This is a genomic window from Streptomyces sp. NPDC085927, from assembly GCF_044540975.1.
In the GTDB taxonomy this organism is placed as follows: Bacteria; Actinomycetota; Actinomycetes; order Streptomycetales; family Streptomycetaceae; genus Streptomyces; species Streptomyces hirsutus.
On record NZ_JBITSN010000001.1, the window covers coordinates 223714 to 337002 of the forward strand.

Here is a 113289-nt window from a genome sequence, read left to right on the forward strand (position 1 = left end):
GACCAGCGAGGGCGGCGCGGCGAGCCCGCACTCGCGCTCCGGCACCCACAACTGCCCGTCGGTGCGGTGGCCGAGCGGTCCGGGGTGCCCCGGCTCACTGTGGTCGTGCGGGTCGAGGTGCTCCCCTTCGCCCTCGTCGGACGGCATCCGGGACTCCGAGCACATCCGGCACAGCAGCCGCACCGACGACGACCAGTCCTCGGCGGCGAACCCGGCGTCCGCGGCCAGTTGCTCCAGAGCGTCCCGGTCGGCCTCGCTCGCGGCCTCCAGCAGGACCACCCAGGTCGGCACCGGTGAGGGCGCCCACAACTCGATCTCGTCGAACACCGGGTAGGTGTGCCCGGCGGCCGTGCTCCGCTCGCCGTGCGGCACCCCGTCGTGCAGGACGACCTCGCCCCAGCGGCGGCCGGAGGACGGCAGCGGAATGGACAGCACCTCGATCCGGGCGGGATCGAGCCGGCGGCCCCAGACGACCTCGGCCTCCCCCTCCGGGGACAGCCGTACCGCCGCGCTGCCCAGGTCCATGCCGAGCGGCTCGCCGGAGTCGGTGGGGCTCCCGGGCACCTTCAGCCCGTAGGCCTGCCAGGCGCGGCGGGCCAGCGGCCAGTCCTGCAGGGCGGTGGCGGCGATGCCGACGTTCCACCAGTCCGGCGCTCCGGCGTCCCGGTCGAGCAGGGCCACGGCCCTGAGACCCGCCGCCCGCGCCTGCTCCCAGTCGTGGCGGAACTTGTGCAGCAGCGCGAGGTTGAACCAGGACTCCGACAGCCAGGGCTCCAGATCGGCGGCCCGGGTGAGCAGCGCGCCCGCGTCCTCGTAACGGCCGTCGCCGATGAGTGTGAACGCGCGGTCGGTGGCCTGCCGCCAGGAGGCGGAGGGCCTGTTCCGTCCCTTGCCGAAGATCCTCACGATTCCCGCCTGCCAGTTCCGTGCGGTGGGCGGCCTAGCCCCCGGACACCGTCTCCTTCGCATCCAACCACGTACGGCTGGAAGGGCGCTCATTACCCATGGGTTACCCCGGACCCGCCCGGGTCAGACCGTCCCGTTCGCGGCTCTCGCCGCGCTCGGGCGCCGTCCTCACGCCGGTCCTCGCGCCCCTTCCCCCGGCGCGCCCCTGGTCGTCCGCGTCCCCCTGCTCACTACGCCGTCCTCATCCTCACATCCCGGCCCCCGCGACGCCCCGGCGGCCTTCCGCCGTCTCACGGCCGGCCGCCTCCGTCGTCGTGCCCGTCTCCGTGCTCCCCTGCCCCGGCTGCCCTGGACAGCACCCGGGCCAGGGATTCGACGACCTGGGGCGCGTACTCGCCGGCGGTGCCGAGGCGCAGTTCCTCCAGTGCCGTCAGGGGCCCGCCCGGGCCTCCTGCCCGGGACTTCTCGTCGTACGCGTTCACCACCCGGACGATCCGCGCGGCCAGCGGCTGCTCCCAGTGGGGTTCGGCCTGCCGCTCCACGATCCCCGCCACCTTCGGGTCCACCCCGGTCTGGCGGACCACGGCGCCGCCGAGCAGGGCGATCCGCCGCTGTTCCGGTGCCGGCAGGGCGGCGGTGGCACCCGCGGGCACCGGGTCGACAAGGCTGAGCTGGCCGATGTCGTGCATCAGGGCCGCGTACTCCAGCACCGTCAGGTCCGGCTCGGTCAGCCCCAGGTCCCGGCCCACCGACTGGCTGAGGTCGGCGACCCTGCGGGCGTGCCCGGCCGGGGTGCAGCCGGCGATCTCGGTGGCCCGCGCGAGGGAGGCGATGGTCTGCCGGTAGGTGGCCCGGACGGCCGCGTACCGCCGGTAGGACAGCTGCGCGAGCAGCAGGGGCACGGAGAGCAGGGGCAGCGCCCACAGCCCCACGACCGCGACGCCGAGCGCCATCACCGCGCCCGTCGCGACGACGGCGGCCCCGATGCCGGGCAGCGCCCGCAGTTCGTCGCGCAGCACCGGTGGGAAGGGCCAGCCGGTGCGGGAGTGGGCCAGCGCGGCGGCGAGCACGGCGTCGCACAGCGCGGACAGCGACAGCAGGGCGAGCAGCAGCAGCGCGTGGGCGGGGCCGCCCCAGTCGTCGAACGTCCCCCGGCCGTACAGCGGCTGGAAACACACGGCGACGAACCCGACGGTGAGGGTCCGGCGGGCCAGCCGGTCGCGGGTGGGTCCGCGCCCGCGCCCGATGTGCGGCACGCTGCCGAGCAGCGAGGCCGCGAGGACCACGGCGACGACCTGGGCCGCGCCGTGGTGGCTGGGCCGCCCGCCGGCCTCGCCGAGCAGCGCGTACGCCAGTGACCCGGCGGCGGCGAGCGGCGCGGCCTGCCGGATCCGCGGTCCGTCGCGGGGCTGCGCTCCGGCGCCCGGCGGCGCTCCGTCTCCGGGCTGCCGTCCGTCGGGGGGCCGCGGTCCGTGGTGCCGGGTGAGTTCGCCGACGGCGACGAGGACACCGAAGGCGAGGGCGGCACCGCGTTCCGCGATCCCGTGCCACAGGGTGGCGCCGAGACAGCCGGTGGCGAGCGCGGCGGCGCAGGCGTGCACGAGGGTGTGCGGCCGGAGGGTCATCGGCGTACTCCGGGCGGATCGGCGACCGCATCGGCGGCCTGGGCGGCGGCCGGTTCGTCGACGGGCCCGGTGGCCGGCGGGGCGGGCGGACCAGGAGGCTGCCGGACGTCCTCGGCCGTCACCGCGGGATGCCAGCCGGTCCGGCCGATCGCCCGCACCAGCGCTTCCACCATCCGCGGGTCGAAGTGGTCGCCCGCACACCGCTGGAGCTCCTCCAGCGCCACGGGCACCGGCCGGGCCCTGCTGTAGGACCGGTTGGAGGTCATCGCGTCGAAGGCGTCGGCGACCGCCACCACCCGCGCGGACTCCGGGATCTGACCGCCCGCCAGCCCGTAGGGGTAGCCGCTGCCGTCCAGCCGTTCGTGATGGTGCAGCACCGCCGCGCGGGCCTCGCCCAGGAAGGAGATCCCGCGCACCATCTCGTGTCCGTACTCGGGGTGCAGTTCGATCACCCGCCGCTCCTCGGGGGTCAGCGGCCCGTCCTTGGTGAGCAGCCGGGTGGGCACCCCGAGCTTGCCGACGTCGTGCAGGATGCCCGCGAAGCGCAGTACCTCGGTCCGCTCGTCGTCCATGCCGAGCTCACGCGCGATCATCGTGGAGGCCTGACCGACCCGCTCGCTGTGCCCGCGCGTGTACCCGTCCTTGATGTCGACGGCCTGCACGAGCGCGCGGATCGTCGCCTGATGGGCGGCCCGCTCCCGGTGGTACTGGGCGAACGCCCACCACGAGACGCACATCGGCAGCAGCACGAGGAGCGCGGCCACGGGCCCGTAGGGGCTGCGCCACAGCAGGGCCATCATCAGTCCGGCGAGCCCGTGCACGGTGACCGGCGCGAGCGACCGCAGGAACAGCCGCCACCAGGTCGTCCGCCGGTACCCCGGACGGGGCGCCCGGTTCCCGCGCCGAACCGGCACACCGCCCGCCAGCGCCAGGATGCCGCGGTCCAGCAGGGTGAGCACCAGGCAGAACACCAGCACCGAGGCGCCGGCCGCGCCCAGCGCTGCCGGAACGTCCCCGTCCGCGACCGCTTCCCGGCCGCCGGCGGCGAGGTGGGCCCGGCTCGCGGCCCATACGGCGAGGGTCAGCTGGCCGGCCCGCCAGATCCGCCGCGCGAGGAACGGCCGCTGGTCCACGGGGATGAGCAGCGCGCCGGGCAGCGCGACCAGCGCGGCGGCGGACGGCGGCAGCAGAAAGGCCGCGGCGAGCAGGACGGGGTGGAAGGTGCCGCCCGGGTTCGGGGCACCGAGGTGCCGGGACCGGGCCATGCGTTCGCAGCCGGCGTACAGCACGGCGAGCGAGGCGACGGCCCCCCAGAGGGCGTCCGGACCGGACGCGGACGGCAGCGGCACCGTCCGTGGCAGCGGCGCGGACGGAAGGGGCACCGCCGGCAGCAGACAGAGCAGGCCCGCCACGGCGACACCGGTCACGTACATGCGGGCCCGTGCCGGTAACGCCTCCATGAGCCCCTCCCCCGACTGTGCCGGCCGCGCTCGGCCTGTCGCCTGTCAGGGTCCGGAGCCTAGGGGGACGAGCGGTACCTCTGCGGGCCCATGACCCGCGGGTTAGCACGTACGGGTGACGACACTCCCCTTTCGGGGGGTGCCTTCCGGGGCAGGTGTTCGCAGGGCGTCCGAACAGCGGGGCCCGGAGGCTCAGGACTCCTGCGGCGCCGGAGCGGCCTGGGGCGGTGCGTCCGCCTCGGAGACAGCGACGTCCTGGTCGGGGACGGCCTGGCCCGAGCGGATCACATCGATCCGGCCCATGACCTTCGCGCGCAGGTCGCCCGGCACGTCGTCCTGCCCGCAGCAGCGCTTGACCAGCTTCTTCACCGCCTGCTCGAGCCCGTACTTCTCGAGGCAGGGGGAGCATTCCTCGAAGTGGTGCTCGAACTTCGCGCAGTCGGAATCCGGCATCTCACGGTCGAGGAACTCGTAGAGATGATCGAGGATTTCGCTGCAATCCGTCTCGTGCGGCTCTCCGCAGCTCATGACCTCGAGCCTTTCGCTTCGTTCGACTCTCCGGCGCCCGCCGGAACCAGTCCGCGCTCGCGCGCATAGTCCTCGAGCATGCCGCGCAGCTGGCGACGGCCACGGTGCAGCCGGGACATCACGGTACCGATGGGTGTGCCCATGATGTCGGCGATCTCCTTGTAGGCAAAGCCCTCGACATCCGCGAGATACACGGCGATGCGGAACTCCTCGGGGATCGCCTGGAGCGCTTCCTTGACGTCCGAGTCGGGGAGGTGGTCCAGCGCCTGCGACTCCGCGGAACGCAGACCGGTCGACATGTGCGACGCGGCACGCGCGATCTGCCAGTCCTCGATCTCCTCGGCCCCGCTGCGCTGCGGTTCCCGCTGCTTCTTGCGGTACGAGTTGATGAACGTGTTGGTGAGAATCCGGTACAGCCACGCCTTGAGGTTGGTGCCCTCGCGGAACTGGTGGAAGGACGCGTACGCCTTGGCGTACGTCTCCTGGACCAGGTCCTCCGCGTCCGCCGGGTTGCGCGTCATGCGCAGGGCGGCCGAGTACATCTGGTCGAGGAACTCGAGCGCGTCCCGCTCGAAGCGCGCGCTGCGCTCGGCGGCCGATTCCGCCCGCCTGTCGCCCTGGCCCTCGGGCTGCTCCGCCTGGCCGTGATCGGTCCCTGCGTCGGTACCGGGAACCGGACCCACCTCCTCCGTTGTCGCGAGACCGGGAACGGCCTCACCCGAATCGGAGGATAGACGACGATCCGGTCCGTCCGCCGCCCGAAGGGGGACGGTCCTGGCCGCGTGCAGCACCGTCCAGTCCAGGTCGGTGCGGCCCTTGCGGCTCGGGCAGAAGGTCGAACCCATGCGGCGGACTTCCTCTCCTACGACTACGACGGCTGTGCCGCAGACCGGCGGACACGTCGGCGTCAACAGCGGAGGGCGTCCGGACATTCCCGAAGCTTTACCCGGGCGGGCCGGGCGGCCGCCGCCACGGGAGAGGGGCGACCCGCTACGGCACGAGGGAGCCGGCCCACCGCACGACAGCGTCCGTGACGACCGTCAGGGCCTCCTCCTGCGTGATGTCCGCCCGTCGGGGAACGGCGAGGCCGTGATCGCCGTGCGCCACCTCGACCAGTTCGTATGCCCCCTCGGGGAACTCACCGGGCCTGCCGAAGGGGTCGTTGCCGCCCTGCACGACGAGGGTGGGCACCCCGGCCCCGAGCAGTTCGCCGGCGCGGGACTTCTCCGGCCTGCCGGGCGGGTGCAGGGGGAAGCCGAGGGCCAGCACGGCATGGGCGCCCAGTTCACCGGCGGTCCGGCAGGCGACACGGGCTCCGGCGCTGCGCCCGCCGGAGATCACCGGCAGGCCCGGCTTCGTCAGCGCGGGCCAGAGGCCGCGCCAGCCGATGTCCAGGGTCTTCGGCGCGGGGGCCACCTTCTTGCCGGCCACCCTCCAGGGCTGCTCCACCAGGGCCACGGTCACGCCGTGCGCGGGCAGCACGGCGGCCAGGGCCTTCAGGTCCCGCGCCTCGATGCCGCCACCGGCGCCGTGGCCCAGCGCGAGGACGAGGCGCGCGGTGGACCGGGCGGGGTGCCAGGTGATGCGGGCGGGGCCGGCGTCCGTCTCCACGGTCTCGGCCGACGGTTCCGCCGTGCCGGCGGCAGCAGGGGTGTTCTCCGGGCTCTTCGCGTTCTTCACATGCGTCACGTCAGAAGAGTGTGCTCTCTTCCGGTGCTTCCAGTTCCTTCAGCAGATCCGGGCCGTTGTTGCGGACGTTGCTGACCGCCGTGGAGACCGGGAAGGCGCGCATCAGGCCGGAGGGCGGCGGGGCGAGCAGCCCGCGCAGTTCCTCGGTCTCCGTACGGGCGGGGTCGAGCCAGGCGTCCCAGCGGTCCGGTGTGAGCATCAGCGGCATCCGCGGGTGGATGTCGGCCAGGGTCGTCGGGCCCTCCGCCGGTGCCACCGCCAGGGGCGTGGTCTCCGCCTCGGTGGTGATGACGGAGCACGTCACCCACCAGGCCCTCGGATGGTCGTCCGGCAGGGTCCGGTCCCGCCAGAACTCGTACAGACCCGCCATCGCGAAGACCGCGCCGTCGGCCGGTGTCACGAAGTACGGCTGCTTGCGGGGGCGCTTCCGCTTGCCCTCGACCTCCAGGTCACGCTCCTGCGTGCCGGTGACCCACTCGTAGTAGCCGTCGGCGGGCAGGATGCAGCGCCGGGTGGCGAAGGCGCGACGGTAGGACGGCTTCTCGTGGACGGTCTCCGCGCGGGCGTTGATCATCCGGGCCCCGCCCTCGGGCGTCTTGGCCCAGGACGGCACGAGCCCCCACTTCAGCTTCCGCAACTGCCGAACCGGCCGCGGGTCGTCCGCGTCCTTCAGGGCACGGTCGAGTACGGCGAAGACCTCTTTGGTGGGCGCCACGTTGTAATCCGGCTCCAGGGCCTCTTCCGGATCCCACTGTTCGATCTCGAAGACCTCCGCGAGATCCTCGGGCCTGCGACTCGCTGCATAACGTCCGCACATACGTGCAACACTGCCAGGCCCACCCGTCTCCCTGCCACCGCCCCTTGCAACGCGGCGCTTCGCGCCGCCCCCTCGGTTCGCGACCACGAGGAGCCCCCGCCGACCATGGACAGCACCGCATCCGCCTCGCTCGCCTCCCTCTGGGACGAGGTCACGGGCACCCAGCCCGACCCCGACCTGTGGGTGGTGATCGCCACCCTGGCCGCCGCGCTCGTCGTCGTCACGCCGCACGGACTGTGGAGACTCTCGCGCAACGCCATCACCATCGCCCACGAGGGCGGGCACGGGCTCGTGGCGCTGCTCACCGGCCGCACCCTCACGGGGATACGCCTCCACTCGGACACCAGCGGCCTGACCGTCAGCCGGGGCAAGCCGACCGGCATCGGCATGATCCTCACCGCCGTGGCCGGCTACACGGCTCCCCCGCTGCTGGGCCTCGGCGGGGCGGCGCTGCTGGGCACCGGGCGCATCACGCTGCTGCTGTGGCTGGCCACGGTGCTGCTCGTGGCGATGCTGGTGATGATCCGCAACGCGTACGGGGCGCTGACGGTGCTGCTCACCGGCGGCACGTTCGTCCTCGTGTCCTGGCTGGCCGGCCCGCAGGTCCAGGCGGCGTTCGCGTACGCCGTGGTGTGGTTCCTGCTGCTCGGCGGGGTACGCCCGGCGTTCGAGCTCCAGGCCAAGCGGGCGCGCGGAGGCGCGGGCGACTCGGACGCGGACCAGTTGTCCCGGCTGACGCACGTACCGGCGGGGCTGTGGTTCTTCCTGTTCCACGCGGTGTCGCTGTGCTCCCTGCTCGGCGGAGGGCGCTGGCTGCTGGGGCTGTGACGCCGCGGGGGCGTCCCGGGGACGGTGGTCGTCGACGCGTCAACAGGGGTGCACACGCGCGGGACCCCGCCCGTACTCGGCCGAGGGCGCCCGGTGGGGTGACCCGACCGGGGGACGAGGGCCCGGGGGCCGACCGGCCGGGTGGTCCCGGGCACGCCCGGCGGCCCGGGCCGCCACTAAAGTGGTGGGCATGACCGCTAATCCCGCGCCCACCGCCCTCTGGCCCGCCCCGCACGCGAGCGGAGCCGTCGACGCGACGGTCCATGTACCGGGGTCGAAGTCGGTCACCAACCGTGCCCTCGTGCTCGCCGCCCTCGCCTCCGAGCCCGGCTGGCTGCGCCGCCCGCTCCGCTCGCGCGACACGCTGCTGATGGCCGGCGCGCTGCGTGCCATGGGGATCGAGATCGAGGAGGGCGTGGGCCCCGACGGCACCGGTGAGGCCTGGCGGGTGCTGCCCACCGGCCTGCGCGGACCGGCCACCGTCGATGTCGGCAACGCCGGCACGGTGATGCGGTTCCTCCCTCCGGTCGCCGCCCTGGCCGACGGTCCCGTCCGGTTCGACGGCGACCCGCGGTCGTACGAGCGCCCGCTGAACGGTGTCATCGACGCGCTGCGTCACCTCGGTGCCCGGATCGACGACGACGGCCGGGGCGCGCTGCCGCTGACCGTGCACGGCGGCGGCGCTCTGGAGGGCGGCACCGTGTCGGTGGACGCGTCCTCGTCGTCGCAGTTCGTCAGCGCGCTGCTGCTGTCCGCGCCGCGCTTCAACCAGGGCGTCGAGGTCCGGCACACCGGCGCGACGCTCCCCTCCCTGCCGCACATCCGGATGACCGTCGACATGCTCCGCGCGGTGGGCGCCCAGGTGGACAGCCCGGAGTCGGGCGGCGAACCCAACGTCTGGCGGGTCACCCCGGGGGCCCTGCTCGGACGGGACCTCACCATCGAGCCCGACCTGTCCAACGCCCAGCCCTTCCTGGCGGCGGCGCTGGTGACCGGCGGCCGGGTCGTCGTCCCGGACTGGCCGGCCCGCACCACCCAGCCCGGTGACCGGTTGCGGGAGATCTTCACCGAGATGGGCGGTTCCTGCGAGCTGACCGAGCAGGGACTGGTGTTCACCGGTTCGGGGTCGGTCCACGGCATCGACGTGGACCTCGGCGAGGTCGGTGAGCTGACGCCGGGCATCGCGGCCGTCGCGGCGCTCGCGGACTCGCCGTCCACGCTGCGCGGTGTGGCCCACCTGCGGCTGCACGAGACGGACCGCCTGGCCGCGCTCACCAAGGAGATCAACGAGCTCGGCGGCGACGTCACCGAGACCGCCGACGGTCTGCACATCCGCCCGCGCCCGCTGCACGGCGGCCTCTTCCACACCTACGAAGACCACCGCATGGCCACCGCGGGCGCGGTCATCGGCCTCGGGGTGGCGGGCGTACGGATCGAGAACGTGGCGACCACGGCGAAGACGCTGCCGGACTTCCCCGAACTGTGGGCCGGGATGCTCGGGGCCTAGGACCAAGACGATGCGCCGCTACGGCAAGCACACCGACGAGGACGACATCCGCTCGCGCCCGAACCGCAAGGGCAACCGGCCGCGCACCCACATCCGGCCCAAGCACGAGGACGCCGCCGAGGGTCTGGTCCTCACCGTCGACCGGGGCAGGCTGACCTGTCTGGTCGAGGACCGCACGGTGCTCGCCATGAAGGCCCGCGAGCTGGGCCGCAAGGCGGCGGTGGTCGGCGACCGGGTCGCGCTCGTGGGCGATCTCTCCGGCCAGAAGGACACCCTCGCGCGGATCGTCCGCATCGGGAAGCGGACGTCGGTACTGCGCCGTACCGCGGACGACGACGACCCCTACGAGCGGGTCGTCGTCGCCAACGCCGACCAGTTGGCCGTCGTCACCGCCCTCGCCGACCCCGAGCCCCGTCCGCGTCTGATCGACCGCTGTCTGGTCGCGGCGTACGACGGCGGGCTGACCCCGCTGCTCGTCCTGACGAAGTCGGACCTCGCGCCGCCGGACAAGCTGCTGGAGCTGTACGGCGACCTCGACATCCCGTACGTCGTCACCAGCCGTGAGGAACTGGAGAACGGCTCGGCGGCCGACCGGGTGAGGGAGCAGCTGGCGGGCCGGATCACGGCGTTCGTGGGGCACTCCGGGGTCGGCAAGACGACCCTGGTGAACGCGCTGGTGCCCGAGGAGCGGCGGCGGTCGACCGGGCATGTCAACGCGGTGACGGGGCGGGGACGGCATACGACGACGTCCGCGCTGGCGCTGCCGCTGTCGGGTGCCGAGGGGTGGGTGGTCGACACTCCCGGAGTCCGGTCGTTCGGTCTCAACCACGTCGATCCGTCGCGGGTCATCCTCGCCTTCCCCGACCTCGAACCGGGGACGGAGGGCTGCCCCCGCGCGTGCAGTCACGACGAACCGGACTGCGCGCTGGACGCCTGGGTCGCCGAGGGACACGCGGACCCCGCGCGGCTGTACTCACTGCGGCGGCTGCTGGCGACCCGGCATCACACGGATGGTGACTGACCCGAGCGGCCGGGCCCTCCGGGGCCATGACGCGGGATCGTCGGCCCTCGCGTGTTTGTCATGGCCCGCGGGCGGTAAGTGCATAATCGCACCGAGCCGGATCCGAAGCCGTCGAACCCGGCGAAACGGTCACTGTACGTAAAAGCGGTCACTGTATGTGGGGACAACGGGAGGACGACACATGGCGTGGCTGCTGGTCGTGGTGGCCGGGTTGCTCGAGACCGGTTTCGCCGTGTGCCTGAAGCTGTCCCACGGCTTCACGCGGCTCTGGCCGACGGTCGCCTTCTGCGTGTTCGCGCTGGGCAGCTTCGGCCTGCTCACTCTGGCCCTGAAGAAGCTGGACGTCGGGCCCGCGTACGCCGTGTGGACGGGGATCGGGGCCGCGGGCACGGCGATCTACGGGATGGTGTTCCTGGGTGACCTGGTGTCGACGCTGAAGATCGTCTCGATCACCTTGGTGATCGTCGGCGTGATCGGGCTGCAGCTGTCGGGGTCGGCGCAGTGAGCGCCGCCCGCCGGTGGGCGCGGGGGTGCTACGGCACCGGCCGACGGTGCAGGGCACTGCGGACCAGGTCGGCGACACCGCCCTCGGCCGGCGGCGCGGCGATGCAGGACAGGGCGAGGCGCACCACCAGTTCACAGAGGCGGGCCAGCTCCGCGGTCTCGGCCGTCCCGGGCACGCCGGGGCCGGTCAGGACGGCCACCGCGCGGTCGCGGACGAGCGCGACGAGGTCACCGGGGGAGGGCAGCGGGCCGTCGGCGCGGCGCTGGGCGGGGACGACGGAGCCGGACCGGACCGGTGACAGGGCCGGGAAGGGCAGGCGCTCGCTCCAGCAGCCGGTGAGCATGGCCCGCACGAGGGCGTTGCGGCGGGCCGCGGCTGCGGTCCACTCGGCCGCCGCCGCGAGCCGGTCGCGGGGGTCGTCGTGGACCGTGAGGGCGCGGTCGACACCGGCGAGGTAGCCGTCGGCCTCCCTGCGGACCAGGGCCCTGGCGAGCCCCTCCTTGCTGCCGAACTCGTTGTAGAGCGTCTGCCGGGACACTCCGGCCGCCGCGGCCACGTCCACCATCCGTACCGCGGACCACGGGCGGCACGCGAGGGCCGCGTAAGCGGCGTCCAGCAGAGATTCCCGCGCTGCAGGCATCATCGCCTCCCTCGGGGCGGGCGAGCGGCTCTGCGCCTCAGATTTGACGTGCCGTCGGGCGCTGTCAAGGGTTCGCGTGGGGTGCGGAGCCCCGGTGCCCGCGCGGTGTGCGGGCTTCTGGCCCGCACACGGGCCGCAAGCCCCCTGTGGCCCTGGCCCCACCTCGGCAGATACGGTTCGTTGCATGCCCGACTACCTTGATGACCTGCGTCTCGCCCACGTTCTCGCGGACGCCGCCGACGCCGCGACGATGGACCGGTTCAAGGCCCTCGACCTCAAGGTGGAGACCAAACCCGACATGACGCCGGTGACCGAGGCGGACAAGGGCGCGGAGGACATCGTCCGCGGTCACCTCCAGCGCGCCCGTCCGAGGGACGCGGTGCTCGGCGAGGAGTACGGGGTGGAGGGCACGGGGCCGCGGCGCTGGGTGATCGACCCGATCGACGGCACCAAGAACTACGTGCGCGGCGTTCCCGTCTGGGCCACGCTGATCTCCCTGATGGAGGCCGGTGAGGGGGGCTTCCAGCCCGTCGTCGGTCTCGTCTCGGCTCCCGCGCTCGGCCGCCGCTGGTGGGCGGCGAAGGGCCACGGCGCCTACAGCGGCCGCAGCCTGTCCTCGGCCTCCCGGCTCCAGGTCTCCCGGGTCTCCAAGCTGGCCGACGCCTCGTTCGCGTACTCCTCGCTCAGCGGCTGGGAGGGGCAGGGGCGTCTGGACGGCTTCCTGGATCTCACCCGCGAGGTGTGGCGTACGCGCGCGTACGGCGACTTCTGGCCGTACATGATGGTCGCCGAGGGGTCGGTCGACATGTGCGCCGAGCCGGAGCTGTCGCTCTGGGACATGGCCGCCCCCGCGATCGTCGTCACCGAGGCCGGCGGCAGTTTCACCGGACTCGACGGCCACCCCGGACCGCACAGCGGCAACGCGGCCGCCTCGAACGGCCTGCTGCACGACGAGCTGCTGGGCTACCTCAACCAGCGTTACTAGCGCTGCCGACGCTCAACGGCCTCCTCGGCCTCGTCGGCGTCCCCGATGGCACCGTCGGCAGCGCTGTCGGCGCCCCAGGGCGTACGAAATCCGCGCGCGAGGCCTGCGCGCGCCCTCGATCCGCCGCACACGCCCTCTTGTTGACCCGGACTTTGCCTGCGACTCTGAGGACCCGCCCACTTGTGAACTTGTGAAACCGTGAACCAGTGGACCGCTCCGGCGTCCGACGGCACGGTTTCCGGTAGGAGGTGGCTCCATCCCATGCTCGTCCGCGACGCCATGAGCACGGTGGTCCTCACCATCGGCCCCGCCCACACTCTCCGCCAGGCCGCCGTTCTGATGTCCGCCCGCCGCGTCGGAGCGGCAGTGGTCCTCGATCCCGACGGCATCGGCATCGGCATCCTCACCGAACGGGACGTCCTCAACTCCCTGGGCCTGGGACAGGACCCGGACTCCGAGCGCGCCCACGCCCACACCACCACCGACGTCGTCTTCGCCGACCCGTCCTGGACGCTCGAGGACGCCGCCCACGCCATGACCCACGGCGGCTTCCGTCATCTGATCGTCCTGGAGCGGGGCGAGCCCGCGGGCATCGTCTCGGTGCGTGACATCATCCGCTGCTGGGTTCCCGCACGACGCCAGGCCGCCCAGCACACACCGGCGTGACCGCCGCGCCGGGACCCGCTCGGCACGCGAGACGGGCCGGGCTCCCCGTGAGGGAGCCCGGCCCGTCGCCACGACAAGCGGTCCAGCGCTGGAATCAGCCGCGAAGGGCCTGGACCGCGGCCTCCAGCCGCTTGCCGAAGTCCTCGTCCGCCTGGCGGAAGTTGTTGATCGCGCGCTCGGCGATGTCGACGCGCGTGACCCCTGAGATGGCGCCCGCCAGGTTGTCGACCAGGCGCACCTTCTCCTCCTCGCTCATCAGCCGGTAGAGGTTGCCCGCCTGCACGAAGTCGTTGTCCTCGGCGTGGGACGGCGTGACCGTCTCGCCGGTGACACCGGTCACCGCGATGGGCTCCCACAGCGGACGGTTGGTCTGGACCGGACCGTCGAAGCTGTTCGGCTCGTAGTTCTTCGCACCCTTGTGGCGGCCGTCGTACAGGTGGCCGTCACGGGAGTAGGTGCGCGCCTCGGTGGCGTGCGGGCGGTTGACCGGCAGGTGGTCGGCGTTGATGCCGACGCGGTACCGGTGGGCGTCCGCGTAGGAGAAGATGCGGCCCTGGAGCATCTTGTCCGGGGACGGCCCGATGCCGGGCACGAAGTGACCGGGGCTGAAGATGGACTGCTCGACCTCGGCGAAGATGTTCTCCGGGTTGCGGTTGAGCTCCAGCTTGCCGAACTCGATGACCGGGTAGTCCGCGTGCGGCCAGACCTTGGTCAGGTCGAACGGGTTGAAGCGGTACGTCGCGGCCTCGGCCGCCGGCATGATCTGCACGCCCACGGTCCAGGACGGGAACTCGCCCCGCTCGATGGCCTCCCGCAGGTCACGCTGGTGCGAGTCGGGGTCCTTGCCCGCGAGGACCTCGGCCTCCTCGGCGGTGAGGTTCTTGATGCCCTGGTCGGTCTTGAAGTGGTACTTGACCCAGAAGACCTCGCCGGCCTCGTTGTTCCACTGGTAGGTGTGGGAACCGAAGCCGTCCATGTGGCGGTAGGACGCCGGAATGCCGCGGTCACCGAACAGCCAGGTCACCTGGTGCGTGGACTCGGGCGACAGGCCCCAGAAGTCGAAGACGTTGTCCGCCTCCTGCGAGCCCGTGTACGGGTCGCGCTTCTGCGTGTGGATGAAGTCGGGGAACTTGATGGCGTCCCGGATGAAGAACACCGGGGTGTTGTTGCCGACGAGGTCGTAGTTGCCCTCTTCGGTGTAGAACTTCAGCGCGAAACCGCGCGGGTCGCGCACGGCGTCCGGGGCACCCAGGTTTCCGGCCACGGTCGAGAAGCGCTGGAAGACCTCGGTCTCCTTGCCCACCTCGGAGAGGAACTTGGCCCTGGTGTACTTCGTCACGTCGGCGGTGACCGTGAAGGTCCCGTAGGCACCGGCGCCGCGGGCGTGCACCACGCGCTCCGGAATGCGCTCACGGTTGAAGTGGGCCAGCTTCTCCAGAAGCAGCTGGTCCTGAACAAGCACCGGCCCGCCGACGCCGGCGCTCTCGCTGTTCTGATTGTCGGATACCGGAGCTCCGGCCTCCGTGGTGAGTGGTCCCTGCGTCACGTGCGCCTCCTGGGCGGTTCCAGCCAACTGCGTCCCTTGGTCAAAGTCATCTCCGATCCTACAATGGACAATGTCTAAGTCAAGCAAGGCTCCAAAGTCACACTCATTCGAACCTGCTTCCTCCTAGCTGTTAGGCTGGTGTTCATGAGCGACCTTCTGGAACGACTGCGCGGACGTGGCTGGCGGATGACCGCACAGCGTCGTGTGGTGGCCGAGGTCCTCGACGGCGATCACGTCCATCTGACGGCCGACGAGGTGCACGCCCGAGCCGTCACCAAGCTGCCCGAGATCTCCCGGGCGACCGTCTACAACACGCTGGGCGAGCTGGTCACGATCGGCGAGGTGCTGGAGGTCTCCACGGACAAGCGGGCCAAGCGCTACGACCCGAACGCCCACCGGCCGCATCACCACCTGGTGTGCGGGCAGTGCGGCGCCATCCGTGACGTGCATCCGGTCGGCAACCCGCTGGCCGACCTCCCCGACGCGGAGCGCTTCGGCTTCACGGTCTCGGGCGTCGAGATGACGTACCGCGGTGTCTGCCCGAACTGCGCGACGGCGTAACGGCAGCACCCACCCTCTTTCGCACACACGCGCGACGAAGCCCCGGCACCATTGATGCCGGGGCTTCGTCGCGCGATGTCCGGACGCGCGGACGCGTAGAGGTGCGGACGCGTGGGCCCGTGCATGCACCGAGGGCCGGAACCCTTTCGGATTCCGGCCCTCGGCCTTCAGTAGCGGGGACAGGATTTGAACCTGCGACCTCTGGGTTATGAGCCCAGCGAGCTACCGAGCTGCTCCACCCCGCGTCGATGAATGCAACGTTACGTCAAGGATGCGGACGGAGGCAAATCCCTTTCGGGGCGGCCGTACGCCGCGGAGGTGCGGCGTACGGCCGCCCCGCCCCGGGCGCGCGGTCACGCGGTCACGCGGAGAGTTCCTCGCGGAGGGCGTCGCGCAGGCGGGTCGCGCGCTCCGTCACCGCCGTCGGGCCCAGTGCCGCCGCGCGGTCGGCCCAGCTCTGGCCCTCGGCGAGTTCGCCCCGGCGCGCGTAGACCAGGGCGAGCCGCAGGGCGGCACGTCCGTGCCCGGCGTCGGCCGCACGGGCCCACCACACGGCCGCCTCGGGCTCGCTGCCCTCCCGGGCCAGCAGCAGGCCCAGGTTGAACGCGCCGTTGCGGGAGCCGGCCTCGGCCGCCTCGCGGTACCAGCGGGCCGCCTCGACCACGTCGCCACGGGCCGCGGCGAGCATGCCGACCCGCACCTGTGCACGCCGGTGGCCCTGCAGGGCGGCGCGCTCGTACCACTCCTCGCACTCGCTGCGCCGGTTCACCGGCTCGCCCAGCTCGTGCGCCGGCTCCGGCGGACGGCGGGCGTCCAGCACGGCCGCCAGACGGTAGGCGGCCTCGGCGCTGCCGCCGCCCGCCGCGCACCGCAGGAACCGCTCCGCCTCGCCCTCGTCCCCGTCGCGCAGCCGGGCCATGCCGACCTGGAGCGCGGCCTCCGTGTGCCCGGCGCCCGCCGCCCGCTCGTACCAGCGCAGTGCGGCCGTCTCCTCGTCCCGGCCGGCGTGCAGGATGCCGAGGTTGAAGGCGGCGTCCACGCTGCCCGCCTCCGCCGCCTTGGAGAACCAGGGCTCCGCGCCCTTCTCGTCGCCGGCCGTCAGCAGCAGGATCGCCAGCGCGTTGGCCGCCTCGCGGTGACCGGCGTAGGCGGCGCGGCGGTACCACTGCTCGGCCGGCGCGGTCCGGCCCTGTTCGGCACAGAGCAGCCCGAGGTTGTACGCGCCGTTGACGTCGCCCGCGTCCATCGCGGCCCGGTACCAGCGTTCGGCGGTCTGGGTCTCGCCGCGCTCGGCGTGCAGGGCGCCCAGCGCGTTGGCGGCGTTGCCGTCGCCGTCCTGGGCGGCGCGCAGCCACCACACGGCGGCGTTCTCGGTGTCACCGGCGTCGCGCAGCAGGAACCCGAGCGCGCAGGCGGCCCGTGCCTCCCCGTCCTTGGCGGACATCAGGTACCAGCGGCCGGCCTCCTTGAGCTGGCCGCGCTTCTCCAGGATCACGCCGAGGTACAGCGCGGCCCTGCGGTGCCCCCGCGCGGCGGCCTGCCGGTACCACTGCTCGGCCTCCTCCACGAACGGGACGGTGTCGTCGCCGGTCTCCCGGGCGGCCTTCCGGTCCAGCGTCCTCGCCAGCCGGTAGGCCGCTTCCCGGTGTCCCCGCTCGGCGGCCGCCCGCATCCAGCGCTCGGCACCGGCCGCGTCCCCGCGGTGTTCCAGCAGGTCGGCGAGTGCGTAGGCGCCCAGGGCGTGGTCCTGCTCGGCGGACTGGCGCAGCCAGTACTCGGCGGCGGGTTCGTCGCCACGCTCGCGGTGGTGCCGGCCGAGCGCGTGCGCCGCCGGGGCCGAGCCGGCGACAGCGGCGATCCGCCACCATCCCGCGGCCTCCTCCGGATAGCCGCGCTGGAACAGGAGGACACCCAGGTTGTTGGCGGCGGCACGGTCGCCCGCGGCGGTGGCGGCACGCAGGTGGGGTTCGGCTCCGGCGAGGTCACCGCGGCGCAGCAGCATGGCACCGAGGACGCTCATCGCCTCGACGTCGCCGGCCTCGGCAGCGAGCCGCCGGCGCAGTTCCTCGGCCGCCTCGTCGGCGGCCTCCGCGGTCTCGTCGCGAGGTTCCCCCCGAGGGGAGGGCTGCTCAATACGTCCTGTCTCGAACAGAGTTGTCCTGTCCCCCATAACATCCATCGTCGCACCACCTGCAACCTGGGTACACCTGGTATGCCGCAGTCAGTGAGGTCACTTCAGCGTTTTGTCGACATGCCCACAGAGAGACAAGTGAAACACAGATCCGCCAACTCCCGTCGCCGGCGCGGCCGTCACATGTCCCGGCACATGCGTTCGCACACCACAAAGGCCCGGATTCCTTGAGGAATCCGGGCCTTTGCTGTCGCCGACTTCGCGACTTCAGTAGCGGGGACAGGATTTGAACCTGCGACCTCTGGGTTATGAGCCCAGCGAGCTACCGAGCTGCTCCACCCCGCGCCGTTGTGTGTAGAACCGTACCACGGCGCGAGGTGGGCCTTTGACCAGCCGACTTGCTAACTGCTCGGGCTCGGGTTGGGGCTGGGACTGCTGTCCGACGCGCCCGAGCCGCCTCCGCCGTCCCCGGCCTGGGCCTCCTCGGCCCTGCGCAAGGCCGCCTCGAGGTCCTTCTGCGCCTGGCCGTAGGCTTCCCAGTCGTTCTTCTGCAAGGCTTCCTGGCCGGCCTCGAAGGCCTCCTGGGCGTCGTTCAGGGCCTCTTGGACCGTCGGGTTGTCGGATGTCGGCGGCTTGGTGGTGCCTTCGTCCTCGCCGGATCCTTCGCCCTCGCCCCCCGGGGGCTCGGTGGCCGGGCCCTCGGCTCCGAAGACCTTGTCGAGGGCCTGCTCCAGGGTGTCCTCGAAGGCGGTCTGGCCTCCGTAGGTCACCAGCACCTTCCGCAGCAGCGGGTACTTCAGTCCGCCACCGCGCACGTAGACCGGCTCCACGTACAGCAGTCCGCCGTCGAGCGGGACGGCCAGCAGGTTGCCGTACTCCACTTCGGAGTCGCCGCCCCTCAGCAGCCTGATCGACTCCGCGATGTCCTGCTCGGAGTTGAACTGGCTCTGGACCTGTTTGGGTCCGGCGGCCGTGGTGCTCGTCGGCAGTTTCAGAACTCTGATCTTGCCGTACCCCTCGCTGCCCGCCTCGGCGTCGACCGCCATGAACGCGCTGAGGTTGTCACGGCCGTTCGGAGTGAACGTCGTGGTGAGCGAGAAGGCCTGTTCCTTCTGGTCGGGCATCCTCATGCTCTGGTAGTACGGCGGTACCGCGTCGCCCGTCTTGTTCGTCGGGTCGTCCGGCACCTGCCACACCTCGCTGCCGCTGAGGAACGTGGTGGCGTCCTTCACGTGGTAGCGGGTCAGCAGTTCGCGCTGCACCTTGAACAGGTCCTGCGGGTACCGCAGGTGGTCCATCAGGCCGCTGGAGATCTCGCTCTTCGGCTCCACCGTGTCCGGGAACGCCTTCATCCACGTCTTCAGGACGGGATCCTGGGTGTCCCACTGGTAGAGCTCGACCTCGCCGCTGTACGCGTCGACGGTCGCCTTCACCGAGTTGCGGATGTAGTTGACCCGGTTCTCCTGGGCCACCACCGCGCGGTTGTCGTTGGTGGCGGTCAGCGAGTCGGCCGTGGTGTCACCGAGGGTCGTCCGCGACGCGTACGGGTAGCCGTTGGTGGTCGTGTAGGCGTCGACGATCCACTGGATCCGGCCGTCCACCACCGCGGGGTAGGCGTCGCCGTCGATGGTCAGCCACGGGGCGACCGCCTCGACACGCTCCTTGGGTGTGCGGTTGTACAGAATCCGCGAGCCCTCGCCGATGGCACCGGAGTACAGGATCTGCGGTTCGCTGAACGCCGCGGCGTAGGCGGCCCGGTTGATCGGGTTGGCGAGGTTGACCCCGCTGTCGCCCTTGTAACTGGTCGTCTTCTCGCCGCTGTCGTCGGAGTAGTCGATCTCCTTCTGGGGACCGCCGACGATCGAGTACGTCGTCGTCCGCTCGCCGTAGTAGACGCGCTGCTCGTACGTACCGAGGTCGCCCTTGGACGGCAGGTCGTACTCGGTGAAGACCGGACGGCCGTCGTCGGAACTGGTGCCCTTGGCGGCGACGGCACCGTATCCGTGGGTGTAACGGAAGTGGTCGTTGATCCAGTTCCGCTTCGGGATGCCGTTGAGGTTGATCTCGCGCAGACCGATGACGGTGTCCTGCTCCGCGCCGGTCTTGGGATCGGGATAGCGGTCCACGTCCAGGTTGGTCGGGAACGCGTAGTAGTTCCTGATCTGCTGGAGCTGCTGGAACGTCGGCGAGACGATGTTCGGGTCCATGATCCGGATGCTCGCCGTCTCGGAGACCTGGTCCCGGAGCTTGGTCTTGTCCTTGGTCTGGCTGGTCCCCGGGTACTCGTCGACCTGGGCGTCGTCGATGCCGTAGGCATCACGCGTCGCCTTGAGGTTCTTCTCGACGTACGGCGCTTCCTTGGCCTGCTCGTTCGGCTGGACCTGGAACTTCTGCACGATCGCCGGGTACAGGCCGCCGATGAGGATCGCCGACAGCACCATCAGGCCGAAGCCGATCACGGGCAGCTGCCAGGTACGCCGCCACAGGGTGGCGAAGAACAGCAGCGCGCAGATGACGGCGATGCAGAACAGGATCGTCTTCGCCGGCAGATAGGCGTTGGCGTCGACGTACCGCAGACCGGTCCAGTTGTCGGTCGCCTTGAAGTCGCTGGACTTGACCGCCAGGCCGTACCGGTCGAGCCAGTACGCGACCGCCTTCAGGGCGACGAAGATGCCGAGGAGCACCGAAAGGTGCCCGGTGGCCGCGGCCGTGGCGCGCGCGCCGGGGCTGGTGACCCGCAGGCCGCCGTACAGGTAGTGGGTGAGCGCGGCGGCGATCAGCGACAGGATGGTGGCCGCGAAGCCGAACCCGAGCAGGAACCGGTACCAGGGCAGGTCGAAGGCGTAGAACGCGACGTCGAGCTTGAACTGCGGGTCCTTCTTGCCGAACGGCACGCCGTTGACCCACATCAGCCAGGTGCGCCACTGGCCCGAGGCCGAGGCACCGGCGATCAGCCCCAGCAGCGCGGTGATACCGAGAAGCAGCCACTTCTTGTACGGGGCGATGCCCATCCGGTACCGGTCGAGGTTCTGCTGCTCCATCGACATGGCGCTCAGCGGCGGCCTCATCCGGTGTGCCAGCCAGATGTTGAAGCCGACCGCGAGGGCCATCAGCAGACCGAAGACGAAGAAGAGTCCGATCTTGGTCCACAGGGTCGTCGTGAACACCGACGAGTAGTCGACCGAGCGGTACCACAGCCAGTCGGTCCAGAACCCCGCGAACATGGTGAACACCATGCCGAGGACGGCCAGGACGCCCAGTGTCATGAGCAGGGTCCGGACCCGCCGGGACGGGCGGCCCACTCTCATCCGTGGCCCTGTCGGGCCTCCGCCACGGTCCGGCATCTGGAAAGCCAAGGTAGGCACCTCGAAGTTCGGTGTCGATTCGTCAGGTCCGCGAGTTCGTGGACCGTGTGTGGGCCCCCTTGTTCACGGGCCCACACCTATGCAACTTACTCACCCTTTACTCGGTTCCCGATTTCGGCCCTCAACGAGAGAGGATTGTGACCATGTCCAACACACCCATGGCGGCGAGCCCGCTCACCCGGGCCGTGCTCGAGATCGACGAGTACGTCTCCGGCCTCGGCTGGGACCAGCCCGCCCGTCTCTTCGCCCTCGTAGACACCGCACGGCTGCGCGCCGAGCAGCCCTCCCTCGCGGACCGGCTCGGTCCGGGCGACGAGCAGGAGACGACGGCCCTCACCCCGATCGAGCAGGACGCAATTCCAACGGGCAAGCCGCTCGACGAGTTCCTGGGCACCATCGCCTGGCCCGACTCGGTGGCCGGCTGCGCCCTGACCGTGGAGCGTCTGATGCTGCCGCCGTCCGCGGAGGCCCAGGTTCCGCAGGATCTGGACGAGGCCGCGCTGGCGGCGTGGGTGGCGAAGCACCCGGAGCGCCAGGAGGTCCGCATGACGGTCGCGGTGCTGCGCAACGGTGCCCGCGATTCCGCCTTGCGGCTGCGGGCGAAGGACTCGCCGACGGAGGTCCTCACCGGTTCCGCCCTGGTGCCGGGTCTGGCGGAGGCCCTGACGGCGACGTTCGAGGCGTAGCCCTCAGAAGGTGTGGCGAGCGGTCCGCCCGGTCAGGAGGCCGCACACGTCGGCAGGTCGGCGGTGTCGCCGGAGTCGAGGTCCTTCAGGGCACCGAGGGCGTCGTGGATGGTGTCCACCTTGATGAGCGTGAGACCCTCGGGGGTGTCCGCGGAGGCGGCCGCGCAGTTGTCGGCGGGTGTGAGGAAGTACTCGGCGCCCTTGGCACGCGCGCCGACCGTCTTCATCTCGATCCCGCCGATCGGCCCGACCTTGCCGGCGTCGTCGATGGTGCCGGTGCCGGCGACGAACTTGCCGCCGGTCAGGCTGCCCGGGGTGAGCTTGTCGTAGATGCCGAGCGCGAACATCAGACCGGCGCTCGGCCCGCCGACGTCGGCGAGCTCGATGTCGATGGTGAACGGGAAGGTGTGATCGGTTCCGGCGGCGATCCCGACGACGGCGCGTTCGTCCCCGGCGTCGTCGGAGGCCGTGGTGGTGATCGTGATCTCCTCGGTCCGCTTCGGTGCCCGGTTCTCCTTCTCGGCGGCGGCCTGCTCCTTGGCGGGCACGATCGTGAAGTCGACGTCCTCGCCGGGCTTGTGCTTGGTCACCAGCTCGGCGACGTCGGCCGGCTCGCGCACCACGCTGCCGTCGACGCTCTTGATCACGTCACCGGCGTGCAGCTTGCCCTCGGCGGGCGAGTCCTTGACGACCGTGGAGACGATCACCCAGGACTTCACCGGGACGTCGAGCTCCTTCAGGGCCACTACCTTGGCGCTCTCCTGGGACTGGCTGAACTCCTCGGCGTTCTCCTGCGTGGACTGCTCCTCCGTCTTGCCGTCGGGGTAGAGCGTGTCGTGCGGCACGACCTTGTTGTCGTGCGCGAGCCATCCGTAGACGGCCTCGACCAGGTTCATCCGGTAGTCGGCGCTCGTGACCCGCACCGTGGTCATGTTGAGGTTGCCGTCGGTCGGATAGGTCTTGCGCCCGTCGATCCGCAGCACCGGCTCGCCGTCGTGGTCGCCCAGAGTGTTCACCGTCGGCCCCGGGGACATCTCCGCGTACGGCACGGGGAGGAACACACCCGCGCACAGAAGCACGATCAGCATGAGGGTGGAGGCGAGCATCGTCGCGGTGCGGCGTGGCATGCACCGACAGTACGGGACGGGCCTGTCAGCGCACTGTCAGGGCCGCCCGTCCGGGCAGCCCTGACCTTGTCCTACGCCGGTGACGTGCCGTTTTCGGTCCTAGGGCCGGAGCTCTTCCTCCGAAGGCCGGGGCCTCTCCATGGCCTCGCGGAACCGGGCGTAACCGATGAGCTCGGGGCCGTCGCTCCGCACCCGGCGAGTCCGACTGGCCCAACTGCCCCACAGTCCCGCGCCGACCGCGGCCATAAACGGAATCAGCAACCAGGCAAGTGCCGCCATGCCGACCTCCCATCCCCATGAGCGTCCGCGACTGACTGATCAGCAGATTAACCATCCGCAGTGACAACGCTCATACCCAGGGTGCGGTTACGCAAGCGGAGTGCAGCGGGGAACAGAGATCCGGGAACGGGAGCGACGGACGGGTTCCGAGGGCGTCCGGCCGACGGCCCGCCCTCCCGTCGCCCGGCCACCACCCCTCAACGACGCCGCTACGCGCCGGCCCACTCTCCCGTCGCCCGGCCACCACCCCTCAACGACGCCGCTACGCGCCCACCCATTCTTCTGTACCGTCGGAGAACTTCTGGTGCTTCCAGATGGGCACCTCGTGCTTGAGGTCGTCGATCAGCTTCCGGCAGGCCTCGAAGGCCTCGCCCCGGTGCGCGCATGACACACCGACGACGACGGCGAGATCCCCGACCTCGAGGTCCCCCACCCGGTGCACGGCCGCCAGCGCCCGCACGGGGTACTCGGCGACGACCTTCTCGGCGATCCGCCGCATCTCGTCCTCGGCATTCGGGTGACACGAATACCCCAGCTCGTCGACGTCGGTCCCGCCGTCGTGATTGCGCACGGTCCCCACGAACAGTGCCGTCCCGCCGGCCGCGTCGTCGCCGACGGCCCGGAAGACCTCGTCCACGGACAGCGGCGCGTCCCGGATCGCGATCAGCTTGACCGGGTCCTGCGTGGCCTGCTCACCGGGGTGATCCTTCATGGATGCCATGCACTCCATCGTGCCCCACGGCCCCGACACCGCGGAAGCACCCTCGGGGCTCCGCAGCGACCGTCGCCGGGAGGATCCGCCCCTCCTCAGATCCGCCGCCGGGCCTTCCGCGCCCGCCGCACCACCGCGGCCGCGCCCAGCAGGGCCACGGTCGCTCCCGCGGCGCCCGCCGCCGTCGCGTCCTTGCGCCCGAGCCGCCGCCCGACGACCGTGTGCCGGCCGGAGACCTCCTCCAGGAGCTCGGCCAGCACCTGCTCGTTCGTGTAGGCGGGCCGCCACCCGGCCTCGTGCAGCCGGCTCCCGCTGACCACCCAGGGATGCATCGTGTACGCCAGGTCCCCTGCCGGGGACGGGGTGAGCCCGATCCGGTGCAGCCGGGCCGCCGCGCCCAGCGCGACCGCCGACGGCAGCTCCATCCGCCGGATCCCGCTGAGCTCCTCGACCTCCTCCTGCTCCAGCCATCCGTCGCACCCGACGGCCAGCTCTCCGTCGACTTCCTCCCGGACGGCGTACTCCAGGGCGCTGCACAGATCGTCGACGTGGCAGAACTGCCACGCGGGCCGTGATCCGGCCACCACGAGCAGCCGGGGCGACTCGAAATACCTGGTCAGCGCGGTGTCGGTGCCGCCGACGAGGACAGCGGGCCGTACGACCGTGACATTGAGTCCGGGGTGCGCGCGGGGCGCCCTGCGCGCGAGCCGCTCGATCTCCAGGAGGTCGCCCACGCCGGTGGCCTCGGCGGTGGCCCGCAGCTCCGCGTCCTCGGACAGCGGCAGCTCGTTGTCCGGGAGCGCCCCGTAGACCATCGTCGAGGTGCACAGCACGACCCGGCGCACTCCGGCCGCCGCGGCGGCGGTCAGTACGGTCTGCGTCCCGCGGACGTTGTAGGCCGTCCGGGCGGCGGCGTCGCCCTCCAGGTCGAGGTCGAGCGCCAGGTGCACCACGACGTCGGCCCCGCGCAGTCGTTCCGCGATGGCCGGATCCCGCACGTCCAGGATGTGCCACTGCGCCTCGGCGCAGTCGCCGCGGCGCTCGTCGATGGCGATGACCTGCTTGATCTCCTCCGAGGCGGCGAGCCGCTCGGTGAGCAGCGCGCCGACCCCGGAGGCTGCGCCGGTGACCGCGACGACGGGCCCCCGCGCGGGCGACGAGCGGGGTGACCGGTTTCGCGCTGCGCGAACCTGTGGATCTGGGGAACTCACCGGGCGTCTCCAGCGGTTGTCTTCAGTAAGAGCGCATGCGAAGCATGTGTACCAGGTGGCATCCATCCTGCCGCAGGCCTTCTGTCGGCGAAGCATCGAGGCTCGAACCGCCTCAGGTGTCTACGCTGGGTGGTGTTGTCGGGCAGCCGTGCCGCCGGAAAGAACCGGTGGCCCTATCAGCCGAGGAATCCCGTGAGTGACACCCCATTCGGATTCGGCCTTCCGCCGGAGGAGCCGGACGACGGCGACGAGGGCAAGAAGAAGGACCAGCAGAGCGGTGGTGGTCAGGACCCGGCCAACCCGTTCGGTTTCGGCACGCCCGGAGCCGGCGGCTTCGGCGCTCCCGGCGCGGACAATCCGTTCGCCGCGATGTTCGGTTCCCTGAACCCCAACGACCTGGGCGCCGCGTTCCAGCAGCTCGGCCAGATGCTCTCCTACGAGGGCGGGCCGGTGAACTGGGACATGGCCAAGCAGATCGCCCGCCAGACGGTGTCCCAGGGCACCGCCGACGGCACGAAGGACGCGAGCGTCGGCCCCGCCGAGCGCAGGGCCGTCGACGAGGCCGTCCGGCTGGCCGACCTGTGGCTGGACGACGCCACCTCGCTGCCGTCCGGTGCGGCCTCCTCCGTGGCCTGGAGCCGCGCGGAGTGGGTCGAGGCGACACTGCCGGCGTGGCGGGAGCTCGTGGACCCGGTCGCCGAGCGCGTCGGCACCGCGATGGGCGACGTACTGCCGGAGGAGATGCAGGCCATGGCGGGCCCGCTGATCGGCATGATGCGCTCGATGGGCGGCGCCATGTTCGGCACGCAGATCGGCCAGGCGGTCGGCATGCTGGCCGGTGAGGTCGTCGGTTCCACCGACATCGGCCTGCCGCTCGGCCCGGCGGGCAGGGCCGCGCTGCTGCCGGTGAACATCGCGGCGTTCGGCAAGGACCTGGGCGTCCCGCAGGAGGAGGTGCGGCTGTATCTCGCCCTGCGTGAGGCCGCCCACCAGCGCCTGTTCGCGCATGTGCCGTGGCTGCGCTCGCACCTGTTCGGTGCCGTCGACGGCTATGCGCGCGGGATCAAGGTCGACACCGCCAAGCTGGAGGACGTGGTCGGCCAGTTCGATCCGCAGAACCCGGAGCAGCTCCAGGAAGCTCTTCAGCAGGGCATGTTCCAGCCGGAGGACACCCCGCAGCAGAAGACGGCACTGGCCCGTCTCGAGACGGCGCTGGCCCTCGTCGAGGGCTGGGTGGACGCCGTGGTGCACACGGCGGCGAAGCCCCGCCTGTCGTCGGCGGACGCGCTGCGCGAGACGCTGCGCCGCCGCCGCGCCTCGGGCGGCCCCGCGGAGCAGACGTTCGCCACGCTGATCGGCCTGGAGCTGCGCCCGCGCCGGCTGCGCGACGCCTCGCGGCTGTGGGCCTCGCTCACGGACGCGCGCGGTGTCGACGGGCGGGACGCCCTGTGGGCCCACCCGGACATGCTGCCGACGGCCACCGACCTGGACGACCCGGACGGCTTCGTGCACCGCGAGCAGATCGACTTCTCCGAGCTGGACAAGATGCTCGGCGAGGCGGCCGGCAAGCACGACCTCGGCAAGCGGAGCAAGGACGAGGACACCACCGGGGACGGCGGCGAGGGAAAGACCGACGGCGGCGAAAACGACGACCGCAAGGGTGACGGCACCGAGTGAGTCTGTACGACGACGCGGTTCTCGTACTCAAGGGGTACGAGAACCAGCCGGAGCTGCGCCAGGCATACCTGGACCACCTCGCCGCACATCCGGACGGCATGTGGAAGGCCTGTCACGCGGGTCATCTCACCGCCAGCGCCCTCGTGGTCGACCCCGGGCGCGGCCGGGTGCTGCTGACCCTGCACCGGAAGCTGCGGATGTGGCTACAGATGGGCGGGCACTGCGAGCCGGGCGACCCGTCGCTGACGGCGGCGGCTCTGCGGGAGGCCACCGAGGAGTCGGGCATCGCGGGGCTGACCCTCCTGGCGGGCGGACCGGTGCGCCTGGACCGGCACGCGATCCCCTCACCCTGCCACTGGCACTTCGACGTCCAGTACGCGGCCGTGGCCGCTCCCGATGCCGCGCACACCATCAGCGACGAGTCGCTCGACCTGCGCTGGTTCCCGTACGACGAGGTGGCTGAGGTGGCGGATGCCTCGGTCGTCCGTCTTCTGGAGGCGACCCTGACCCGGCTGGGCACCTGATCCGCGGGGCCGGCCGGCACCCGGCTGTTCCACGGACACGGGAAGCGGACCGGCACCCGGCTGTTCCTCGGACACGGGTGAGGGCGACCGCTCGGCGGTCGCCCTCACCCGTTGTGTCTCCGGACGCCGGTCAGCTCCAGACGTTGCCCTGGTTCTGTCCGCGGGCGCCCTGCTGTCCCATGCCGTACTGCGCGGCGATGCCGGACCCGATCTGGGCGTTCTGCGGCGGCAGCAGCTCGCTGGGCTGAACGAGCGCGAAGCCGCTGCCCATGAAACTGAGCTCCCAGCCCTCGCCGGTGTTGCCGCGGCGCCGCCACACCCCGGAGGAGTGCGTCTGGGCCTGCAGCTGCACGCGCAGCCCCGTGGACCAGGCGACGATCGCGTCGGCGTCGCAGTTGACGTACTTGTCCGGCGTCACCTGCATCAGCAACGGCATACCGGAGGTCATCAGGGCGACCTTGCCCTGACCGGTGATGTTGAGCTGGTACTTCCCCGAGCCGGAGATGCCGTACATGCTGTCGACGGCGATGACCTCGTGATGCAGCGAGGAGTCCATGGCGAGCACGTAGCTGCTGTCGACGGTCAGCCCCTCATGGTCCACGTCCATGACATGGATGTGCTGGGCGAGGTTGGCGAAGTAGACCGTGCCCTGCCCGTGGCAGCGCATCAGGTCCAGTCCCTCGCCGGTGTGCGAACGGCTGCGTGCCTGGCCGCGGCTCTGGTACTCGGCGTCGAACTCGACGAGTCCCTGGTAGGCGATCATGCTGCCCTTGCGGGCGAGGATGTCGTCGTGCCCTCCCAGAGCGACCCGGAGCATCTGCTTGTTCTGCAGGCTCCAGCGTTCCTGGGTCTGCTGGTCGTTGAAGGCGAAAAGCGGGCTCTGCATGGTGTGGTTGCTCCCCCTCAGCCCCGGACCCGGAGACGGTCGGTGCTGTCCTCGCTGGGCTGGACGACGACGATGCCCTGACCGGAGAACGCCATCTGGTAGGCCTCGCCGCTGCCGCGGCCGATCAGAGACTGCGCCCGGAAGCTGCGCTTGCCCTTCACCTTGAGGTTCGGGGACCAGGCGACCAGGGCGTCCGGGTCGACGTACGTCTCGTCGTCACCGCCGCCGCAGTCGACGACGATCGGCTCGCCCCGGGAGGTCAGCGCGACCCAGCCCTGCCCTGAGATCTTGGTGTTCCACAGGCCCTGACCGGCGAACTTCGCCAGGCCCTTCACCCGCTCCACGCCCCAGGTCAGGCCGGCGTCGAAGGCGAGCAGGTTGGTGGCGTTGACGGAGATGCCTTCGCCGTTGAGGTTGAGCACGACGACGTTCGCCCCGTAGTCGGCGAGGTAGAGCAGGCCGTCGCCGGAGCACTTCATCAGCGGGGCGCCCTCCCCGGTGGCCCAGTCCCGGGCGATCTGGCGCACGGCCGGCGGGTTGGGCTCGTACTGGATGAACCCTTCGTAGGCGATCATCGACCCGACGCGCGCGAGGAGGTCGTTCCCGGTCTGCATGGCGACCTTGAGCATGTGATCGCCGTGGTTCTCCATGCGCGCGGTGACCGGTGCGGGGGCGTAGCCCGCGAGTGGCTGGTTCATGACGGGCTCCCTCAGATCTCGTACGGCTGGACGACGATGAAGTTGCCGGGCGCGCCCCGGAACTGGAGGTTGACGCTCTCCCCGGTGTCGCCGGGGTAGGAGTTGCGGCGCATCCGCACCTGGCTGGAGACGATCACCTGGGAGGCGGCCGACCAGGCGACCACGGCGTTGGCGTCGGCGAACGTGGTGGGTGTCACCGGCAGGACCACGGGCGCCCCGTGCGTCTTGACGACGACGGTGCCGGTCCCCTGGAACTGCATCGTGAACAGCGCGCCGCCGGGGATGCCGTGTCCCTCGATGCGGCGGACCTCGTATTGGAGGCTCTCGTCGAAGGCGAGGACGCTCTCGGCGGAGACGCACACGGCGTCTCCCTGGAGCTCGATCGGGTGCAGCATCGTGGCGTCCTCGGCGAAGAACACCTGGCCCTGGCCCGTGCAGCGCATCAGCTGCATCTCCTGGCCGGTCGCGTTGCCGACGATCCGGCCGCTGAACCCGGCGCCCTTGTAACTGAAGTCGACCTTGCCCTGGTAGAGCACCATGCTGCCCTGCCGGGCCAGCACGGGCTGTCCGCCCGTGCCGAGGTCGGCGCGGACCAGCTTCGGGTTCTGCTGGGTCCAGCGCTGTCCGGTGGGCGTCTCCTTGAACATCTGGAGCGCGCCGAGCACACCCGGGCTCTGCGGCGCTCCCTGGGGCGCGCCCTGCGGTACCCCGTAAGGGGACTGCTGACCCGGCATCTGCCCCGGAGGCATCTGTCCGGACGGCGGCTGCTGGCCGTAGCCCGGCGGAGGTGTCGGCAGGCCGTAACCCGGCGGCGGGGCGGGGGCCTGCGGTACGTGCGGTGCGTGCGGCTGCGCGCCGTAACCCGGGGGCGGCGGGGCGGGAGCCTGCGGTACGTGCGGTGCGTGCGGCTGCGCGCCGTAGCCCGGGGGCGGCGGAGCACTCGGTGCGGGTGGCTGCTGACCGGGTTGGCCGAAGGCGGGTGCCGGGGACGGCGGCGGCACCGGGGAACCGCCGGGCGGAGTGTGCAGGGGCGCGACGATCGTCGGCGCGGCGTGCACCGACGGCGCGGGGGGCGGCGGGGTGGCGCCGGGGGGAGGGGCGAACCCCTGCGCGGCGGGCTGAGGCGCCGGTGCGGGAGCAGGTGCCGGGGCGGGGACGGGGGTGGGAGCCGGCGCGGGGGTGCCGGGAACACCGAACGCGGGCGGGGCGAAGCCCGGGGCAGCGCCTCCCGCCTGCGGCTGCGGCTGCTGCGGGGCGGCGGGCTCCTCCTCGGCCACCTCGCCGCCGAAGTTCTTCAGCAGCGCTTCGAGCCCGCCGTCGAAGCCCTGTCCGACGGCGGCGAACCGCCACACGTCCTTGAAGTAGAAGTCACCCAGCATCACCGCCCGCTCGGTGGAGAACTCCGAGCCGCTGAAGGGGTAGCGGGCCACTTCCTCGCCGCCCGCGACGATGCGGATGTACCCGGGACCGATCTGGGACATCTGCCCGGCGCCGTCGAGCGTCGCCGTGAAGGACAGCTTCTTGATCTGCTGCGGAATCTTCTCCAACGTCACGCGGAAGGACTCCGTGTCGCCCGCCTGCGGGCCCAGCAGCTGAAGGGACTCCTCGGGGGACTTCGGCTGGTTGAAGAAGATGAAGTACCGGTCGTCCGAGAGCCGTTCATCGGCATCGAGACCGAAGCAGCTGATGTCGAAGGTGAGCCCGGGGCCGGAGATCTGCACGCCTACGTACAGATCCGTGCCCGCGGTGAGGTCACTGATCCTGGCCTTGTGGCCGCGTTGGAATTCCCTGGCCATGCGTACGACCGTCCCCCATCCCGAATGCGAGTGCGTCGCGCCAGGCTAACCGCAAACCCGGACATCCGATGAAGTCGGTACAGACCCGGTACACAACCCGCGGGCGCCTCTGCGGGGCCCTCACGTCGGGCGGCGTTCACTCGTTGCGGGTCCCCGGCGGGTGGGGCAGCCGCTCGGCCGCGACCACTCCCTCGAGGTAGCCCCGGGCCCGTTCCGTCTTCGGATACGCCTCCAGCAGACGCCAGAAGCGGGGCCCGTGTCCGGGCACGAGCAGGTGGGCCAGTTCGTGGCAGAGGACGTAGTCGACGACGTACTCGGGCATGCCCTGCAGCCGGTGCGACAGGCGGATGCTGCCCTCGGACGGCGTGCACGAACCCCAGCGCGTGTTCTGGTTGGTCACCCAGCGTACGGAGCGGGGCTGGGCCCGCCCGTTGAAGTACTGGGCCGACAGCCGCTCGGCGCGCTCGGCCAGCTCGGTGTCCCCGAGTGCCCGCCTGCTCTCCTGGGCCGCCAGCTTGTCGAGCATGACGTTCACCCAGCGCTGCTCCTCCGCCTCGGACATCCGGGCGGGAATGAGCACCACCGTACGATCGCCCTCGCGGTACGCGGAGACCGTTCTGCGCCGGCGGGCGCTCCTGCGGACCTCGATCGCGCTCGCCCGTGAGCCGCTCGTCGGCTGACTCGTCGTGCTGCGCTGAGGATGTGGGGCGCTGTGCAGTGGGTCGGCGGGCACGCCCCGACGTTACCCGCTGCACACGGGGAAGTCCCGGCTCCGGGACGCTTCGATACCGATCCCCCCGCCATGCACCGGATTTATATGACCAATCGCCTTGCCTGTGGACAACTTTCTGCAAGCCACTTCAAATCCGGGCATGCTGGCACTCGTCGACCGGCCCACGAGTGGGCGGCGGTACTACGGCCGCCGTTCGAACGGCGGCCGTTCAAGGAGACACGGGGGACCCGACATGCATCCGATGGTGAAGCCGGCGCTCCGGCGCGGCTGGCGCGACCTCAACACCGTGCAGTTCGGGATGACACCCGCGCACGCGTTGACCCTGGGACCGATGGACACGGCGACGGGCAGCTTCCTCGATCTGCTGAACGGCACCCGTGGGCTCGACCGTCTGCGCGAGGAGGGCCGGCGGATGGATCTGCCCGACGGCCATGTCGACCGGCTCGTGACCCGGCTGTCCCGGGCCGGGCTCCTCGACGACTCCCGGGGCGGCGGCCCGGCCGCCGACGCCCTGCGCGAGAAGCGGGAGGTCCTCGACCGGTTGCGCCCTGATCTGGCCTCGCTGACCCTGACCACCTCCGCGCCGGGCGACGCACTCGGCCGGCTCGCGGCGCGCCGCGGAGCCCGGGTGCAGGTGAGGGGCGCGGGCCGGGTGGGCTCGATGCTGGCGGCACTGCTGTCCGGGGCCGGGGTGGGTGAGGTCGACGTACGCGACATCGGCCGGGTCGAGCCCTGGGACGTCGCGCCGGGCGGTCTGCCCCCGGAAGCCGTCGGCGACCGCAGGCACGAGGCGGCCCGCCGTGTTGTACGCCGGGCCGCACCGGACCGGTCGCCGCGCCGGACCGTTCAGTCCCCGCCGGAAGAGAGCGCCCCCGGGTTCTCCCTGGTGATCGTCGCTCCGCGGGACGACGTCGCCGTGCACACCCCGGACCCGGCGGGGACCGAGCCTTTGATGGCCTCGGGGACACCCCACCTCTACGTCGGCGTGGTGGAGGGAACCGGCGTCGTCGGTCCGCTCGTCCTGCCCGGTGAGACCGGCTGCGCGGGCTGCCTCCAGGAAGACAGGACCGACCGGGATCCGACCTGGCCGCGTATGGTCGCCCAGTGGCGTTCCGGGCGGCAGCGCCGGGTGGGGGCCTGTGATCTGTCACTGGCCGCGACCGTGGCCGGACTGGCCGGTGCCCATGCGCTCGCCTTCCTGGACGGCCATGTTCCGTCCAGTGCCGGTGCCCGCTGGGAGGCTTCACTCCCGGGTCTGCACTGGCATGCACGGCCGGTCGGGGCACATCCCGGGTGTCCGTGCGGAGCGGCGGAGCAGAACGCGGCGGAGACGGAGTCGGAGCACACCTCCGAACACGGCCGGACGCACGGGACAATGGCCACGCACGGGCCGTCGAGGAAGTTGTGCCGTCAGGCGGACTCGGAGCGGCCGGCAGGGACTTGGAGGGCTCATGTCTGATCTTCCCCGGAAGGCGGTCACCAGGACCGCCAAACTGGCCGCGCTCCCGCTCGGCTTCGCCGGGCGGGCGACCTGGGGGCTCGGCAAGCGGATCGTGGGCGAGTCCGCGGAGATCGTCGGCCGCGAGTTGCAGCAGCGCACCGCGGAGCAGCTGTTCAAGGTGCTCGGCGAGCTCAAGGGCGGCGCGATGAAGTTCGGCCAGGCCCTGTCGGTCTTCGAGTCGGCCCTGCCGGAGGAGGTCGCCGGGCCCTACCGTGCCGCGCTGACGAAACTCCAGGAGGCGGCCCCGCCGATGCCGACCCGCACCGTGCACGCGGTGCTGGAGGAGCGGCTCGGCGAGGACTGGCCCGAGCTGTTCCTGGAGTTCGAGGACAAGCCGTCCGCCGCGGCCTCGATCGGCCAGGTGCACCACGGGGTGTGGCACGACGGCCGCGAGGTGGCGGTCAAGGTGCAGTACCCGGGCGCCGGCGAGGCCTTGCTGTCCGACCTGAACCAGTTGAGCCGGTTCGCCCGGCTGCTGGGTCCGCTGGTCCCCGGAATGGACGTCAAGCCTCTGATCGCGGAGCTCAGGGACCGGGTCGCGGAGGAGCTGGACTACGGTCTGGAGGCCCAGGCCCAGCGGGTCCACGCCGAGGAGTTCGCGGACGACCCCGACGTCGTCGTACCGGCGGTGGTCCACCAGTGCGAGCAGGTGCTGGTCACCGAGTGGATGGACGGTGTACCGCTGTCGGAGATCATCTCGGACGGTACGGAGGAACAGCGGGACCGGGCAGGTCAGCTCCTCGCCCGTTTCCTGTTCTCCGGGCCGGCCCTCACCGGGCTGCTGCACGCCGATCCGCATCCGGGCAACTTCCGTCTGCTGCCCGGCGGCCCGGACGGTGAGGACGACTGGCGTCTGGGTGTGCTGGACTTCGGCACGGTCGACCGGCTGCCGGGCGGGCTGCCCGCTCCCATCGGCGAGGCACTGCGGATGACGCTGGACGGCGAGGCGGAGGCCGTCTACGAGATGCTGTGCGCGGAGGGGTTCATCAGGGAGACCATCGAGCTGGATCCCGACGCGGTCCTCGAGTACCTCCTGCCGATCATCGAACCGGCGCAGGCCGAGGCGTTCACGTTCACCCGGGGCTGGATGCGCGGCCAGGCCGCCCGCATCGGCGACCCCCGCTCCCCCGCCTACCAGCTGGCCAAGCAGCTCAATCTCCCCCCGGCGTACCTGCTGATCCACCGGGTGACCCTGAGCACGATCGGTGTGCTGTGCCAGTTGGGCGGGACAGTACGGCTGCGTGACGAACTGCGGGAGTGGCTGCCGGGGTTCGTCCCGGAAGAGGCGGAAGCAGTGGGGGCAGCGACAACAGGGGGAGCAGGGAAGCTGGTACCGAGGCAGGCGGTGGACGAGACCCCGGTGAAGGAGCCCTCAAAGGCGAAACCCGCCGAACGGAGGTCCGCCGAGCAGAAGTCCGCCAAGCGGAAGCCCACAAAGGGGAAGCCTGCGGCGAGGAAGGCTGCGGAGGGGAAGCCCGCGGAGGTGGCCGCCGGGGACGAGACGGCCGAACCGGCCGGGGAGGCATCGGCGGCGCAGGCGTGAGAGACACCAACCCGGATCGCGCCCGCTGTCATCACCACTGCGTGCCCGGGGGCCCTCGGCCGGCGCATCACAGCGGACGCACCACAGCGGGCGCACACTTGGGCCTCTGTTCCGCAGCCGAGCGGCCGTATGCGTCTGCGTCTGCGTCTGCGTCTGCGTCTGCGTCTGCGTCTGCGTCTGCGGAATGGTTCGTCACCCGGTGACGACAACGCCGTACCGGACGGCCCGCTCGGCGCAACGTACCGCGGGGGCCGGTCCGTTCGGCACGGACCGGCCCCCGCGGGGAGAGCCATGACGAGCTGGGTCGACTCGAAGGTCGAATCGGCTCGATCGGTTGGATCGGTCGGTTACTGCATGACGGCCATGGCCAGGGCGCGGCGGGCACGCTGGGAGGCGCGCTCGGCGCGGCGCTGCATCCGGCGAGCGGTCACCAGGCGTGCCGCCCGGCGCTCCTGCTCGGCCTCGTGCAGGCGCTCGCGCATATGCGCACGGGCCAGGGCTTCTGGAATGAGTTGCATCTCACGGGTCCTGTTCTGGCGCGAGTCGTTCGCACCACGGGTGGTGAAGTCTTCGGTCGCGGAGCCTGCGGGCTCGTCGGCGGTCGGCATCATCGGGGCCTGCTTCTGGGGGTCGTGCGTGAGGGGGCGGTCGATCGTTCCTGGGGTGTTCATGCCATGACCGGGTTCTTCCGCGGACGGCCACGCGGCCGCTTCCGGGCGACAACGACGCCCTGGACGAACAGCTCGCCGCCCCAGACGCCCCACGGCTCACGCCGCTCCTTGGCGCCGGCGAGGCAGGCCTCCATCAGCGGGCAGGTGCGGCAGAGGGACTTGGCGTACTCGACGTCCGCCGGCGACTCGGCGAAGAAGACCTCCGGGTCGTAGGAACGGCAGGGGACGGGTACGCCGAGGTTCTCGATGGCGTCGTCGAGCGCGGTGAGCGCGGTGAGCGGAGTCAAGGTCGGGTCCTCCGTGGAGCCGGGCTTGGGGATCGTGTCGGAAGGCGGTACGGACGGGGCGTGCGCTTCGAGTTGCACGGTTCGTCTTCCTCGTCTGGTCGTTTCCGGCCGGTGGGCCGGGTGGCGGCTGGTACCGGGTTCTTGTCCTGTCCCGAGGCGCTTCGGTCCGTCGTCCCTGTTCGGGGACAAACAGAAGGGCCGCGGATCCCGGATGGGGTTCCGCGGCCCTGAAGGCGCCGGCCTGATCGAATCAGGCTGGATCACTCCAGGGTTCTGGCCCACGGAAGGCCCACATCAGGTGGTGGTGCTGCGTCGTCTGCTTCCGGAATCCGGCACCGGCCGCCGCAAAGGCATAGGCCTTCGCCTGTGCCTCTACCGCTTCCAGTGCCTTGATCGGTCGCTCATCGCGCTCACGGACGACGAGGCCCGCGGGAGCAACGGAGGACGCCGGACGTGCGGCAGGGATGCCGGACAGAACGGTGCCCTGATTCGAGGCGCCGAGAATGCACAGGGAGACGGCCGAGCGATCGGTCATTTTGACGACGGAGCTGGTGTTGATGTTGATCACAGGACTCGCCTCCTCTCGGCGCATCGGGGGACCGGGGTCAGCCGGTCCGACGGATATGCAAGTACAACACGGAATCAGGGCCTTCGAGAAGGCCGCTGCTCTCGTGTCTAAGAACCTATGGGGATTCCTGGGGCATGCGCAAACTATTTTCTCGACGAGTTGGAATCAGTCCTGATCTTTGTCCTGCGCTCCGTCCCCGCCTGCGCAGATCGCCAGTACGTCGGCCCCGTAGCGGTCCAGCTTGCGCTTGCCCACGCCTGGGATGCGGGCGAGCCCCGGCGGGTCCTCGGGGACGGCCTCGGCGATGGCCATCAGCGTCTTGTCGGTGAAGACGCAGAAGGCGGGCTGGCCACTGCGCCGCGCCTGCTCGCCCCGCCAGTCGTGCAGCCGCTCGTAGACGCCCTCGTCCATGTCGGAGGGGCAGTCCTCACAGCGCATCAGCTTCATCTCGCCCGCGTCCGTCAGCGTGCGGCCGCAGACCCGGCAGCGGGCGGGGCTGCGCTGTCTGCGTCTCGGTTCCGGGGCCACGGAGACGGCGGTCGCCCTCCCGGGCACACCACGCTCCACACCTCCCGTGGCTCCGCTGCCGGCCGCGCCGCCGCGGCCGGCCGGCGAGCCGGAACGCAGCCCGTGGAGGAAACGGCTGGGCCGGCGGTTGGCCCGTCCGCCGGGCGAGCGGGCGAGCGACCAGGAGACGTGGAGACGCTCCCGTGCCCGGGTGACGCCCACATAGAGGAGGCGGCGCTCCTCCTCGATCTGTTCGTCGGTCTTCGCGTAGGTGATCGGCATCATGCCCTCGGCGACACCGACCAGGAAGACCACGTCCCACTCCAGGCCCTTGGCCGAGTGCAGCGACGCGAGCGTGACGCCCTGCACGGTCGGGGCGTGCTGGGCGCCTGCCCGCTCGTCGAGTTCGGCGACGAGATCGGCGAGGGTGGCGTCCGGCTTCGCGGCGGTGAAGTCCTGGGCGAGGTTCACCAGAGCGGCCAGGGACTCCCAGCGCTCCCGCACCGCCCCCGAGCCCGCCGGCGGCTGCGCCGTCCAGCCTTCGCCCGACAGCACGGCACGTACCTGGGAGGGCAGGTCCACCACGTCGTCGAGGAGGCTGTCGTTGCCGCCGAAGCGGGCCGCCGCGCGCAGGGCGCTGCCCGCCTTGCGCACCTCCGGACGGTCGAAGAAGCGCTCGGCGCCCCGCAGCTGGTACGGCACTCCGGCGTCCGCGAGGGCCTGCTCGTAGGTCTCGGACTGGGAGTTCGTGCGGAACAGCACGGCGATCTCACTGGCCCGGACACCGGCGCCGATCAGTTCGCCGATCCGGCGCGCGGCGCCCTCGGCCTCCGCGGGCTCGTCGGTGTACTCGGTGAAGACGGGGTCGGGCCCCGGGCCGCGCTGGGAGACGAGTTCCAGCCGGTGATCGGCGGCACGGCCGTGCGCCTGGGCGAGCAGCCCGTTGGCGAGGCGGACCACCTGGGGGGTCGAGCGGTAGTCGCGGACCAGTTTCACGACGGTGGCACCGGGGTGCTTGGTACGGAAGTCGAGGAGGTGGTCGGGCGTCGCCCCCGTGAACGAGTAGATCGTCTGGCTGGCGTCGCCGACCACGCACAGGCTCTCCCGGTCGCCGAGCCAGAGCTCCAGCAGCCGCTGCTGGAGCGGGCTGACGTCCTGGTACTCGTCGACGACGAAGTGCTGGTACTGGGCGCGGACCTGTTCCGCGATGTCCTGGCGGTCCTGGAGCACGGCCACGGTGAGCAGCAGCACGTCCTCGAAGTCGATGACCCCCCGCTCCCGCTTGAGGTCCTCGTAGGCGGCGTAGAGCTGGGCGATCTCGGCGGGGTCGCGGGGCGCCTCACGCGCGGCCTTGGCGACGGCGGGCGGGTAGTCGGCCGGAACCGTCTGGGTGACCTTGGACCACTCGATCTCGGCGGTGACGTCCCGCAGCTCGCCCCGGTCGAGCCGGATGCGGCAGGCGGCGGCCGCGTCGGCGACGAGCTGGATCTTGCGGTCGACCAGCCGGGGCAGGGAGCCACCGACCGCTTTCGGCCAGAAGTACTGGAGCTGGCGGAGCGCCGCCGAGTGGAAGGTGCGGGCCTGGACCCCTGTGGCGCCGAGCTGGCGCAGCCGCCCGCGCATCTCCCCGGCGGCGCGGTTGGTGAAGGTGACGGCGAGCACGCTGGAGGGCTGGAGGATCCCGGCGCGTACCCCGTAGGCGATCCGGTGGGTGATCGCCCTGGTTTTGCCGGTACCGGCGCCCGCCAGCACACACACCGGGCCGTGCAGGGCGGTGGCGACCTCGCGCTGCTCGGGGTCGAGCCCTTCGAGCACCGCGTCGGCCGAGTCCGGTACCCGCGGGAAGAGAGGGGAGTGCGTTGCTGCTGTCACACAGCCATGCTGCCAGGTCGCCGGAGACGGCTGAGCCGGTTGTCCACAGGCGTGCCCTCGCAGTCGTACCAATGCGGCGGGCATCACGTCCTCGTGCGGTGGGCATCACGTCACGCAGGCGGGGCGGAGTTCACGTCACGCAGGTAGGGCAGGCCACGGCCCTGGGAATGGTGGCGCTTTCAAGTACGTTCCTCCTCAGCGAGGACTTCCCCGAGTCGCCGAAGGAGCACGAGAGACATGCCGGGCACTGTGACGATGTACAGCACCACGTGGTGCGGATACTGCCGCCGTCTGAAGGGTCAGATGGACCGCGAGGGCATCGCGTACACCGAGATCAACATCGAGCAGGACCCGGACTCCGCGGCCTTCGTGGAGAAGGCGAACGGCGGGAACCAGACGGTCCCCACCGTGCTCTTCGAGGACGGCTCGACGCTCACCAACCCGTCGTTGGCGCAGGTGAAGCAGAAGATCGGCGTCTGAGCGGGCGGTTCACCCGGAGCGGGGTGGGCGTTCCTGACCGAGGGCCTGTCAAGGCCTGGTCGTGGGACGCCCGCCCCGCTCTGTCGCTGTACAGCGCGCACCGCGGGACAAAAGGCGGTGCGGGTCGGAAAGCACCGCGGGTCGGAAGGCGGTGCGGGTCAGAAGGCGGTGCGGGTCGGGAGGGGCTTGCCGTACCAGCGCTCGATCAGACGGGCCGCGATCGAGATGCCGTAGGGCGGGAGCACCTCGCCGGACTCGAAGGCGGCCCCCAGCTGGTCCCGGGAGAACCAGCGGGCCTCGTGGATCTCGTCGCCGTCGACCTCGATCCCGGTCGAGGTGGCGCGGGCGACGAAGCCCAGCATGAGGCTGGAGGGGAACGGCCAGGGCTGACTGGCGACGTACTCGACCTCGCCGACGCTGATGCCGACCTCCTCGTGGACCTCGCGGCGCACCGACTGCTCGATGGACTCCCCCGGCTCGACGAAGCCGGCGAGCGTCGAGAAGCGGCCCTCGGGCCAGTGGACCTGGCGGCCGAGCAGGATGCGGTCCTGGTCGTCGACCACGGACATGATCACCGCGGGGTCGGTGCGCGGGTAGTGCTCGGCGCCGCAGGCCGGGCAGCGGCGGATGTGGCCGGCCGCGGCGATGACGGTGCGCTCGCCGCAGCGGGAGCAGAAGCGGTGCAGCCGTTGCCAGTTCTCCAGGGCGACCGCGTGCACCATCAGGCCCGCGTCGCGGGACGACAGGAGCAGGCCCGCCTCACGCAGGCCGGCCGGGCGGGCGGAGTCGTCCATCCGGCCCGGCAGGGCGTCCTTCTGCAGCGCGAAGTAGCTGACGCCGTCCTCGTCGGTGCCCAGGAAATAGCGGTGTGCTTCGGTGAGCGGCGCCTCGAAGGAGGGCGTCATGACGAGTTCGGTGCGGCCGTCGGCCGTCTCGTCGATGAGGACCTGGCCGCCGGAGACCACGAAGCAGCGCGTCGAAGGGTGGCTCCAGGCCGCCGCGAGCCATGCTTCGTCGAGCCGGTGGTGGGCGGCGCGGTTGATGCCGCTCGGGGCGGTGAGCGAGACGGGACGGTCGGCGGTGTGGTCGGTCCAGGTGGTCACGGGTGCTTCCAACTCCCCCGGTGAAACGGGTGGGATCGGCGGTCGGTTCGGCGGGTCGTACGGGCGGGAGACGACCGGGCCCGGCGGCGCGCGCGGCGGGGTGCTTCCAGTGTGCCCCGCGCGGGCGGCCCGGGTCGGACGGCCCGAGAGCGTTCAGGGCACGCGCCGCCAGTGCTCGGCGAGGTCGTCCCAGAGGTGTGCGGAGGCCTCGGCGCCCTTGAGGAGCAGGTCCAGTTCGACCTTCTCGTCGGGGGCGTGCCATCCGTCGGACGGGACGGAGATGCCGAGGAAGAGCACGGGGGCGCCGAGCACGTCCTGGAGGTCGGCGGCCGGTCCGGAACCGCCCTCGCGCGTGAAGCGGACGGGTGTGCCGAAGGCGCGGCCCATGGCACGGGCCACGGACTTGAGGGCAGGGTGGTCCAGCGGGGTCAGGCACGGGCGGGTGGCGGGGCTGAAGGCGATCTCGTACCGGACGCCGTCGGGAATCCGCCCGGCCACCCAGTCGCGGACGGCCTTCTCGATGTGGTCGGGGTCCTGTCCCGCGACCAGCCGGAAGGACAGTTTGACCATGGCGGAGGACGGGATGATCGTCTTGCTGCCGGGGCCCTGGTAGCCGCCGCCGATGCCGTTGACCTCCGCGGTGGGACGGGCCCAGACGCGCTCCAGGGTGCTGTACCCGGCCTCGCCGCCGGTGGCGTGGGAGGAGGCGGCGCGCAGCCACTCCCGTTCGTCGAAGGGCAGCTCGGCGAAGAGCTCGCGTTCGCGGTCGGTGAGCTCGACGACGTCGTCGTAGAAGCCGGGGATCGTCACGCGCGCGTGCTCGTCGTGCAGCGCGGCGACCAGGCGGGCGACGACGGTGGCCGGGTTAGGCACCGCGCCGCCGAAGGAACCGGAGTGGATGTCCTGGTCCGGGCCGTGCAGCCGGATCTCGCACTCGGCGAGGCCGCGCATGCCGGTGCACACGGTGGGGGTGTCCTCGGACCACATCCCGGTGTCGGAGACGATCACCACGTCGGCGGCGAGCCGGTCCGCGTGCCGCTCGACGAGGGTCCGGAAGTGGGGCGAACCGGATTCCTCCTCGCCCTCGATCAGCAGCTTCAGGTGCACGGCGGGGGCGGTACGGCCGGTCGTGGCGAGGTGGGCCCGGACGCCGAGGGTGTGGAAGAACACCTGGCCCTTGTCGTCGGCCGCTCCGCGCGCGTACATCCGGTTGTCCCGGACGAGGGGTTCGAAGGGCTCGCTGTGCCAGCCGTCCTCTCGGGCGGCGGGCTGCACGTCGTGGTGGCCGTAGACCAGGACGGTGGGCGCCCCGGGGTCCGAGGAGGGCCATTCGGCGTACACGGCGGGGGCGCCCGGGGTCGGCCAGACCTCGACGGCCGGGAAGCCGGTCGCGGTGAGTGCGGCGGCCAGCCAGTCGGCGCTGCGGCGCACGTCGGGTGCGTGCTCGGGCTGGGCCGACACCGAGGGGATGCGCAGCCACTCGGTGAGGTCGTCGAGGAAGGCGGCGCGGTGCTGCCCGATGTACGTACGGACGGCGCTGACGGCACTGTCAACGGGCTGGCTCATGGACTCGAGCCTATCGGCCCGCGGGGGTGTCCTCGGAGTGCGGTATCTCACCGGACGGTTCTTCCAGCAGCAGCCGTTCGATGGCCGCGCGGTCCGGCAGCGCCTCGGGGCGTACGACCTCGCCGGTGCGTACGTACAGGAAGGCGGCGCCGACCGACTCCAGGGGAACGCCCTGCTGCTCGGCCCAGGCGAGCCGGTAGACGGCGAGCTGGAGCGGGTCGGCGGTGCGGCCGCGGCCGGTCTTCCAGTCGACGATCTCGTACGTCGTCCCGGCACCGGCGGCGGCGCCGCTCCTGTCTCCGGCACTGTCGCCGTCGCCGTCGCCGTCGCTGTCCCCGGTCCCGGTCCCGGCCCCGGTCCTGGTCCCGCCCGCATCGCTGCCGTCCTGCCGGTAGACGGCGTCGATGCGGCCGCGGACGACCCGGCCGGCGATCTCCAGTTGGAAGGGGGCCTCCACGCGGTAGGGCGTGCGGTGCGCGTACGCGGTGCGCTCGAAGGCCTCCTTGAGAACGGCGAGGTCCTGCTCGTCGGCGATCTCGGCCTCACTGCCGGGGAGGTCGTCCGGTTCGAGCAGGGGCAGGGTCAGTTCCTCGAAACGGGCCTCGACCCAGGCGTGGAAGCGGGTGCCGCGGCGGGCGGCCGGCTGCGGCGGGCGGGGCATGGGGCGGGCCAGCTCCCGCGCGAAGCCGTCCGGGTCCGCGGCCAGCCGCAGCAGCTGGGACGCGGTGAGCGACGGGGGCAGCAGGACCTGGGTGACGCCGTCACGGGCGCGCAGCAGTTCGCCGGTGAGGGCGTCGAGGTCGCGGTCCCAGGAGGCGACGGTACGGGCCTCCTCCGGCGTGAGGCGGGGCGTGGCGGGCTCCGTCAAGAGCTCGGGGACGGCGGGCTCCGGAGTCGCGGGGTCCGCGTGCCGGGCCGGTTCCGGAGCGCCGGGGCGACCGGTGGGCTCCGGAACGCCGGGGCGACCGGTGGGCTCCGGGGCCGTCGCTTGGTGCGGGATGGCGGGGCGGCGGTCCGCGGGGTGACGGTCGTCGGGGTGGAGGTCGGCAGAAGGGACGGCCGGAAGACCGTCGGTGGGGCGGTCGGCGGTCCAGGAGTCCCAGTCGCCCTCGCCGGAGGCGTCGTCGTCGAAGGGGCCGACGTCGTCGGGCGGGAGGTCCTCGTCGTCCGGGGGCAGGGGCCAGTCCGGGTCGCCGTACGCGTCCGCGGCGTGTACGGCCGGGGGAGGATCGTCGGGGTGGCCGGCGAGGCTCTCGAGGTGGGCCAGGACGGTGTCGGCAGCGGCACGGCGGCGGGCGAGGGCGTCGTCGTCCAGCGGGAGGGGCCACACCTGGTCCTGGGTGGCCCGCTGCAGGGCGGGGTTCTCGTCGTCCTCGGCGGGCTCGTCCGCCCATGCCTCGATCTCGCCGTACCCGGCGGCGCAGTGGTCGTGGAGGGCCTGGAGGAACGCGGACGGCCCGCGCGGCTTCTTCTGGGAGGGCCCCCACCAGTGGCCGGAGCCGAGCAGCAGCGAGCGGGGGCGGGTGAAGGTGACGTAGCCGAGGCGGAGCTCCTCGGTGTGCTGGTGGTCCTTCATCGCCTCGTGGAAGGCCTTCAGGCCCCGGGAGTCCCAGGATTCGATGTCGGGCAGGGTATCGGCGTCGCCCCGCAGTCCGTGCGGCAGGACCTTGCCCTGCGCGGTCCACTTCTCGCGGCCCTGGCCGCTGGGGAAGGTGCCGGTGACCAGTCCGGGGACGACCACGACGTCCCACTCCAGGCCTTTGGACTTGTGCGCGGTGAGCACCTTGACGGTGTTCTCGCCGCCGGGCAGCGCGTTGTCGAGGCCCTTCTCGTACTGGGCGGCGGTGCGCAGGAAGCCGAGGAAGGCGAGCAGGCCGGCCTCGGCGTCCCCGGTGGCGAAGGAGGCGGCGATGTCGAGGAAGTTGGAGAGGGTCTCGCGGCGACGGGCGGCCAGGGCGTGCGGGGACGCCGACAGTTCGATCTCCAGGCCGGTGACGGCGAGGACGCGGTGCAGGACGTCCATCAGCGGGTCGGCCAGGGAGCGGCGCAGGTCGCGCAGTTCGGCGGCCAGCCGGGCGAACCGCACGCGCGCGTCCGGCGAGAAGGGCAGCCCGTCGTCGTCCCCGTGGCCGTCCAGCGGGGTCTCCAGGAACGTGTCGAGGGCGTCGGCGAGCGAGATCACCTCGGACGGGTCGATGCCCTCGACGGCTTCGGCGAGGCGGCGGTCGGGGTCGTCCTCGCCGTCCACGCGCGCGTGGGACACGAGCAGGCGCGCGCGGCGGCCGAGGAGGGCGAGGTCGCGCGGGCCGATGCGCCAGCGGGGGCCGGTCAGCAGACGGACGAGCGAGGCGTTGGCACCGGGGTCCTGGAGGACCTCGCAGACGGCGACCAGGTCGGCGATCTCGGGCAGGTGCAGCAGCCCGGACAGACCGACGACCTCGACGGGTACGTCCCGGGCGACGAGGGCGCCCTGGATCTCGGCGAAGTCGGTCGCTGTGCGGCACAGGACGGCGATCTCGCCGGGCTCCTTGCCGGTGCGTACGAGGTGGGCGATGGAGTCGGCCATCCAGTCGAGTTCCTCGGCGTGGGTGGGCAGCAGGGCGCAGCGGACGGTGCCGTCCCGCTCGGCTCCCGGGGCCGGACGGAGGGCCTCCACGCCCGCGTGCATGGCCCGCAGGGGCTCGGCGAGGCCGTTGGCGAGGTCCAGCAGGCGGCCGCCGCTGCGGCGGTTCTCGCTGAGCGACTGGCGGGTGGCGGGACCGCCGTCGTCCCGGGCGAAGTGTTCGGGGAAGTCGTCGAGGTTCGCGACGGAGGCGCCGCGCCAGCCGTAGATCGCCTGGCAGGGGTCGCCGACGGCGGTGACCGGGTGGCCGGTGCCGCCGCCGAACAGGCCGGCGAGGAGGACCCGCTGGGCGACCGAGGTGTCCTGGTACTCGTCGAGGAGGACCACCCGGAACTCGTCGCGCAGGATGCGGCCCACCTCGGGGTTCCGGGCGAGCCGGGCCGAGAGGGCGATCTGGTCGCCGAAGTCGAGCAGGTCGCGTTCGCGTTTGGCGGCCCGGTAGCGCAGGACGAGGTCGGCGAGTTCGCGCCGCGCGGCGGCCGCTTCGGGCACTTTGCGCAGGTCCGCGTTGGTGAGCTTGGTGTGCTCCAGGGTGCGCAGCAGTTCGGTGTCGTGGCCGCGCAGGTCCTCGGGCCGTACGAGGTGCTCGGAGAGTTCGCCGTCGAGGGTGAGGAGGTCGCCGACCAGGTCGGCGAAGGAACGGGTGAGGGCGGGGTAGGGGCCGGGGGCCTCGCGCAGCACCCGCGCGGCGAGCTGGTAGCGGGTGGCGTCGGCGAGGAGGCGGGAGGTCGGTTCGAGGCCGATGCGCAGCCCGTGGTCGGTCAGGAGGCGGCCCGCGAAGGCGTGGTAGGTGGAGATCACCGGTTCGCCCGGCGGGTTGTCCGGGTCGATGGTGTCCGGATCGGTGACGCCTGCCTTGATCAGTGCCTTGCGGACGCGTTCGGCGAGTTCACCGGCGGCCTTGTTGGTGAAGGTGAGGCCGAGCACCTGCTCCGGGGCGACCTGGCCGGTGCCGACCAGCCACACCACGCGTGCCGCCATCACGGTCGTCTTGCCGGAGCCCGCTCCGGCCACGATCACCTGAGGAGCGGGCGGCGCGATGATGCAGGCCGTCTGCTCGGGAGTGAAAGGGATCCCGAGGAGCTCCTTGAGCTGCTCGGGATCGCTGATGCGTGCATGCACATGCAGAGGCTAGCGGCGGCCGCTGACAAAAAGGCCGTACCGCCCCTCGCCGGCCGGAGAACCGCAGGTCGGCGCGGGTGGTGCGATGCGTCACGCCGGTCGTCGGCGCGCCGCATCAGGTCGTATGCCCCGGTCAGGTCGTGTGCGTCACCAGGTCGTGCACCCCGTCAGGTCGCGTGCCTGCGGGGCGTGCACCACGCCCTCGTGCGCCTCACGAGGGCGTGGGCACCGCCGCGGTGATCCGGTCCCGGTCACTCGATCACGTGCCGGCCCTCGGGGCGGGCGCTGCACGAGGCGCGGAAGGCGCAGTGGGCGCAGTGCTGCCCCGCGCTCGGGGTGAAGCGTTCGTCGAGGACCTTCCCGGCGGCCGTCGCCAGCAGGTCGCCGACCCACTCCCCCTGCTCCCCCTCCAGCGGCTCCTGGGCCTGCACCTTGGGCAGGGTCTCTCCGCCGTCCCGCTTGGGGGCCGGCTGGCGCAGCTGGACCAGTTCGGCGCCGCCCGTCCCGGGCCGTGTCCCGTCGAACACCTCGTCGACGGCACCCTCCTGCACGGCGAGCTGGTAGACGGCGAGCTGGGGGTGGCGGGCCACCTCGGCGGAACTGGGGGCGTGCTTGCCGGTCTTGAAGTCGACGACGTAGGCGCGGCCCTCACCGTCGGCTTCGACGCGGTCCATCTGACCGCGGATGCGGACCTCGTAGTCGCCGGCTTCGAGCCGGACGTCGAAGTCGTGCTCACTGGCCACCGGGGTGCGGCCGGTGCGGTCGATGACGTGCCACTTCAGGAAGCGTTCGAGTGCCACGCGCGCGTTCTGCTTCTCCTGCTGGGACTTCCAGGGCGCGTCGAAGGCGAGCGCGTTCCACACGGAGTCGAGCCGTTCCATGAGGACGGCGAGGTCGGCCGGAGTGTGCCCGGAGGCCACCTCGTCGGCGAGGACGTGCACCACGTTGCCGAAGCCCTGGGCGGCGGTCGCGGGGGCGTCGGCCTTCACCTCCCGGCCGAGGAACCACTGCAGGGCGCAGGTGTTGGCGAGCTGGTCGAGGGCGCTGCCGGAGAGCACGACGGGCTGGTCGCGGCTGCGCAGCGGCACCTTGCTCCGGGTGGGTTCGTACATGCCCCACCAGCGGTACGGGTGGGCGGACGGCACCAGGGGGCGGCCGTCCTCGTCGGCGAGGGCGGCGAGCCGGGCGAGCCGGCGGGCGGCGGCCTCCCTGAGCGTGTCGGAGACGCGCGGGTCGACGGTGGTGGCACGCAGTTCGGCGACGAGCGCGGCGACGGACAGCGGGCGGCGCGGGCGCCCGGTGACGTCCTTGGGCTCGACGCCGAGTTCGGTCAGGAAGCGGGAGGGCTGGTCGCCGTCGTCGGCGGGGGCCTTCACGGCCGTCACCACAAGCCGTTCACGCGCGCGGGTGGCGGCGACGTAGAACAGGCGGCGTTCCTCGGCGAGGAGCGCACCGGGGGTGAGCGGTTCGGCGAGCCCGTCGCGGCCGATACGGTCGGCCTCCAGCAGGGAGCCGCGGCGGCGCAGGTCGGGCCACAGGCCCTCCTGGACACCGGCCACGACGACCAGCCGCCACTCCAGGCCCTTGGCGCGGTGCGCGGTCATCAGGCGTACGGCGTCGGGGCGCACGGCGCGGCGGGTGAGGGTGTCCGCGGCGATGTCCTCGGCGTCGATCTCCTCCAGGAAGTTCAGGGCGCCGCGGCCTCCGGTGCGTTCCTCCGCGCGGGCGGCGGTCGCGAACAGGGCGCACACCGCGTCGAGGTCCCGGTCGGCGTTGCGTCCGGCGGCACCGCCGCGGTGGGCGGAGCGTTCCAGTCGCGCGGGCCACGGGGTGCCGTCCCACAGGTCCCACAGCGCCTCCTCGGCGGTGCCGCCGCTCGCCAGGCGCTCACGTGCCGTGCGCAGCAGCGCGCCGAGCCGCTGGGCTCCGCGCGCGTAGGTGGGGTCGTGCACGACCAGCCGCTCGGGTTCGGCCAGCGCCCGCGCGAGGAGTTCGTCCGAGGGCGGCGGCAGCACGTTGCCCGCGGCCCGCTCCTCCTCGCGCAGGGCCCGGCCGAGACGGCGCAGGTCGGCGGCGTCCATGCCGGCGAGGGGGGAGGTGAGCAGGGTGAGCGCGGTCTCGGTGTCGAGCCAGCAGGGTTGCTCCGGCCCCGCTCCCTGGTCCTGCCCCTTTTTCCGCCCTTGATCCTGCTCCTGCTCCTGCCCCTGCCCAGGAGCCTCCGGTTCCTGCTCCTGCTCCTGCCCAGGAGCCTCCGGTTCCTGCTCCTGCTCCTGCCCAGGAGCCTCCGGTTCCTGCTCCTGCTCCTGCTCCTGCCCAGGAGCCTCCGGTTCCTGCTCCGGCCCGTCGGCCGCCTCCGCCGTCGCCACCGCTCTCAGGGCCGTGAGCAGCGGAGCCACCGCCGGTTCGTGGCGCAGGGGAAGGTCGTTGCCGTCGACGTCCACCGGGACGCCCGCCGAGGCGAGGGCGCGGCGGACGGCGGGAAGGGTGCGGGAGCCGGCCCGCACCAGGACGGCCATGTCGTTCCAGGCGACGCCGTCCTCCAGGTGGGCCCTGCGCAGGATGTCGGCGATGTTGTCCAGCTCCGTGCCGGAGGTCGGGTACGTGTAGACCTCGGTCCGGCCGCCGTCCCGTACCGGGGTGAGCTCCCGGTGGGCGCGGACCTTCTCGGCGGGCAGGCGGGGCAGCGGCATGCGCTGGGTGATCAGGCGGGTGGCGGCCAGCAGGGCCGCGCCGGAGCGGCGCGCGACGCGCAGCACCTCCACCGGGGCCGGGTGGCCGTCCGCGCGGGGGAACGCGTCGGGGAAGTCCAGGATGCCGTTCACGTCCGCACCCCGGAAGGCGTAGATCGACTGGTCCGGGTCGCCGAGGGCGACCAGGGTGCGGCCGCCGCCGGCCAGTGCCTGCAGCAGCCGCACCTGTGCCGGGTCGGTGTCCTGGTACTCGTCCACGTAGACGGCGTCGTAGCGCGCGGCGAGCTGTCGGGCGATCTCGGGGCGGCGGGCGAGGAGCACCGCGCGGTGGACCAGTTCGGCGTAGTCGAGGACGCCCTGCAGGTCGAGGACGTCGAGATACTCGGCGAGGAAGGCGGACGCGGCACGCCAGTCGGGGCGTCCGATGCGGCGGGCGAAGGCGTCCAGGGCATCGGGGCCGAGGCCCAGCTCGCGGCTGCGGGCGAGCACCGCGCGGACCTCGTCGGCGAAGCCGCGGGTGGTCAGACAGGCGCGCAGTTCGTCCGGCCAGCGCACATGCGCCAGGCCGAGGCGTTCCAGGTCGACCTGGCCCGCGAGCAGCTCACGGACGGTGACGTCCTGCTCGGGGCCCGACAGCAGCCGCAACGGCTCGACGAAGAGGTCGCTGTCCTGGTGGGCGCGGATCAGGGCGTAGCACAGCGAGTGGAACGTGGTCGCCTGGGGCGCGTGCGCGGCCCCTGTGCGCAGGGCCATGCGGTCGCGCAGCTCGACCGCCGCCCTGCGGCTGAACGTCAGCACGAGGATGCGTCCGGGATCACCCCCGCGGGCGATCCGCGCGGCCACCGACTCGACCAGTGTGGTCGTCTTCCCGGTGCCCGGACCTGCGAGGACGAGCATCGGTCCGGTCCCGTGGTCAACCACGGAGCGCTGTGCGGCGTCCAGCCGAGGGGGGGATGTACGGGCCGGCGGGGTACGGACCAGTCGATGAGCGCCACGGTTCCCCCGCCGCACCTGGGGGTGCGACAGGCCATTGGTGGAGAAAGAGGAGCTCACGTGGTTCGCCGGTCCTGGTGGGTGTGCTGGTTGCCGTTCCACCGCGTGTGGAGGGCGGTGGCCGCGGGGTCGAGGGGGACACGTGCGGTTGACGTTACGCCGACAGAGAGTATGGAAGCAGAGCTTCCGTTTCTTCCCTCCCGGCACATGCGGCACTCGTGTCACCCGCATCACGAACGTACGTCATGCCACGGACGTGTCCTGTTTCCCCTGCACGGCTCACAGGTCGCACGGCGGTACGTCCGATGGCGGAAGCCGGCCGATGTGACTCCCCACGTGCCCACCGCTGCCGGTGTGCCTGCCGTCGTCCGCGTGCCCGCCGTCGTCCGCGTGCCCGCCGCCGTCCCACCGCGCGCGCTTCATCTCGAGGCGCGGCAGGTGCCCGTCGGCGGCCCGGCTCGCCTCCTTCAGCGGAGTTCCCTCCGCGCGATAGTGGTCGAGGGCTCTCAGCTCGTGGCCCGGCAGCAGCACCCCGTCAGCGCGGACGACCCGCCACCACGGGACGGCTCCCCCGTAGAGCGCCATCACGCGCCCGACCTGCCGGGGGCCGCCCTCCTCCAGCCACTCGGCCACGTCGCCGTACGTCATGACGCGGCCCGGGGGGATCCGCTCGGCCACGTCGAGGACCCGCTCGGCGTACTCGGGCAGGGTGTCCGCATGCTCCGGGCCGGTGTCGGACGGAAGGCGCTGCTGGCTCATCCGACCCATCCTGCACCACCCCACCGACAACGCGGCCGGCGATGTGACGCGTACCGAGGCGTGCGTACGCCTCGCCCGGGAACCTCACTTCGGGCAGACTGTGCGACCCCGCACGTCGACCCTGCTGCCCGTGTGCGGCGGCGCGGCATGCCACCATCGTGCGGGCGGTGACTGGTGATAAGAGATCAAGAAGAGGCAATGACGGAGCAGGGTGCGCACCCCGGGGACACGGCGGGCAGCCCTGACGCTTCGTCGCGCCCGGACCCCGGCCGCACGGGTCCACAGGACGTCGAACCCATCGATTCCATCGATCCGCAGAACGCCGACACCAAGGACGCCGGCACCGAGGCGGCCGGGAAGCAGGCTGCTCTGGATGCCCATCGCGCCGACGGCACGAACGGCACGGACGGCACCGATCCGGCACGCGTCGAGGAGGTCGAGGGCGACGAACCCCTCCTCCCCGCGCGCGTGCACCGTCCGTCCGATCTCATGCGGCTCCTGGTGGGTGCGCTCGCCATCGGGGTGCTGCTGGCGATCGCCGCGTTCGCTCACGGCACCACCTCGGGGCTGGAACAGGACATCACCAAGGGCACCGGTCAGGCGCCCGACCTGCTCATCAAGATCGCCGGTCTGGCCTCCAGCATCGCGATCCTCCTCGTGCCGGTCGCCTTCGCGATCGAACGGCTGATCAAACGGGACGGGCTGCGGATCGCCGACGGTGTGCTCGCCGCCGTCCTCGCGCACGGAGTGACACTCGCCACCGATCTGTGGGTCGCGCGGGCGGCCCCCGGCTCGATCCAGGAGGCGCTGACCCAGCCCTCCCCCGGTGACATCCACTCCCTCACCGATCCGGTGCACGGCTATCTGGCACCCGTCATCGCCTACATGACGGCCGTCGGCATGTCCCGCAGACCCAGATGGCGCGCGGTGCTGTGGGTCGTGCTGCTCCTCGATGCCTTCTCGATGCTGGTCACCGGGTACACGACTCCGTTCTCGGTCATCCTGACGGTGCTGCTCGGCTGGACCGTCGCGTACGGCACTCTCTATGCGGTCGGGTCGCCCAATGTGCGCCCCACCGGGCAGACCCTGATGGCGGGCCTGCGGACCGTCGGCTTCCATCCGGTGAGCGCGTCCCGGCAGGAGGCGCCGGACGCCGTCGAGGCCGGGGACCGGGGCCGCCGGTACTTCGTCACCCTGGAGGACGGTCCGCCGCTGGACGTGACCGTGGTCGACCGCGAGCAGCAGGCGCAGGGCTTCTTCTACCGCGCGTGGCGCAACCTGACCCTGCGCGGCTTCGCCACCCGCAGAAGCTTCCAGTCCCTGCGCCAGGCGCTCGAGCAGGAGGCACTGCTGGCGTACGCGGCCATCGCGGCCGGTGCCAACGCGCCGAAGCTGATCGCGATGTCCGAGCTGGGGCCCGACGCGGTGATGCTCGTCTACGAGCACAGCGGCGGGCGCACCCTCGACTCGCTGCCGGACGAGGAGATCACCGACGCGCTGCTGCGCGACACCTGGCGTCAGGTGCAGGCGTTGCAGTCCCGCCGGATCGCGCACCGCAGGCTGGTCGGCGACGCGATCCTGGTGGACCGGTCCGGCACGGTGATCCTCACCGATCTGCGGGCCGGGGAGATCGCGGCCGGTGAAGTGCTGCTGCGCATGGACATCTCCCAGCTGCTGGTGACGCTGGGACTACGGGTGGGCGCCGAACGTGCGGTGGCCTCGGCGCTGAGCGTGCTCGGCCCCGACGCCGTGGCGGACTGCCTGCCGATGCTTCAGCCGATCGCGCTGAGCCGCTCCACGCGCGCGACGCTGCGCCGGCTCGCCCGGGAGCGGGCCGAGCGCGAGCGTGAGGCGGTCCTGGATGCCTCCCGGCAGGCCAAGCAGCTGCGCACGGAGCAGGCCGCGGACCACCCCGGGAAGCCCTCGGCCGACGGACCCGCCGTGGCCGGGAAGCCCGACAAGAAAGCCGTACGCGCGGAGCAGCGGGCCGAGAAGCGGGCGCTCGACGAGGCGCTGGAGGAGGCCCGCGAGGAGGACCTGCTCACGCAGATCCGGCACGAGGTGCTGCGGATCAGGCCACAGGCACCGGTCGAACCGGTCCGCCTGGAGCGCGTGCGTCCGCGCACGCTGATCAGTTTCATCGCCGGCGCCATCGGCGGGTACTTCCTGCTGACGCAGCTCACCCACATCGAGTTCGGGCCGCTGATCGCCAACGCGGAGTGGGGCTGGGTGGCCGCGGCCGCGCTGTTCTCGGCCGCCAGCTACTTCGCCGCCGCCCTGGCGCTGCTGGGGTTCGTGCCGGAGCGGGTGCCGTTCGTCAGGACGGTGGCGGCGCAGGTCGCCGGTTCCTTCGTGAAGATCGTCGCGCCGGCGGCGGTGGGCGGTGTCGCCCTGAACACCCGGTTCCTCCAGCGTGCCGGGGTGCGCCCGGGGCTCGCGGTGGCGAGTGTCGGCGCGTCCCAGCTGTTCGGCCTGGGCTGCCACATCCTGATGCTGCTGGCGTTCGGCTATCTGACCGGTACCGAGAAGACGCCTTCGCTGTCGCCGTCCCGTACGGTCATCGCGGGTCTGCTGACGGTGGCGGTGCTGGTGCTGGTGGTGACCTCGGTGCCGTTCCTGCGGAAGTTCCTCTTCACCCGTGTGCGATCGCTCTTCGCGGGTGTCGTGCCGCGGATGCTCGATGTGCTGCAACGCCCGCAGAAGCTGGTCACCGGCATCGGCGGCATGCTGCTGCTGACCGCCTGCTTCGTACTGTGCCTGTACGCCTCCGTCCAGGCGTTCGGCGACGAGACGACGTCGATCAGCCTGGCCGGTGTCGCGGTGGTCTTCCTCGCGGGCAACGCGTTGGGGTCGGCGGCTCCCACCCCGGGTGGTGTGGGAGCGGTCGAGGCGACCCTGACGGTCGGTCTGATCGCGGTCGGACTGCCCAGCGAGGTCGCCGCGCCGGCGGTGCTGCTGTTCCGGCTGCTGACCCTGTGGCTGCCGGTGCTCCCGGGCTGGCTGGCCTTCAACCACCTCACCCGCAAGGGAGCGTTGTAGCTGTAGCGGGCAGCGGGCAGCGGACAGCGGACAGACAACGAACACCATGAAGCAGCAGGTCAGAGGGTTTTCCACAGGCTTTCGCGGTGAACGCGGGACCTGTCTACCATGGCTTGACCGCCATCCGCCGCATGGTGCGGACGGCCCGCGAGGGGGATGTGGCACATGACGCGTTTCGCACGGTGGACCGCTCTGACGGCCTGTGCCGCGCTGCTGACGGCAGCGTGCGGCGGCGGCCCGGACGGCTCCGACGACCACGACAGGAGCGGCGGGACGGCGATCGACTGGGGGCGCTGCGAAGCCTCCGGGGACACGCCCGCGCCCGGTGGGGAATGGCAGTGCGGCACGCTCCGGGTGCCACTGGACTGGGCGGAGCCGGACGGCGGGACGATCGAGCTGGCGCTGATCCGGGCGAAGGCCACGGGGGACGACCGCCTCGGGTCCCTGCTGTTCAACTTCGGCGGGCCCGGCGGCTCCGGCGTGTCCACGATGCCCTCCTACGCCACCACCGCCTCGAAGCTGCGCGAGCGGTACGACCTGGTGAGCTGGGACCCGCGCGGGGTGGCCGCCAGCGAGGGCATCCGCTGCCGGGACGACGAGGAGATCCAGGCGGCCGAGTCCGTGGACTCCACCCCGGACACCCCGGCCGAGGAGCAGGCCTACCTCGCGGACGCGGCGGACTTCGGCAAGGGCTGCCAGAAGTCGGCCGGCAAGCTGCTGGCCCATGTGTCGACCACCGACACCGCCCGTGACATGGACCGCATCCGGCAGGCCCTGGGCGACGACAGGCTCAACTACTTCGGCATCTCCTACGGCACCGAACTCGGCGGCGTCTACGCCCACCTGTTCCCGAAGAGGGTGGGGAGGCTGACCCTCGACGCGGTGGTCGACCCGAGCGCCGACACGGTGGGGCACGCCGAGAACCAGACCCGAGGATTCCAGCGCGCGCTGGACAACTACCTGAAGTCCACCGGCCGGGACCCCGAGCAGGGGTCGCGTGAGATCGCGGAGCTGCTGGAGCGGATCGACGCCGAGCCGCTGCCGACGTCCTCGAAGGGGCGGGAGCTGACCCAGTCGCTGGCGCTGACCGGCATCGTCCTCCCCTTGTACAGCAAGGACGGCTGGCCGGTGCTGACCAGCGCGCTGGAGGCGGCCGAGGAGGGCGACGGCTCGGAGCTGCTGGCGCTGGCCGACGGCTACAACGAACGGTCCGCGTCGGGGACGTACGGCACGACGACCCACTCGCAGCGGGCCATATCGTGCCTGGACGACAAGCGGCGGATGACCGCGGCCCAGACCGAGGAACTGCTCCCGGACTTCGAGCGGATCTCGCCGGTGTTCGGTCCCTTCCTCGGCTGGGACACGGCCGGCTGGTGTCACGACTGGCCGGTCCCCGGTCAGCACGACACCCCGGAGGTGAGCGCGCCGGGTGCCGCTCCGGTCCTGGTGATCGGCAACACCGGCGATCCCGCCACTCCGTACGAGGGCGCTCAGCGGATGGCGGACGAGCTGGGCGAGGGCGTGGGGATCGTGCTCACCTGGGAGGGCGAGGGCCACGGCGCGTACGGCAGTGGGAGCGACTGTGTCGACTCCACCGTGAACACGTATCTGCTGGACGGCACGGTGCCGAAGGACGGCAAGGTCTGCTCATGACGGCGGCGGGGGCTTCACGCGCCCGTGGTGCGTGAAGCCCCCGCCCGGGACCTGTCCGGGATCGCGGTGGCGGTCCGGGGCCGGCCGATCGGTCAGTAGATCGGCTTCGCCGGCTCGATCTGGTTGACCCAGCCGACCACGCCGCCGCCGACGTGGACGGCGTCGGCGAAGCCCGCGGACTTCAGGACCGCGAGAACCTCCGCGCTGCGGACGCCCGTCTTGCAGTTCAGGACGATCTTCTTGTCCTGCGGGAGGCTCTCCAGGGCGCTGCCCATGAGGAACTCGTTCTTCGGGATCAGCCGGGCGCCGGGGATGGAGACGATCTCGAACTCGTTCGGCTCGCGGACGTCGATGATCTCGATGTTCTCGCCCTCGTCGATCCACTCCTTGAGCTGCTTGGGAGTGATCGTGGAGTCGGCGGCCGCCGCCTGGGCCTCCTCGGAGACGACGCCGCAGAAGGCCTCGTAGTCGATGAGCTCGGTGACGGTCGGGTTCTCGCCGCAGATCGCGCAGTCGGGGTCCTTGCGGACCTTGACCTGGCGGTACTGCATCTCCAGGGCGTCGTAGATCATCAGGCGGCCGACGAGCGGCTCACCGATGCCGGCGAGGAGCTTGATGGCCTCGTTGGCCTGGATGGAGCCGATGGACGCGCACAGCACGCCCAGGACGCCGCCCTCGGCGCAGGAGGGGACCATGCCGGGGGGCGGGGGCTCCGGGTAGAGGCAGCGGTAGCAGGGGCCGTGCTCGGACCAGAACACGGAGGCCTGGCCGTCGAAGCGGTAGATCGAACCCCAGACGTAGGGCTTGTTCAGCAGCACGCACGCGTCGTTGACCAGGTACCGGGTCGCGAAGTTGTCCGTGCCGTCGACGATGAGGTCGTAGTCGCCGAAGATGCCCATCACGTTGTCGGACTCGAGGCGCTCTTCGTGAAGGATCACGTTCACGTAAGGGTTGATGCCCTTGATCGTGTCGCGCGCGGACTCGGCCTTGGGCCGGCCGATGTCGGCCTGGCTGTGGATGACCTGTCGCTGCAGGTTCGACTCGTCGACCTCGTCGAACTCCACGATGCCGAGCGTGCCCACGCCGGCCGCGGCCAGATACATCAGCCCCGGCGAGCCCAGGCCACCGGCGCCGACGAACAGCACCTTGGCGTTCTTCAGCCGCTTCTGCCCGGCCATCCCCACGTCGGGGATGATCAGGTGGCGGGAGTACCTGCGGACCTCGTCTACGGTGAGCTCGGCGGCCGGCTCGACCAGGGGTGGCAACGACACGGGGACTCCGTTGGTCGGTCAATCACTACGGTTGTTCTTCCCTCCAACAGTGCCATGGCCTTTTTCATTCCGAGACACCCATCCCGACCTGCGAGACGACCTCGTCCCAGTAGCCGGGCAGCGTCTCCCAGGGGCTGATGCGGCTGTCGCGGTCGGTGAACCAGACGGTCGCGGCACCCTGCCAGCGGGCGATGCGCAGTGCCTCCTCCAGATGCGGCCGGGGCACTCCGTGGACGAAGTGGCAGAAGCGCTCGGGCGGGTGGTCGGCGGTCCACTCGGCCACCTGTGACCAGCGGTAGTCGTGCCACGAGCCGGAGAAGGTGACCAGTTGGTCGGCGATGGCGGCGTGGCCGGGGTGCGGGTGGGTCCCGTGGCCCAGGACGATGTGGGCATCGTCACGGATCATCCGGAGCGTGTGGACCGCGCGCCGGACCGCGGGGAGCGCGGCGCGGTCCGCGGGGCAGCGGTCCAGGAGGAACCCGTCGGCCTGGTACCAGTCGATGAACCGGTGCGCGTCCGGGATCAGCTCGCCGAAGTCCCGGAGGCCGTATGCCGAGTCGAGACGGCCCAGAATACGGACACCGGCGTTGCGCAGGCGGCCGGCCGCTTCCAGGCAGCTCGGGTCGGGTTGCACTCCGGGTCCGTCGGCCACGTCCAGGACGACCCAGTGCAGCGGGCTTGCGCCTCCCGGGCGGGTGAGCGCGTTCCACTCGGCCGGGGCGAGAAGGGGATGCGCCAGGCCGGGCACTCCGAAGCCGGTACGGGCACCGGTGCCGGCGCCGGTGCCCGTACCGGGTCTGCTGCCGCCCGCGGTGACCGGAGGGACGGGAAGGACCGGATCGCTCGGACGACCCGGACCGCTCGGATGGCCTGGCCCGCTCGGATGGCTCCGGTTGATCAGATACGACATGCCGCCTCCATCCAGATGTCGGCGAGGGACTCCTCGAGATTGATCCGGGGGCGCCAGCCGAGCCGGTCGCGTGCGGTGCGCACGTCCGCCTGCTGCCAGCTGCCGCAGCCGTCCGGGTACGGGAACGCGACCGAAGCCGCGTGAGGGTCGGACTCGCCGCGCGGGTGTCCGATGGCCGGCCTGAGATGCGGGGTGTGGGCGATGTGCCCCACGTGTCCGCCATGACCCCCGTGGGAGGCGTGGGCGCCGGGCGGGCCGTCGAGCTCTTGGAGGGCACCGCCGTATCCGGCCACGCGGGCGAGCACCGCGGCGGCGTCCCGCAGGCGGACGGCGCGGCCCGAACCGATGTTGATGACCCCCTGGGCGGCGGAGAGCGAGGCCGCGTGCACGGCACGGGCCACGTCCCGGACGTCGACGAAGTCGCGCTGGACGCCGAGACCGCCGAGTTTCAGTTCGCCGTCGCCGGACTGCATGGCGCGGCGCATGGCCTCGGCGAGGCGGCCGAGCGGCGAACCGGCGGGGGTGCCGGGCCCCGCGGGTGAGAAGACCCGCAGGACCACGGCGTCCAGGCCGGAGCCGAGGACGAGTTCGGTCGCGGCGAGCTTGCTCACACCGTACGGACCGCCGGGGCGGGGGACTGCGTCCTCCGCCGTGGAGGAGTTGGGCTGGCTGGGGCCGTATTCGGCACTGCAGCCGATCTGCACGAGCCGGGCGCCGCAGCCGCTGCGGCGCAGGGCCTCGCAGACGGTGGCGACGGCGACGGTGTTGTGCCGGGTGAGGTCGCGGGCTCCGCCGCGGGTGGTGCCGGCGCAGTTGACCACGACGCCGGGGTGGACGGCGTCGAGGAACCGGGTGAGTGCGCCGGGGCTGCCGGTGGCGAGGTCGAAGCGGACGTCGGCGTCGTCGCCGCGGCCGAGGGCGGTGAGCTGGACGGCCGGGTCGGCGAGCAGACGGTCGGCGACGAAGCGGCCGATGTACCCGTTGGCTCCGATCAGCAGGACTCTCATCGGGTGGCTCCTGTGACGGCCGAGGCTGCTGGACGGGTGATCATGCGGGATCTCCTTGGGGTGGTGCCTCCGGCTGGGCGTGGGCCGAGGCTCGGGTGAGGGTGCGTGCTGCGTGGATCAGAAGAGTCAGGGCGGCCGCACCGCAGATGAGGGTGGCGACGCCACTGGGGTCCCAGGCGGTGACCAGGGCTTCCACGGGGGTGGCCAGTGCCCCGCAGCCGGGCAGGCGGGCCGCGAAGACCGTGGCCAGGGCCGCGGCCTGGGCGAGGGCCGCGGCAGTGAGGATCACCTTCGGCGCGTGGGTGAAGCCGTGGAGGGTGAGGAGGCGGGCCAGGAAGAGGAGGGCGCCCAGGGTGAGCACTTCGTGGTGGGTGAAGGGCTCGTCCAGGGCCGTGGCGCAGAGGGTGAAGAGAGCGGCCAGGGCGCACAGGAACAGGGCGAGGGCTCCGAACAGCAGGGGGCGCACGGAGTCGGCGAAGTCTTCGAGGCCGCGGCTGGCCGCGACCTTGCGGCGGGCCCGTACGGCGAAGAGCCGGGCACTCCAGGCCCCGGGGGCGAAGGCCAGGGCCAGGGCCAGGGCCGGGGCGACGGTGAGCGTCCAGTCGCCCTCAAGGCTGCCGGGGCCGCCGGGGCCGCGGGTGGGCGGGCCGTCGGGGCCGCCGGTGATCGCGGTGTGGAGCAGGCCGTCGCCCAGGAGGGCGTAGCCGATGAGCCAGCAGGTCCAGGCCGCCGTGCCCGTGGTGGGCGGGGTGGACGTAACGGGCGTGGTGCCGAGCGGGCTGCCGCGCCGGAGGGCCGCGCGCATGGCCAGGGCGATGGCGAGGACACCCGCGGCGACCGCGTAGACGCGGCTCTGGCCGTGGGTGAGACGCAGGGCGGCCATCGACGCGAGGGCGAGGACGCCGGGGAGCAGGGTGAGGACGATCCAGCCGGCGCGGGGCCCCGGGGCGGTCGTGGCGGCGGAGGGGCGGGGGGTGTCGCCGTCGCGCGGGATCCGGGCGTACAGCTCCTCCGCGAGGGAGAAGACGTCCCGGTGCTTGAAGCGCGCGGCGGTCCGGTCGGTGACGCCGTGCGCCTCCAGGCCCGCCGCGATCTCCAGGGGGTCCACCGCCCGCTCGCACAGCTCGCGATGGCGGTGCAGCAGCGCTTTCACGGGGTCGGCGGCGCCTTGGCCGGTGCCGGACCGGGCGGACTCGAGGTCCAGTTCGTCGAGGCCCGTCATCGTGCCGCCTCCGTCGCGGGGACCGGTGATGCGCCCGGTACCGGGTCGGTGGCCGCCCGAGCGGGGGCGGGGGCGGACCGAGCCGGAGCGGGGGCGGACCGAGCCGGAGAAGGAGCCCGTGGCGGCGTGTCCGTGGCCCAGGTGGGGGCGGTACGGCGCGGCCCGCGGGAGGCGGGGTCGGCCCAGTGACCGGGGACGTGGGCCTCGACCGGGGCGGCGAAGGGCAGGGGATCACCCGTGCCGTTCAGGCGGACGCGACGGACCGGGGTGCGCGCGACGATCTCCAGGTACAGGTCGTGGAACGCGGCGACGTTCTGCTCGACGGTGAACAGTTCGAGTGCGCGGGCGCGCGCGGCGGCACCGAGGCGCGCGCGTCGCTCGGGGTCGCGCAGCAGCGACACGCACGCCTCTGCGAGTGCCCGCGGATCGCGCGGCGGTACGACGAGTCCGGTGCCGCCGATGACCTCGACCACCGCGCCGACGTCGGTGGACACCGTCGCGCGGCCGGCGAGCATCGCCTCGACGAGCCCGGTGGGGAAGCCTTCGACCACGCTGGACAGAACGGTCACGGCGCCTGCGGCATACGCGTCGGCGGGGCCGGTGAGCCCCGGCCCGCCGATCTCCTCGAAGGACACCGGACCCGCGCCGTCGGCGTGCGGGGCCCCGGTCCCGTCCGGGAAGAGCCGCGCGGCCAGTTCCCGGCAGTGCTCGAGGTAGGCGGCGCCCTCGGGGCCGGCCGGGCCGCCGATGATCCGCAGGCGGGCCCCGGGCTCGGCCGTGCGGATCCCGGCGAACGCGTGCAGCAGCGAGACCAGGTCCTTGGCGGGCTCCACCCGGCCGGTCCAGACGAGGGTGCGCGGATCGGCGCGCTCCGGGGACTCGCCCACCTCGGCGAAGGGCGCCGCGTCCATCCCGGGATGGACCGTGCGGACCTTCGCCCGGTCGGCGCCGCAGCGCTCCTGCCAGCGGCGGGCGTGTGTGTTGCCCGGGGTGAGGAAAGCGGCCCGCCGGTAGGTCTCGGCGGCGAGCCGGCCGTGGAAGGCCGCGAGGAGGGACCGGACGGCGGGTGAGGAGTCCGGCCGGGTCAGGTAGTGCGTGCGCAACCGTACGCCGTACTCGGTCACCAGCAGGGGGACGTCGAAGAAGTGGCCGGCGAGCAGGCCCGGGAGGGCGGCCGTGCCGCCGGAGGCGGCGTGGCACAGGTCGACCGCGCCGAGCCCGTCCTCCTCGTACCAGTCGAGCGAGAGGGGGCGCAGGGCCTCGTGCAGGTGCGCGGCGACAGCCAGCAGGTCCGACACCCGGGCCTCCCGCGCGGCGGGCAGCACGCGGGGCGCACGACAGGCGCGTTCCAGGGCGCGTACGGCGGTCTCGGAGCGGAGGGCGGTCGCGAGACCGCCCTCGTCGCGGGCGAGTTCGGCGAGGCCGTACAGGGCTCCGGTGAAACGGTCCGCCTCGGCCGGGGCACGGGTCGCCCCTTCCGCCCCGGGGGTCGCGGAGTCCGACGCGGGCCCCGGGTCCGACGTGCAGAGGACGGCGGCGAGTTCGTCGTAGTGCTCGGCGAAGCGCCGGCGTGCGCGCCTGCCGTACACCACCCCGTCGTCCTCGGCCGTCCACAGCGGCGCGGTGCGCACCCGTCCGACCTGGGGCGGCAGCGGCACCCAGCCGTCGTCCTCCTGGGCCTCGCTGCGACTGAACGCGTAGACGTCGAATTCGTGGTGCCCGAGTCCGCGCACGAGACGGTCGCACCAGAGTCCGGCGTCACCGCTCACATACGGATAACCACCGTCCGTAAGCAGTCCGATGCGCACGAGTGCACCCCCGATCTCCCGTATGGGGAGCCGCCGTTGACCCGGCGGCTCGCAGCGGGACGAACGTAGACGGTCAAGGGGGTGGCGTGATGGACGGTTGTCCGTCGCACCACCGGAAGGGGTGAACGGTCGTAACTTTCCGGCGCGGGGCGCGTTTAGCCACGCTAAGAGATCAGATGACCATGTGGACGGCGGCGGTGCACGGCACGGGCACCCACGGTCCCCGGGCCGGCTCCGACGCTCCCGTCAGCCCTTCGGGTACGGCCAGGCGTTGGGCAGGCAGCTGATTCCGTCGTGGTCGAGGAACTTGGTCTGCTGCTGCATGACCGGGGCCAGATCGCCGTCCTTGTCGCAGGTGAGGTGGTTGTACCCGAGGCGGTGACCGATCTCGTGGTTGATCAGCATCTGGCGGTAGGTGAGCATCTCGTCGCCGTACGTCTCGGCACCCTGCGCCCAGCGGAACGCGTTGATCATGACGCGTTCGGTGGCGGCCGAGTCGCAGGAGACATTGTCGACCGTGGTGTCCAGCCCTGACTTGGCGCACCATTCGGCGGTCGTGCCGGGGCTGGCGAGGGTGATCACGAAGTCGGGACTGCCGGAGTGGATGCGTTCGAAGGCGCGGGCGCCGTTGTGCGCCCAGCTGCGGTCGTCGTTGAGCGTCTGGTGCACCGCCTCGGCGAAGAGCGCGCCGTCCAGACCGAGTCCCCGCTCCACGTCCACGCGATAGGTGATCTTCTCCCCCTTGCCCGGCGCGTCGGCGATGCCGGGGACCGCGTCGAACTTCCCCGAGCCCTCGGCCGTGGCGCTGAGCGGGTACTTCTTGTCCATCTTCTGCGCGTACGTCAGCGGCCCGGCGCGGGAGGCGCCCGGGGACGTGTCCTGCTCCTCGCCCGCGCCCCCGTTCACGCCGGGGTCCCGGGCGTCGCGCGCTGCCTGTTCGGGGGCGGACTGCGCCTGGAGGCCGTCGGAACCGTCGCCTCCGTCGGCGACCTGGCCGGCCACGACGACCGCCAGCACGGTGGTGACGGCGGCGGCCGCGATCCCGGTGAACGTGCGCCCCTTGGTGCCCTTGGTCTGTGCCGGTGTCCCGGTGGGCGGCGCGGCGTCGTCGGTGCCGGCCGGGGGCCGGGCGGCCGGGGCGGTGTTCCAGTCGGTGACGGCGTCGTAGGGGTCCACGGGACGCGCGGGACGCGCGGGGTCCGCAGGATGTACGGAGTCCGCGGGGGAGGCCGGGCGGGTCGCCGCGGGCGGGCGGGAAGCGAAGACGTCGTCGCCCTCCTCGAAGGCGTCGAGGTAGTCCTGCCGCGGGCCCCACCGCCCTCGCGGCCCCAGTGGTCCGCGCGGTCCCTCGGGTGGCGCCTGGCGCTGTCGCGGCAGGGGTACGGCCGCCCTGCCGGCCGGCCCGGCGTACCCGGGACCCTCGCTCCGTCCTTCCCACTCGCCCCAGCCGCCGCCGGGCTCCCGCTGCTCGGGATGGCCGCCCCCGCGGGCCCGCGGTACGCCGGGCCCGCGGGTGCCGTCGGGGAGACGGGGGAAGCCGTGGGCGGGGGTGCCGTCGGGGAGGCGGGGCACTCCACGCGCCGGTGTCCCGTCCGGGAGCCAACCGTCCGGGAGCCGTGGTACGCCGGGGTCCGGGGTCCCGGGTCCCGCGGGCGGGCCGCCCCCCTGTGATCCCTGTCCGGGTGAGCCGTACGGGCTGGGCGGAACGTGCGGGCCGTACGCGCCGGTTCCGTCGGAGGTCGCCCCCTGCCCCGGGGGCGTCGTCCCCCGCGCCGGGCGGGCGTCGCCCTTGGGTGCGGGTCCACGACGGCTGTGGCGTCCCACGTCGCGCCTCAGCCCCTCGGGTTCTCGGCGGTGGTCCCGCCGTCGGCGGCCTCGTCCGCGGCGATACCGGCGGCCGAACCCGGAGCGCCCTTCGCGCCCAGCTCCAAAGTATCCCCCTCATCGGCCGAATCCGTGGCATCCAGAAGGAGTTCGCGGAAGGCGGCAGCCACCGCCCCGGGGTATTCCATCATCGCCACGTGGCCCGCGTCGGGCAGGGTGACCAGTCTGGAGTCGCGGAACGCGCGGGCCGCGCGCCCGGCCATCCGGAAGCCGACGAGCTGGTCCCGGCCGCCGTACAGCAGCAGGGTCGGCGCGAGCACCCGCTCGGCCTGACGCCACAGCCCGTGCTGGCCGCCGAGGGTGTACGCGTTGACGAGACCCCGCGCGGAGCGTGCCATGGCGTCCCAGAAGTACGGCAGCCGCAGCCGCCGTTCCATCTCCTGCACGGCGTGGCGGAACGCCTCCGGCGACACCTGCCCGGGGTCCCCGTAGCTGAGCGACACGACACCGCGGACACGCTGTTCCGCCGTCCATCCCCGGGTGATCCGGGTGAACAGCCGGGCCACCCCGGGCAGCGCCAGCAGTCCCGTCGGCACGGCGGTGCGCTGCACGCGCAGTTCGGGAAGGGCCGGTGACACGAGTGTGAGCGTGCGGACGAGGTCGGGGCGTACGGCGGCGACGCGGGTGGCGACCGCGCCGCCGAGCGAATTGCCGAAGAGGTGCACGGGGCCGCGCCCGGCGGCGTCGAGATAACGGATCACCGCGCGCGCGTGCGCCGAGATCGAGTAGTTGCCGTCGTCCGGGGGCGGCGAGTCGCCGAAGCCCGGAAGGTCGACGGCCTCGCTGTGGACGACGTCCTCCAGGAGGGACATCAGCGACGACCAGTTCTGCGACGACCCCCCGAGCCCGTGAATGTGGAGCGCGGGCGGCAGCCCTTCGCGCGCGGGTGGCCTCGACCGCACGGACAGGGTGATGCCCGGGAGCTCGACCGACCTGAGACGCTCGCCCTCGGCGACCCTCACGGCGACCGCTTCGGGAAGCACGGTCGCGGGCGGCACGGGCGGCACGGGCGGCAGGTCGGTCGAAGACATGCGGCAATGTTACGAGATGATCACGCCGGGAATCCTGTGGCGGCGGTCACAGGCCGGCCCCGTCATGTGCGCACCGTGTCACATCCCGGTCGCGGATCGCATAGCGCCCGGATCGGGTGTCTCCTAGGCTCGTACCCAGGGCACCCGTATATGGCCCCCGCATGTTCCGGGGACGTTCGCAGGAAGGGAGCCCAGCCATGACCACAGACCCCACCGATCCCGAGACGTTCGAGGAAGCCGCCGACGCCCGCGAAGGCATGGAGTACGGCGTCGAGGCGCCGGAGGCCGATGCCGCCGAACAGCTCGCGGACCTCACCCCGGACCGCGACGACCCGCTGACCGACGCCGACGCCGACCGGGCCAATGAGGCGGACCTCGCCGAGCAGGCCAGGATCGTCTCCCTCGACGAGGACGACTACCGGTGACGGTGACGAGAGAGCCGGGGAGGCCGCCGAAGGGTGCCTCCACGGAGAAGGCACCTGCGGAAATGAGGCTTCACCTTGCCCCGTCTGGCAGCTTTTGAAACCGTCTGTACGGCTTTCGGCGTCGCCCGGTCCGTGAAATTCTGCGCTCTCACCGCGCACAGCACGGTTACCGAAAAGTACGATGACGGCGCGGCTCACACCGCACGTGGACGACAATGGGAGGCGGCGTGACAGCCATCGAGCAGACAGAGACCGTGCGCCCGAGGGGTACACGCCTGCCGCGCCGTGCCCGACGGAACCAGCTCCTGGGCGCCGCCCAGGAAGTGTTCGTCGCGCAGGGTTACCACGCGGCGGCGATGGACGACATCGCCGAGCGTGCGGGTGTCAGCAAGCCGGTGCTCTACCAGCACTTCCCGGGCAAGCTCGACCTTTATCTGGCACTGCTGGACCAGCACTGCGAGTCGCTGATCCAGTCGGTGCGCCACGCGCTCGCGTCGACGCACGACAACAAGCAGCGCGTACGGGCGACCATGGACGCCTACTTCGCGTACGTCGAGGACGACGGCGGAGCCTTCCGTCTGGTCTTCGAGTCGGACCTGACGAACGAGCCCGCCGTGCGCGAGCGCGTGGACCGGGTCACCAACGACTGTGCCGAGGCGATCTGCGACGTGATCGCCGAGGACACCGGGCTGTCCCGCCAGGAATCGATGCTGCTCGCCTCGGGGCTGGGCGGTCTGGCCCAGGTGGTCGCGCGGTCCTGGCTGCACAGCGACCGCAGCGTGCCGCGCGACCAGGCGGTCCAGCTGCTGACCTCGCTGGCCTGGCGGGGCATCGCCGGATTCCCGCTGCACGGCAGCGATCAGCAGTTCTGACAGCGCCGGGCGGCGCGTGCGAGCCGGCGGGGACTGTCGTGTGTTCCCGCCGGCTGTTCGCTCCTGGCGTGGCGGGGGCTGAGCGTGCGGGTCCCCGCACCGGGCTAATGTGTGCTGAGTACGGCGCGGAAGGTCGCGCACTTCACTGACCGTCGGAGGGACATAGCCGTGGAGGTCAAGATCGGCGTGCAGCACGCGCCCCGCGAGATCGTTCTGGAGAGCGGTCAGAGCGCCGAGGAGGTCGAGCGCGTGGTGGCCGAGGCGCTGGCCGGGAAGTCTCAGCTGCTGAGCCTCGTGGACGAGCACGGTCGCAAGGTCCTGGTCCCGGCCGACCGTCTCGCGTACATCGAGATCGGCGAGCCGGCCCCGCGCAAGGTGGGCTTCGGCGCGCTGTAGGCGACGACCGGCAGACACGGAAGGGCCCGGCGGCTCGGCACCTCGAACCGCCGGGCCCTTCCGTGTCCCCGCTCCGTGCCTCTGCGTCGCTCCGCCTCTTCCTCTTTCCGTGACTCCGCCGCTCCGGCTCGCCGCCCTCTCCCGGCCGGCGCCTCTGCGCGGCTCTCCGCCTCTGCTCCGTTCGGCTTCTCTCCCCTGCCGTCCTCCTGCGCCCCGGCTGTTTCCGCCGCCGCGCGCTCCCGCCTCCGCCCGCACAAACGGGACATGGACCCCTACAGGGGAGGATTGGATTCCGCAGGTCAGGGGTAAGACGGGCTACGACCGATGCGAACAGGCCAGCCATGTGGGAGGGGCCCGACATGCTCTTGGAAGCGCTCAGTTCAGTGATCCTCGGCCTGGCTCTGGCATGGGCGGCCACCCGCCGCCTGCCGCACCGTCTCCCCGCCCGCACCCTGGTCCTGTCGACCGGTGCGGCCGGGGCACTGTTGGGCGCGTTCCTCACGCACAGCGCGCTGGACGCGGGCAACCTGCTGACGACCCTGTCCGGCGCGGCGATCCTCTCCGTGGCGTCACTGTCATTGCTCCTGCGTCCCGCAGGAGGACTCCGCGGCCGGTCGGCGACCGCCTGACCGGCCGCCGACCGGCGCCCGACGTAGGGAACGGAGGCGGGCGGAGGCGGGCGGCTCTCAGGCCGCCAGACCCAGGGCCGCCATCCGCTTGGTGTGGGCCTCGGTGATCCGGGAGAACATCCGGCCGACCTCGGCGAGGTCGAAGCCGTCCGCGACTCCGCCGACGAGCATCGTCGACAGCGCGTCCCGGTCGGCCACCACCCGCTGCGACTGGGACAGGGCCTCACCCATCAGCCGACGCGCCCACAGGGCGAGCCGCCCGCCCACACGCGGGTCCGCGTCGATCGCCGCGCGCACCTTCTCCACGGCGAACCCGCCGTGCCCGGTGTCGTCGAGCACCGACAGCACCAGCGCGCGGGTGTCGGAGTCCAGCCGGACCGCGACCTCCCGGTAGAAGTCACTGGCGATCGAGTCGCCGACGTAGGCCTTGACGAGTCCCTCGAGCCAGTCGGAGGGCGCCGTCTGCTTGTGGAAGCCCTCGTACGCGGCGACGAACGGCTCCATCGCGAGGGTCGACTCCTCGCCGATCCCGGCCAGGCGGTCGCGCAGCCGCTCGAAGTGGTGGAACTCGGCCGACGCCATCTTCGCCAGCTCCGCCTTGTCCTCCAGCGTGGGGGCCAGCTTGGCGTCGTCCGCGAGCCGCTCGAACGCCGCCAGTTCCCCGTACGCGAGCGCGCCGAGCAGGTCCACGATGGCCGCGCGGTACTGCGGGTCGGCGGAGGCGGCCGCCCAGTCCATGGCGGCGACGCCGGTCGGCGCGGCGGGGGTGTCGGTGGTCTCCGCGGCACGGTCAGGCTTGTCAGAGCTCGTCATAATCCGCACAATAGCCCGCTCGTCGCGGGCCGTAAGGCGCTGGTCAACACGTGTGACGACGACTACGTGGCCAAATCGGCCATGGCGTGTGCGCGAATCCGGGGTATGGTGGTAATGCGCCCGCCGAATACTCTGACGTAGTCGGCAGGGCGCATGTATGAGGATGCCCGGTCGGAGGCCCGATCGGCTCCGCCCCGACCGCTCTCCCTGACCGTACGGCACATTGCGTACGACGATCGGAGGGACCCTCAGCGGTACGAGCGCTAGAGCGTCGGCAGTGGTCCCGTGCCCTACGGCATCCCCGTAAGGCAGCCGACGTCCCCGGCACGGTCCATAGACGACCCCCGCGCTCGCCTCGCACCGCGCACACAGAAGAGGCAGCACCCTGACTACGTTCCGAGAGCTCGGGATTCTCCCCGAGACCGCCGAAGCCCTTGAAGCCGTCGGCATCATCACCCCCTTCCCCATCCAGGAGATGACGCTCCCCGTGGCCCTGTCGGGCACGGACGTCATCGGCCAGGCCAAGACCGGCACCGGAAAGACGCTGGGCTTCGGCCTTCCGCTCCTCGAGCGCGTGACCGTCCCCGCGGACGTGGAGGCGGGCCGTGCGAAGCCCGAGGACCTCACGGACACGCCGCAGGCGCTCGTCGTCGTCCCCACCCGCGAGCTGTGCACGCAGGTCACCAACGACCTGCTGACCGCCGGCAAGGTGCGCAACGTCCGTGTCACCGCGATCTACGGCGGACGGGCCTACGAGCCGCAGGTCGAGGCCCTCAAGAAGGGCGTCGACGTGATCGTCGGCACCCCGGGCCGGCTGCTCGACCTGGCCGGGCAGAAGAAGCTGAACCTGAAGGATGTCAAGTCCCTCGTCCTCGACGAGGCCGACGAGATGCTCGACCTGGGCTTCCTGCCCGACGTCGAGAAGATCATCAACCTGCTTCCGGCCCGCCGCCAGACCATGCTGTTCTCGGCGACGATGCCGGGCGCGGTCATCGGACTGGCCCGCCGCTACATGTCGCAGCCCACGCACATCCGCGCCACCGCGCCGGACGACGAGGGCGCGACCGTCGCGAACACCACGCAGTTCATCTACCGCGCGCACAACATGGACAAGCCCGAGTTGGTCTCGCGGATACTCCAGGCGGACGGCCGGGGCCTGGTCATGGTCTTCTGCCGCACCAAGCGCACCGCCGCCGACCTCGCCGACCAGCTCAAGCAGCGCGGCTTCGCCTCCGGCGCGGTCCACGGCGACCTCGGACAGGGCGCCCGCGAGCAGGCACTGCGCGCCTTCCGCAACGGCAAGGTGGACGTGCTCGTCTGCACCGACGTCGCCGCCCGCGGCATCGACGTCGAAGGTGTCACGCACGTCATCAACTACCAGTCCCCCGAGGACGAGAAGACGTACCTGCACCGCATCGGCCGTACCGGCCGCGCGGGGGCGAAGGGTACGGCGATCACGCTGGTCGACTGGGACGACATCCCGCGCTGGCAGCTGATCAACAAGGCGCTGGACCTGGGCTTCGGCAACCCGCCGGAGACGTACTCCACCTCCCCGCACCTGTTCACCGACCTCGGCATCCCCGAGGGCACGAAGGGTGTCCTGCCGCGCTCGGAGCGCACCCGCGCCGGGCTCGACGCGGAGGAGCTGGAGGACCTGGGCGAGCCGGGCGGCCGTGGTGGCCCGCGCGGACGCGGTGGCCGCAACGAGCGGGCCGACCGCAACGACCGGGGCCAGCGGGCAGACCGGGGCGAGCGGGCCGACCGGGGCGACTCCCGGTCCGCCGACCAGGAGCATCCGGCCCGTACGCCGCGCCGCCGTCGCCGTACGCGTGGCGGTACGCCGCTGAGCGACTCGGCGCAGCAGCCGGCGGCCCTGCCCGTCGAGGACACCGGTGAGGCGGAGGCCGGTACGGCTCCCCGCACCCCGCGTCGCCGTCGCCGTATGCGCGGCGGAGCCCCGGCCGAGGCCGCGACCACTCCGGTGACTGCGGTCGAGTCCGCCGGGCCCGTGGAGTCCGCCGAGGCCGCTGTCGCGACGGCGGAGGGCACCTCCGGGGCCGCTCTGGAGCACCCGGAGACTCCTGAGACCCCGTCGAAGCCGCGCCGCCGCCGTTCCCGCAGGTCCGCGGAGACGGCAGCCGTCGACAGCACGGCCCCGGCCGGTTCGCCGGTCGAGACCGACGCGGCGGTGGCGGTCGCCGTCGCCCCGTCGGCCGAGAGCACCGCTGTGACCGGGACGGTCCCGGCGACCGGGGAGCCCGAGGCCCCCGCCGCCGAGCCGCGTCGCCGCCGGACCCGCAAGTCCGCGGTCGCGACCACGCCTTCGGCTGCCGAGACGGTGGTGGACACCGCCGAGGTGACCACCGAATCCGCACCGGAGCCGGCTCCGGCCAAGCCGCGCCGCGCCCGCAAGAGCGTGGCCAAGGCCCCCGAGGCTGCCGCGGCCGAGGCCGTGCTCGACACCGCCGAAGGTGCGGAGGCCAAGCCCCGTCGCCGCACCCGCAAGGCCACCGCGACCGCCGAGGCCACCGAAGCCGCCGCGAGCGCCGTCGGTATCCCGGCACAGGCCGTTTCCGAGGCCGAGCCGGCAAAGACCGCGGCGACCAAGCCCCGGCGCACCCGCAAGGCCACCACCAAGGCGGAGACGGCCGTGGACACGGCCGAGGCCGCCGAGGCCAAGCCGCGCCGCACCCGCAAGGCGGCCACCGTCGTGCAGGAGCCGGAGGCCACGGTGGACACCGCGGTCGAGGCGAAGCCCAAGCGCACCAGGAAGACGGCGGCCGCCAAGGCCGTCGACATCACCGAGGCCGCTGAGGTGGCCGAAGCGGCCGAGGCCAAGCCCCGCCGCCGTACCCGCAAGGCCACCGCGGACACGGCCGGCATCCCGGCGCAGGCCGCGTCCGAGGCCGAGCCGGAGACGGCCGAGGCGAAGCCCCGGGTCCGCCGCACCCGCAAGGCCGCGGCGACGGCTCCCGCGGAGTCCACGGAGGCCTGACCCGCACCAGAGGCACGGTTCGACGGCCCGGTCCCCCATCCGTGGGGCCGGGCCGTCGGCGTCCCCCGGCAGGCGTCACCCGGCGCCCCGTCGACGCTCCGGCGCCCGCTACCCTCACCCCGTGACCAGCCACGCCGCCCCCGTTTCCCCTCCTGCTCCTTTTCCCTCTCCCTCTCTCTTCCGCGCGATGCCGTCCGGCGCCCGGGCGTACCGACTCCGCACCTCCCGTGGGGAGTTCGCCGTCGTCGACGTGCCGCCGACCGAGGAGGTCGAGCCGAAGGGGGTCGTACTGTCGCTGCCCGGGTTCACGGGGAGCAAGGAGGACTTCACGCTGGTGCACGGGCCGCTCGCCGCTCGCGGGTACCGCAGCGTCGCCGTGGACGGGCGGGGGCAGTACGAGTCGGACGGGCCCGTGGACGACGAGTCCGCCTACGCGCGGGCGCAGTTGGCGCGGGATGTGCTCGCGCAGGCGGAGGCGCTCGGCACGGACGTACCGCTGCATCTGGTCGGACACTCGCTGGGCGGCCAGATCGCCCGTGCGGCGGTGCTCGAGGACCACTCCCCCTTTCGTTCGCTCACCCTGATCTCGTCCGGCCCCGCCCGGATCTCCGTCTTCCAGGAGCAGCGCGTGAAGTTGCTGCGGGACGCGCTCGCCCGGATGACGATGGCGCAGTGCTGGGAGGCGGTCCTGGCCCTGGGGCCGCCGGAGGAGGTCGGCGGGCCCGCGCGCGGGCTCGGCGGCCAGGAGCATCTGCGTCGACGCTGGTTGGACACCAGCCCCGCTCAACTACTGGCTACCGGGCGGCAGTTGTGTGCGGAGTCGGACCTGGTCGCCGAACTCGCCGCCGTGCCAATGCCGTTCCACGTGCTGTCGGGTGCGCACGACGACACCTGGCCGGTGCCGGACCTCGACGCCATGGCCGTACGCCTGAACGCGCACCGCACGGTCGTCGTCGGCGCCGGGCACTCCCCCGCCGTCGAACGGCCCGAGCCCACCGCGCACGCCCTCGCCGCCTTCTGGGACGGCCTCCAGGCCCCCCGCGCCGGCACCGCCACCGGCACCGGTACCCACTCCCTCGCCTAGTACTGCGCCTGGAGGTGGGACCAGAAGCCGTCGCGCAGGGCGCGTCTCAGGTCGGCCTGGCCGCGCAGGGAGTACTGCAGCAGTCCCTCGGCCTCCACCAGCAGGTCCTGGTCGACCGAGCCGGGCAGATAGGGATGGCCGGGCAGCAGTTCCACCAGCGAGTCCCGCCCGCGTTCGGAGAGCCACTTCGCGGCGATCTGCGCACCGACGAAGCGGACGTCCTCGCGGGTGGGCCGGCCTGTCGTCGGCTCGTACCCCGGGGCCGTGCGCCGGGAGACGTACGGCTTGAAGAAGTCGAGGTCGAAGGTGCGCTGGCTGTCGACCTCCCAGAGCAGGGGCTCGGCCTGGTTACGGCCCTCGGGCGCCTCGATGCCCCAGAGGTGGACGCGGGCGCCGTACCCCTGGGCGGCCTCGACCGCCGAGACCAGGTCCTCGTCGCCGCCCAGCAGGGCGGCGTCGCTGATGGCGCGGTGCCGGGCCAGTGACTCCAGGTCGGAGCGGATCAGGGAGTCGACGCCCTTCTGCTGGTTGTTGGCGTTGAGGTTGCCGAGGCGGACCTTGACGTCGGGAAGCTCTGCGATGGTCTGCTGCTCGGCGGTGTGGATGCGGCGCCTGGCGCCGTCGTACCAGTAGACACGCAGCAGCCTGCTGTCCGCGAAGATGGTGCGGGCCCGGTCGATGAGCGCGTCGATGAGTCCCTCGGCGTCGAGGTCGAAGGCCCGGCGGTCCTCCGTCCCGGCCACCAGCCGTCCCGCCGCCGCGTACAGATAGCCCGCGTCGACGAAGATCGCGTGCGTGGAGGGCGTCTTCGCCACTTCGGCGAGCATGCGCTGGAGCAGCTCGTTCGTGCGGTCGATACGGGAGGTCAGGTCCGCCAAGTCGTCGTTCATCGCCTCTATTGTCCCGGCGGTCACTGTGCGAACACAACCGGCCCCGGTCGGTCTCCTTCGAAACATTCGCTTGTCGGCAACCCGTCAATACTTAGCCGATCGAAGAATTTCCTTAGCGTAGGGAATGTTTGCATGGGACAAACCGTTGACCACTGATGGAACACGAGCCGATCCGGCTCGTGGCCGTCCGCCCAGTAGTTCTCCTTCAGGAGGATGACCAGACGAAGGGAGAAGCCCTTGCGCTTCGAAATCATGCGACTCGACGACGTCGACGGCACCGCCGTGGACACGACCGTTGTGGACGCCGCCTCCGTCAACAGCATCGTGCAGCAGGCCGCCGCCATCGGGCAGCGCCTGTGGATCCGCCCGGCCGACACACCGGCCTCATAACGCAGAACGCCGGTCCTGTACCGCCTGTTCCACCTGTTCCGAAGCCTCCGTCCCGTCTTTCGAAGGGCACGGGGGCTTTGTGCGTCCCCCGTACCCCGTCCTGCGCATTCTGCGCCCTGCGCCCTGCCTCCCACGTCCTGTGTGACGCGGGGCGAACGAGGGCGGGGCGGTCAGCTGCCCCGGATCACCTGCGTGACCCCGTTGATGATCTGCTGCACGGCGATCGCGGAGAGCATCATGCCCGCGAGCCGCGTCACCAGGACCACCCCGCCGTCCTTGATGACCCGGATGATCAGCAGCGAGTACCGCATGACCAGCCACAGCACCACGTGGATGGCGAGGATCGCCACCCACACCGACACCTGGGCCGAGGTGCTGTCGGCCTTCTGCACCGCGAGGATGACCGACACGATCGCGCCGGGCCCGGCCAGCAGCGGCATGCCGAGCGGCACCAGAGCGACGTTGACGTCCTTGGTCTGCTGGGGCTCGTCGGTCTTGCCGGTGAGCAGGTCGAGCGCGATCAGCAGGAGCAGCAGCCCGCCCGCGATCATCAGCGCGGGCATGGACACATGCAGGTAGTCGAGGATCTGCTGCCCGATCAGCCCGAACAGGACGATCACGCCACCGGCCACGCAAACGGCCTGGAAGGCCATCCGCCTCTGCACCTTGGTGGGCCGGCCCGCGGTCAGGGCCAGGAAGATCGGGGTGATCCCGGGGGGATCCATGATGACGAAGAGGGTCAGGAAGAGGGAGCCGAAGACGGCGACGTCGAACATGTCTGCCTTGCTGGGAAACGAAATGAAATGAAATGAGCGGAGAGGGGTGAGGGTGAGGGAGAGCAGTGAGCAGGCGGCACCCGGGAAGGAGCGCGCTCAGGTGTGCTCAAGGAGAGAGCTCAGGGGGAAAGCGGGCGCCGCCCCGGCGCGGGGCGGGCCCGGGAGGTACGGGCGGCTCAGGCCCCGCCGGCCCCCGGCACCGGGAACGCGCCGGTCGCGCGGCGCGTGATCTCGCCGTACACCTCGGGGTCCGTGGTGAACTCGCCGGGCACGCAGCTCTTCCGGCTGCCGTGGTAGTCGCTGGACCCGGTCACGAGCAGCCCCAGTTCCTTCGCGAGGCCCCGCAGCCGCGCCCGGGTGTCGAGGTCGTGGTCCATGTGGTCGACCTCGATGCCGTCGAGACCGGCCTCGGCCAGTTCCGCGATGGCGGACTCCGGTACGGTCCGGCCGCGCTTGCTCGCGGCCGGATGGGCGAACACCGCCACCCCGCCCGCGCCCTTGATCAGCCGGAGCGCTTCGAAGGGGTCGGTCTCGTGCTTCGCCATGTGGGCCCGGCCGCCGTCCGCCAGCCACTCCCGGGTGAAGGCGTCGTTCACTGTCTCCACCACACCCAGCTCGACGAGTGCCGTGGCGATGTGCGGGCGGCCCACCGAGCCGTCGCCGGCGATCCGGGCGACCTGCTCCCAGGTGACGGGCACGCCCAGGCCGTTCAGCTTGGCGATCATGCCCTGGGCCCGCGGCACGCGGTCGTCCCGGACCAGCTCGCGCTCGGCGAGCAGCGCCGGCTCCTCGGGATCGAAGAGGTAGGCCAGCATGTGCATGCTGATGCCGTCGTACCGGCAGGAGAGTTCGGCGCCGGTCACCAGAGTGAGCCCCGGGGGGAGCGCGGCGAGGGCCTCGGCGTGGCCGCGGGTGGTGTCGTGGTCGGTCAGCGCGACGACGTCGAGACCGGCGGCATCGGCCGCGCGGACCAGGCCGGCCGGGGAGTCCGTACCGTCGGACGCGGTGGAGTGGGTGTGCAGATCGATACGCACGACGCGTGGCTCCAAGCGGTGACGGGCGGACGGGGGACGCTTCAGGATAACCGCACTTCCGCACGCTCCCGTCACACCCGAACCCGCCCGGCACCCCCTACACGCGCGCCGCGCGCCCCTTACCCGTGCACTTCGTGCCGACCCTCCGCGCCGGCTCTCCCGCCGCCGCCCCTCACGCCGCCCCTCACGGCGCCTCCATCAGCCGCGGCGACAGTGCCCCGCAGGGCACCAGCTCCGCCTCGGCCCCGGCCTCCCGGAGGTCGGTGAGGACCAGTTCGTCGTACATCAGGAGCCCGGACTGCTCGGGCCACAGCACCGCCCACAGCCACATCCCGAGCGCCTCGCCCGCGAAGACGGCCCGGTCGTCCGGCGTTCTGGAGACGTGCCAGAGCGGGGTCGGGCGGCCGGCGGCCAGCACCTTGGCGTCGGCGGGCTTCTCGACGTCCAGGTACGGCCCCGGGTCCGGGCCGTCGACGCCCGCGTACCGTGCGCCGAGCCCGACGCCGAGTTCCTCGGCCACGAGGATCAGCTCGCCCATGCCGCCGAGCGGTCCGGGTCCGGTGCACGCGACAGCGGTGGCGCGGCCGCCGCTGCGGTCGTCACCCGCGCTGGCCACCCCGGTGAACAGCCAGCCCACCGGCAGCGGCCACGGCATCCACACCGGTACCCGGGTACGGTGCACGACGACGTCGAGAGCCTCGACGCTCGGCGGTATCACGGGCTGGACCGGATGCACGACGCCGTGCACATCGCACTGCCAGGCATCGGAGAAGAGGCCGGGAGCCCTGACCCGGCCACCACACTTCGGGCAACTGGGTTCGCCCCTCATAGGGCCCCACGGTCCTACCCTCGCCCCGCCACGTCAAGGACGATCACCCGTCCGGACCGAACCGGTCACCCGAGGACCGGAAACGGTACACACCGACCGGTTCGGACCACGGCACCGCGCAACCGGTGGCCGCATCCGGGGCGCACGCCCCGCCACTCCCGACCGGTCGGCCCGTCAGGCACCGGCCGTCCCGGCCGGCACCCGGCCACCGTCGTCCTCACCGGCTGAACCAACTGAGGTGCCGCGGCTCATCGTTGACGGTCCGGCACAGGTGAGCTTGCTCACTTCGGCGAACGGCCGCCCGCCGAAAGCGGGGAACGCGTCAGTCCAGCGCGACGGAGGCGCGGGTGGGGTGCCTCAGGTCCGTTCCGCAGGCCAGCCAGCGCTCCTGCAACTCCTGGGCGCCGTGCACCCGCTTCCAGGCCGCCTCGTTCGGCGTCATGGGCAGCAGCGGCAGGAACCGTACGGGCTCCATGGGCTCGTCGAGTTCCAGGTCCTCCACCAGACCGCCCGGCTCGGCGACCAGCACCGAGGTGAACGGGGCTCCGGGCCACAGCGGTTCGCCGACGTCGAGGGAGGCGCCGGGGGCCACGACCACACCCTCGACCTGCGGGGACGCGGCGAGCACGGCGAGCGGGCGGAGCACCTTGTCGGTGTCGGTGAGACCGCCGCGCACCGACAGCACCAGCTCCGCGCGCGGGCCCGCGACCGGATCCGCGATCGCCGCCGTGGGGTCGGCCATGGGCTGGGCGGACATGCCGAGGGTGGCGTAGCGCACGATGTCGCCCTCCTGGAAGCGCAGCACCTCGATGCGGTCCGTACCCAGAAAGGTGACCGCCGCGCGCGCGTCCGGCTCGCCCAGAGCCGTGAGCAACCGGGCCTCGACCAGAGGAAGAACATCTGCCATGCGGCGAGCATAGAACCCGTCGGCAGCAGGCGAAGCGGCACCTTGACACAGTGGCCGGCTGCTAGTCTGGCCCGGTGGTTCGGGGCAGCACGCAGTAGGCCCCCCAGGCAACGCCCAGGCCCGGCAGGGCATTTTCAGGGCACTGGGTGAGTCCGTCGGAGCCCCGGTACCGCTATGACACTCCCCCTACGGGGGAATCCCCTTCAGGGGATGAGGATCGTCCCTTACGAGGGACCGGCCGGAGGAGGTGGGGCTGGCATGGACCGAAGTCGACCGTGCAGTAGCACCCGCTCTTCCACCCGTTGATGTAGCTGCTCCGTTCCGGCTGTCACCTCGCATCATCGCGTCTTCATCGGAAGAGCATTTCGTTTCGTCCCGACTGATCTGCCCCAGTAGCTGCATCAGCGACGAGACTCGCCACCGCGACGGTGCGGTGCTCCCCGCTTTGTGGACGTGCCAAACATCCCCTGCCCGGGCTTTTTTCCGGAAGCCGGGTCATCCCTGGTCAGGACGTCCTCATTCCGGGTGGTTCCACCCGTCGCGCCGGCGCCTTTCGTTGCCCGTTTCGCGAAGGAGCCCGCCATGTCGATGATCCGTGACCTGCGCGCCGTGGTCCGTCCCTCCCGTGCCCCGCTGCGCAAGGAGAGCAGCGCCCCGTACGACACCACCCGCGACCCGGCGACGACCACCGCGGTCGTCGACTGCGCCATCTACCGCGACGGCCGCCGTGTGGAGACCGAGAGCCCGCTCACCCCTCAGGAGGCGATGCGCCTGGTGCGCCGGGACTCGGGCTTCGTGTGGATCGGCCTGCACGAGCCGACCGAGGACGAGTTCGCCGGTATCGCCCGCGAGTTCGGACTGCACCCGCTGGCCGTGGAGGACGCCGTCCAGGCCCACCAGCGGCCCAAGCTGGAGCGCTACGACGACTCGCTCTTCACGGTCTTCAAGACCATCCACTACCTCGACCACGACCGGCTCAACTCCAGCAGCGAGGTCGTCGAGACCGGTGAGGTGATGTGCTTCACCGGCCGGGACTTCTTCATCACCGTCCGGCACGGCGGCCAGGGTTCCCTGCGGGGCCTGCGGCACCGCCTCCAGGAAGACCCCGAGCTGCTGGCCAAAGGCCCCTCGGCGGTCCTGCACGCCATCGCCGACCACGTCGTCGACGGTTACATCGCGGTCGCCGACGCGGTGCAGGACGACATCGACGAGGTGGAGACGGAGGTGTTCTCGCCGGGCCGGGGAGGCACTCCGCGCGGCACCGACGCCGGACGGATCTACCAGCTCAAGCGGGAGGTGCTGGAGTTCAAGCGGGCGGTGTCGCCCCTGCTGCGGCCCATGCAGCTGCTGAGCGAGCGGCCGATGCGGCTGATCGACCCCGAGATCCAGAAGTACTTCCGGGACGTCGCCGACCACGTGGCCCGGGTGCACGAGCAGGTGATCGGCTTCGACGAGCTGCTCAACTCCATCCTCCAGGCCAATCTCGCGCAGGCGTCCGTGGCGCAGAACGAGGACATGCGCAAGATCACCTCGTGGGCCGCCATCATCGCCGTGCCGACGATGGTCTGCGGGGTGTACGGCATGAACTTCGACTACATGCCGGAGACGCACTGGAAGTACGGCTACCCGGTGATCCTCAGCGTGACCGTGGCCCTCTGCCTGGGCATCCACCGCACGCTGAAGCGCAACGGCTGGCTCTGACACCCTCCGGCACCGGCTCCGGGAGCAGAACCGGAACCGGAACCGAGAGGGGCCCCGTGGCCGGCCCCGGGATCCGGAGTCCGGCCCGGAGGCCCTGGATAGGCTGGGCCCATGACAAGTGCGACCAGTGCGCTGTTCGACCGGGCCCTCGTCGAGGAGGCCACCAAGAAGTCCGGCCTCGTCTGGGTCCGGGGGTCCGGTGGCCCGGCCCGGCCGCTGTGGCACGTGTGGCACGAGGGTGCGATGTGCCTGGTCGGCGACGGCCCCGGGGAGCAGCCGCTGCCCGGGCTGGCGGACGGTGGGCCGGCCGAGGTGACGGTGCGCAGCAAGGACAAGGGCGGCCGGCTGGTCTCCTGGGCCGCGACGGTCGTGGAGTTGCCCTCCGGGTCCGAGGAGTGGGACGCGGCGGTCGCCGTGCTCAAGGGCAAGCGGCTCAACGCGCCCGACGGCGAGGCGATGACGGAGCGCTGGGCGCGTGAGTGCCGGGTGCTGCGTCTGGAGCCGACCGGGGCGACGGCACCGCTGCCCGAAGGTTCCCTGGCCGAGCCCCCGCTGCCGACGCCGGTGACGACCCGGCACCCGGTCCCCGCGGGCCTGCCCCGGCTGCTGGCGGGGCGCAGGAAGCGCCGCTGACCGGCTGGATCCGCCCCGCTCCGCCCGGTCCTCCTACGACGTCGGGTGCTGGCCCTCGTAGTCCAGCGTCTCGTCCCCGGCCGGTTGTTCCAGGGCGAAGTCGGCGCCCCAGGCCGAGAAGGTGAGGGTGCCCGCCTTGCCGGCGCGCACCAGGCGCAGCGGGTACGGCTTGCCCTCGAGGGAGACGTCCAGGGTGCCGCCGGAGCCCTCGTCGCCGGTGATGCGGATGGTGCGGACGCCGCCCTGCTCGTGGTGGCCGTCCGTGGCGAGGGTGCCGTGCAGGGTCAGCAGACCGTTGAGGAGGACGTCCTTGTCCGCGAACCCGATGAACTTCTTGTACGACGGGTCGCCCTCCGGCACCTTCACGTACTTCTCGGCGAGCTTGCCGGCCGCCGCCGCGTCCGAAGCCCCGTCCCCCTCGCCCTTCGCGCCCTCCTTGCCGGCCCCGCCGTCCGCCTGGCCCCAGAACTTGGCGTCGGCCTTCAGGAAGAGCTCGTCGTCGACCTTCAGCAACCGGAACGTCTGCCCCCCGGCGGTGACCGATCCGATGCCGCCCTCGGGCTTGAGCCGCATGTCGAGCGTGTACGTACGCCCGCTGGTGACGACGTTTCCGTGCAGCCGCACGGTGTCGACCGACTTGGCGGCCGTCCGTGTCCTGCTCTGGATCTCGGCGGCGGTCAGCTTGCCGACGCCGTTGGTGCCCTCGTTCGGGTCTTCTTCCTCGGAGCATCCCGTGAGCGCCATTCCGGTCACGAACAGCACGCACACGGCACTCGCCAGCGTGGCTGTGCGGGAACGGCCCGGGGAGATCGGAGTCACAGGTTGCGCTGCCTCTCTGACGGGGACCTGAACGGCGTACCGCAGATTACCGGGGCCGTACCGGCCGGTCGGAGGCAGTCCGTCCGGACCGGCCACGGGAGCAGCGCTGATCGGGACGGGCTAGCCTGAAGCCGCCCGAACGGGCCATCCGGACAACCGGCGCGGCAGCGGACAGGACAGCACAGCAGGGCCAGAGCAAGCAGAAGTACACACGCACGGCAGCACCGACCCGTATGAAAAGGAGCCGCCGCCATGGCAGCGGGCGCCCCCCGGTTCTTCGTCTCGCACATCTCCGGCGTCGCCGCCTTCGATCCGGCCGGTGACCAGGTGGGGCGTGTGCGCGATCTGGTCGTCATGCTGCGGGTGGGCGGGCGACCACCGAGACTGCTCGGTCTGGTGGTCGAACTGCCCAGCCGGCGCCGCATCTTCCTGCCCATGAACCGGGTGACCGCCGTGCAGTCCGGCCAGGTCATCACCACCGGGGTGCTCAACGTCCGGCGCTTCGAGCAGCGGCCCACCGAGCGGCTCGTCTTCGGTGAGCTCCTGGACCGCAGGGTGACGCTCGTGGAGACCGGTGAGGAGGTCACCGTCCTCGACCTGTCGGTGCACCAGCTGCCGGCCCGCCGGGGATGGGTGATCGACCGGGTGTTCGTCCGCAAGGGCAAGAAGGGCGGAACGTTTCGTCGGGGCAAGGGGGAGACCCTGACCGTCGAGTGGTCGGCGGTCAGCGGGTTCTCGCTGGAGGAGCAGGGGCAGGGGGCCGAGAATCTGCTCGCCACGTTCGAGCAGCTGCGCCCCGCCGACCTGGCCAACGTCCTGCACCACCTCTCCGCCAAGCGCCGCGCCGAGGTGGCCGCCGCTCTGGACGACGACCGCCTCGCGGACGTGCTGGAGGAGCTGCCCGAGGACGACCAGGTGGAGATCCTCGGCAAGCTGAAGGAGGAGCGCGCCGCCCACGTCCTGGAGGCCATGGACCCGGACGACGCCGCCGACCTCCTCTCCGAGCTGCCCGAGGAGGACAAGGAGCGGCTGCTGAGCCTGATGCAGCCCGGTGACGCGGCCGACATGCGGCGCCTGATGGCATATGAGGAGCACACGGCGGGCGGTCTGATGACGACCGAGCCGATCGTGCTGAGGCCCGACGCGACCGTCGCCGACGCCCTGGCCCGCATCCGCAACCCGGACCTGTCCCCGGCGCACGCGGCCCAGGTCTACGTGTGCCGTCCGCCGGAGGAGACCCCGACCGGCAAGTACCTGGGCACGGTCCACTTCCAGCGGCTGCTGCGCGACCCCCCGTACACGCTGGTCGGCTCGATCATCGACGACGATCTGCAGTCGCTGGCGCCGGGTGCGGCGCTGCCCGTGGTCGCCGGGTTCTTCGCCGCGTACGACATGGTGGCGGCGCCCGTGGTCGACGAGACGGGCGCGCTGCTGGGAGCGGTGACGGTGGACGACGTACTGGACCACATGCTGCCGGACGACTGGCGGGAGACCGAGTTCCATCTGAACGAGGGCGACGACCCGGACGGCGCCGACGGCGCGGAGGACACGGACGGTGCGGACGGCAGGGACGTCAGGGACGACGACGAGGGGGTGGTGACCGATGGCACCTGAGCGCGACGGCGTGCGCGAGCAGCGTCACCCGGCGGGTGCCACGGCCGCCGGCCGCGTGCGGACGCCCCGGCTGGACCAGCCGCGCCCGCCCAGGCGCCGCCTGCTGCCCGAATGGGATCCGGAGGCCTTCGGGCGCCTGTCGGAGCGGATCGCGCGTTTCCTGGGGACCGGCCGGTTCATCGTCTGGATGACGGTCGTCATCATCGTGTGGCTGGTGTGGAACGTGTCCGCGCCGAAGGAACTGCGGTTCGACGAGTACCCGTTCATCTTCCTGACCCTGATGCTCTCCCTCCAGGCCTCGTACGCGGCCCCGCTGATCCTGCTGGCGCAGAACAGGCAGGACGACCGCGACCGGGTCAACCTGGAGCAGGACCGCAAGCAGGACGAGCGGGCGATCGCGGACACCGAGTACCTGACGCGGGAGGTCGCCGCCCTGCGCATCGGGCTCGGGGAGGTCGCGACGCGCGACTGGATCCGCTCGGAGCTCCAGGACATGATGAAGGAGCTCGAGGAACGGCAGAACGGACACCGGGACCATCACGGCTCCATCGCGGCAATGCGGGCGCAACGGTCTCCGGGACGTGACGCAGACGACCAGTAGCGGGCTTACCGGGGGACGTGCCGGGCGCCGTACCATCGACACCATGGCTACGGAAGACGCGGTGCGCGAGGCACTGGCGACAGTGAACGACCCCGAGATCAACCGGCCCATCACCGAACTCGGGATGGTCAAGTCGGTCGAGATCGGGGCGGACGGGGCGGTCGCGGTCACCGTGTACCTGACGGTCTCCGGCTGCCCGATGCGGGACACGATCACGCAGCGGGTGACGGACGCGGTCTCCCGGCTCGAGGGTGTCACGCGGGTCGACGTCACGCTGGACGTGATGAGCGACGAGCAGCGCAAGGAGCTGGCGAACGCCCTGCGCGGCGGCCAGGCCGAGCGCGAGGTGCCCTTCGCGAAGCCGGGCAGCCTCACCCGGGTGTACGCGGTCGCCTCCGGCAAGGGCGGTGTCGGCAAGTCGTCGGTGACGGTGAACCTGGCGGCGGCGATGGCGGCCGACGGTCTGAAGGTGGGCGTCGTGGACGCCGACATCTACGGCCACTCGGTGCCGCGCATGCTGGGTGCCGACGGGCGTCCGACCCAGGTCGAGAACATGATCATGCCGCCGTCCGCGCACGGGGTGAAGGTCATCTCCATCGGCATGTTCACCCCGGGCAACGCGCCGGTGGTGTGGCGGGGCCCGATGCTGCACCGCGCGCTGCAGCAGTTCCTGGCGGACGTGTACTGGGGCGACCTGGACGTGCTGCTGCTCGACCTGCCGCCGGGCACCGGCGACATCGCGATCTCGGTCGCGCAGCTCGTGCCGAACGCCGAGATCCTGGTCGTCACCACGCCCCAGCAGGCGGCGGCCGAGGTGGCCGAGCGGGCGGGCTCCATCGCCGTGCAGACCCACCAGAAGATCGTCGGTGTGGTCGAGAACATGTCCGGCCTGCCGTGCCCGCACTGCGACGAGATGGTCGACGTCTTCGGCACCGGTGGCGGCCAGTCGGTGGCCGACGGACTGACCCGCACCACGGGGGCCACCGTCCCGGTGCTCGGTTCCATCCCCATCGACGTGCGCCTGCGCGAGGGCGGCGACGAGGGCAGGCCGGTCGTCCTGTCCGACCCGGAGTCCCCCGCGGGTTCGGCGCTCCGCTCGATCGCCGGCAAGCTCGGCGGGCGTCAGCGCGGTCTGGCGGGCCTGGCGCTGGGCATCACGCCCCGGAACAAGTTCTGAGCTCTCCGGGCGCCCGTACGGGGTCCTGAGAGCCGCTGTGCCGCGTCCGGCCGGGGCGCCGTCCTTCGGGGCGGCGCCCTTCGCCGTGCGAGGACGGCGGTACGTTCCCCGCTCGGGCCCGGCGGTACGTCCCCCCGCTCAGGACGCGTAGGCGGTGATGTCCTTGACCACGGCGAAGCCCAGCCCGTACGCGCTCATGCCCCGGCCGTACGCGCCGACGTGCACGCCCGCCCGCGTCGATCCCGCGAGCACCCAGCCGAACTCGGACTCCCGGTAGTGGAACGGCGTCGACACCCCGTCCACGGGGAGGGACAGCGTCGACCAGTCCGGTCCGTCGAGGTCGTCCGCCAGCACCCAGGCGGTCTCCGTCTGCTGCTCCAGCCAGTCGTCGCGCAGGGAGTGGTCCATCTGGCCAGGCCAGGTGAACGACAGCAGCCCCACTCCGGCGAGCCAGGCGGCGGAGGACACCGAGGTGGCCTCCATCAGGCCGGTGCCGTCCGCGCTGCGGCGCACCGGGTTGGCGGCCACCGTCACGGCGACCGCGAACCTCTCCTTGGTCTCCTGGCCGCTCTGGGCCGTGTACTCGCTGCGCACCGAGGGCTCGTCACCGTGCCCGATCGATCCGTGCTCGACGGTCCCGTCGGCCGCGGTGCCCACCTGCATCAGCCAGCGCCGCCCCGTGAACGCCTCGTCGAGGCCGTACCACGGGAAGGGCGCGCTCAGGTAGCCGTCGACCGTACGCCGGACGGAGGGGACTGGTCGTCCGTCCTCCGCGGCCGACGCCTGCGCGACTGCCCGACTCGTCGTCTCCATGCCCGGACGCCTCCTCGCTCTCGTCGGACCGGGGGCGGCCCGCCCCCCTTCGGGCGTACTCGTCCGGACCGCACAACAACTGGGGCAGCATAGCCACCTCGTGGGCACCTGCCCGGGAAACCACCCGGCGCGTAGGCCGCGTGGACGTCCGGTTCGGGCCGTGCGGGGCTCTGGCGGAGTATGAAACGCGTCACGTATGCGGGGGCGTACACCCCCGTGCGCCCGGCCGCGGCTGCGCCGGGCGAGGCTCAGGTGGCGTCTGCGTCGAAGGGCGGACGGTCGTCGGCGGCCGCCTTCTCGGGCTTCTTCGTCATGTCGAGGCGACCGCCCGGGGTGGACGCGGAGGAGGTGGAGGCGGAGGAGGACTCGGCGTCGCGGCCCTGGACGGCGTCCGTGACCTCGGCCATCTCCTTCTTCAGGTCGAAGCCGCTGCGGATCTCCTTGAGCCCCAGGTCGTCGTTGTCCATCTGCTTGCGGATGAACGTCTTGGGGTTGAGGTCCTCGAACTCGAAGTCCTTGAACTCCGGGCCCAGTTCCTCGCGGATGTCCTGCTTGGCACTGTCCGAGAAGTCGCGGATCTTCCGGATCGTCCTGGTCACGTCCTGGATGACCTTGGGGAGCTTGTCCGGACCGAAGACGAGCACGGCGAGGATGACGAGCGTCACCAGCTCGAGCGGTCCTATGTCATTGAACACCTGAAGCTCCTTGCGATGTCCTCGGCCCTCGGCCCTCGGTGGTCAGTGCGTCGACGCGTCCGTGCGTCCGTGCGTCCGTGCGGTCTTCCGTGGTCCGGGCCGGGTCCACGGTACCCGGCCTCCCCGCACGACCGGTACTGTGCCGGGGCCTCCGGTTGCGTGACGGGTACGGTCTTCGCCGGCTGTTCGCCTTCCCGTGCCTGCCGCGCCCCCCGTGTCCCCGCGCCACCGCACCGGCCGTCGTGCCGCCCGGTGTCTAGCCGCCGCCGGAGGAGCCGAGGACCAGCGAGACCTCCCGCTCCTTGCCGTCCCGCTCCAGGGTGAGCTCCAGTCGGTCCCCGGGGCGGTGTGCGCGGGTCTTGACGATGAGTTCCTCACCGGAGTGGACGCGCTGCCCGTCGACCTTCGTGATGACGTCGCCGGCCTTGATCCCGGCCTTGTCGCCGGGCCCCCCGGTGCTGACCGGGGGACCGCCGTCGCTGCCCTCGGCGCCGACGCGGGCGCCGTCGCCGGCGTAGTCCATGTCCAGGGTGATGCCGATCACCGGGTGGGTCGCCCTGCCGGTGTTGATCAGTTCTTCGGCGACGCGCTTGCCCTGGTTGATCGGGATGGCGAAGCCGAGGCCTATGGAGCCGGCCTGGCCGCCCTCGGCCTCTCCGCCGCCGTCGGCGGCGGAGCGGATGGCGGAGTTGATGCCGATCACGCGGCCCTCGGCGTCGAGCAGGGGGCCGCCGGAGTTGCCGGGGTTGATCGGCGCGTCGGTCTGCAGGGCGTCGACGTACGACACGTCACTGCCGTCGCCCTGCCCACCGCCCGCCGTGATGGGGCGTTCGCGCGCGCTGATGATGCCGGTGGTGACCGTGCCGGCCAGGTCGAAGGGGGCGCCGATGGCGACCACGGGATCGCCCACCCGCACGTTCTCCGAATTGCCGAGGGGCAGGGGGGCCAGACCGCCGACGCCCTTGACCTTCACCACGGCGAGGTCGTAGCCGCTGTCCCGGCCGACGACCGTGGCCTCGGCGGTGTCGCCGCTGTGGAAGGTCACGGTGATCTCGCCGTCGCGTCCGGCGGGCTGCACGACGTGGTCGTTGGTGAGGATGTGTCCGCGGTCGTCGAGCACGAATCCGGTACCGGTGCCGGCCGACGCCGCCCCGCTGACGTGCAGGGTGACGACGCTGGGCAGGGCCTGCGCGGCGATGCCGGCGATGCTTCCGGGTTCCCGTCCGGCGGGCTCCTCCTCGGCCTGCGGGAGTTCCACGGCACCCACACCGCCGCTGCGTTCCAGCTGGGTGCCGACGATCCCGCCGACGCTGCCCGACAGGAGCGCGACCAGCAGCATGAGGCCGACGAGCTTCCTCCTGGCCCGCTTGCGCCGCCGGTCCTCCGTGTCGACCGCGCCCCCGGTCTGCTGCAACGGGGCACTCGCCGCGGCGGCGGCCCAGGGGTCGTAACGCTGCCAGGGGCCGGCCGGTGCCTGGACTTCCACTGCCGGAGCGCCCGGGGCCGGAACCATGGATGCGGGCGCGGGCTCGACCGCGGGCGCGGATGCGGGCTCGACCGCGGGCGCGGGTACGGGGTGGCTCGCGTCCGGGGCCCCGGGCCCGGGGACGCCGGGCGCGGGCGGGGCGGGGGCAGCGGGCTCCGGCACGCCGTGAACAGGTGCGCCGGGCACGGCTATGTCGTGCGGCGGTGTGCCCGGCGCCGGGGGTGGTGTCGGGACGGGCACCGACGCGTCCTGCGCGGGAGTTGCCGCCGGATGCTGAACCGGGGGCGCGGGCGCCCAGGGGCCCGGCTCACCGTACGGCGGGGTGCTGTAGGGATCGGGGTCGTGCAGCGGCCGGGGCTGCTCGGACCGGTCTCCGAAGGAACCGGGGAGGACGGGCTCGGAGAACCCGGAGGGCTCGGAGGACTCGGCGGGCGCCGTGGGCCCGGAGAACCCGGCGGGCTCGGAGGACTCGGCGGGCGCCGTGGGCCCGGAGAACCCGGCGGGCTCGGAGGACTCGGCGGGCGCCGTGGGCCTCGCGGGCTGCGTGGGCACGGCGGCCTCGTGAGGCTCTGCGGCTCCCGCGGGTTCGACGCCCTCTGCGGGCACGCCGGCTTCCGCCCCCTCGGCGTTCCGGGGCCGGTGCAGTTCGTAGTCGCCCCCCGCCTCGGCCAAGGACGCGGCGGGCCGGGCGAGTTCGAAGTCGGCGTCCTTCGGTGTGTCCACCGGAGCGGGAGCCGGACCGGCACCGTCGGTGAGGTCCGCGCCGCCGGGGCCGTCGGAGCCGGTGGTGCCGTCCGAAGGCGCCGGGCGCTCCAGCTCGAAGTCCCCGTCCCGGTCCGGCTCGGCCGGCTGTCCCTGCTCCCCCGGCTCCCCCGATGGGCTCGCCTTCGGGGGCTTCCCGTCGTTCATGCTCTCCCCACAGCTGGCCGCAGATCGTCGACTCCGTGGCTCCTTGCGCCTCCGCGCTTCGAAGCCCTGGTCCGGCACCCGGCTCCATGGGCCTGGGCGCGCCACCTGGATTCAACCAGGTTCGCACGCCCGTGCGCAGCGGACGGGCGCGCACGGGCCGGGGCACCGGTCAGCGGATCATGCGGGAGGAAGCGGCCGGGCGGGCGCCGCGGTCGCGCCGCCGGAGGGCGCGGAGGAAGCGGAAGGTGCGGGGGACGACGGGACGGCGACGGTGGGGAAGCCGCCGGGGGTCTTGAGCCCCGGGGTCGTCTCCCACTCCGTCAGGGACAACGGCGGTATCAGCGGGGCCCTCAGGGCGGCGCCGGCCATGGCAGGAGTGGCCGCCAGGGGGCTGTGGCGCCGGGGAGCGGGCGGCGGGGCCCCGGGGAGCAGCGGCGCGGACGCCTGGGTCGGGGCGGCCGGGGTGCCGCCCCGCGCGCTCTGGCCCTGCAGCTGGCCCAGCAGGGGGGCGGAACTCCGGCGGCGCTGGGAATCGGGCGTCGTCGTCGGCGTGCTGCCCTGGGTGCGCAGCGGGGTCACATTGCTGCCGTTGCCCGAGCCGCGGACCTCCGCGTCGGTGGGTGTGAGGGTGACGACACCGCCGAGGGCGATCGCCGCGAGGGACACCGCCCCCGCCGCGGCGGCGGCGAACCGCATCCCGCGCGAGGAGGGCCGGTCCTGTTCGTGCCGGCCGACGTCATGGATGCGGAAGCCCCGGTCCGCCGTGGCCGCCCCCGACGGGGGCGGGAGCAGGGGGGAGGATCGCCGGGCGGGCGTGTGGGCGAACTCGAACCGCTCACCGCGCCTGCCGGCCCCGAAGGATCCGGGCATCCCGCCGAGCTGCGCGGGCGGGCCGCCCGGCAGCACTCCGCCGTCCAGGGGCGAGCCGCCGCCGAGGTCGCCGCCCGCCGGAAGGCCCTGGAGGCGGGCCAGGAAGCTCTCGGACGGGGGCGGGGGCGCGGCTTCCGCGAAGACGTTCTTCAGGCGGCGCTGTGCGTCCAGCTCCGCCTTGCACTTCGTGCAGGTGGCGACGTGCGCCAGTACGCGCTCACGCGCGTCATGACCCAGCTCTCCGTCCACCAGGGCGGAAAGCCGGTCTCCCAGGTGCTCCTCTGCGAGGTGTCCCTCGGCAGGTTTCGGACGTGAACCACTCACGTGCTCGCGCCCCCTCCTCCCAGTGCGGGAACACGCGGCACGAAGGAGCGGCGCTCCGTGCGCGCCTGGGGCGAGCGGTGAGCGAGGGCCTTGCGCAGCTGTGAGCGCCCGCGGTGGATCCGGGACCGGACCGTGCCGAGCTTGACGCCGAGGGTCGCGGCGATCTCCTCGTACGACAGTCCCTCGATGTCGCAGAGGACGACCGCGGCGCGGAATTCGGGCGCGAGCGTGTCGAGGGCCTGCTGGACGTCCGCGTCGAAGTGGGTGTCGTTGAAGACCTGCTGGGGGGTGGGCTCCTTGCTGGGGAGCCGCTCGGCCGCGTCGTCGCCCAGCGAGTCGAAACGGATGCGCTGCTTGCGGCGCACCATGTCCAGGAAGAGGTTGGTCGTGATGCGGTGCAGCCAGCCCTCGAAGGTGCCCGGCGTGTACGTCGACAGCGAGCGGAAGACGCGGACGAAGACCTCCTGGGTGAGGTCCTCCGCGTCGTGCTGGTTACCGGTGAGGCGGTAGGCGAGCCGGTAGACCCGGCCGCTGTGCATGCTGACGATCTCCTCCCACGTGGGCGGAGTCCACGCCTGCCCGTCCGCGTCGGTGGAGAAGCTCGCGGTCTGGGCCGGCTCAGCGGCGTGGCTGTGGTCAGCAGCGGTGTCGTTCACGGATTTCGGCCTGCCCGCCGATCCGAGGAAGCGCCTCAGCACTCCTCCCCGATCCCCAGGCGCAGCCGCACCTCCCCTATCGGCTCTGGTGGTGTCCAGTGGAGCCCCTACCATAGCCACCTCGCCCGTTAGCTCCGGATAAGCGGTTTTACGAGAAATTGATGTGGGCTGCCACGGCTCGTGGGCCTGCGTCAGCACTTGCTCGGTGTCCCCGCCCATACGCCCACCCCCTCCATGGCACACGTCGCTCGCTCTTCCCTGTAAACGTCCGGTCCCATCAGTGGGTTCCCGGCGTCAACGGATAAAGTCACGCCGAGGCAACCACGGGGACAGGAGAGGGTCATTACCGCCAACCGGCAGACGAGCTGGGCGTTCGCGGACGCCTATGTCGCCGAGGACGAGGCGCTGCACTGGGCCCGGGACCGGGCCCAGGAGGCAGGGCTGCGCTCGGTGTCGCCCGGTACGGGCGCGGCCCTGCGGTTGCTCGCGGCCACCGTGGACGCCAAGGCGGTCGCGGAGATCGGCACCGGCTGCGGCGTCTCCGGGATCCACCTGCTGCACGGCATGCGGCCGGACGGTGTGCTGACCACGGTCGACCAGGAGCCGGAGCACCAGCAGTCCGCCCGCCAGGCCTTCCGCACGGCGGGCTTCGCCGCCAACAGGGCCCGTTTCATCCCCGGGCGGGCGCTGGACGTCCTGCCCCGCCTCGCGGACTCCGGCTACGACCTCGTCTTCTGCGACGGGGACCGGCTCGAGTACCAGGACTACCTCGCGGAATCGTTGCGTCTGCTGCGCCCGGGAGGTCTGGTCGCCTTCGAAGGGGTCTTCGCGAACGGCCGGACGGTGGATTCCGGTCCGCAGCCCACCGAGGTGCTGCGGCTGCGGGAACTGGTGCGGGCCCTGCGCGAGAGCCAGGAGATGGTGTCGTCCCTGCTGCCCGTGGGTGACGGGCTGCTCTGCGCGGTGAAGCGGTAGCGGACGGCTCCGGACGCGCATCGGGCCTGAAACGGTGGCGGACCTCTCTGGCACCACTCCTACCTGCGCAAACAGTCGCCCCGGTGCCGCATGCGGCACCGGGGCGACTGAAAGGGTATGGTCGCTTGCGCGTCAGCCGACGACCTTCTTGAGAGCGTCGCCGAGCGCGTCGGCCTCATCCGGGGTCAGCTCGACGACGAGCCGCCCGCCGCCTTCGAGCGGAACGCGCATGACGATGCCCCGCCCCTCCTTGGTCACCTCGAGCGGGCCATCACCCGTCCGCGGCTTCATGGCCGCCATGCTCGTTCCCCTTCCTGAAACCCAGCTCAACCGTCTAGCCGACGGCCCACTGAAGGGCACCTGCGGTCCTTGAAGCAGGACACACGCCACCGGCATCGAACACATTGCTTCCAAGCCATTATCCCGCATCTCAGGACCCGATGACCAACATCGGTCGGCATCGCTTGGGCAACGCGCGCGAGCAAAACCACTCAATTCGGCGATGTGGCTGCGATACTGCGCCCCCTTGCGCCACTCCCCCGACGGAAATCGGTCCGTAATTCTTTGACGCAGGTCACATGCGGGCTCTACGCCTGCGTCGGCGATCTCCGTCATGCTGTCCTGCAGAGGGACGTACTGACGGGTAGGTCCACGAGCCGCGACGCGGAGGGATACACCATGGCCGACACCGTGCTCTACGAGGTGAGCGACGGACTCGCGACGATCACGCTGAACCGCCCGGAGGCGATGAACGCGCTGAACGTGGCGGCGAAGGTCGCTCTCCGGGACGCGGTCCGGGCCGCCGCGGACGACGAGGGCGTGCGGGCCGTACTGCTGACCGCCGCCGGTGACCGGGCGTTCTGCGTCGGGCAGGACCTCAAGGAGCACATCGGGCTGCTGGTCGCCGACCGGGAGGACGGCGGCGGGCGCACGATGAGCACGGTGCGCGAGCACTACAACCCGATCGTGAAGGCGCTCGCCGGGGCCGCGAAGCCGGTGGTCGCCGCGGTGAACGGGGTGGCGGCCGGGGCGGGCTTCGGCTTCGCGCTGGCGGCGGACTACCGGATCGTGGCCGACACGGCGGCGTTCAACACGTCGTTCGCCGGGGTCGCGCTGACCGCGGACTCCGGGATCTCCTGGACGCTGCCGCGGGTCGTCGGCCCGAGCCGCGCCACCGACCTGCTGCTCTTCCCCCGCAGTATCACGGCCCAGGAGGCGTACGACCTCGGGATCGCGAACCGGCTGGTCCCGGCCGCCGAACTGCGCGCGGAGGCGGAGAAGACGGCGCGGGCGCTGGCCGCGGGACCGACGGTGGCGTACGCGGCGCTGAAGGAGTCGGTGGCGTACGGGCTCACCCACTCCCTGGAGGAGGCCCTGGAGAAGGAGGACGAGCTCCAGACCCGGGCGGGTGCCTCCGAGGACCACACGATCGCCGTGCAGGCCTTCGTCAACAAGGAGAAGCCGAAGTACCAGGGCCGCTGACTCCGGGGCGGCAGGTCCGGGGCGACGGGTCCGGGGCGACGGGTCCGGGGCGGTCTGCGCCACGGACCTGTCGTCTTCGAGGGGTCAGGCCTGTCGGGCCGCGCAGTCCTTCAGGTGGTCGTCGACCAGGCCGCAGGCCTGCATCAGCGCGTAGGCCGTGGTCGGTCCGACGAAGCGCAGGCCCTGCTTCTTCAGGGCCTTGGACAGCGCCGTCGACTCGGGGGTGACCGCGGGGACGTCGGCGAGGGTCACCGGCGCCGGGCGGCCGGCCGGATCGGGGGCGTGTGACCAGATCAGGGCGTCCAGGTCGCCGGGCGCCCACCCGGCCAGCACCCGCGCGTTGCCCAGGGTCGCGTCGATCTTGGCGCGATTGCGGATGATGCCGGCGTCGGCCAGCAGGCGCTCCCGGTCGGCGTCGGTGAACTCCGCGACGGCCGCGATCCGGAAGCCGGCGAAGGCGGTGCGGAAGCCCGGACGGCGGCGCAGGATCGTGAGCCACGACAGGCCGGACTGGAAGGCCTCCAGGCTGAGGCGCTCGAACAGGGCGTCGTCCCCGTGGACCGGGCGGCCCCACTCCTCGTCGTGGTACGCGATGTAGTCCTCGGTGGACAGGGCCCAGGGGCAGCGCGGGGCGCCGTCCGGACCCGCGAGGGCGGTTCCGTCGGTCACAGCTGGTCGTCCTCCTGGCGCGCGGCGGGCTTGTCCAGGGCGATGTGGGCCGCGACGGCACGGGCACCGGCCAGCGCGGACTCCAGGTCGGCGATCCGGGCGTCGCGCTCGGCGAGTTCGGCGCCGAGGCGGCTCAGCGCGTCGTCCACGTCGGCCATGCGGTAGCCGCGGGCGGCGAGGGGGAAGCGAAGGCCGTCCACGTCCGCGCGGCTGACCGGGCGGTCCAGCGGCAGGGTGTCCCTCAGCCGGTCGGGAGCCGCGTCGGGCAGCGGGCCGCGCTCGCCGCCGCCCACCACGGCGAGGGTCACCGCGGCGACCACGACGGCGAGCGCGACGACCAGGAACAGGAACATAACCATCGCTGAGGTCCCCAGGGTTGGATCGAACCGGAGTCGGATGTGTGTGTCCGATCGTGCCATGCGAGTCTGACAGTCAGGGTCACAGGCGGCCGGGACGGCCGGTGGACCGCACCGACGAGGAGAGGTCTTTGGGGATGCTCAGGCTGGGCAGGCGGGAATTCGCACCGCACGAGCCGGTGATCATGGCGATCGTGAACCGGACCCCGGACTCCTTCTACGACCAGGGCGCGACCTTCCTCGACGAACCGGCGCTCACGCGCGTGGAGCAGGCGGTGGCCGAGGGCGCCGCGATCATCGACATCGGCGGGGTGAAGGCCGGGCCGGGCGAAGAGGTGTCCGCCGAGGAGGAGGCGCGGCGCACGGTCGGTTTCGTCGCCGAGGTGCGGCGGCGCTTCCCGGACGTCGTGATCAGCGTGGACACCTGGCGGCACGAGGTCGGCGAGGCCGTGTGCGAGGTGGGGGCGGACGTACTGAACGATGCCTGGGGCGGGGTCGATCCGCGGCTCGCGGAGGTCGCCGCGCGGTACGGCGCCGGGCTGGTGTGCACCCACGCGGGAGGCGCACTGCCGCGGACCCGGCCGCACCGGGTGGAGTACGAGGACGTGATGGCCGACATCCTCGACCGGACGCTGGGACTGGCGGAGCGCGCGGTGTCCCTGGGCGTGCCGCGGGAGTCGGTGATGATCGATCCCGGGCACGACTTCGGCAAGAACACCCGGCACAGTCTCGAGGCGACGCGGCGGCTGGACGAGATGGTCGCCACCGGGTGGCCGGTGCTGGTGTCGCTGTCCAACAAGGACTTCGTCGGGGAGACGTTGGACCGGCCGGTCAAGGAGCGGGTGCTGGGGACGCTCGCGACGACCGCGGTGTCGGCGTGGCTGGGGGCGCGGGTGTACCGGGTGCACGAGGTGGCGGAGACGCGGCAGGTGCTGGACATGGTGGCGTCCATCGCGGGCCACCGCGCTCCGGCGGTGGCCCGGCGCGGACTGGCGTAGGGCTCCGCCCCGGGGTGAAGGTTCTGCCCCTGCGCCGCTCATGGGCGCCGCCCCTGGACCCTGGGCATGGAGCGTCGCCCCTGGACCTTGGGGAGAAGCGTCGCCCCGGAGCGACGCTTCTCCCCTTACGCCTTTCTCATAGGCAATGCCCCCGAGCTCCGGGCGTGGGGCTCCGCCCCGGACCCCGGCCTATGCCCGCCCGTCCCATCACCCGGCTCGGTGCGTCGGAAAGTGCTCCCACCGCCCAGGACGGCCACTCCGTGGCACGGGAAGGGCCCGGCCCGCGCGCCGTTCGGTGGGCCGGGGGCGGGAGGACGGGGAGTCCGGGGCCCGGCGGGTCAGCGGCCCGCTTCCTTGGAGACCAGGGCCACCGCTTCGTCCACGTCGTCCGTGACGTGGAAGAGGAGGAGGTCCTTCTCGGCTGCCTTGCCCTGGTCGATGACCGTGCTGCGCAGCCAGTCGACCAGGCCGCCCCAGTACTCGGTGCCGAACAGGACGATGGGGAACTGGGTGATCTTCTGCGTCTGGACCAGGGTCAGCGCCTCGAAGAGTTCGTCGAGGGTGCCGAGGCCGCCGGGCAGGACGACGAAGCCCTGCGAGTACTTGACGAACATCAGCTTGCGGACGAAGAAGTACCGGAAGTTCAGGCCGATGTCGACGTAGCTGTTGAGTCCCTGCTCGAAGGGCAGCTCGATGCCGAGGCCGACCGAGACGCCGTTGGCCTCGCAGGCGCCCTGGTTGGCCGCCTCCATGGCGCCGGGGCCGCCGCCGGTGATGACGGCGAAGCCCGCCTCGACCAGGCCCCGGCCCAACCGGACGCCGGCCTCGTACTCCGGCGAGGTCGCCGGTGTGCGTGCCGAGCCGAAGACGCTGATGGCGGGAGGCAGCTCGGCGAGGGTGCCGAACCCCTCGATGAACTCCGACTGGATGCGCAGCACCCGCCAGGGGTCGGTGTGCACCCAGTCCGAGGGGGCACGCCCGTCCAGCAGCCGCTGGTCCGTGGTGCTCGCCTGGACCTGGTCCCGCCTGCGGAGCACCGGGCCCAGCCGCTGCTCCTCCGGTGGGATCTGCTTGCCCTCGGGATTGCCAGTAGCCATATGTGCTCCCTCCGTTCGCGGTCTCCCCGGCTCGGGAGGATCGCCGAGAGTGCGGGGAGAGGTCGTTCCACCCCAGCGTAGATCCACGCGGGTTACGTCTGGGGGACGTCAGCATGTCCGCGGAACAGCGTTCCAAACGCCCCCTCGGGGTGGTGCGCTCACGCGGTCAGCCAGGACCGCAGCCGCTCCTCCCCCGCGAGGATCTTCGCCGTCTCGACGCGTTCGTCCCGCTTGTGCGCCAGGTGCGGGTTGCCGGGGCCGTAGTTGACCGCCGGGATGCCGAGTGCCGAGAAGCGGGAGACGTCCGTCCAGCCGTACTTGGGCTGGGGTGTGCCGCCGACCGCCTCGATGAAGGCGGCCGCGGCCGGGTGGGACAGGCCGGGCAGGGCCGCACCGCTGTGGTCGTCGACGACGAACTCGCTCACGCCGCAGTCCGCGAAGACCTCGCGGACGTGGGCGAGGGCCTCGGCCTCGGAGCGGTCGGGGGCGTAGCGGAAGTTGACGGTGACGACGCACTCGTCGGGGATGACGTTGCCGGCGACGCCCCCGGAGATGCCCACCGCGTTCAGGCCCTCGCGGTACTCCAGGCCGTCGATCACCGGGTAACGCGGCTCGTAGGAGGCGAGGCGGGCGAGGATGGGGGACGCCGCGTGGATCGCGTTGGAGCCCATCCAGCTCCGCGCGGAGTGGGCGCGCTCGCCGGTGGTCTTCAGCAGCACCCGGAGCGTGCCCTGGCAGCCGCCCTCGACCTGGCCGTCGGAGGGCTCGAGGAGGACCGCGAAGTCGCCCGCCAGCCAGTCGGGGTGCTGCTCGGCGACGTGCTTGAGGCCGTTGAGGTCCGCGGAGACCTCCTCGTTGTCGTAGAAGACGAAGGTCAGGTCCCGGTTGGGGGCGGGGACGGTGGCCGCGATGCGCAGCTGGACGGCCACGCCCGCCTTCATGTCGCAGGTGCCGCAGCCCCACAGCACGCCGTCCTCGTCGAGCCGGGAGGGGACGTTGTCCGCGATGGGGACCGTGTCGATGTGACCGGCGAGGATCACGCGCTCCTCGCGCCCCAGGTTCGTACGGGCCACGACGTTGTTGCCGTACCGGTCGACCGTGAGGTGCGGCAGGGTGCGCAGGACGGATTCGATCGCGTCCGCGAGCGGCTTCTCGGTGCCGCTGACGGAGGGGAGGTCGACGAGCCGCGCGGTCAGGCGTGCCGCGTCCGAAGTGAGGTCAAGCGGTGTATCGGCCATGGCGACGACCCTAACCCCCGAGGGTCCGGGCCCACTGTCCACACCCGGCACACACGGCTCCTACTCTCCAGTACCTTGTTACCCGTGTCAGAGCCACCACTCCCTTCCAAGCGTCGGGGCCGCTTCTTCCGCTTCGGAGCGGCCTCCGTGGTACTTCTCGGGGTCGCCGGCTACCTGGTGGTCCAGTACGACACGGGCGGCGGGAGAAGCGGGCCGGGCTGCCGGGTCGTGTCCGGCAAGGACGACGGGGCCACGTACGAGTTCGCGCCCGAGCAGGCGGTGAACGCGGCGACGATCGCCGCCGCGGGCACCGCGCGCGACCTGCCCGAGCGGGCCGTGACGATCGCGCTGGCGACGGCCCTCCAGGAGTCGGCGCTGCGCAACATCGACTACGGGGACCGTGACTCGCTCGGCCTCTTCCAGCAGCGGCCCTCGCAGGGCTGGGGCACGCCGGAGGAGATCATGGACCCGGCGTACTCGGCGGGGAAGTTCTACGACGGCCTGAAGGAGGTGCCGGGGTACACCCGGCTTCCGCTCACCGTCGCCGCCCAGCGGGTGCAGCTCAGCGGCTTCCCGCAGGCGTACGCCAAGCACGAGCCGGACGCCACCCTGCTGGCCGCCGCTCTCACCGGCAGCTCGGAGGCCACGCTGACCTGCGACGGCCGTCCGGCGGCGACCCGCGCGGCGGGGACGGACGCGGTACGTGACGCGCTGGCCCGGGACTTCGGGCGGGACGTCCTGGAACCGGCCGGCGCCGAGGTCGGCGACGCGGCGGGCCCCGCACCTTCCGCTCCCCGAAACGGCGGCTCCGGCTCCGACGCCGGCTCCGACGGGCGGACCGTGACGCTGCCGGTGTCCACCGAGGCGGACCCGGGCCGGAAGGCCAGGGCTCAGGGCTGGCAGCTGGCGCACTGGGCCGTGGCCAACGCCTCCGAGCTGCACATAGAGCGGGTGGCGTACGCGGGGCGGGAGTGGACCGCCGGGGACGGCAGCGGCCGGTGGACCCCGATCGACGGCGAGGACGACGAGGACGGCAAGAACTCCGCAGGCTCGGACGGCGGGGCGGACGCGGTCCGGCTCACGACCGCGCAATAGACCGCGCGATGGACCGCGCGGCAGCCCGCACAGCAGATCGGGCAGCCGCCCGCACGGTTGCCCGATGCCTCATCCCCGGGGGTTGCCCGGGGGCCGGGCGGTTGACGGGGTGAGCGGGTTTACGCGTCCTCGCCCCCGGTTCGGCGTACTCCTTGGGGCGTGGGCGCTGTAACCATTCGGCAGCCCGTCGAACAGTGCACCGTTCGTCCGCTTTTCGGCGTAGCCGATAATGCGACACATTGCCCATTCTTTACGCCGCCCCACCGCAACCTTCCAGGCCCTCGAGCGGTAGTCACTGCGTCCGAGTCCGGGGATCGCTCACCGGAGACCCACCGGATCGACGTGGATCAACCACCGGGTCCGGCCGGACGTTCACCGTTCTCTCCCGCCGAAGGAGCACCATGTCCCTCCCCCTGACCCGCCGGATCGCCCGTGCCGCGCTGCTCGTCGCCGCCGGAGCAGCCGCCGGGGTCGGTGCGGCCGGTTCCGCCACCGCGGCCCCCGAGCTGCCGGCCACCCCGAGCGTCGGCGGTCTGACCGTCCTGGACCAGGCCGGCGCGACCGGCGCCGTGGGCGACGCGACGCACGCCGTCACCGAGACCGCGGGCGGCACCGGCGGCCAGGCGCTCGGGCAGGCCGCGCCGGTGGCGGCCCAGGCCGCCGAGGGCACGCTGCCGACCGACGCCGTCCCCCTGGACGGCGTGCAGACCGCCCGGACCCTCCCGGCCCCGGCGCTGCCGCTCGGCTGAACCACCCGGACCGGCCCGGCCGTACGGACGCCGAGGGGGCCCAGGTTCTTCCTGGGCCCCCTCGGCGTCCGTACGGCTCTGCTCCGGTCACGCCTTCAGGCGTTCCACCGCCGCCCGTACCCGCTCGTCCGTGGCGGTGAGGGCGACGCGTACGAACCGCTCGCCGGCCGGGCCGTAGAAGTCTCCCGGTGCGACCAGGATGCCGAGCTCGGCGAGGCGGGCGACGGTGTCCCAGCAGGACTCGTCGCGGGTGGCCCAGAGGTAGAGCCCGCCCTCGCTGTGCTCGATGCGGAAGCCGTGCCCCAGGAGGGCCATCCGCAGCGCGGTGCGGCGGGCCGTGTAGCGCTCGCGCTGGACGCGGACGTGCTCGTCGTCGCCCAGGGCCGCCACCACGGCCGCCTGGGTGGGCGCCGAGGTCATCATGCCGCCGTGCTTGCGGATCTGCAGCAGCGGGCCGAGGACGGCCGGGTCGCCGGCCAGGAAGGCGGCGCGGTAGCCCGCGAGGTTGGACCGCTTGGACAGCGAGTGCACGGCGACGACGCCGTCGTACGAGCCGCCGTTGACGTCCGGGTGCAGCACCGAGACCGGGTCGGCGTCCCAGCCCAGTTCGAGGTAGCACTCGTCGGAGAGGACCAGGACGCCGTGCTCGCGGGCCCAGGCGACGATGCGGGTCAGCTCCGCCTTGGGGAGCACCCGGCCCGTGGGGTTGGACGGGGAGTTCAGCCAGAGGAGCTTCAGGCCCGTCGGGTCCAGCTCGGTCGGGTCGTCGTACGCCTCGTACTCCGCGCGGGCCAGGCGGGCGCCGACCTCGTACGTCGGATAGGCCAGGCGCGGGTACGCCACCCGGTCGCCGGGGCCGAGGCCCAGCTGGGTGGGGAGCCAGGCGACCAGTTCCTTGGAGCCGACGACCGGCAGCACATGGTGGTGGGTGATCCCGCGGGCGCCCAGACGGCGCTCCGCCCAGCGGGTGAGGGCGTCCCGCAGTTCCGGGGTGCCCCAGACCGTGGGGTAGCCCGGGGAGTCCGCGGCGGCGATCAGGGCTTTCTGGATCCGCTCGGGGACCGGGTCGACGGGGGTGCCGACGGAGAGGTCGACGATGCCGCCGGGGTGCGCGGCGGCCGTCTTCTTGTACGGCTCCAGCTTGTCCCAGGGGAAGGCCGGAAGGCGGTCGCGAAGCGACTCCTCGGAAGGGTGGCGGCGGGCGACGGGTGGGGGGTCGGAGACTGCGGACACGTTCTGGCTCACTTTCATCGGTACGCGTCGGTACACGCCGGTACGGCAAACGCCTCGGCCCCGTGCGGCGCCGATCGGGGTGATCGGGCCGTACGGGACCGAGGCGGCGCGGGCGCGGGCCGCTTCCGGGCCGCCCGGGTGCTTACGCCTGCGGCGGCAGCGCGGCGATGAACGGGTGGTCGCGCTCGATCAGTCCGAGCTTGCTGGCGCCGCCGGGCGAACCGAGGTCGTCGAAGAACTCGACGTTGGCCTTGTAGTAGTCCTTCCACTCCTCTGGAGTGTCGTCCTCGTAGAAGATGGCCTCGACCGGGCAGACCGGTTCACAGGCGCCGCAGTCGACGCATTCGTCCGGGTGGATGTACAAGGACCGCTGGCCCTCGTAGATGCAGTCGACCGGGCACTCCTCGATGCACGCCTTGTCCTTCACGTCGACACAAGGCTGCGCGATGACGTAGGTCACGCTGTCGTTCCTCCTCGATAGGGCGCTGGCGGGCCTCCTCAGGCTCCGCCGCCTGGCGCGCGGGAGCGCGGCGTCGTCGATGCCCGCCCCTAGTATCTCCGTTCTTGGGCACGATCCGAACAGGAGGGGTGTACCGACCTGTGGAAATCTCCGCCGCCGGACGTCTCGAGGTCCGCATCACCACTGCTGACGTGGGCAAACGGGTCTCCGTACGGAGCTTGATCGAACATGGTCCCCCGGGTGAGAGGTTCACCGACGTGGTCGGAGTTCTCACATCATGGGACAACGGTGTGCTGCGGATCACACGGAAGGACGGCGAGAGCGTCCTCGTCCGGGAGTCCGCACTGGTCGCGGGCAAGGTGGTGCCGTCCGCACCGGCCCGCCGGCGTGGCCCGGCCCGCCGGCGTGGTCCGGCCGCCTCCTACGAGGAGCTGGCGCGGGCCGCCGCGCGGGCGTGGCAGCCCGTGGAGAGCGAGCGGCTGGGCGACTGGGAGCTGAGAGCGGCGGCCGGGTTCACCCGTCGGGCCAACTCGGTGCTGCCGCTCGGCGACCCGGGTGTACCGCTGGACGAGGCGCTGACGGCCGTATGCCGCTGGTACGCCGACCGCGGGCTGCCCGCCTACGTGCAGACGGCGACCGGTGCCGAGGGAACGCAGGAGGCGCTGGGCGCGGAGCTGGAGCGGCGGGGCTGGGTGCGGGAGGTGACCGCCGAGCTGTGGGTCGGCGCTCTCGCGCCGGTCGCCGACGCGGGACCGGAGCCGTCCGGCGGCGGACCGGCCGGGGTGAACGTCCTGCTGTCCCGGGAGGCCGACGAGGCGTGGCTGGCGCGTTACCAGCGCCGGGGTGTGAGCGAGGCCGTCCTGAAGGTGCTGGGACGGGGGTCCCCCCGCTCGAGCGAAGCCGAGAGTGGGGGAGGTCCCTCCGTGTGGTTCGCGACCGTGCCGGCGGAGGGCGGCGGCCCCGGGGGCGGCGCTCCGGGCGGTGCCGCTCCCGCCGCGATCGGGCGGTGTGTCGTGGACGGCCGGTGGGCCGGTTTCGCCGCCGTCGAGGTGGATCCGGCGCTGCGGCGGCGCGGGCTCGCGAGCGCCGTGATGGCCGCGCTGGCCCGGCGGGCGCTCGAGGAGGGCGCGTCGGCCGCCTGGCTCCAGGTCGAGGACGACAACGCGGCGGCCCACGCCCTGTACGGGAGGATGGGTTTCGCCGCGCACCACGCGTACCACCACTACCGCGCGCCCCGGTCGTCGGCTCCGGCCGGTGACGGGTCGCCGTGAGAGGGCACGAACCGGTCATGCGCTCCCCCCATCCTCCGCTCCCGGAACGCTCCGCCGAGCTGCGGCGGCGGTTCGCCGAGGAGGCCCGGTCCGAGCGGCCGGATCTGGCCACGCTGTGCCTGCTGGTCGGCGCGGTGGCGGACGGCACGCTGGACGAGGCGGGCATCGACGCCGCGCAGATCGAGCTGGACGCGCTGGCCGGCCGTCTTCCCTACCGGCCCGGCACCCCGCGCGCCTGGGCGTCGGCGCTGCGGGAGCTGCTGGGCGAGCGGTGCGGTTTCCACGGCACTCCAGGCGACTACCAGCGTCTGGAGTCGTCGCTGCTGCACGAGGTGCTGCGGCGCCGGCGCGGGCTGCCGATCCTGCTGTCGGTGGTGTGGCTGGAGGTCGCCCGGCGGGCGGGGGCGCCGGTGTACGGGGTCGGGCTGCCCGGCCACTTCGTGGTCGGCCTCGGGGAGCCCGGCACGACGGCGGACGCGAAGCCCGCAGGGGCGGAGCCGGACACGCCGGGCGGGGCGGCCCCGGAGCGGCAGGTGCTCGTCGACCCCTTCGAGGGCGGCCGGGTGCTGACCGGAGCCGATACGGAGCTGCTGGTCGTCGGGGCGACTGGGGCGCCGCTGGACCCGTCGATGCTGGCACCGGCCGATCCGCTGAATGTCGTGCTGCGTGTCCTGAACAACGTCCGGGCGTGGGCCGAGGCCCGCCCGGAGCGGTCGGACGTGGCGCTGTGGGCACTGGACCTGTCCCTGCTGCTCCCCTCCCGGCCGGCGGAGCTGCGGTACGAACGGGCCCGGCTGCTGGTGCGGCGCGGCGATTTCCTCGACGGCGCGGACGAGCTGGAGGCCTACGCCGAGACGGTGGCCGCGGTGGACGGGCCGGCGGCGGAGCGGATCCGCGGCGAGGCGCGGGCGGCACGGGCGCTGCTCAACTGAGGCTCACCCCGCAAGCCCTGCCGTGCGCTCTCGGCGAGATCCGGCCCATACCTCGTTTGACATAGGTATTTTTAGATACCTAATATCTACGGGTGTCCACCAGTAGTGCCTCCGAACAGCGCGTCGCACGCGTGAGCTCCGAGCTCGCGGCGTGCCTTCCCGTGCTGCACCGGGCCCTGGAGCGGCGGGTGGCGAGCGAGTACCCGCACCCGAAGCCGCCCGAGGGGCAGCTGGCACTGCTGCGGTTCGTCGCACAGCGTGAGGGCGCCACGGTCCGCGAGGCGGCCGAGGCGCTGCTGATGAAGCCGAACAACGTCAGCGCACTGGTCTCCCAGCTCACCGAGCGGGGAGAGCTGGAGCGCCGGCAGGACGGCGTCGACAAGCGGATCGCCCACCTCCACCTCACGGAGTCCTCGAGGCAGCGCATCGCCGAGGTCACCGCGCTCGAGGAGAGTCACCTCGGCCAGGCGATGCTGTCCCTCACCGACGGCGAGCTGGACGCGCTCGGTTCCGCTGTCGCCGCGCTGAAACTGCTGACCCGGCACCTTCACTCGGCAGCCCTCTGACGAGAGCGTCACGGACCGGCGCATCGCGCGAGGTCGCGCGGTGAAGCGCTCGTCCGGTGTTCCGCGCGTCCGCCCCCTCCCCCCTTCCCTCCCCTTTCCGAAGGCAGTCCTTCCCGGACAGCCCTGTGCACGGCCCCGTGCGCTCCGTCACGCCCTTGACCGGCCGGGCGGGCGCCGCGGACCGGCTGCCGCATCCCGGCCCGCGCCGTGCGGTTCGTTCGTCCCCCTTTGAGAAAGAAACGGCTCCTTTCATGGCGTCCACACCTGTGGATCACTCCGTTCCCGACACGGCCGCCCGGCCGAAGTTCGAGCGCTTCCGGGCCAATCCCTGGCTCGCGCTGATCGCCGTGTCGTTCGGCCTGCTCATGGTGCAGCTCGACGGCTCCGTCGTCGCCATCGCCAACCCGGCGATCGGCAAGGACCTCGATGCCAGCACCGCGGAACTGCAGTGGGTCACCAACTCCTACCTGATCGCGCTCGCCGCCTCGATGATCCTCGGCGGCAAGCTCGGTGACCGGTTCGGCCGGCGCTTCTACTACCTCGTCGGCATCGGCGGGTTCATCGTCACCTCGGTCGCCATCGGCGTGGTCGGCAGCATCGAGGGCGTCATCGTCTTCCGTGCCCTGCAGGGTCTGGCGGGCGGCATCCTGATGCCCAACACCCTGGGCATCCTGCGCGCCGTCTTCCCGCCGAGGAAGTTCGCCCTCGCGGTGGGCATCTGGGGCATGGTCTCGGCCGTGTCGACCTCGCTGGGCCCGATCGTCGGCGGTCTGCTCGTCGAGCACGTCAACTGGGAGTCGGTCTTCTACCTGAACGTGCCGATCGGCCTGCTCGCGCTGGTGTTCAGCGCGGTGGTTCTCGCCGAGTCCAAGAACTCCGGCGGTCGGCAGCGTTTCGACATCCCCGGCGTCGTCCTGCTGGCGGCGGGCATGGTCGCGCTCGTCTTCGGCATCGTCAAGGGCGAGACGTGGGGCTGGACCTCCGCCGGCGCCCTCGGCGCCATCGTCCTGGGTCTGGCGCTGCTGGTCGTCTTCGGCTGGTACGAGACCCGGCAGGAGCACCCGCTGCTGCCGATGCGCCTGTTCCGCAACCGCTCGCTGACCACCGGTGCGGTCATGACCCTGCTGAACTTCTTCGTGATGCTCGGCGGCATCTTCTTCATCATGCTGTACCTGCAGAACGTGCGCGGCTACACGCCGGTCGAGGCCGGTATCAGCACGCTTCCGATGTCCCTCGCGTCGCTGGTCGCCTCTCCGCTCGGTTCCCAGCTGACCGCCCGTCTCGGCGCGCGCGTCACGATTCCGCTGGGTCTGCTCCTGTCGGGCGCCGGCATGTTCGGCATGCTGTCGTGGAGCATCGACTCGTCCTACGCGACGATGTGGCCGCCGTTCATCGCGATCGGCCTGGGCGTCGGCATCGTGCTGCCCGCCACCGCCGCCACGATCATCGGCAACGCGCCCGTCAGGGACGGCGGTGTGGCCTCCGGCCTGCAGTCCACCATGCTGCAGATCGGTGGTGCGCTCGGTACCTCGGTGCTGATCACCGTGATCGCCGGCAAGGTCGGTTCCTCGCTGTTCGGTGAGCTGACCGGCGCGGGTGTCCCGACGGGCCTGGCCCATGGTCTGGAGCAGGCCGAGGACGCCGTCACGATGGGTATCGCCCCGGTCTCCGGCGACATGTCGGCGCAGATCAAGGCCGCCGTCATCGAGGGCAGTGGCCAGGCGTTCGTCAACGGTCTGCACGCCGCCGTCACCGTCACCGGCATCCTGTGCGTCCTCGGTGCCGTGGCCGCCGTCATCGGCATCAAGAGCCGCGCCGAGGAAGCGAAGGACATGAGCGCCCAGTCGGCGGACGGCGAGGAGGCCGTGGTGGCCGTCGCCGCTCACTGAGCGAGCCCCGCACACCACGCGCGTACACCTGCGCGGAAGCGGCGCCGCCAGGACCGGACCAGGTCCTGGCGGCGCCGCTTTCGCATGGCCGCGGACGCCCCGGGCCGGTACCGCCGCGCCGCGCGGGACCGGAGGGAGGCTGGGATGCTGGTGGGGTGAAGCCCCGCGCGTGACGCGGTCGGCGGACCCGGACGGTGGGTGGTGAGCGCGGTGACCATCGGCGATCTTCCGAAGCCGGAACCGGAGCTGGAACCTGAGCCGGGGCCGGGGCCAGAGCCGGGACCGGGGCCGGGGCCGGGGCCGGACGGCGGCCCCGGGCATTTCGGGGTCGATCCCCGGGGGGACCCCCTCCTGCGGACCCGGTACGCCATTCCCCCGAGACCCGTCACCTTCCTGCGGCGGGAACGCCTGACCCGGCATCTCGACAGCGCCCTGACCACTCCCCTGACGATCGTCAACGGAGCGGCCGGCGCCGGGAAGACCCTGCTCGTCGCGGACTGGGCGGCCGGTCTCGGACGGCCCGTGGCCTGGTTCACCACCGAAGCGGAGGATCTGCCCCCCGGCCTGTTCTGGGCGTACGTCCTGCAGGCCCTGCGCGCCGCCGGGGTGCCGGTGCCCGCGGCGGTGGGCTCGCCCGCGGACCCGGGCCGGGTGGACGAGGCGCTGCTGAACCGGCTGGCCGCGGAGCTGAGCGGCCCGATGACGGCGCGACGGCCGGCGGTCCTCGTGCTCGACGAGTTCGACCGGGTCGCCGCGCCGGACACGGCCACCCAGCTGGACTTCGTCCTGCGGCACGCGGGGCCGGGCCTGCGCCTGGTCGTGGCGTCCCGTACGGAACCGCTGCTGCCGCTGCACCGCTACCGGGCCGCCGGGGAGCTGGTGGAGATCCGGGACGCGGAGCTGGCGTTCACCGCTCGGGAGGCCGGTGAGCTCCTCGGCCGGCACGGTCTGTCCCTGCCCGCGGCCGTCGCGGACGCCCTCGTGGACCGTACCCGGGGATGGGCCGCCGGACTGCGGCTGTGCGCGCTGGCCGCGCGGGAGAGCCCCGACCCGGAGACGTACCTGAAGGAGTTCGAGGCCGGGCAGAGCACGGTGGCCGACTTCCTGCTGGCGGAGGTGCTGGACATCCAGCCGCCCGGTACGCAGGACCTGCTGCTGCGGGTCAGCGTCCTGGAGCGGTTCTGCCCCGGCCTGGCGAACGCGCTGACCGGGCGCTCGGACGCCGGGGCCGTGCTGGCCTCGCTGCACCACCGCAACGCGTTCGTGCAGCATCTCGGGCACTCCTGGTACCGGCTGCACCCGCTCTTCGGGGAGATCCTGCGGGCGCATCTGGAGGTGCGGCGCCCCGGTCTGGCGCCGGAGCTCCACCGGCGGGCGGCGCGCTGGCTGAAGGACGCGGGGTTCCTTCCGGAGGCACTCGTCCACGGCGCCGCCGCCGGTGACTGGGAGTTCGCCGCCGGTGCCCTGGTCGGCGATCTGGCCGTCGGCCAGTTGTTCACCGGGTTGCGCTCGGCCGGCCTGGGCGACCTGTTCTCCCGTATGCCGTCCGGGGCGACCGGTCCCGCGCCGGAACTCGTACGGGCGGCCCGCGACCTCGCCCGCGGCGACCTGGAACGGGGCCCGGCCCGCCTGGAGCGGGCCGGGAAGCTGCTGGCCGGCGACACCGGTGACGTCCTCCTGGACCAGGAGGGCTGTGAGAGCCCGGAGGGCGACCGGGAGGCCGCGCTGCTGTGCTGGGCGCTGCTCGAGGTGTTCGCCGCCCGGCTGACGGGGGCGCCGGCCCGCGCGGAACGGGCCGTCCGGCTGGCCGGGAAGCTGCGCGGGGCCGTGCCCGCCGAGCTGCTGGACCGGCATCCCGAGCTGACCGCGCTGCTGCTGGCGCATCTGGGCTCGACCCGGCTGTGGGCGGGCCGTTTCGAGGAGGCCCGGACGGTCCTGACCGCGGTCGTGGCGGGTTCCGGCGGGGCGTCGACGGCGTTGCCCCGGGAGGACGCCCTGGCCCAGCTCGCGCTGATCGACCAGCTCAACGGCTGGCCGGGCCGGGCGGAGCACAAGGCGTCCCAGGCGCTGGCCGAGACCGCGCGGTACAGCCTCCCCGGCCCGCCCGGCACCGGGCTGGAGCGGCTGGTGCTGGCGGCGGTGGCGGTCGACCGCGACGAGCTGGACCGGGCCCGGGAACTCCTCGACGAGGCGGCCACGCCCGCGCACGCCGCACACGACCCGCGTGCCCCGGCCGGTCCGCGTGCCCCGGCCGAGCCGGTCGACCCGGTCGCACGGGCGGCGCGGGCCGTCGTCACGGCCCGGCTGCTGCTGGCCCGGGGCGAGCCGCACGCCGCGCTCCGGGCGGCCGCCGGCACCACGCGCCCCGACGCGACCGCCGCCCTCGCCGCCGCCGAGGCGTCCTCCCCCTGGCTGCGGGCCCACGCGGTGCTGGTGACGGCCGCCGCGCAACTGGCCGGGGGACGGCCGGACGCGGCCGCCGAAACACTCCGCGAGGTGCCCCTCGACCAGCCGGCCTGTGCCGTGGAGGCCGCCAGGATGCAGCTCGCGGCGGGCCGTCCCGGCGCGGCGGCCGATCTGCTCGACGCACTGCGCGGCACGGACCGGACCGGCCCCGGAGTGACCGTGCGGGCCGCACTCGTACGGGCCCGGAGCGGCCACCTGGCGGGAGACCCGGCCACCGCCCGCCGGTGGCTCGCGGTGGCGCTGCGCGGCGCCCGGCACGAGCATCTGCGGCGCCCCTTCGTGGAGGCGGGGCCGTGGATCGGGCCGCTGCTGGACACGGACCCGCTGCGGGGCCTGGCCGCGGGCTGGCTCGTCACCGGGTCCGCGGACGTGCCGCCCCCCGGCGGGAGGGAGCCGGTGCACGACTGGAGGAAGGAGCCGGTGGAGGAGCTGAGCGGCCGGGAGCGGGACGTGCTGCGGCGGCTGGCCCGGATGATGACGACCGAGGAGATCGCCGCCGATCTGTACGTGTCGGTCAACACGGTGAAGACCCACCTCAGGAACGTCTACCGGAAGCTCGAGGTCAACCGCCGCGCCGACGCCGTACGCCGGGCCCGCGCCCTCCGGCTGCTGTGAGCCCCGCGCGTCCGCCCTCACCTGCCCCGGGTGAGGGCGGACGGCCGCCCGGGGTGGAGGATCGCAGGGCAGGGGCGGTTTGCCGCCTGCGCCCGAGCCGTGGGAGGGAGGAGGGCCGCATGCACTACGAGATCCGCGTCGACGGGTACATGTCGGAGGCGCTGACCAAGACCTTCCCCGAACTGGACCACGTCGTGATGTGGGGTCAGACCGTGCTGTTCGGTCATGTCGTCGACGAGGCGCATCTGTACGGGCTGCTGGCCCGCCTGCGCTCGCTGGGACTGCGCGTGGTCGAGATGCGCCCGACCCCCAGGTGACACCCGGCGCCGGGTGTCACCCGAGGCCTGGGTGACACCCGGCGCCCGGCACGTCGGCCCGGCCCGCCGGTGAGCGGTCCGAGGACGTCGGAGGACGCCCTCGGACGTCAGAGGCTCCCCGCGGTGAGCCGTCCCGAGCGTACGGCGGCCCCGAGCTTCTCGAAGTCCCGTTCGTTGCGGTCGGCGTAGGCCTGGGCGAAGCCGGGGAGGGCGCGGTCGAAACGGTCGCCGCCGCCCAGGTAGGCGGAGATCGCGACGGGATCGCCGGAGCGGGCGTGGGCGCGGGCGAGGCTGCCTCCGCACCAGCCGCCGAAGAGGGCGAGCATGCGGGGGTCCATGGTCTCCGGGCGGGCGATGCCCTTCCAGTCCCGGAGCTGGCGCACGTAGAAGTCCCGTTCCCTGCCGTCCAGGCCCTGGACGTGGGTCCAGCCGAGGAAGATGTCGCTGGAGGTCTGGATCAGGCGCTGGCCGGCCACCACGCGGTGGCCCTGGTTGTCGAAGCGTTCGCCGTCCGTGTACGGCGCGAGCACCGACTCCTGCGCCTCCTTGGCCTGGAGCAGCAGCGGGTCGTCGTCGTCGCGGCCGAGCAGGAGCAGGATCCAGCAGCGGGTGCCGACGCTGCCGACGCCCACCACCTTGCGGGCCGTGTCCGCGAGCCGGTAGCGGCGGAGCAGGTGCCGGCGTTCGGAGGAGAGGGTGCCCGTGTAGCTCTCGACGATGGTGCGCAGCTCGATCTCCTCGCGGCGGTCGGGCGCGTCGGCCAGCAGGTCCCGCAGGGGGGTGATCAGGGGCGGGTCCGGGGTGATCCGCCGGCCCTCGGGGCCGCCGTGGGTGAGCCGGTCGGCGGCCTGGAGGTAGGTGTGGGCGCGGGCCCGCGCGGCGGCCCGGTCGGTACGGCGCAGGACGGACGGGTCCAGGGAGGAGTCGAGGAGGTCGCGCATCCGGTCGACGTCGTCCTGGGCGTACCAGATGTCCAGGGTGCGCATGCCGGCGAAGCGGTGCATCCGCTCGCGGTACGCCTGAACGCAGGTGGTGACCGCCCTGTTCTGCTGCCGCGTCGAGAAGCCGTTGGCGCGGCCCGCGATGACGAGGCTGGTGGCGAGGCGTTTGACGTCCCATTCGAAGGGGCCGGGGAAGGTCTCGTCGAAGTCGTTGATGTCGAAGACGAGGTGCCGTTCCGGCGAGGCCAGCAGCCGGAAGTTCAGCAGGTGGGCGTCGCCGCACAGCTGCACCTCGAGTCCGGTGTGCGGGAATGCCGCCAGGTCGGCGGCCATGATCGCGGCGGCGCCCCGGTAGAACCGGAACGGCGATTCCAGCATGCGCCCGTACCGGATCGGGACCAGTTCGGGCACCCGCGTGGCCGACTGGCGTGCGAGCACGTCGACCGGGTCGAAGCGGTCGGGGCCTGGGTCGAACAGGCCCTGCGCCGAGCGGGGCACGCGGGTGCGGGCCGCCCGGCCCCGGTCCGCCCGCTCGGCCGGTGAGAGGGCCGCGGCGACGGCGCTCGGTGCGGTCATGGTCCGCCCTCCTGGCTTCGGCGTACGTCCGCTCTCCAGCTCACCGCGGCCGGGCCCGTCCGGGATCACCCGTCAGGGGTGAGGCCGCACGGACGCGGCGGGGGCAGCCTGGTACGGCACGCGCCACCCGCGCCGGACGAAGGAGAGCCATGAGCTCCGCGACCTACCTCGCGTACGACTATCCCCTGCTCGGGGCCTTCTGGACGATGCTGCTGCTGTTCCTGTGGGTCATGTGGTTCGTACTGCTGTTCCGGGTCGTCGCCGACATCTTCCGGGACGACGAGCTGGGTGGCTGGGCCAGGACCGGGTGGCTGGTCTTCGTCATCGTGCTGCCGTTCGTCGGCGTGTTCGTCTACGTCGTGGCCCGCGGCCGGACCATGGGCCGGCGGGAGACCGCGCAGGCCCGTGCGCGGCAGGAGGCGTTCGACCGCTACATCAGGGAGACCGCGACGGACCACGGCGGGCAGGCCGGCACCGCCGACGAACTGCACCGGCTGTCCGAGATCCGCTCGCGCGGCGACCTCACCGACGAGGAGTTCGACCGGGCCAAGGAACTGGTGCTGAGCGGCCACGGCACGGGGCACCCCCGCTGACCGCACGCACCCGCACGCACCCGCACGACGAACCCGTACGGCGAACGAGTACGAGCAACCTGTACGAGCAACGAAAGGGGCGGCGAAATGGCTACGGCTCACGCCCGTCACACACAGGCACAGACACATGCGCACACTTCCTCCGCCAAGCGCGAGTGGGCCGGCGGACTGACCGTCTTCGGCGGCGTCATGCTGATGCTCGCCGGAATCCTGAACATCGTCCGGGGCATCTCCGGGATCGCCCAGGACGACGTCTTCGTGGCCACGCAGAACTACGTCTTCAAGTTCGACCTCACGTCCTGGGGCTGGATCCACCTGATCCTGGGTGCGGCGGCCGTGCTCATCAGCGTGGGACTGTTCCAGGCCAGTACGTGGGCACGGGTGGCCGGTGTGGCGATCGGCGGACTCATCATGATCGCCAACTTCATGTCCCTGCCGTACGCCCCGGTCTGGTCGGTCGTGATGATCGCCCTCTCCGGCGTCATGATCTGGGCGCTGTGCACGGTGCGGCGCGGGGACACCTGAGCCGCACGCCAGGACGCTCAGGACGGACGGAACGAACGGAACGCGGCCCGGGCCCCGACTACAGCCAGCCCTTCTCACGGGCCACCCGGGCCGCCTCCGTGCGGTTGCGGACGGCCAGTTTCTGGATGGCGGTGGAGAGGTAGTTGCGGACCGTGCCCTGGGAGAGGTGCAGGGAGAGGGCCAGTTCCGCGTTGGTGGAGCCGTCGGCGGCGGCGCGCAGGATCTCGCGTTCGCGGTCGGTGAGGGGGTTGGCGCCGTCGGCGAGGGCCGCGGCGGCGAGCGTGGGGTCGATGACCCGCTCCCCCGCCAGCACCGTGCGGACCGCGGCGGCGAGTCGGGCGGCGGGGGCGTCCTTGACCAGGAAGGCGTCGGCACCGGCTTCCATGGCGCCCCGCAGATAGCCGGGGCGGCCGAAGGTGGTGAGGACGACCAGCTTCACGCCGGGCAGTTCACGGTGCAGGACGGCCGCCGCCTCGATGCCGGTGGCGCCGGGCATCTCGATGTCCAGCAGCGCCACGTCGACGTCGTGGGCGCGGGCCGCTTCCAGCACCTCGTCGCCGCGCGCCACTTGGGCGACGACCTCGATGTCGGCCTCCAGACCCAGCAGCGCGGCGAGGGCTTCGCGGACCATCGCCTGGTCCTCCGCGAGCAGGATTCTGATCGTGCGGTCGCTCATGCCGAAGGTTCCCTGTCTGCCGAAGCACTCGCCGGGGCACCCTGAGCGCCCGCCGGGCCGCTCTCCGTCGCGTCCGCCGGTATTTTCGCCGATGTCTCCGAGGTCTCCACCGGCACCCGGGCGACCAGCCGGAAGCCGTGCCCCGTCCGGCTCGCCTCCAGCGTGCCGCCGACCTGGTGCAGCCGCTCGGTCAGACCGTTCAGACCGTTGCCGTGACCGACGCCACTGCCACCGCTGTCGCTGCCGTTGCCGAGGGCCCGGGCCCCGTTGTCCTCGACGGACAGTTCGAGCACCGGCCCGGCCGGCGAGCGGCGGTGCAGCAGCTCGACCGTGCAGCGCTGGGCGCCGCTGTGCCGTACGACGTTGGTGACGGCTTCGCGCAGCGCCCAGGCCAGGGCGGACTCGCGCTCCTCGGTGACCTCGGCGAGGTCGCGGTCCACGGGCAGCCCGGCGGGCAGTTCGGCGTGGATGCCGGCGGTGGCCAGCGTGACCCGGACGCCGGCGATCTCGGCGTTCAGCCGGGGGCGCCGGTAGCCGGTGACGGCCTCCCGTACGTCGGCCATGGCCTGGCGGCTGACCTGCTCGATGTCGGCGACCTGCCGGGCCGCCCGATCGGGGTGGTCGGGCAGCATGCGGCCGGCCAGTTCACTCTTCAGCGTGATCAGGGACAGCGAATGCCCGAGCAGATCGTGCAGGTCGCGGGCGAGGCGCAGCCGCTCCTCGTTGGCGGCGAGCAGCGCGACGGTGGCACGGGCCTCGCGCAACGCGACGGTGGTCCGCACGAGTTCGCGTACGCCGGTCATGGCGAAGGCGCCGAGGAGTGCCGGGACGAGCAGCGCGCCCACGAACTCCTTCCCGTCCGGCACCACGAAGGCGAGCGCCGTCATCAGCCCCGCCGCCCCCGGGATCGTCCGGACGGCCAGCCGCATCGGCAGGGCGGCGCCGGAGGCGATCGCCACGTACACGAGCAGCACCAGCCACTCCCGGCCCAGGCTCAGGACGAGAGCGGAGGACAGGACGGCGAGGGCGGCGAGCGCGCCGAGGACCGGGCCGTTGCGCTCCTCACGGCCGGCGCGGAAGGTCAGCAGCAGATACGAGGCGACGAAGGCGAGCAACCCGGCCCAGCCGAAGATCCGCGCGCCCGTGCTGTGACCGCCGTCGAGCAGATCGACGACCGGCGCGCTCAGATAGACCAGCCAGATGCCGGTCCACAGGACCTTGACCGCCCGTTGCCCGACGTTCTCCGGGCGCTTCCCCAGACCGGCGCCTTTCCCGTCGTCGACCGGGGCGACGGGGTCACAGGCGGCTTTCGTCGCTGTACTCATGGGGATCATCGTGCCCGGTACGGGTGCCCGAAGGGCAGTGCCGGGCGTCCTGACCCCCGCATGACGGATGTCATGCGGGGGTCAGGAGGACGGGCCGGCGCCGGTTCAGCTCGGGTCGGTCTCGATCACTCCGACGCGGTCACCGGTGCTCTGGAGCGCCGGGCGCAGGGCGCCGATCACGTCCTCGACGGTGACGGGGGTCTTCTCCCCGTTGCCGCGGGTGATCAGCACGCCGTCGAAGACGTCGCCGTAGAGCTCCTGCAGCGCCTTCCGGTCGTAGTACTCGACCAGTTTGCCGTCCTGCGCCCTGACGCCGAGGAACTTCCACAGCGACTTCTCCGGGCTGAAGGAGATCTGGTGGGCCGCGTCGGTCTGGACGGTGACCAGGCCGGACATCGCCGGCTCGGCGAACTCCTTCATCATCCGGTCGACCTCGGCCTTGGGCACCGTGGGTTCCTGAGTGGTCGTCGGGACCGTCACCGCGGACGAGGAGCCGGTCTCCACCTGGGTCCGGTAGGCCGCCGCGACCGCCTCGGTCGACTTGTCGGCGTCGATGCCCGCGCCGGGCTTGCCGTAGACGGCGACGGCCTTGCCGGACTCGAACGTGATCGTGCCGTCGTTGCCGGAGCCGCCGCCCGCGGCCTCCAGGGCGGCGTGCAGCTTCTCCTCGTCGACGGGGATGACCGGGTCGACGACGCGGCTGTTGCCGAAGAGGGAGCCGATGACGGAGACCGGGTTGTAGTCACTCCGGGCCGCCGCGCCGATGGTGGCGTCGGTGTCGAGCTGGAGCCCGGCCTTGTCCGGTTCCAGTTCGACGGTCTTGTCGCCGACGGCCAGCTTGAGCGGCTTGTCCAGCCGGTCGGAGAGGGCCTTGTCGAGCGTCTTCACGGCCTCGTCGCGGGTGCCGCCGCCGATGTCGACGCCGAGCACGGTGGTGCCCTTGGGCACGTCGGAGTGGTTCATCAGCAGGCCGGCGCCGTAGGCGCCACCGACGAGCAGGATCACGGCGCCGCCGAGCAGGGGCAGCTTGCTGCGGCCCTTCTTCTTCGGCGCCTTCGAGGAGGCCGCCGGGGACGGGGTGGCCGGTTCGGGCAGCCTGGGCGGCGTGTGCGTGCCGGGGCCGCCGGCCGTGAAGTCCGCGTCGAAGGAGGCACTCGCCGGTACGACCGGGATACCGCTGGTGACGGTGTGTCCGGAGACGTTGTCGTGGCGGGCTCCGTGGCCCGGGGCGCCGGGTTCGGGGGCGGGGAACTGCGGGGTGAGGCTCGCGGTGTCGTCGCCCAGTCCGCCGCCGGGGTGAGGGCCGCCGTGGGGGCCGTGCGGTCCGTCGCCGGGCGGCAGACCCACCGGGCCGGTACGGCCGGTGACCGGCCCGGCCGTGGGGCCACCAGGACCCCCGGGACCGGCAGGACCGCCGGGTCCGTGCTGATCGCCGTACGGCGACTGTCCGGGCTGACCGGGGTACCCCGCCTGGCCGTTTCGCGCTTCGAGGTCGTCGTCGGTGAAGAACGGCAGGTCGTCGAGGCGCGGCTCGCCGCTTCCGCCCGCACCCGGGCCCTCGCCCGGACGCGTACCGCCGCTGCCGAGCGGGCCGGCGGCCAGCGCCTCGGTCACGTCGAAGGATCCGGTGCCGCCGCCGTGTCCGGGCGCGACCGGCCCACCGGTGGCGCCGGAGAGCCCGGAGCCGTTGCCTCCGCCGGGTGCGGAACCGTTCGTGCCGCCGGGGCCGCCGGGCCGGGAGCCGCCGCCCGTCACGCTCATGCCGCCGGACACACCGGCCGGACGTCCGCCCGGACGCGCACCGCCACCGGAAGCACCGGACGGGCCGGGCGCTCCCGGAGCTCCGCCCGCAGGACCCGAACCGCCCGCCGGACCCGCTCCGTTGCCGGAGCCGCCGCCCGTACCGCTCTTGCCCGCGCCGGACTTGCGCGGCGCGAACCAGTCGCTGGCCGGCTTCTCCTCCGGGGCCGCCTGTTGCGGGACCGACTGCTGCGGGGCGGGCCGCGGGCCGCCCGCGGCGCCCGTGGCGCCCGTGGCCGTCGTGGCGGAAGGCTCGACGGCACCGGGGCCGGACCCCGGACCGGAAGCGGTGCCGCTGCCGGCGCCCAGAGCCCTGGGGGCACCCGGCGCGGACGCCGGCGCCGGCGCCCGGCCCTTGGCCCCGCCCTGGGTGTCGCCGTCGCCCGCGCCCTCGCCGTCCTTGACGGCCTTGCGCACGACGACCGGCGGAATGGGCCGGGAGCCGGGGATGTTGATCCGGACTCTGGTCGTCAGCGTGGTCTCGGTCTTGCGTTCGTCCGAACGCCGGCCGCCCGACCGCTGGTCGCCCGGGCGCTGTTCGTCCGGCCGCGCGGCAGGCCGGCCCGCGGCCGCCTCACCCGGAACCGCCGGAATTCCGTAGGGCGGGGTGCCCGACGGGTATGCGGCTCCGCCGCGCCCGTTGGGCCCGGTGGACGGAGTGTCAGTTTCACGACTCAAGGCAGGTTCTCCCGGTTGGCTCCGCCGCCCGTCACGACCTCACGGTGGGGGTCTCCCCCAACTCGGCCGGAGCCGAGAGTTCGGGGAGGCTCAGCGGCGCGCGCACAACCATACTGGCCACATCCGGCCCGTATGGCCGGACCGTGGCGGAAACCCCCACCGGAACCGTACGCGCGCACCGCGGCGAAGTAGTACGTCACTTCCCAAGTC

The 113289-nt window shown here is 72.4% G+C and carries 99 protein-coding genes and 2 tRNA genes (2 of these 101 cut by a window edge); 40 read left to right on the plus strand and 61 right to left on the minus strand.

What is annotated here, in order from left to right; all coding sequences use genetic code 11:
* From ACIF80_RS01100 to ACIF80_RS01130, 7 genes are all read right to left on the minus strand, one after another.
* A protein-coding gene (locus ACIF80_RS01100; RefSeq protein ID WP_381366514.1) for a tetratricopeptide repeat protein crosses the window boundary here: on the minus strand, positions 1 to 906 show its 5' portion. The gene continues 75 nt to the left of window position 1, outside the view; only the first 906 of its 981 coding nucleotides appear in the window; the start codon lies at positions 904 to 906; its stop codon lies off the left edge, out of view.
* Between the two features lie 290 nt (positions 907 to 1196).
* Positions 1197 to 2531, minus strand: a complete 1335-nt coding sequence (locus ACIF80_RS01105) for an HD-GYP domain-containing protein (protein ID WP_399797769.1) — start codon at positions 2529 to 2531, stop codon at positions 1197 to 1199.
* Positions 2528 to 3991: an HD-GYP domain-containing protein gene (locus ACIF80_RS01110; RefSeq protein WP_399797771.1), complete on the minus strand. Its 1464-nt coding sequence runs from the start codon at positions 3989 to 3991 to the stop codon at positions 2528 to 2530. Before ACIF80_RS01110 ends, ACIF80_RS01105 begins: the two co-directional genes overlap by 4 nt.
* A gap of 192 nt (positions 3992 to 4183) precedes the next feature.
* Entirely contained in the window at positions 4184 to 4519 is a 336-nt protein-coding gene (rsrA, locus tag ACIF80_RS01115; RefSeq protein WP_399797774.1) for a mycothiol system anti-sigma-R factor, read from the minus strand.
* Entirely contained in the window at positions 4516 to 5202 is a 687-nt protein-coding gene (sigR, locus tag ACIF80_RS01120; protein ID WP_399799356.1) for an RNA polymerase sigma factor SigR, read from the minus strand. Before sigR ends, rsrA begins: the two co-directional genes overlap by 4 nt.
* A 307-nt stretch (positions 5203 to 5509) precedes the next feature.
* Positions 5510 to 6199: an alpha/beta family hydrolase gene (locus tag ACIF80_RS01125; protein WP_399799358.1), complete on the minus strand. Its 690-nt coding sequence runs from the start codon at positions 6197 to 6199 to the stop codon at positions 5510 to 5512.
* 10 nt (positions 6200 to 6209) lie between these two features.
* Positions 6210 to 7025 carry an SOS response-associated peptidase gene (locus ACIF80_RS01130; RefSeq protein WP_399797777.1) on the minus strand — a complete coding sequence of 272 codons (816 nt, stop codon included), beginning with the start codon at positions 7023 to 7025 and terminating at the stop codon, positions 6210 to 6212.
* Positions 7026 to 7130: 105 nt separating this feature from the next.
* On the opposite strand from ACIF80_RS01130, the gene ACIF80_RS01135 reads away from it, so the two are divergent.
* The 4 genes from ACIF80_RS01135 (at position 7131) to ACIF80_RS01150 (ending at position 10886) form a co-directional block, all read left to right on the plus strand.
* Positions 7131 to 7853, plus strand: a complete 723-nt coding sequence (locus ACIF80_RS01135) for a M50 family metallopeptidase (RefSeq protein WP_399797780.1) — start codon at positions 7131 to 7133, stop codon at positions 7851 to 7853.
* A 190-nt stretch (positions 7854 to 8043) separates the two neighbouring features.
* Entirely contained in the window at positions 8044 to 9360 is a 1317-nt protein-coding gene (gene aroA, locus ACIF80_RS01140; RefSeq protein ID WP_399797783.1) for a 3-phosphoshikimate 1-carboxyvinyltransferase, read from the plus strand.
* Between the two features lie 10 nt (positions 9361 to 9370).
* Complete coding sequence (gene rsgA / locus ACIF80_RS01145; RefSeq protein WP_399797786.1) at positions 9371 to 10381, plus strand: ribosome small subunit-dependent GTPase A; 1011 nt, start codon at positions 9371 to 9373, stop codon at positions 10379 to 10381.
* A gap of 181 nt (positions 10382 to 10562) precedes the next feature.
* Positions 10563 to 10886, plus strand: coding sequence for a DMT family transporter (locus ACIF80_RS01150; protein ID WP_399797788.1), 324 nt, complete (start codon positions 10563 to 10565; stop codon positions 10884 to 10886).
* Positions 10887 to 10914: 28 nt separating this feature from the next.
* On the opposite strand, the gene ACIF80_RS01155 is transcribed toward ACIF80_RS01150, so the two are convergent.
* Positions 10915 to 11529 carry a TetR/AcrR family transcriptional regulator gene (locus tag ACIF80_RS01155; protein WP_399797790.1) on the minus strand — a complete coding sequence of 205 codons (615 nt, stop codon included), beginning with the start codon at positions 11527 to 11529 and terminating at the stop codon, positions 10915 to 10917.
* A gap of 181 nt (positions 11530 to 11710) precedes the next feature.
* On the opposite strand from ACIF80_RS01155, the gene hisN reads away from it, so the two are divergent.
* Together hisN and ACIF80_RS01165 are read left to right on the plus strand one after the other, a co-directional pair.
* Complete coding sequence (gene hisN / locus ACIF80_RS01160) at positions 11711 to 12511, plus strand: histidinol-phosphatase (protein WP_399797793.1); 801 nt, start codon at positions 11711 to 11713, stop codon at positions 12509 to 12511.
* A gap of 261 nt (positions 12512 to 12772) precedes the next feature.
* Positions 12773 to 13177 carry a cyclic nucleotide-binding/CBS domain-containing protein gene (locus tag ACIF80_RS01165; RefSeq protein ID WP_399797796.1) on the plus strand — a complete coding sequence of 135 codons (405 nt, stop codon included), beginning with the start codon at positions 12773 to 12775 and terminating at the stop codon, positions 13175 to 13177.
* Between the two features lie 94 nt (positions 13178 to 13271).
* Here the strand turns inward: ACIF80_RS01165 and ACIF80_RS01170 are convergent, their stop codons facing one another.
* Positions 13272 to 14723: a catalase gene (locus tag ACIF80_RS01170; RefSeq protein WP_399797798.1), complete on the minus strand. Its 1452-nt coding sequence runs from the start codon at positions 14721 to 14723 to the stop codon at positions 13272 to 13274.
* Positions 14724 to 14867: 144 nt separating this feature from the next.
* Here ACIF80_RS01170 and ACIF80_RS01175 point away from each other — a divergent pair, with 144 nt between their 5' ends.
* Entirely contained in the window at positions 14868 to 15284 is a 417-nt protein-coding gene (locus ACIF80_RS01175) for a Fur family transcriptional regulator (RefSeq protein WP_055604801.1), read from the plus strand.
* Positions 15285 to 15455: 171 nt separating this feature from the next.
* On the opposite strand, the gene ACIF80_RS01180 is transcribed toward ACIF80_RS01175, so the two are convergent.
* The 4 genes from ACIF80_RS01180 to ACIF80_RS01195 all read right to left on the minus strand — a co-directional run bounded on the left by ACIF80_RS01180 (position 15456) and on the right by ACIF80_RS01195 (position 20759).
* Positions 15456 to 15529: transfer RNA gene (locus tag ACIF80_RS01180), tRNA-Met, on the minus strand.
* A gap of 116 nt (positions 15530 to 15645) precedes the next feature.
* Positions 15646 to 17463, minus strand: coding sequence for a tetratricopeptide repeat protein (locus ACIF80_RS01185; RefSeq protein ID WP_399797801.1), 1818 nt, complete (start codon positions 17461 to 17463; stop codon positions 15646 to 15648).
* Between the two features lie 223 nt (positions 17464 to 17686).
* Positions 17687 to 17760, minus strand: a tRNA-Met gene (locus ACIF80_RS01190).
* A gap of 56 nt (positions 17761 to 17816) precedes the next feature.
* Positions 17817 to 20759: a UPF0182 family protein gene (locus ACIF80_RS01195; protein WP_399799360.1), complete on the minus strand. Its 2943-nt coding sequence runs from the start codon at positions 20757 to 20759 to the stop codon at positions 17817 to 17819.
* Positions 20760 to 20923: 164 nt separating this feature from the next.
* On the opposite strand from ACIF80_RS01195, the gene ACIF80_RS01200 reads away from it, so the two are divergent.
* Positions 20924 to 21466 carry a PPA1309 family protein gene (locus tag ACIF80_RS01200; protein ID WP_399797803.1) on the plus strand — a complete coding sequence of 181 codons (543 nt, stop codon included), beginning with the start codon at positions 20924 to 20926 and terminating at the stop codon, positions 21464 to 21466.
* A gap of 32 nt (positions 21467 to 21498) precedes the next feature.
* Here ACIF80_RS01200 and ACIF80_RS01205 read toward each other — a convergent pair whose 3' ends face one another.
* The 4 genes from ACIF80_RS01205 to ACIF80_RS01220 form a co-directional block, all read right to left on the minus strand.
* The gene (locus ACIF80_RS01205) at positions 21499 to 22593 is read right to left on the minus strand and encodes a PDZ domain-containing protein (RefSeq protein ID WP_399797806.1); all 1095 of its coding nucleotides are present in this window, start codon (positions 22591 to 22593) and stop codon (positions 21499 to 21501) included.
* Between the two features lie 99 nt (positions 22594 to 22692).
* Entirely contained in the window at positions 22693 to 22872 is a 180-nt protein-coding gene (locus ACIF80_RS01210; RefSeq protein ID WP_399797808.1) for a hypothetical protein, read from the minus strand.
* 262 nt (positions 22873 to 23134) lie between these two features.
* On the minus strand, positions 23135 to 23593 hold the full coding sequence (locus tag ACIF80_RS01215) for a molybdenum cofactor biosynthesis protein MoaE (protein WP_399797811.1): 459 nt from the start codon (positions 23591 to 23593) through the stop codon (positions 23135 to 23137).
* Between the two features lie 86 nt (positions 23594 to 23679).
* Positions 23680 to 24795 carry an SDR family oxidoreductase gene (locus ACIF80_RS01220; protein ID WP_399797814.1) on the minus strand — a complete coding sequence of 372 codons (1116 nt, stop codon included), beginning with the start codon at positions 24793 to 24795 and terminating at the stop codon, positions 23680 to 23682.
* 192 nt (positions 24796 to 24987) lie between these two features.
* On the opposite strand from ACIF80_RS01220, the gene ACIF80_RS01225 reads away from it, so the two are divergent.
* Complete coding sequence (locus ACIF80_RS01225; RefSeq protein ID WP_399797817.1) at positions 24988 to 26472, plus strand: zinc-dependent metalloprotease; 1485 nt, start codon at positions 24988 to 24990, stop codon at positions 26470 to 26472.
* Complete coding sequence (locus ACIF80_RS01230; RefSeq protein ID WP_399797819.1) at positions 26469 to 26996, plus strand: NUDIX hydrolase; 528 nt, start codon at positions 26469 to 26471, stop codon at positions 26994 to 26996. Before ACIF80_RS01225 ends, ACIF80_RS01230 begins: the two co-directional genes overlap by 4 nt.
* 130 nt (positions 26997 to 27126) lie before the next feature.
* Here ACIF80_RS01230 and ACIF80_RS01235 read toward each other — a convergent pair whose 3' ends face one another.
* From ACIF80_RS01235 to ACIF80_RS01250, 4 genes are all read right to left on the minus strand, one after another.
* Positions 27127 to 27882, minus strand: a complete 756-nt coding sequence (locus tag ACIF80_RS01235) for an AIM24 family protein (RefSeq protein WP_399797820.1) — start codon at positions 27880 to 27882, stop codon at positions 27127 to 27129.
* Between the two features lie 17 nt (positions 27883 to 27899).
* Positions 27900 to 28580: an AIM24 family protein gene (locus tag ACIF80_RS01240; protein ID WP_399797823.1), complete on the minus strand. Its 681-nt coding sequence runs from the start codon at positions 28578 to 28580 to the stop codon at positions 27900 to 27902.
* An 11-nt stretch (positions 28581 to 28591) separates the two neighbouring features.
* Positions 28592 to 30376 carry a TerD family protein gene (locus ACIF80_RS01245; protein ID WP_399797825.1) on the minus strand — a complete coding sequence of 595 codons (1785 nt, stop codon included), beginning with the start codon at positions 30374 to 30376 and terminating at the stop codon, positions 28592 to 28594.
* Between the two features lie 136 nt (positions 30377 to 30512).
* Positions 30513 to 31109: a M48 family metallopeptidase gene (locus ACIF80_RS01250; protein ID WP_399797827.1), complete on the minus strand. Its 597-nt coding sequence runs from the start codon at positions 31107 to 31109 to the stop codon at positions 30513 to 30515.
* 232 nt (positions 31110 to 31341) lie between these two features.
* Here ACIF80_RS01250 and ACIF80_RS01255 point away from each other — a divergent pair, with 232 nt between their 5' ends.
* Both ACIF80_RS01255 and ACIF80_RS01260 read left to right on the plus strand, forming a co-directional pair.
* On the plus strand, positions 31342 to 32568 hold the full coding sequence (locus ACIF80_RS01255; protein ID WP_399797830.1) for a TOMM precursor leader peptide-binding protein: 1227 nt from the start codon (positions 31342 to 31344) through the stop codon (positions 32566 to 32568).
* Positions 32561 to 34153: an AarF/UbiB family protein gene (locus ACIF80_RS01260; RefSeq protein WP_399797832.1), complete on the plus strand. Its 1593-nt coding sequence runs from the start codon at positions 32561 to 32563 to the stop codon at positions 34151 to 34153. Before ACIF80_RS01255 ends, ACIF80_RS01260 begins: the two co-directional genes overlap by 8 nt.
* 347 nt (positions 34154 to 34500) lie before the next feature.
* On the opposite strand, the gene ACIF80_RS01265 is transcribed toward ACIF80_RS01260, so the two are convergent.
* From ACIF80_RS01265 to ACIF80_RS01280, 4 genes are all read right to left on the minus strand, one after another.
* Positions 34501 to 34824 (minus strand): hypothetical protein, encoded by a 324-nt coding sequence (locus tag ACIF80_RS01265; protein ID WP_399797835.1) that lies wholly within the window; start codon positions 34822 to 34824, stop codon positions 34501 to 34503.
* Positions 34821 to 35189 (minus strand): WhiB family transcriptional regulator, encoded by a 369-nt coding sequence (locus ACIF80_RS01270; RefSeq protein WP_381366596.1) that lies wholly within the window; start codon positions 35187 to 35189, stop codon positions 34821 to 34823. Before ACIF80_RS01270 ends, ACIF80_RS01265 begins: the two co-directional genes overlap by 4 nt.
* A gap of 172 nt (positions 35190 to 35361) precedes the next feature.
* Positions 35362 to 35679 (minus strand): hypothetical protein, encoded by a 318-nt coding sequence (locus ACIF80_RS01275; RefSeq protein ID WP_399797839.1) that lies wholly within the window; start codon positions 35677 to 35679, stop codon positions 35362 to 35364.
* A 165-nt stretch (positions 35680 to 35844) separates the two neighbouring features.
* Positions 35845 to 38142, minus strand: coding sequence for an ATP-dependent DNA helicase UvrD2 (locus ACIF80_RS01280; RefSeq protein ID WP_399797840.1), 2298 nt, complete (start codon positions 38140 to 38142; stop codon positions 35845 to 35847).
* A gap of 153 nt (positions 38143 to 38295) precedes the next feature.
* Between ACIF80_RS01280 and ACIF80_RS01285 the strand changes: the two genes are divergently transcribed.
* Complete coding sequence (locus ACIF80_RS01285; RefSeq protein WP_055573147.1) at positions 38296 to 38538, plus strand: mycoredoxin; 243 nt, start codon at positions 38296 to 38298, stop codon at positions 38536 to 38538.
* A gap of 158 nt (positions 38539 to 38696) precedes the next feature.
* On the opposite strand, the gene nudC is transcribed toward ACIF80_RS01285, so the two are convergent.
* From nudC to ACIF80_RS01310, 5 genes are all read right to left on the minus strand, one after another.
* Entirely contained in the window at positions 38697 to 39653 is a 957-nt protein-coding gene (nudC, locus tag ACIF80_RS01290; RefSeq protein WP_399797844.1) for an NAD(+) diphosphatase, read from the minus strand.
* Positions 39654 to 39794: 141 nt separating this feature from the next.
* Complete coding sequence (locus tag ACIF80_RS01295; protein WP_399797847.1) at positions 39795 to 41207, minus strand: dipeptidase; 1413 nt, start codon at positions 41205 to 41207, stop codon at positions 39795 to 39797.
* Between the two features lie 10 nt (positions 41208 to 41217).
* Positions 41218 to 44952, minus strand: coding sequence for a UvrD-helicase domain-containing protein (locus tag ACIF80_RS01300; protein WP_399797849.1), 3735 nt, complete (start codon positions 44950 to 44952; stop codon positions 41218 to 41220).
* A 251-nt stretch (positions 44953 to 45203) separates the two neighbouring features.
* Positions 45204 to 48695: an ATP-dependent helicase gene (locus ACIF80_RS01305; RefSeq protein ID WP_399797850.1), complete on the minus strand. Its 3492-nt coding sequence runs from the start codon at positions 48693 to 48695 to the stop codon at positions 45204 to 45206.
* Between the two features lie 219 nt (positions 48696 to 48914).
* Positions 48915 to 49394, minus strand: coding sequence for an MGMT family protein (locus ACIF80_RS01310; protein ID WP_399797852.1), 480 nt, complete (start codon positions 49392 to 49394; stop codon positions 48915 to 48917).
* Positions 49395 to 49592: 198 nt separating this feature from the next.
* Here ACIF80_RS01310 and ACIF80_RS01315 point away from each other — a divergent pair, with 198 nt between their 5' ends.
* Positions 49593 to 52433: a YbhN family protein gene (locus ACIF80_RS01315; RefSeq protein ID WP_399797854.1), complete on the plus strand. Its 2841-nt coding sequence runs from the start codon at positions 49593 to 49595 to the stop codon at positions 52431 to 52433.
* A 165-nt stretch (positions 52434 to 52598) separates the two neighbouring features.
* Entirely contained in the window at positions 52599 to 54086 is a 1488-nt protein-coding gene (locus ACIF80_RS01320; protein WP_399797857.1) for an alpha/beta hydrolase, read from the plus strand.
* Positions 54087 to 54178: 92 nt separating this feature from the next.
* On the opposite strand, the gene moeZ is transcribed toward ACIF80_RS01320, so the two are convergent.
* From moeZ to ACIF80_RS01355, 7 genes are all read right to left on the minus strand, one after another.
* Entirely contained in the window at positions 54179 to 55357 is a 1179-nt protein-coding gene (gene moeZ / locus ACIF80_RS01325) for an adenylyltransferase/sulfurtransferase MoeZ (RefSeq protein ID WP_399797859.1), read from the minus strand.
* A gap of 64 nt (positions 55358 to 55421) precedes the next feature.
* Complete coding sequence (locus tag ACIF80_RS01330; RefSeq protein ID WP_399797862.1) at positions 55422 to 56267, minus strand: spherulation-specific family 4 protein; 846 nt, start codon at positions 56265 to 56267, stop codon at positions 55422 to 55424.
* A complete protein-coding gene (locus ACIF80_RS01335) occupies positions 56255 to 57274 on the minus strand; it encodes an NAD-dependent epimerase/dehydratase family protein (RefSeq protein WP_399797864.1) in 1020 nt (339 codons plus the stop codon). The genes ACIF80_RS01330 and ACIF80_RS01335 overlap by 13 nt, the downstream gene beginning before the upstream one ends.
* 40 nt (positions 57275 to 57314) lie before the next feature.
* Entirely contained in the window at positions 57315 to 58496 is a 1182-nt protein-coding gene (locus ACIF80_RS01340) for a hypothetical protein (protein WP_399797867.1), read from the minus strand.
* Positions 58493 to 60304 (minus strand): DUF3492 domain-containing protein, encoded by a 1812-nt coding sequence (locus tag ACIF80_RS01345; protein ID WP_399797870.1) that lies wholly within the window; start codon positions 60302 to 60304, stop codon positions 58493 to 58495. The genes ACIF80_RS01340 and ACIF80_RS01345 overlap by 4 nt, the downstream gene beginning before the upstream one ends.
* A gap of 246 nt (positions 60305 to 60550) precedes the next feature.
* Positions 60551 to 62128, minus strand: a complete 1578-nt coding sequence (locus tag ACIF80_RS01350) for a DUF3152 domain-containing protein (RefSeq protein WP_399797872.1) — start codon at positions 62126 to 62128, stop codon at positions 60551 to 60553.
* A gap of 8 nt (positions 62129 to 62136) precedes the next feature.
* Positions 62137 to 63219, minus strand: a complete 1083-nt coding sequence (locus ACIF80_RS01355) for an alpha/beta fold hydrolase (RefSeq protein WP_399797875.1) — start codon at positions 63217 to 63219, stop codon at positions 62137 to 62139.
* Between the two features lie 197 nt (positions 63220 to 63416).
* Here ACIF80_RS01355 and ACIF80_RS01360 point away from each other — a divergent pair, with 197 nt between their 5' ends.
* The 4 genes from ACIF80_RS01360 to ACIF80_RS01375 all read left to right on the plus strand — a co-directional run bounded on the left by ACIF80_RS01360 (position 63417) and on the right by ACIF80_RS01375 (position 65541).
* Positions 63417 to 63644 carry a hypothetical protein gene (locus tag ACIF80_RS01360; RefSeq protein ID WP_399797878.1) on the plus strand — a complete coding sequence of 76 codons (228 nt, stop codon included), beginning with the start codon at positions 63417 to 63419 and terminating at the stop codon, positions 63642 to 63644.
* A 227-nt stretch (positions 63645 to 63871) separates the two neighbouring features.
* Complete coding sequence (locus tag ACIF80_RS01365) at positions 63872 to 64516, plus strand: TetR/AcrR family transcriptional regulator (RefSeq protein WP_399797881.1); 645 nt, start codon at positions 63872 to 63874, stop codon at positions 64514 to 64516.
* A 168-nt stretch (positions 64517 to 64684) separates the two neighbouring features.
* On the plus strand, positions 64685 to 64912 hold the full coding sequence (locus ACIF80_RS01370; protein ID WP_399797883.1) for a DUF3107 domain-containing protein: 228 nt from the start codon (positions 64685 to 64687) through the stop codon (positions 64910 to 64912).
* Positions 64913 to 65271: 359 nt separating this feature from the next.
* Complete coding sequence (locus tag ACIF80_RS01375; RefSeq protein WP_399797886.1) at positions 65272 to 65541, plus strand: hypothetical protein; 270 nt, start codon at positions 65272 to 65274, stop codon at positions 65539 to 65541.
* 57 nt (positions 65542 to 65598) lie between these two features.
* On the opposite strand, the gene ACIF80_RS01380 is transcribed toward ACIF80_RS01375, so the two are convergent.
* On the minus strand, positions 65599 to 66354 hold the full coding sequence (locus tag ACIF80_RS01380; RefSeq protein ID WP_399797889.1) for a ferritin-like fold-containing protein: 756 nt from the start codon (positions 66352 to 66354) through the stop codon (positions 65599 to 65601).
* A 475-nt stretch (positions 66355 to 66829) separates the two neighbouring features.
* On the opposite strand from ACIF80_RS01380, the gene ACIF80_RS01385 reads away from it, so the two are divergent.
* Positions 66830 to 69349, plus strand: coding sequence for a DEAD/DEAH box helicase (locus ACIF80_RS01385; protein ID WP_399797891.1), 2520 nt, complete (start codon positions 66830 to 66832; stop codon positions 69347 to 69349).
* Positions 69350 to 69536: 187 nt separating this feature from the next.
* Positions 69537 to 70433 (plus strand): alpha/beta fold hydrolase, encoded by an 897-nt coding sequence (locus ACIF80_RS01390; protein WP_399799362.1) that lies wholly within the window; start codon positions 69537 to 69539, stop codon positions 70431 to 70433.
* Here the strand turns inward: ACIF80_RS01390 and ACIF80_RS01395 are convergent.
* Complete coding sequence (locus ACIF80_RS01395) at positions 70430 to 71323, minus strand: NYN domain-containing protein (protein WP_399797893.1); 894 nt, start codon at positions 71321 to 71323, stop codon at positions 70430 to 70432. The two genes, ACIF80_RS01390 and ACIF80_RS01395, sit on opposite strands and share 4 nt — an antisense overlap.
* A gap of 237 nt (positions 71324 to 71560) precedes the next feature.
* On the opposite strand from ACIF80_RS01395, the gene ACIF80_RS01400 reads away from it, so the two are divergent.
* Complete coding sequence (locus tag ACIF80_RS01400) at positions 71561 to 71713, plus strand: hypothetical protein (RefSeq protein ID WP_399797897.1); 153 nt, start codon at positions 71561 to 71563, stop codon at positions 71711 to 71713.
* Between the two features lie 170 nt (positions 71714 to 71883).
* Here the strand turns inward: ACIF80_RS01400 and ACIF80_RS01405 are convergent, their stop codons facing one another.
* The 4 genes from ACIF80_RS01405 to ACIF80_RS01420 form a co-directional block, all read right to left on the minus strand.
* Positions 71884 to 72489: a MarC family protein gene (locus ACIF80_RS01405; protein WP_399797899.1), complete on the minus strand. Its 606-nt coding sequence runs from the start codon at positions 72487 to 72489 to the stop codon at positions 71884 to 71886.
* 176 nt (positions 72490 to 72665) lie between these two features.
* Positions 72666 to 73523 carry a PHP domain-containing protein gene (locus ACIF80_RS01410; RefSeq protein ID WP_399797902.1) on the minus strand — a complete coding sequence of 286 codons (858 nt, stop codon included), beginning with the start codon at positions 73521 to 73523 and terminating at the stop codon, positions 72666 to 72668.
* A gap of 184 nt (positions 73524 to 73707) precedes the next feature.
* Positions 73708 to 74352, minus strand: coding sequence for a DUF6758 family protein (locus ACIF80_RS01415; RefSeq protein WP_399797905.1), 645 nt, complete (start codon positions 74350 to 74352; stop codon positions 73708 to 73710).
* 322 nt (positions 74353 to 74674) lie between these two features.
* Positions 74675 to 75259: a suppressor of fused domain protein gene (locus ACIF80_RS01420; protein WP_399797907.1), complete on the minus strand. Its 585-nt coding sequence runs from the start codon at positions 75257 to 75259 to the stop codon at positions 74675 to 74677.
* A gap of 582 nt (positions 75260 to 75841) precedes the next feature.
* Between ACIF80_RS01420 and ACIF80_RS01425 the strand changes: the two genes are divergently transcribed.
* Positions 75842 to 76960, plus strand: a complete 1119-nt coding sequence (locus tag ACIF80_RS01425; protein WP_399797909.1) for a magnesium and cobalt transport protein CorA — start codon at positions 75842 to 75844, stop codon at positions 76958 to 76960.
* 111 nt (positions 76961 to 77071) lie between these two features.
* A complete protein-coding gene (locus tag ACIF80_RS01430; RefSeq protein ID WP_399797911.1) occupies positions 77072 to 77593 on the plus strand; it encodes a hypothetical protein in 522 nt (173 codons plus the stop codon).
* 33 nt (positions 77594 to 77626) lie between these two features.
* Here the strand turns inward: ACIF80_RS01430 and ACIF80_RS01435 are convergent, their stop codons facing one another.
* Complete coding sequence (locus ACIF80_RS01435) at positions 77627 to 78412, minus strand: hypothetical protein (protein ID WP_399797913.1); 786 nt, start codon at positions 78410 to 78412, stop codon at positions 77627 to 77629.
* A 252-nt stretch (positions 78413 to 78664) separates the two neighbouring features.
* Between ACIF80_RS01435 and ACIF80_RS01440 the strand changes: the two genes are divergently transcribed.
* From ACIF80_RS01440 to ACIF80_RS01450, 3 genes are read left to right on the plus strand one after another with little or no spacing between them, the layout of a single operon-like run.
* A complete protein-coding gene (locus ACIF80_RS01440) occupies positions 78665 to 80026 on the plus strand; it encodes a magnesium transporter MgtE N-terminal domain-containing protein (RefSeq protein WP_399797915.1) in 1362 nt (453 codons plus the stop codon).
* Positions 80016 to 80627, plus strand: coding sequence for a DUF1003 domain-containing protein (locus tag ACIF80_RS01445; protein WP_399797918.1), 612 nt, complete (start codon positions 80016 to 80018; stop codon positions 80625 to 80627). Before ACIF80_RS01440 ends, ACIF80_RS01445 begins: the two co-directional genes overlap by 11 nt.
* A 43-nt stretch (positions 80628 to 80670) precedes the next feature.
* On the plus strand, positions 80671 to 81804 hold the full coding sequence (locus ACIF80_RS01450; protein ID WP_399797921.1) for an Mrp/NBP35 family ATP-binding protein: 1134 nt from the start codon (positions 80671 to 80673) through the stop codon (positions 81802 to 81804).
* Between the two features lie 138 nt (positions 81805 to 81942).
* Here the strand turns inward: ACIF80_RS01450 and ACIF80_RS01455 are convergent, their stop codons facing one another.
* The 5 genes from ACIF80_RS01455 to sigE form a co-directional block, all read right to left on the minus strand.
* A complete protein-coding gene (locus tag ACIF80_RS01455) occupies positions 81943 to 82617 on the minus strand; it encodes a hypothetical protein (protein ID WP_399797924.1) in 675 nt (224 codons plus the stop codon).
* 248 nt (positions 82618 to 82865) lie between these two features.
* Positions 82866 to 83312 carry a sec-independent translocase gene (locus ACIF80_RS01460; RefSeq protein WP_399797926.1) on the minus strand — a complete coding sequence of 149 codons (447 nt, stop codon included), beginning with the start codon at positions 83310 to 83312 and terminating at the stop codon, positions 82866 to 82868.
* Between the two features lie 256 nt (positions 83313 to 83568).
* Positions 83569 to 85707 (minus strand): trypsin-like peptidase domain-containing protein, encoded by a 2139-nt coding sequence (locus tag ACIF80_RS01465; RefSeq protein WP_399797929.1) that lies wholly within the window; start codon positions 85705 to 85707, stop codon positions 83569 to 83571.
* A gap of 177 nt (positions 85708 to 85884) precedes the next feature.
* Positions 85885 to 86901 carry an anti-sigma factor family protein gene (locus tag ACIF80_RS01470; protein ID WP_399797931.1) on the minus strand — a complete coding sequence of 339 codons (1017 nt, stop codon included), beginning with the start codon at positions 86899 to 86901 and terminating at the stop codon, positions 85885 to 85887.
* Positions 86898 to 87671, minus strand: coding sequence for an RNA polymerase sigma factor SigE (sigE, locus tag ACIF80_RS01475; protein WP_399797933.1), 774 nt, complete (start codon positions 87669 to 87671; stop codon positions 86898 to 86900). The genes ACIF80_RS01470 and sigE overlap by 4 nt, the downstream gene beginning before the upstream one ends.
* A gap of 162 nt (positions 87672 to 87833) precedes the next feature.
* Here sigE and ACIF80_RS01480 point away from each other — a divergent pair, with 162 nt between their 5' ends.
* On the plus strand, positions 87834 to 88532 hold the full coding sequence (locus tag ACIF80_RS01480; RefSeq protein WP_399799364.1) for an O-methyltransferase: 699 nt from the start codon (positions 87834 to 87836) through the stop codon (positions 88530 to 88532).
* Positions 88533 to 88664: 132 nt separating this feature from the next.
* Here the strand turns inward: ACIF80_RS01480 and ACIF80_RS01485 are convergent, their stop codons facing one another.
* On the minus strand, positions 88665 to 88832 hold the full coding sequence (locus tag ACIF80_RS01485; protein ID WP_003966491.1) for a DUF3117 domain-containing protein: 168 nt from the start codon (positions 88830 to 88832) through the stop codon (positions 88665 to 88667).
* A 378-nt stretch (positions 88833 to 89210) separates the two neighbouring features.
* Here ACIF80_RS01485 and ACIF80_RS01490 point away from each other — a divergent pair, with 378 nt between their 5' ends.
* Positions 89211 to 90014, plus strand: coding sequence for an enoyl-CoA hydratase/isomerase family protein (locus tag ACIF80_RS01490; RefSeq protein WP_399797935.1), 804 nt, complete (start codon positions 89211 to 89213; stop codon positions 90012 to 90014).
* Between the two features lie 84 nt (positions 90015 to 90098).
* On the opposite strand, the gene ACIF80_RS01495 is transcribed toward ACIF80_RS01490, so the two are convergent.
* Complete coding sequence (locus tag ACIF80_RS01495; RefSeq protein ID WP_399797938.1) at positions 90099 to 90683, minus strand: DNA-3-methyladenine glycosylase I; 585 nt, start codon at positions 90681 to 90683, stop codon at positions 90099 to 90101.
* Positions 90680 to 91036 carry a DivIVA domain-containing protein gene (locus ACIF80_RS01500; RefSeq protein ID WP_399799367.1) on the minus strand — a complete coding sequence of 119 codons (357 nt, stop codon included), beginning with the start codon at positions 91034 to 91036 and terminating at the stop codon, positions 90680 to 90682. Before ACIF80_RS01500 ends, ACIF80_RS01495 begins: the two co-directional genes overlap by 4 nt.
* Before the next feature lie 140 nt (positions 91037 to 91176).
* Here ACIF80_RS01500 and folP point away from each other — a divergent pair, with 140 nt between their 5' ends.
* Positions 91177 to 92037 carry a dihydropteroate synthase gene (folP, locus tag ACIF80_RS01505; protein WP_399799370.1) on the plus strand — a complete coding sequence of 287 codons (861 nt, stop codon included), beginning with the start codon at positions 91177 to 91179 and terminating at the stop codon, positions 92035 to 92037.
* A gap of 338 nt (positions 92038 to 92375) precedes the next feature.
* Here folP and ACIF80_RS01510 read toward each other — a convergent pair whose 3' ends face one another.
* Positions 92376 to 93134: a TIGR00730 family Rossman fold protein gene (locus ACIF80_RS01510; protein WP_399797941.1), complete on the minus strand. Its 759-nt coding sequence runs from the start codon at positions 93132 to 93134 to the stop codon at positions 92376 to 92378.
* A gap of 158 nt (positions 93135 to 93292) precedes the next feature.
* Complete coding sequence (dapE, locus tag ACIF80_RS01515) at positions 93293 to 94372, minus strand: succinyl-diaminopimelate desuccinylase (RefSeq protein WP_399797944.1); 1080 nt, start codon at positions 94370 to 94372, stop codon at positions 93293 to 93295.
* Positions 94373 to 94456: 84 nt separating this feature from the next.
* On the opposite strand from dapE, the gene ACIF80_RS01520 reads away from it, so the two are divergent.
* Both ACIF80_RS01520 and ACIF80_RS01525 read left to right on the plus strand, forming a co-directional pair.
* The gene (locus ACIF80_RS01520; RefSeq protein ID WP_399797947.1) at positions 94457 to 95467 is read left to right on the plus strand and encodes a heavy metal transporter; all 1011 of its coding nucleotides are present in this window, start codon (positions 94457 to 94459) and stop codon (positions 95465 to 95467) included.
* A 401-nt stretch (positions 95468 to 95868) separates the two neighbouring features.
* Positions 95869 to 96216 carry an ATP-binding protein gene (locus ACIF80_RS01525; RefSeq protein ID WP_399797950.1) on the plus strand — a complete coding sequence of 116 codons (348 nt, stop codon included), beginning with the start codon at positions 95869 to 95871 and terminating at the stop codon, positions 96214 to 96216.
* An 87-nt stretch (positions 96217 to 96303) separates the two neighbouring features.
* Here ACIF80_RS01525 and ACIF80_RS01530 read toward each other — a convergent pair whose 3' ends face one another.
* Both ACIF80_RS01530 and fdxA read right to left on the minus strand, forming a co-directional pair.
* Positions 96304 to 97449 carry a bifunctional succinyldiaminopimelate transaminase/glutamate-prephenate aminotransferase gene (locus ACIF80_RS01530; protein WP_399797953.1) on the minus strand — a complete coding sequence of 382 codons (1146 nt, stop codon included), beginning with the start codon at positions 97447 to 97449 and terminating at the stop codon, positions 96304 to 96306.
* 142 nt (positions 97450 to 97591) lie between these two features.
* The gene (gene fdxA / locus ACIF80_RS01535; protein ID WP_055572727.1) at positions 97592 to 97909 is read right to left on the minus strand and encodes a ferredoxin; all 318 of its coding nucleotides are present in this window, start codon (positions 97907 to 97909) and stop codon (positions 97592 to 97594) included.
* 140 nt (positions 97910 to 98049) lie between these two features.
* Here fdxA and ACIF80_RS01540 point away from each other — a divergent pair, with 140 nt between their 5' ends.
* From ACIF80_RS01540 to ACIF80_RS01565, 6 genes are all read left to right on the plus strand, one after another.
* Complete coding sequence (locus ACIF80_RS01540; protein ID WP_399797956.1) at positions 98050 to 99180, plus strand: GNAT family N-acetyltransferase; 1131 nt, start codon at positions 98050 to 98052, stop codon at positions 99178 to 99180.
* A 17-nt stretch (positions 99181 to 99197) separates the two neighbouring features.
* Positions 99198 to 100112 (plus strand): tetratricopeptide repeat protein, encoded by a 915-nt coding sequence (locus ACIF80_RS01545; protein WP_399797958.1) that lies wholly within the window; start codon positions 99198 to 99200, stop codon positions 100110 to 100112.
* A 92-nt stretch (positions 100113 to 100204) separates the two neighbouring features.
* Entirely contained in the window at positions 100205 to 100678 is a 474-nt protein-coding gene (locus tag ACIF80_RS01550; RefSeq protein ID WP_399797961.1) for a MarR family winged helix-turn-helix transcriptional regulator, read from the plus strand.
* 251 nt (positions 100679 to 100929) lie between these two features.
* Positions 100930 to 102567 (plus strand): MFS transporter, encoded by a 1638-nt coding sequence (locus ACIF80_RS01555; RefSeq protein WP_399797964.1) that lies wholly within the window; start codon positions 100930 to 100932, stop codon positions 102565 to 102567.
* Positions 102568 to 102918: 351 nt separating this feature from the next.
* Positions 102919 to 105648, plus strand: coding sequence for a LuxR C-terminal-related transcriptional regulator (locus tag ACIF80_RS01560; protein WP_399799372.1), 2730 nt, complete (start codon positions 102919 to 102921; stop codon positions 105646 to 105648).
* 119 nt (positions 105649 to 105767) lie between these two features.
* Entirely contained in the window at positions 105768 to 105965 is a 198-nt protein-coding gene (locus ACIF80_RS01565; RefSeq protein ID WP_399797967.1) for a hypothetical protein, read from the plus strand.
* A 107-nt stretch (positions 105966 to 106072) separates the two neighbouring features.
* Here the strand turns inward: ACIF80_RS01565 and ACIF80_RS01570 are convergent, their stop codons facing one another.
* Positions 106073 to 107482 carry a DUF2252 domain-containing protein gene (locus ACIF80_RS01570; protein ID WP_399797970.1) on the minus strand — a complete coding sequence of 470 codons (1410 nt, stop codon included), beginning with the start codon at positions 107480 to 107482 and terminating at the stop codon, positions 106073 to 106075.
* 149 nt (positions 107483 to 107631) lie between these two features.
* On the opposite strand from ACIF80_RS01570, the gene ACIF80_RS01575 reads away from it, so the two are divergent.
* Positions 107632 to 108075 (plus strand): SHOCT domain-containing protein, encoded by a 444-nt coding sequence (locus tag ACIF80_RS01575; protein ID WP_399797973.1) that lies wholly within the window; start codon positions 107632 to 107634, stop codon positions 108073 to 108075.
* Positions 108076 to 108162: 87 nt separating this feature from the next.
* Positions 108163 to 108600 (plus strand): hypothetical protein, encoded by a 438-nt coding sequence (locus tag ACIF80_RS01580; protein WP_399797975.1) that lies wholly within the window; start codon positions 108163 to 108165, stop codon positions 108598 to 108600.
* 58 nt (positions 108601 to 108658) lie between these two features.
* Here the strand turns inward: ACIF80_RS01580 and ACIF80_RS01585 are convergent, their stop codons facing one another.
* The 4 genes from ACIF80_RS01585 to ACIF80_RS01600 all read right to left on the minus strand — a co-directional run.
* Complete coding sequence (locus ACIF80_RS01585; protein ID WP_399797978.1) at positions 108659 to 109276, minus strand: DNA-binding response regulator; 618 nt, start codon at positions 109274 to 109276, stop codon at positions 108659 to 108661.
* Positions 109273 to 110601 (minus strand): sensor histidine kinase, encoded by a 1329-nt coding sequence (locus tag ACIF80_RS01590; protein ID WP_399797979.1) that lies wholly within the window; start codon positions 110599 to 110601, stop codon positions 109273 to 109275. The genes ACIF80_RS01585 and ACIF80_RS01590 overlap by 4 nt, the downstream gene beginning before the upstream one ends.
* A gap of 105 nt (positions 110602 to 110706) precedes the next feature.
* The gene (locus ACIF80_RS01595) at positions 110707 to 113079 is read right to left on the minus strand and encodes a hypothetical protein (RefSeq protein WP_399797981.1); all 2373 of its coding nucleotides are present in this window, start codon (positions 113077 to 113079) and stop codon (positions 110707 to 110709) included.
* Between the two features lie 196 nt (positions 113080 to 113275).
* Positions 113276 to 113289, minus strand: partial view of a DUF6113 family protein gene (locus ACIF80_RS01600; protein ID WP_399797984.1) — the 3' portion only. It continues 415 nt past the right edge of the window; 14 of the gene's 429 nt are visible here — the last part of the coding sequence; its start codon lies off the right edge, out of view — the gene reads right to left on this strand; it ends in the stop codon at positions 113276 to 113278.

Excerpts from the sequence above, each read along its gene's own strand:
- ACIF80_RS01260 (WP_399797832.1), top strand. The coding sequence starts at position 32,561 with ATGTCTGATCTTCCCCGGAAGGCGGTCACCAGGACCGCCAAACTGGCC.
- ACIF80_RS01500 (WP_399799367.1), bottom strand. The coding sequence starts at position 91,036 with ATGTTCCTGTTCCTGGTCGTCGCGCTCGCCGTCGTGGTCGCCGCGGTG.
- ACIF80_RS01465 (WP_399797929.1), bottom strand. The coding sequence starts at position 85,707 with ATGAACGACGGGAAGCCCCCGAAGGCGAGCCCATCGGGGGAGCCGGGG.
- ACIF80_RS01575 (WP_399797973.1), top strand. The coding sequence starts at position 107,632 with ATGAGCTCCGCGACCTACCTCGCGTACGACTATCCCCTGCTCGGGGCC.
- rsrA (WP_399797774.1), bottom strand. The coding sequence starts at position 4,519 with ATGAGCTGCGGAGAGCCGCACGAGACGGATTGCAGCGAAATCCTCGAT.
- ACIF80_RS01210 (WP_399797808.1), bottom strand. The coding sequence starts at position 22,872 with ATGGCGGCACTTGCCTGGTTGCTGATTCCGTTTATGGCCGCGGTCGGC.
- ACIF80_RS01395 (WP_399797893.1), bottom strand. The coding sequence starts at position 71,323 with ATGAACGACGACTTGGCGGACCTGACCTCCCGTATCGACCGCACGAAC.
- ACIF80_RS01355 (WP_399797875.1), bottom strand. The coding sequence starts at position 63,219 with ATGTCTTCGACCGACCTGCCGCCCGTGCCGCCCGTGCCGCCCGCGACC.
- ACIF80_RS01245 (WP_399797825.1), bottom strand. The coding sequence starts at position 30,376 with ATGGCCAGGGAATTCCAACGCGGCCACAAGGCCAGGATCAGTGACCTC.
- ACIF80_RS01195 (WP_399799360.1), bottom strand. The coding sequence starts at position 20,759 with ATGCCGGACCGTGGCGGAGGCCCGACAGGGCCACGGATGAGAGTGGGC.
- ACIF80_RS01580 (WP_399797975.1), top strand. The coding sequence starts at position 108,163 with ATGGCTACGGCTCACGCCCGTCACACACAGGCACAGACACATGCGCAC.
- ACIF80_RS01340 (WP_399797867.1), bottom strand. The coding sequence starts at position 58,496 with ATGACGGGCCTCGACGAACTGGACCTCGAGTCCGCCCGGTCCGGCACC.
- ACIF80_RS01165 (WP_399797796.1), top strand. The coding sequence starts at position 12,773 with ATGCTCGTCCGCGACGCCATGAGCACGGTGGTCCTCACCATCGGCCCC.
- ACIF80_RS01420 (WP_399797907.1), bottom strand. The coding sequence starts at position 75,259 with ATGGCAGATGTTCTTCCTCTGGTCGAGGCCCGGTTGCTCACGGCTCTG.
- ACIF80_RS01240 (WP_399797823.1), bottom strand. The coding sequence starts at position 28,580 with ATGAACCAGCCACTCGCGGGCTACGCCCCCGCACCGGTCACCGCGCGC.
- ACIF80_RS01585 (WP_399797978.1), bottom strand. The coding sequence starts at position 109,276 with ATGAGCGACCGCACGATCAGAATCCTGCTCGCGGAGGACCAGGCGATG.
- ACIF80_RS01490 (WP_399797935.1), top strand. The coding sequence starts at position 89,211 with ATGGCCGACACCGTGCTCTACGAGGTGAGCGACGGACTCGCGACGATC.
- ACIF80_RS01150 (WP_399797788.1), top strand. The coding sequence starts at position 10,563 with ATGGCGTGGCTGCTGGTCGTGGTGGCCGGGTTGCTCGAGACCGGTTTC.
- ACIF80_RS01425 (WP_399797909.1), top strand. The coding sequence starts at position 75,842 with ATGTCGATGATCCGTGACCTGCGCGCCGTGGTCCGTCCCTCCCGTGCC.
- ACIF80_RS01510 (WP_399797941.1), bottom strand. The coding sequence starts at position 93,134 with ATGGCTACTGGCAATCCCGAGGGCAAGCAGATCCCACCGGAGGAGCAG.
- ACIF80_RS01285 (WP_055573147.1), top strand. The coding sequence starts at position 38,296 with ATGCCGGGCACTGTGACGATGTACAGCACCACGTGGTGCGGATACTGC.
- ACIF80_RS01360 (WP_399797878.1), top strand. The coding sequence starts at position 63,417 with ATGACCACAGACCCCACCGATCCCGAGACGTTCGAGGAAGCCGCCGAC.
- ACIF80_RS01310 (WP_399797852.1), bottom strand. The coding sequence starts at position 49,394 with ATGAGCCAGCAGCGCCTTCCGTCCGACACCGGCCCGGAGCATGCGGAC.
- ACIF80_RS01415 (WP_399797905.1), bottom strand. The coding sequence starts at position 74,352 with ATGAGGGGCGAACCCAGTTGCCCGAAGTGTGGTGGCCGGGTCAGGGCT.
- ACIF80_RS01565 (WP_399797967.1), top strand. The coding sequence starts at position 105,768 with ATGCACTACGAGATCCGCGTCGACGGGTACATGTCGGAGGCGCTGACC.
- ACIF80_RS01445 (WP_399797918.1), top strand. The coding sequence starts at position 80,016 with ATGGCACCTGAGCGCGACGGCGTGCGCGAGCAGCGTCACCCGGCGGGT.
- ACIF80_RS01200 (WP_399797803.1), top strand. The coding sequence starts at position 20,924 with ATGTCCAACACACCCATGGCGGCGAGCCCGCTCACCCGGGCCGTGCTC.
- ACIF80_RS01440 (WP_399797915.1), top strand. The coding sequence starts at position 78,665 with ATGGCAGCGGGCGCCCCCCGGTTCTTCGTCTCGCACATCTCCGGCGTC.
- ACIF80_RS01405 (WP_399797899.1), bottom strand. The coding sequence starts at position 72,489 with ATGTTCGACGTCGCCGTCTTCGGCTCCCTCTTCCTGACCCTCTTCGTC.
- ACIF80_RS01215 (WP_399797811.1), bottom strand. The coding sequence starts at position 23,593 with ATGGCATCCATGAAGGATCACCCCGGTGAGCAGGCCACGCAGGACCCG.
- ACIF80_RS01155 (WP_399797790.1), bottom strand. The coding sequence starts at position 11,529 with ATGATGCCTGCAGCGCGGGAATCTCTGCTGGACGCCGCTTACGCGGCC.
- ACIF80_RS01135 (WP_399797780.1), top strand. The coding sequence starts at position 7,131 with ATGGACAGCACCGCATCCGCCTCGCTCGCCTCCCTCTGGGACGAGGTC.
- ACIF80_RS01555 (WP_399797964.1), top strand. The coding sequence starts at position 100,930 with ATGGCGTCCACACCTGTGGATCACTCCGTTCCCGACACGGCCGCCCGG.
- ACIF80_RS01205 (WP_399797806.1), bottom strand. The coding sequence starts at position 22,593 with ATGCCACGCCGCACCGCGACGATGCTCGCCTCCACCCTCATGCTGATC.
- ACIF80_RS01105 (WP_399797769.1), bottom strand. The coding sequence starts at position 2,531 with ATGACCCTCCGGCCGCACACCCTCGTGCACGCCTGCGCCGCCGCGCTC.
- ACIF80_RS01385 (WP_399797891.1), top strand. The coding sequence starts at position 66,830 with ATGACGCTCCCCGTGGCCCTGTCGGGCACGGACGTCATCGGCCAGGCC.
- ACIF80_RS01280 (WP_399797840.1), bottom strand. The coding sequence starts at position 38,142 with ATGCCCGCCGCATTGGTACGACTGCGAGGGCACGCCTGTGGACAACCG.
- dapE (WP_399797944.1), bottom strand. The coding sequence starts at position 94,372 with ATGGCCGATACACCGCTTGACCTCACTTCGGACGCGGCACGCCTGACC.
- hisN (WP_399797793.1), top strand. The coding sequence starts at position 11,711 with ATGCCCGACTACCTTGATGACCTGCGTCTCGCCCACGTTCTCGCGGAC.
- ACIF80_RS01430 (WP_399797911.1), top strand. The coding sequence starts at position 77,072 with ATGACAAGTGCGACCAGTGCGCTGTTCGACCGGGCCCTCGTCGAGGAG.
- ACIF80_RS01525 (WP_399797950.1), top strand. The coding sequence starts at position 95,869 with ATGTCCCTCCCCCTGACCCGCCGGATCGCCCGTGCCGCGCTGCTCGTC.
- ACIF80_RS01485 (WP_003966491.1), bottom strand. The coding sequence starts at position 88,832 with ATGGCGGCCATGAAGCCGCGGACGGGTGATGGCCCGCTCGAGGTGACC.
- ACIF80_RS01235 (WP_399797820.1), bottom strand. The coding sequence starts at position 27,882 with ATGCAGAGCCCGCTTTTCGCCTTCAACGACCAGCAGACCCAGGAACGC.
- aroA (WP_399797783.1), top strand. The coding sequence starts at position 8,044 with ATGACCGCTAATCCCGCGCCCACCGCCCTCTGGCCCGCCCCGCACGCG.
- ACIF80_RS01295 (WP_399797847.1), bottom strand. The coding sequence starts at position 41,207 with ATGAGCCAGCCCGTTGACAGTGCCGTCAGCGCCGTCCGTACGTACATC.
- ACIF80_RS01390 (WP_399799362.1), top strand. The coding sequence starts at position 69,537 with ATGCCGTCCGGCGCCCGGGCGTACCGACTCCGCACCTCCCGTGGGGAG.
- ACIF80_RS01255 (WP_399797830.1), top strand. The coding sequence starts at position 31,342 with ATGCATCCGATGGTGAAGCCGGCGCTCCGGCGCGGCTGGCGCGACCTC.
- ACIF80_RS01315 (WP_399797854.1), top strand. The coding sequence starts at position 49,593 with ATGACGGAGCAGGGTGCGCACCCCGGGGACACGGCGGGCAGCCCTGAC.
- ACIF80_RS01450 (WP_399797921.1), top strand. The coding sequence starts at position 80,671 with ATGGCTACGGAAGACGCGGTGCGCGAGGCACTGGCGACAGTGAACGAC.
- ACIF80_RS01175 (WP_055604801.1), top strand. The coding sequence starts at position 14,868 with ATGAGCGACCTTCTGGAACGACTGCGCGGACGTGGCTGGCGGATGACC.
- sigE (WP_399797933.1), bottom strand. The coding sequence starts at position 87,671 with ATGGTAGGGGCTCCACTGGACACCACCAGAGCCGATAGGGGAGGTGCG.
- ACIF80_RS01185 (WP_399797801.1), bottom strand. The coding sequence starts at position 17,463 with ATGGATGTTATGGGGGACAGGACAACTCTGTTCGAGACAGGACGTATT.
- folP (WP_399799370.1), top strand. The coding sequence starts at position 91,177 with ATGCTCAGGCTGGGCAGGCGGGAATTCGCACCGCACGAGCCGGTGATC.
- ACIF80_RS01320 (WP_399797857.1), top strand. The coding sequence starts at position 52,599 with ATGACGCGTTTCGCACGGTGGACCGCTCTGACGGCCTGTGCCGCGCTG.
- ACIF80_RS01380 (WP_399797889.1), bottom strand. The coding sequence starts at position 66,354 with ATGACGAGCTCTGACAAGCCTGACCGTGCCGCGGAGACCACCGACACC.
- rsgA (WP_399797786.1), top strand. The coding sequence starts at position 9,371 with ATGCGCCGCTACGGCAAGCACACCGACGAGGACGACATCCGCTCGCGC.
- ACIF80_RS01455 (WP_399797924.1), bottom strand. The coding sequence starts at position 82,617 with ATGGAGACGACGAGTCGGGCAGTCGCGCAGGCGTCGGCCGCGGAGGAC.
- ACIF80_RS01590 (WP_399797979.1), bottom strand. The coding sequence starts at position 110,601 with ATGAGTACAGCGACGAAAGCCGCCTGTGACCCCGTCGCCCCGGTCGAC.
- ACIF80_RS01570 (WP_399797970.1), bottom strand. The coding sequence starts at position 107,482 with ATGACCGCACCGAGCGCCGTCGCCGCGGCCCTCTCACCGGCCGAGCGG.
- ACIF80_RS01265 (WP_399797835.1), bottom strand. The coding sequence starts at position 34,824 with ATGAACACCCCAGGAACGATCGACCGCCCCCTCACGCACGACCCCCAG.
- ACIF80_RS01130 (WP_399797777.1), bottom strand. The coding sequence starts at position 7,025 with ATGTGCGGACGTTATGCAGCGAGTCGCAGGCCCGAGGATCTCGCGGAG.
- ACIF80_RS01330 (WP_399797862.1), bottom strand. The coding sequence starts at position 56,267 with ATGTCGTATCTGATCAACCGGAGCCATCCGAGCGGGCCAGGCCATCCG.
- ACIF80_RS01375 (WP_399797886.1), top strand. The coding sequence starts at position 65,272 with ATGCTCTTGGAAGCGCTCAGTTCAGTGATCCTCGGCCTGGCTCTGGCA.
- ACIF80_RS01110 (WP_399797771.1), bottom strand. The coding sequence starts at position 3,991 with ATGGAGGCGTTACCGGCACGGGCCCGCATGTACGTGACCGGTGTCGCC.
- ACIF80_RS01335 (WP_399797864.1), bottom strand. The coding sequence starts at position 57,274 with ATGAGAGTCCTGCTGATCGGAGCCAACGGGTACATCGGCCGCTTCGTC.
- ACIF80_RS01545 (WP_399797958.1), top strand. The coding sequence starts at position 99,198 with ATGCGCTCCCCCCATCCTCCGCTCCCGGAACGCTCCGCCGAGCTGCGG.